This is a genomic window from Bifidobacterium sp. ESL0763, assembly GCF_029433395.1.
In the GTDB taxonomy this organism is placed as follows: Bacteria; Actinomycetota; Actinomycetes; order Actinomycetales; family Bifidobacteriaceae; genus Bifidobacterium.
Window position 1 is genome coordinate 1,211,104 of the sequence record NZ_JAQTHW010000002.1, and the last position, 115,343, is coordinate 1,326,446.

87 protein-coding genes, 2 tRNA genes, 1 pseudogene and 1 riboswitch (2 of these 91 only partly in view) are annotated in these 115,343 nt (G+C 64.6%); of the genes and pseudogenes, 34 read left to right on the plus strand and 56 right to left on the minus strand.

All coding sequences use genetic code 11. The features are described from left to right. A protein-coding gene (hrpA, locus tag PT282_RS05765) for an ATP-dependent RNA helicase HrpA (RefSeq protein ID WP_277168583.1) crosses the window boundary here: on the plus strand, window positions 1-856 show its end. 3,386 nt of this gene lie to the left of the window's left edge; 856 of the gene's 4,242 nt are visible here — the last part of the coding sequence; the start codon falls outside the window, past its left edge; the stop codon is at window positions 854-856. Window positions 857-932: 76 nt separating this feature from the next. Next, window positions 933-1,850 (plus strand): hemagglutinin, encoded by a 918-nt coding sequence (locus tag PT282_RS05770; RefSeq protein ID WP_277168584.1) that lies wholly within the window; start codon window positions 933-935, stop codon window positions 1,848-1,850. Window positions 1,851-2,041: 191 nt separating this feature from the next. On the opposite strand, the gene glnA is transcribed toward PT282_RS05770, so the two are convergent. From glnA to PT282_RS05835, 13 genes are all read right to left on the minus strand, one after another. After that, on the minus strand, window positions 2,042-3,379 hold the full coding sequence (gene glnA, locus PT282_RS05775) for a type I glutamate--ammonia ligase (protein WP_277168585.1): 1,338 nt from the start codon (window positions 3,377-3,379) through the stop codon (window positions 2,042-2,044). A gap of 140 nt (window positions 3,380-3,519) precedes the next feature. Further along, window positions 3,520-4,242 (minus strand): bifunctional 1-(5-phosphoribosyl)-5-((5-phosphoribosylamino)methylideneamino)imidazole-4-carboxamide isomerase/phosphoribosylanthranilate isomerase PriA, encoded by a 723-nt coding sequence (gene priA, locus PT282_RS05780; protein ID WP_277168586.1) that lies wholly within the window; start codon window positions 4,240-4,242, stop codon window positions 3,520-3,522. A 138-nt stretch (window positions 4,243-4,380) separates the two neighbouring features. Next, window positions 4,381-5,103 (minus strand): imidazole glycerol phosphate synthase subunit HisH, encoded by a 723-nt coding sequence (gene hisH, locus PT282_RS05785; RefSeq protein WP_277168587.1) that lies wholly within the window; start codon window positions 5,101-5,103, stop codon window positions 4,381-4,383. A gap of 181 nt (window positions 5,104-5,284) precedes the next feature. After that, a complete protein-coding gene (locus PT282_RS05790) occupies window positions 5,285-6,040 on the minus strand; it encodes a hypothetical protein (RefSeq protein ID WP_277168588.1) in 756 nt (251 codons plus the stop codon). Continuing rightward, window positions 6,040-6,642 carry an imidazoleglycerol-phosphate dehydratase HisB gene (hisB, locus tag PT282_RS05795; RefSeq protein ID WP_277168589.1) on the minus strand — a complete coding sequence of 201 codons (603 nt, stop codon included), beginning with the start codon at window positions 6,640-6,642 and terminating at the stop codon, window positions 6,040-6,042. The genes PT282_RS05790 and hisB overlap by 1 nt, the downstream gene beginning before the upstream one ends. 56 nt (window positions 6,643-6,698) lie before the next feature. Beyond that, entirely contained in the window at window positions 6,699-7,856 is a 1,158-nt protein-coding gene (locus tag PT282_RS05800; RefSeq protein ID WP_277168590.1) for a histidinol-phosphate transaminase, read from the minus strand. Between the two features lie 81 nt (window positions 7,857-7,937). Further along, window positions 7,938-9,335 carry a histidinol dehydrogenase gene (gene hisD / locus PT282_RS05805; protein ID WP_277168591.1) on the minus strand — a complete coding sequence of 466 codons (1,398 nt, stop codon included), beginning with the start codon at window positions 9,333-9,335 and terminating at the stop codon, window positions 7,938-7,940. Window positions 9,336-9,429: 94 nt separating this feature from the next. Further along, window positions 9,430-12,996 (minus strand): DNA polymerase III subunit alpha, encoded by a 3,567-nt coding sequence (gene dnaE, locus PT282_RS05810; RefSeq protein ID WP_277168592.1) that lies wholly within the window; start codon window positions 12,994-12,996, stop codon window positions 9,430-9,432. A gap of 220 nt (window positions 12,997-13,216) precedes the next feature. Next, complete coding sequence (locus PT282_RS05815; RefSeq protein WP_277168593.1) at window positions 13,217-13,948, minus strand: MIP/aquaporin family protein; 732 nt, start codon at window positions 13,946-13,948, stop codon at window positions 13,217-13,219. A 207-nt stretch (window positions 13,949-14,155) separates the two neighbouring features. Further along, complete coding sequence (locus PT282_RS05820) at window positions 14,156-14,893, minus strand: triose-phosphate isomerase family protein (RefSeq protein ID WP_277168594.1); 738 nt, start codon at window positions 14,891-14,893, stop codon at window positions 14,156-14,158. A gap of 29 nt (window positions 14,894-14,922) precedes the next feature. Next, entirely contained in the window at window positions 14,923-15,363 is a 441-nt protein-coding gene (locus PT282_RS05825; RefSeq protein WP_277168595.1) for an RpiB/LacA/LacB family sugar-phosphate isomerase, read from the minus strand. Between the two features lie 87 nt (window positions 15,364-15,450). Then, a complete protein-coding gene (locus PT282_RS05830) occupies window positions 15,451-17,184 on the minus strand; it encodes a dihydroxyacetone kinase family protein (RefSeq protein WP_277168596.1) in 1,734 nt (577 codons plus the stop codon). A gap of 308 nt (window positions 17,185-17,492) precedes the next feature. After that, window positions 17,493-18,464 carry a sugar-binding transcriptional regulator gene (locus PT282_RS05835; RefSeq protein ID WP_277168597.1) on the minus strand — a complete coding sequence of 324 codons (972 nt, stop codon included), beginning with the start codon at window positions 18,462-18,464 and terminating at the stop codon, window positions 17,493-17,495. Between the two features lie 294 nt (window positions 18,465-18,758). On the opposite strand from PT282_RS05835, the gene PT282_RS05840 reads away from it, so the two are divergent. Further along, window positions 18,759-19,139 carry a hypothetical protein gene (locus PT282_RS05840; protein WP_277168598.1) on the plus strand — a complete coding sequence of 127 codons (381 nt, stop codon included), beginning with the start codon at window positions 18,759-18,761 and terminating at the stop codon, window positions 19,137-19,139. 47 nt (window positions 19,140-19,186) lie between these two features. Here PT282_RS05840 and PT282_RS05845 read toward each other — a convergent pair whose 3' ends face one another. The 8 genes from PT282_RS05845 to PT282_RS05880 form a co-directional block, all read right to left on the minus strand. Then, window positions 19,187-20,122, minus strand: a complete 936-nt coding sequence (locus PT282_RS05845) for an RluA family pseudouridine synthase (protein ID WP_277168599.1) — start codon at window positions 20,120-20,122, stop codon at window positions 19,187-19,189. Then, the gene (locus PT282_RS05850; protein ID WP_277168600.1) at window positions 20,119-20,760 is read right to left on the minus strand and encodes a signal peptidase II; all 642 of its coding nucleotides are present in this window, start codon (window positions 20,758-20,760) and stop codon (window positions 20,119-20,121) included. The genes PT282_RS05845 and PT282_RS05850 overlap by 4 nt, the downstream gene beginning before the upstream one ends. A 12-nt stretch (window positions 20,761-20,772) precedes the next feature. Continuing rightward, on the minus strand, window positions 20,773-22,020 hold the full coding sequence (locus PT282_RS05855) for a DivIVA domain-containing protein (protein WP_277168601.1): 1,248 nt from the start codon (window positions 22,018-22,020) through the stop codon (window positions 20,773-20,775). 220 nt (window positions 22,021-22,240) lie between these two features. Further along, a complete protein-coding gene (locus PT282_RS05860; RefSeq protein WP_277168602.1) occupies window positions 22,241-22,531 on the minus strand; it encodes a YggT family protein in 291 nt (96 codons plus the stop codon). Window positions 22,532-22,537: 6 nt separating this feature from the next. Further along, entirely contained in the window at window positions 22,538-23,008 is a 471-nt protein-coding gene (locus tag PT282_RS05865) for a cell division protein SepF (protein ID WP_277168603.1), read from the minus strand. Window positions 23,009-23,033: 25 nt separating this feature from the next. After that, window positions 23,034-24,203 carry a cell division protein FtsZ gene (ftsZ, locus tag PT282_RS05870; protein WP_277168965.1) on the minus strand — a complete coding sequence of 390 codons (1,170 nt, stop codon included), beginning with the start codon at window positions 24,201-24,203 and terminating at the stop codon, window positions 23,034-23,036. Window positions 24,204-24,338: 135 nt separating this feature from the next. Beyond that, window positions 24,339-25,424 carry a tRNA dihydrouridine synthase DusB gene (dusB, locus tag PT282_RS05875; RefSeq protein WP_374114165.1) on the minus strand — a complete coding sequence of 362 codons (1,086 nt, stop codon included), beginning with the start codon at window positions 25,422-25,424 and terminating at the stop codon, window positions 24,339-24,341. Between the two features lie 688 nt (window positions 25,425-26,112). After that, a complete protein-coding gene (locus PT282_RS05880) occupies window positions 26,113-27,633 on the minus strand; it encodes a glycine--tRNA ligase (protein ID WP_277168604.1) in 1,521 nt (506 codons plus the stop codon). Window positions 27,634-27,841: 208 nt separating this feature from the next. On the opposite strand from PT282_RS05880, the gene PT282_RS05885 reads away from it, so the two are divergent. Both PT282_RS05885 and PT282_RS05890 read left to right on the plus strand, forming a co-directional pair. Then, window positions 27,842-28,231, plus strand: a complete 390-nt coding sequence (locus PT282_RS05885; protein ID WP_277168605.1) for a thiamine-binding protein — start codon at window positions 27,842-27,844, stop codon at window positions 28,229-28,231. An 87-nt stretch (window positions 28,232-28,318) separates the two neighbouring features. Then, the gene (locus PT282_RS05890; protein WP_277168606.1) at window positions 28,319-29,371 is read left to right on the plus strand and encodes a LacI family DNA-binding transcriptional regulator; all 1,053 of its coding nucleotides are present in this window, start codon (window positions 28,319-28,321) and stop codon (window positions 29,369-29,371) included. Between the two features lie 185 nt (window positions 29,372-29,556). Here PT282_RS05890 and PT282_RS05895 read toward each other — a convergent pair whose 3' ends face one another. From PT282_RS05895 to PT282_RS05915, 5 genes are all read right to left on the minus strand, one after another. After that, a complete protein-coding gene (locus PT282_RS05895; protein WP_277168607.1) occupies window positions 29,557-30,357 on the minus strand; it encodes an isoprenyl transferase in 801 nt (266 codons plus the stop codon). Window position 30,358: 1 nt separating this feature from the next. Continuing rightward, complete coding sequence (gene recO, locus PT282_RS05900) at window positions 30,359-31,081, minus strand: DNA repair protein RecO (RefSeq protein ID WP_277168608.1); 723 nt, start codon at window positions 31,079-31,081, stop codon at window positions 30,359-30,361. Window positions 31,082-31,240: 159 nt separating this feature from the next. After that, a complete protein-coding gene (locus tag PT282_RS05905) occupies window positions 31,241-32,947 on the minus strand; it encodes an alpha/beta hydrolase (protein ID WP_374114146.1) in 1,707 nt (568 codons plus the stop codon). 42 nt (window positions 32,948-32,989) lie between these two features. Beyond that, a complete protein-coding gene (locus PT282_RS05910) occupies window positions 32,990-34,072 on the minus strand; it encodes a DivIVA domain-containing protein (RefSeq protein ID WP_277168609.1) in 1,083 nt (360 codons plus the stop codon). Window positions 34,073-34,462: 390 nt separating this feature from the next. Further along, window positions 34,463-34,954, minus strand: coding sequence for a hypothetical protein (locus PT282_RS05915; protein ID WP_277168610.1), 492 nt, complete (start codon window positions 34,952-34,954; stop codon window positions 34,463-34,465). A 221-nt stretch (window positions 34,955-35,175) separates the two neighbouring features. On the opposite strand from PT282_RS05915, the gene PT282_RS05920 reads away from it, so the two are divergent. Both PT282_RS05920 and glyA read left to right on the plus strand, forming a co-directional pair. Continuing rightward, window positions 35,176-35,249: transfer RNA gene (locus PT282_RS05920), tRNA-Val, on the plus strand. A gap of 266 nt (window positions 35,250-35,515) precedes the next feature. Next, window positions 35,516-36,835: a serine hydroxymethyltransferase gene (glyA, locus tag PT282_RS05925; protein ID WP_277168611.1), complete on the plus strand. Its 1,320-nt coding sequence runs from the start codon at window positions 35,516-35,518 to the stop codon at window positions 36,833-36,835. A gap of 139 nt (window positions 36,836-36,974) precedes the next feature. Here glyA and PT282_RS05930 read toward each other — a convergent pair whose 3' ends face one another. From PT282_RS05930 to PT282_RS05945, 4 genes are all read right to left on the minus strand, one after another. Further along, the gene (locus PT282_RS05930; protein ID WP_277168612.1) at window positions 36,975-37,727 is read right to left on the minus strand and encodes a hypothetical protein; all 753 of its coding nucleotides are present in this window, start codon (window positions 37,725-37,727) and stop codon (window positions 36,975-36,977) included. Window positions 37,728-37,732: 5 nt separating this feature from the next. Further along, on the minus strand, window positions 37,733-37,954 hold the full coding sequence (locus PT282_RS05935; protein ID WP_277168613.1) for a hypothetical protein: 222 nt from the start codon (window positions 37,952-37,954) through the stop codon (window positions 37,733-37,735). A gap of 164 nt (window positions 37,955-38,118) precedes the next feature. Further along, on the minus strand, window positions 38,119-38,535 hold the full coding sequence (locus PT282_RS05940) for a DUF3052 domain-containing protein (RefSeq protein ID WP_374114147.1): 417 nt from the start codon (window positions 38,533-38,535) through the stop codon (window positions 38,119-38,121). Window positions 38,536-38,643: 108 nt separating this feature from the next. Continuing rightward, the gene (locus PT282_RS05945) at window positions 38,644-39,603 is read right to left on the minus strand and encodes a PDZ domain-containing protein (protein WP_277168614.1); all 960 of its coding nucleotides are present in this window, start codon (window positions 39,601-39,603) and stop codon (window positions 38,644-38,646) included. Between the two features lie 202 nt (window positions 39,604-39,805). Between PT282_RS05945 and PT282_RS05950 the strand changes: the two genes are divergently transcribed. Next, complete coding sequence (locus PT282_RS05950; protein WP_277168615.1) at window positions 39,806-41,443, plus strand: zinc-dependent metalloprotease; 1,638 nt, start codon at window positions 39,806-39,808, stop codon at window positions 41,441-41,443. Window positions 41,444-41,591: 148 nt separating this feature from the next. On the opposite strand, the gene PT282_RS05955 is transcribed toward PT282_RS05950, so the two are convergent. Further along, window positions 41,592-43,094 carry an ATP-dependent helicase gene (locus PT282_RS05955; RefSeq protein ID WP_374114148.1) on the minus strand — a complete coding sequence of 501 codons (1,503 nt, stop codon included), beginning with the start codon at window positions 43,092-43,094 and terminating at the stop codon, window positions 41,592-41,594. A 167-nt stretch (window positions 43,095-43,261) separates the two neighbouring features. Between PT282_RS05955 and PT282_RS05960 the strand changes: the two are divergent. Both PT282_RS05960 and PT282_RS05965 read left to right on the plus strand, forming a co-directional pair. Further along, window positions 43,262-44,629, plus strand: a pseudogene (locus PT282_RS05960) (phosphotransferase); the annotation flags it as partial. 486 nt (window positions 44,630-45,115) lie between these two features. After that, window positions 45,116-45,340: a DUF3107 domain-containing protein gene (locus tag PT282_RS05965; RefSeq protein WP_277168617.1), complete on the plus strand. Its 225-nt coding sequence runs from the start codon at window positions 45,116-45,118 to the stop codon at window positions 45,338-45,340. Between the two features lie 149 nt (window positions 45,341-45,489). Here the strand turns inward: PT282_RS05965 and PT282_RS05970 are convergent, their stop codons facing one another. Continuing rightward, entirely contained in the window at window positions 45,490-46,365 is an 876-nt protein-coding gene (locus PT282_RS05970; RefSeq protein ID WP_374114149.1) for a PHP domain-containing protein, read from the minus strand. Between the two features lie 74 nt (window positions 46,366-46,439). On the opposite strand from PT282_RS05970, the gene PT282_RS05975 reads away from it, so the two are divergent. Next, window positions 46,440-47,165, plus strand: coding sequence for a vitamin K epoxide reductase family protein (locus tag PT282_RS05975; RefSeq protein WP_277168619.1), 726 nt, complete (start codon window positions 46,440-46,442; stop codon window positions 47,163-47,165). Between the two features lie 144 nt (window positions 47,166-47,309). Here PT282_RS05975 and dapF read toward each other — a convergent pair whose 3' ends face one another. Next, on the minus strand, window positions 47,310-48,215 hold the full coding sequence (gene dapF, locus PT282_RS05980) for a diaminopimelate epimerase (protein WP_277168620.1): 906 nt from the start codon (window positions 48,213-48,215) through the stop codon (window positions 47,310-47,312). Between the two features lie 253 nt (window positions 48,216-48,468). Between dapF and murI the strand changes: the two genes are divergently transcribed. Both murI and PT282_RS05990 read left to right on the plus strand, forming a co-directional pair. Then, window positions 48,469-49,245, plus strand: a complete 777-nt coding sequence (gene murI / locus PT282_RS05985) for a glutamate racemase (protein WP_277168621.1) — start codon at window positions 48,469-48,471, stop codon at window positions 49,243-49,245. Window positions 49,246-49,441: 196 nt separating this feature from the next. Then, the gene (locus PT282_RS05990; RefSeq protein ID WP_277168622.1) at window positions 49,442-50,287 is read left to right on the plus strand and encodes a patatin family protein; all 846 of its coding nucleotides are present in this window, start codon (window positions 49,442-49,444) and stop codon (window positions 50,285-50,287) included. A 145-nt stretch (window positions 50,288-50,432) separates the two neighbouring features. Here the strand turns inward: PT282_RS05990 and PT282_RS05995 are convergent, their stop codons facing one another. Next, entirely contained in the window at window positions 50,433-51,320 is an 888-nt protein-coding gene (locus PT282_RS05995) for an SPFH domain-containing protein (protein WP_277168623.1), read from the minus strand. A gap of 248 nt (window positions 51,321-51,568) precedes the next feature. Further along, a complete protein-coding gene (locus tag PT282_RS06000) occupies window positions 51,569-52,510 on the minus strand; it encodes a CrcB family protein (protein WP_277168624.1) in 942 nt (313 codons plus the stop codon). A gap of 658 nt (window positions 52,511-53,168) precedes the next feature. On the opposite strand from PT282_RS06000, the gene PT282_RS06005 reads away from it, so the two are divergent. Then, window positions 53,169-54,584, plus strand: a complete 1,416-nt coding sequence (locus tag PT282_RS06005; protein ID WP_277168625.1) for an FAD-dependent oxidoreductase — start codon at window positions 53,169-53,171, stop codon at window positions 54,582-54,584. A gap of 205 nt (window positions 54,585-54,789) precedes the next feature. Here the strand turns inward: PT282_RS06005 and PT282_RS06010 are convergent, their stop codons facing one another. After that, window positions 54,790-57,672: an ATP-binding cassette domain-containing protein gene (locus tag PT282_RS06010; RefSeq protein ID WP_277168626.1), complete on the minus strand. Its 2,883-nt coding sequence runs from the start codon at window positions 57,670-57,672 to the stop codon at window positions 54,790-54,792. Between the two features lie 426 nt (window positions 57,673-58,098). Between PT282_RS06010 and PT282_RS06015 the strand changes: the two genes are divergently transcribed. The 4 genes from PT282_RS06015 to PT282_RS06030 all read left to right on the plus strand — a co-directional run bounded on the left by PT282_RS06015 (window position 58,099) and on the right by PT282_RS06030 (window position 61,846). Then, a complete protein-coding gene (locus PT282_RS06015; RefSeq protein ID WP_277168627.1) occupies window positions 58,099-59,265 on the plus strand; it encodes an ABC transporter ATP-binding protein in 1,167 nt (388 codons plus the stop codon). After that, complete coding sequence (locus PT282_RS06020) at window positions 59,265-60,032, plus strand: ABC transporter permease (RefSeq protein WP_277168628.1); 768 nt, start codon at window positions 59,265-59,267, stop codon at window positions 60,030-60,032. The genes PT282_RS06015 and PT282_RS06020 overlap by 1 nt, the downstream gene beginning before the upstream one ends. Window positions 60,033-60,086: 54 nt before the next feature. Further along, window positions 60,087-60,896 carry a TetR family transcriptional regulator gene (locus tag PT282_RS06025; RefSeq protein WP_277168629.1) on the plus strand — a complete coding sequence of 270 codons (810 nt, stop codon included), beginning with the start codon at window positions 60,087-60,089 and terminating at the stop codon, window positions 60,894-60,896. Between the two features lie 320 nt (window positions 60,897-61,216). Continuing rightward, window positions 61,217-61,846, plus strand: coding sequence for an NAD(P)-dependent oxidoreductase (locus tag PT282_RS06030; RefSeq protein WP_277168630.1), 630 nt, complete (start codon window positions 61,217-61,219; stop codon window positions 61,844-61,846). 138 nt (window positions 61,847-61,984) lie between these two features. On the opposite strand, the gene PT282_RS06035 is transcribed toward PT282_RS06030, so the two are convergent. Beyond that, window positions 61,985-63,040, minus strand: a complete 1,056-nt coding sequence (locus PT282_RS06035; RefSeq protein WP_277168631.1) for an acyltransferase family protein — start codon at window positions 63,038-63,040, stop codon at window positions 61,985-61,987. Window positions 63,041-63,130: 90 nt separating this feature from the next. Further along, window positions 63,131-63,253, plus strand: a riboswitch (TPP riboswitch). Between PT282_RS06035 and PT282_RS06040 the strand changes: the two genes are divergently transcribed. The 4 genes from PT282_RS06040 to PT282_RS06055 all read left to right on the plus strand — a co-directional run bounded on the left by PT282_RS06040 (window position 63,245) and on the right by PT282_RS06055 (window position 68,634). Further along, window positions 63,245-64,162 carry a hydroxyethylthiazole kinase gene (locus PT282_RS06040; protein ID WP_277168632.1) on the plus strand — a complete coding sequence of 306 codons (918 nt, stop codon included), beginning with the start codon at window positions 63,245-63,247 and terminating at the stop codon, window positions 64,160-64,162. Its footprint overlaps the riboswitch before it by 9 nt. A 238-nt stretch (window positions 64,163-64,400) precedes the next feature. Next, window positions 64,401-65,135, plus strand: coding sequence for a thiamine phosphate synthase (gene thiE / locus PT282_RS06045; protein ID WP_277168633.1), 735 nt, complete (start codon window positions 64,401-64,403; stop codon window positions 65,133-65,135). Window position 65,136: 1 nt separating this feature from the next. After that, entirely contained in the window at window positions 65,137-66,210 is a 1,074-nt protein-coding gene (locus PT282_RS06050; protein WP_280925226.1) for a hydroxymethylpyrimidine/phosphomethylpyrimidine kinase, read from the plus strand. A gap of 207 nt (window positions 66,211-66,417) precedes the next feature. Continuing rightward, window positions 66,418-68,634, plus strand: coding sequence for a bifunctional hydroxymethylpyrimidine kinase/phosphomethylpyrimidine kinase (locus PT282_RS06055; RefSeq protein ID WP_277168634.1), 2,217 nt, complete (start codon window positions 66,418-66,420; stop codon window positions 68,632-68,634). A 95-nt stretch (window positions 68,635-68,729) separates the two neighbouring features. On the opposite strand, the gene PT282_RS06060 is transcribed toward PT282_RS06055, so the two are convergent. From PT282_RS06060 to PT282_RS06085, 6 genes are all read right to left on the minus strand, one after another. Beyond that, the gene (locus PT282_RS06060; RefSeq protein ID WP_277168635.1) at window positions 68,730-72,110 is read right to left on the minus strand and encodes an FtsX-like permease family protein; all 3,381 of its coding nucleotides are present in this window, start codon (window positions 72,108-72,110) and stop codon (window positions 68,730-68,732) included. 41 nt (window positions 72,111-72,151) lie between these two features. Then, entirely contained in the window at window positions 72,152-72,853 is a 702-nt protein-coding gene (locus tag PT282_RS06065; protein WP_277168636.1) for an ABC transporter ATP-binding protein, read from the minus strand. A gap of 314 nt (window positions 72,854-73,167) precedes the next feature. Further along, a complete protein-coding gene (locus tag PT282_RS06070; RefSeq protein WP_277168637.1) occupies window positions 73,168-75,315 on the minus strand; it encodes a translation factor GTPase family protein in 2,148 nt (715 codons plus the stop codon). 125 nt (window positions 75,316-75,440) lie between these two features. Then, window positions 75,441-76,004: a hypothetical protein gene (locus PT282_RS06075; protein WP_277168638.1), complete on the minus strand. Its 564-nt coding sequence runs from the start codon at window positions 76,002-76,004 to the stop codon at window positions 75,441-75,443. 424 nt (window positions 76,005-76,428) lie between these two features. Continuing rightward, complete coding sequence (locus PT282_RS06080; RefSeq protein ID WP_277168639.1) at window positions 76,429-78,882, minus strand: heavy metal translocating P-type ATPase; 2,454 nt, start codon at window positions 78,880-78,882, stop codon at window positions 76,429-76,431. Window positions 78,883-79,034: 152 nt separating this feature from the next. Next, window positions 79,035-79,427, minus strand: a complete 393-nt coding sequence (locus PT282_RS06085; RefSeq protein WP_277168640.1) for a cupredoxin domain-containing protein — start codon at window positions 79,425-79,427, stop codon at window positions 79,035-79,037. Between the two features lie 267 nt (window positions 79,428-79,694). Between PT282_RS06085 and PT282_RS06090 the strand changes: the two genes are divergently transcribed. After that, complete coding sequence (locus tag PT282_RS06090) at window positions 79,695-80,006, plus strand: metal-sensitive transcriptional regulator (RefSeq protein ID WP_277168970.1); 312 nt, start codon at window positions 79,695-79,697, stop codon at window positions 80,004-80,006. 258 nt (window positions 80,007-80,264) lie between these two features. On the opposite strand, the gene PT282_RS06095 is transcribed toward PT282_RS06090, so the two are convergent. Both PT282_RS06095 and PT282_RS06100 read right to left on the minus strand, forming a co-directional pair. Continuing rightward, complete coding sequence (locus tag PT282_RS06095; RefSeq protein ID WP_374114150.1) at window positions 80,265-82,331, minus strand: ABC transporter ATP-binding protein; 2,067 nt, start codon at window positions 82,329-82,331, stop codon at window positions 80,265-80,267. Continuing rightward, entirely contained in the window at window positions 82,315-84,144 is a 1,830-nt protein-coding gene (locus PT282_RS06100; protein WP_277168641.1) for an ABC transporter ATP-binding protein, read from the minus strand. The genes PT282_RS06095 and PT282_RS06100 overlap by 17 nt, the downstream gene beginning before the upstream one ends. 380 nt (window positions 84,145-84,524) lie before the next feature. On the opposite strand from PT282_RS06100, the gene PT282_RS06105 reads away from it, so the two are divergent. Beyond that, window positions 84,525-85,652, plus strand: coding sequence for an NADH:flavin oxidoreductase/NADH oxidase (locus PT282_RS06105; protein ID WP_277168642.1), 1,128 nt, complete (start codon window positions 84,525-84,527; stop codon window positions 85,650-85,652). A 105-nt stretch (window positions 85,653-85,757) separates the two neighbouring features. Here PT282_RS06105 and PT282_RS06110 read toward each other — a convergent pair whose 3' ends face one another. Then, window positions 85,758-90,743, minus strand: a complete 4,986-nt coding sequence (locus PT282_RS06110; RefSeq protein WP_277168643.1) for an acyl-CoA dehydratase activase-related protein — start codon at window positions 90,741-90,743, stop codon at window positions 85,758-85,760. Window positions 90,744-91,750: 1,007 nt separating this feature from the next. Between PT282_RS06110 and PT282_RS06115 the strand changes: the two genes are divergently transcribed. Then, window positions 91,751-92,716 carry a hypothetical protein gene (locus PT282_RS06115; RefSeq protein WP_277168644.1) on the plus strand — a complete coding sequence of 322 codons (966 nt, stop codon included), beginning with the start codon at window positions 91,751-91,753 and terminating at the stop codon, window positions 92,714-92,716. 90 nt (window positions 92,717-92,806) lie between these two features. Here PT282_RS06115 and nrdG read toward each other — a convergent pair whose 3' ends face one another. Both nrdG and nrdD read right to left on the minus strand, forming a co-directional pair. Further along, window positions 92,807-93,532, minus strand: a complete 726-nt coding sequence (gene nrdG, locus PT282_RS06120; protein WP_277168645.1) for an anaerobic ribonucleoside-triphosphate reductase activating protein — start codon at window positions 93,530-93,532, stop codon at window positions 92,807-92,809. 108 nt (window positions 93,533-93,640) lie between these two features. Further along, window positions 93,641-96,037 carry an anaerobic ribonucleoside-triphosphate reductase gene (gene nrdD, locus PT282_RS06125; protein WP_277168646.1) on the minus strand — a complete coding sequence of 799 codons (2,397 nt, stop codon included), beginning with the start codon at window positions 96,035-96,037 and terminating at the stop codon, window positions 93,641-93,643. 323 nt (window positions 96,038-96,360) lie between these two features. Here nrdD and xseA point away from each other — a divergent pair, with 323 nt between their 5' ends. Both xseA and PT282_RS06135 read left to right on the plus strand, forming a co-directional pair. Next, window positions 96,361-97,674, plus strand: a complete 1,314-nt coding sequence (xseA, locus tag PT282_RS06130; protein WP_277168647.1) for an exodeoxyribonuclease VII large subunit — start codon at window positions 96,361-96,363, stop codon at window positions 97,672-97,674. Between the two features lie 74 nt (window positions 97,675-97,748). Beyond that, a complete protein-coding gene (locus tag PT282_RS06135; RefSeq protein ID WP_277168648.1) occupies window positions 97,749-98,087 on the plus strand; it encodes an exodeoxyribonuclease VII small subunit in 339 nt (112 codons plus the stop codon). A gap of 120 nt (window positions 98,088-98,207) precedes the next feature. On the opposite strand, the gene PT282_RS06140 is transcribed toward PT282_RS06135, so the two are convergent. Together PT282_RS06140 and PT282_RS06145 are read right to left on the minus strand one after the other, a co-directional pair. After that, window positions 98,208-98,411 carry a hypothetical protein gene (locus PT282_RS06140; RefSeq protein WP_277168649.1) on the minus strand — a complete coding sequence of 68 codons (204 nt, stop codon included), beginning with the start codon at window positions 98,409-98,411 and terminating at the stop codon, window positions 98,208-98,210. A gap of 127 nt (window positions 98,412-98,538) precedes the next feature. Next, window positions 98,539-99,648 (minus strand): endonuclease/exonuclease/phosphatase family protein, encoded by a 1,110-nt coding sequence (locus tag PT282_RS06145; RefSeq protein ID WP_277168650.1) that lies wholly within the window; start codon window positions 99,646-99,648, stop codon window positions 98,539-98,541. A gap of 210 nt (window positions 99,649-99,858) precedes the next feature. Here PT282_RS06145 and PT282_RS06150 point away from each other — a divergent pair, with 210 nt between their 5' ends. Beyond that, window positions 99,859-100,791: an isoaspartyl peptidase/L-asparaginase family protein gene (locus PT282_RS06150; RefSeq protein ID WP_277168651.1), complete on the plus strand. Its 933-nt coding sequence runs from the start codon at window positions 99,859-99,861 to the stop codon at window positions 100,789-100,791. Window positions 100,792-100,980: 189 nt separating this feature from the next. Here PT282_RS06150 and PT282_RS06155 read toward each other — a convergent pair whose 3' ends face one another. The 3 genes from PT282_RS06155 to PT282_RS06165 form a co-directional block, all read right to left on the minus strand. Then, complete coding sequence (locus tag PT282_RS06155) at window positions 100,981-102,927, minus strand: BspA family leucine-rich repeat surface protein (RefSeq protein ID WP_277168652.1); 1,947 nt, start codon at window positions 102,925-102,927, stop codon at window positions 100,981-100,983. Window positions 102,928-103,376: 449 nt separating this feature from the next. Then, window positions 103,377-105,026: an ABC transporter substrate-binding protein gene (locus PT282_RS06160; RefSeq protein WP_277168653.1), complete on the minus strand. Its 1,650-nt coding sequence runs from the start codon at window positions 105,024-105,026 to the stop codon at window positions 103,377-103,379. A gap of 295 nt (window positions 105,027-105,321) precedes the next feature. Continuing rightward, window positions 105,322-105,397 (minus strand) — tRNA-Arg (locus tag PT282_RS06165). A 170-nt stretch (window positions 105,398-105,567) separates the two neighbouring features. Here PT282_RS06165 and PT282_RS06170 point away from each other — a divergent pair. Beyond that, window positions 105,568-106,314, plus strand: a complete 747-nt coding sequence (locus tag PT282_RS06170) for a DUF4391 domain-containing protein (RefSeq protein WP_277168654.1) — start codon at window positions 105,568-105,570, stop codon at window positions 106,312-106,314. On the opposite strand, the gene PT282_RS06175 is transcribed toward PT282_RS06170, so the two are convergent. Next, window positions 106,311-106,862 carry a very short patch repair endonuclease gene (locus PT282_RS06175; protein ID WP_277168655.1) on the minus strand — a complete coding sequence of 184 codons (552 nt, stop codon included), beginning with the start codon at window positions 106,860-106,862 and terminating at the stop codon, window positions 106,311-106,313. The two genes, PT282_RS06170 and PT282_RS06175, sit on opposite strands and share 4 nt — an antisense overlap. Before the next feature lie 157 nt (window positions 106,863-107,019). On the opposite strand from PT282_RS06175, the gene PT282_RS06180 reads away from it, so the two are divergent. Together PT282_RS06180 and PT282_RS06185 are read left to right on the plus strand one after the other, a co-directional pair. After that, window positions 107,020-108,075: a Gfo/Idh/MocA family protein gene (locus PT282_RS06180; protein ID WP_277168656.1), complete on the plus strand. Its 1,056-nt coding sequence runs from the start codon at window positions 107,020-107,022 to the stop codon at window positions 108,073-108,075. Window positions 108,076-108,753: 678 nt separating this feature from the next. After that, a complete protein-coding gene (locus PT282_RS06185) occupies window positions 108,754-109,920 on the plus strand; it encodes an ATP-binding protein (protein WP_277168657.1) in 1,167 nt (388 codons plus the stop codon). Between the two features lie 92 nt (window positions 109,921-110,012). Here PT282_RS06185 and PT282_RS06190 read toward each other — a convergent pair whose 3' ends face one another. Continuing rightward, window positions 110,013-111,458 carry a hypothetical protein gene (locus PT282_RS06190; protein ID WP_277168658.1) on the minus strand — a complete coding sequence of 482 codons (1,446 nt, stop codon included), beginning with the start codon at window positions 111,456-111,458 and terminating at the stop codon, window positions 110,013-110,015. Between the two features lie 527 nt (window positions 111,459-111,985). Here PT282_RS06190 and PT282_RS06195 point away from each other — a divergent pair. Next, a complete protein-coding gene (locus PT282_RS06195) occupies window positions 111,986-113,323 on the plus strand; it encodes an ATP-binding protein (protein ID WP_277168659.1) in 1,338 nt (445 codons plus the stop codon). A 108-nt stretch (window positions 113,324-113,431) separates the two neighbouring features. Here PT282_RS06195 and PT282_RS06200 read toward each other — a convergent pair whose 3' ends face one another. After that, entirely contained in the window at window positions 113,432-114,547 is a 1,116-nt protein-coding gene (locus tag PT282_RS06200; RefSeq protein WP_277168660.1) for a Zn-dependent alcohol dehydrogenase, read from the minus strand. Between the two features lie 397 nt (window positions 114,548-114,944). Between PT282_RS06200 and PT282_RS06205 the strand changes: the two genes are divergently transcribed. Then, the gene (locus PT282_RS06205; protein WP_277168661.1) at window positions 114,945-115,157 is read left to right on the plus strand and encodes a hypothetical protein; all 213 of its coding nucleotides are present in this window, start codon (window positions 114,945-114,947) and stop codon (window positions 115,155-115,157) included. Next, on the plus strand, window positions 115,154-115,343 hold the 5' portion of the coding sequence (locus PT282_RS06210) for a type II toxin-antitoxin system HicB family antitoxin (RefSeq protein ID WP_277168662.1). Its footprint extends 242 nt past the window's final position; only the first 190 of its 432 coding nucleotides appear in the window; the start codon lies at window positions 115,154-115,156; the stop codon falls past the right edge of the window. Before PT282_RS06205 ends, PT282_RS06210 begins: the two co-directional genes overlap by 4 nt.

Sequence of the window (115,343 nt, forward strand, 5' to 3'; positions counted from 1 at the left end):
GGTCGAGCTGCAGCGCAGGTTCGCCCGCCAGGCGCAGGCCAGCGCCCGCAAGACCGTCCAACGGCAGGCCGGCAAGGCAAAATCACAAGGCAAAGTGGTCGCACAGGCCAACCTGCTGAACAAGGCCGGCGCCACCACCACCTCGCGCGCGCAGATGCTCTGGCAGGCCGCCTACGACAAGCTCAGACTGCCCGAGGACCGCATCTCCTCGCGCTGGCTGGGCGCCGAGGCGCTCATGCTCGCCAGCGCGCCCTATAAGTCCACCAAGCTCCTGGTGCGTGACCTCGAGCTCGCGGCGGTCAAGCGCCTGCTGCCCCGCATCGACACCCTGGCCGACGACACCGCGCTGGCCGAGGCGATCAGCGGTGTGCGCGAAACCTTCGAGGACACGGTCTACGCGGTGGCGCACGACGTCATCGCCATCCTCAAGCGCTACGCCGAGGTCGACGCGACGGTGGGCGGCAAGGCCGACCTGTCGATGCTGGCGGTGCTGCAATCGGTGCGCGAGCACATCGCCACGCTGGTGCGCCCCGGCTTCGTCGGCGACGCCCCGCCCGAGGCGCTGCCCAACATCGAACGCTACCTGCACGCCGACCTGTTGCGCCTGCAGAAGGCCAAGGCCGACAAGAACCGCGACGTGCGCTGGGCATGGGAGGCCGACGAGGCCAAGGACCTGGTCACCCGGGCGCGGGCCAAGCTCAAGGCCGAACCCGCCGGCCCCCGCCGCGAGGCCTTCGGCAAGCAGGTGGAGCGGGCGCGTTGGATGCTCGAGGAGTTCTACGTTTCGCTGTGGGCTCAGGAGCTGGGCACCAAGTCCCCCGCCAGCCTCAAGCGCATCCGCAAGGCCCTCTCCTAGCGGCGTATCGCACCATCGGCCACCTCGTCGCCGCCCGCGAACCGCCACCGGGAAACGTTCAGGTGCAGCCGCTAGCATGGGCTGCGTGGCACATCGTTCAAGATCCCGTTCCCGCCGTCGCGGCTCATGGCTCGCCTCCTGCAAGCGCAGGTGGCGCAGGGCCGGCGCGCCCGCCAAGGCCGGGATGGCGCTGGCTGGCATCGTTGCGGTGATCTGCGTGATGGCGCTGGTGATGGGCCTGGTGCGCGTGGTGCAGTGGCACGTCGAGGTCACGCAGGCGCAGCGTCGCCAGGAGCAGATGGTCCGGCAATACGATTTCGACCCGGGCGACATCATCTCCGACTCGCAGTTCTTCAACGCCGACGCCATGAGCCAGGCCGAGGTGCAGGCCTTCATCATCAGACACGGCCCGAACTGCACCTCGTCGAACTGTCTGCCCGTCAAGACCTTCGACACCGAGACCATGCCTGCCAACGAGCAGTGCCAGGCCTACCAGGGCGCCAAGGGCGAGCTCGCGAGCGCCATCATCTACAAGTCGGCGCAGGCCTGCGGCATCAGCGAGAAGGTGCTGCTCACGGTGATGCAGAAGGAGCAGCATCTGATCGGCACGGCCGACCCCGATCCCTTCCAATACAAGTCGGCGATGGGCCTGAGCTGCCCCGACGACGCCGATTGCGACCCGCAGTACGCCGGCTTCTTCCGCCAGGTCTACGGTTCGGCGAAACGCTTCAAGTACTACCAGGCGCACGAAGGCGACTACGGCTACCACGCCGGCACGCTCAACTACGTGCAGTACCATCCCAACAAGGGCTGCGGCGGCTCGCAGGTCTACATCCGCAACTCGGCGACGGCGCTGCTCTACGTCTACACGCCCTACCAGCCCAACACCGCCTCGCTGGCCGCCGGATTCGGCGAGGGCGACTCGTGCTCGAGCTACGGCAACCGCAACTTCGCGCTCATCTACGACAACTGGTTCGGCGACCCCCGCAAGTAGGCCAACAGCCCAAGCGAGCCCACGGCACGCACCCGTTTGCGCCATAAACGAGCCACTGAGACGAGCCCAGCGGCCCAAAAATGGCGTCATTTTCCAGTTGCGCCATAAACGGGCCGCTGAGTGACGCTCAGTGGCTTGTTTATAGCGCAATTCGTTTCGCTCACGCGGCTGGCCGCTGGCGGCCGGTGCGGCTAGAGCTTCGGCAGGTATTTCTCCAGCTCGAAGGGGGTGACCTGGCGGCGGTAGTCCTCCCACTCCTGGTGCTTGTTGCGTAGGAAGTACTCGAAGACGTGCTCGCCGAGCACATCGGCCACGAAGTCGGACTTCTCCATCACCTTCAGCGCGCTGTCGAGCGAGGTCGGCAGCGGCTGGATGCCCATCGCCCGGCGCTCGGTGTCGGTCAGCTCCCAGACCGCGTCGCTGGTGGGCTCGCCGAGGGTCATCTTCTGCTCGACGCCGTCCAGGCCCGCCGCAAGCAGCACCGCGAAGGCGAGGTAGGGGTTGGCCACCGGGTCGAGCGCGCGGAATTCCATGCGCGCCGAGTTGCCCTTGCCGGGCTTGTACTGCGGGATGCGCAGCAGGGCGGATCGGTTGTTGTGGCCCCAGCACACGTAGCTCGGGGCCTCGTTGCCGCCCCAGAGGCGCTTGTAGGAGTTGACGTACTGGTCGGTGATCGCGCAGATCTCGGCGGCGTGGTGCAGGATGCCGGCGGCGAACTGCCGGGCGATCAGCGACATGTTGAACTCCTGGCCGGCCTCGTAGAAGGCGTTCGAGTCGCCGTCGAAGAGGCTCAGGTGGGTGTGCATGCCGCTGCCCGGCTCCTCGGTCAGCGGCTTGGGCATGAAGCTGGCCTGGATGCCGCGTTCCAGCGAGATCTCCTTGATGACGGTGCGGAAGGTCATGATGTTGTCGGCGGCGGCCATCGCGTCGGCGTAGCGCAGGTCGATCTCGTTCTGGCCCGGGCCGGCCTCGTGGTGCGAATACTCCACCGAGATGCCCATCTGCTCGAGCATGTTGACCGCGGAACGGCGGAAGTCCATGCCGGGGCTGCGCGGCACCTGGTCGAAGTACGAGCCGTGGTCGACGGGCGTGGGCGGCACGCCCCAGTCCTCCTGCTGCTCGAAGAGGTAGAACTCGATCTCGGGGTGCACGTAGAAGGTGAAGCCCTTGGCCTTGGCCTTCTCGAGCTCCTGCTTCAACACGTGACGCGGGTCGCCCAGCGAGGGCTCGCCGTCGGGGGTGTAGATGTTGCAGAACATGCGCGCGGTGCCTTGCGGGCCGCCCCTCCACGGCAGGATCTGGAAGGTGGAGGGATCGGGGCGCACGATCATGTCGTCCTCGGAGACGCGCGTCATGCCCTCGATGGCCGAGCCGTCGAAGCCGAGCCCCTCCTCGAAGGCGTCCTCGAGTTCGGCGGGCGCGATGGCCACGGACTTCAGTGTCCCCAGCACGTCGGTGAACCACAAACGAATAAATCGCACATCGCGTTCCTCGACGGTACGCAAGGCGAATTCTTGCTGTTTATCCATGATTCCATGGTCTCACGGGCTTATTACGGCCCAGTTAAGATTCCAAGACCGGCCGCCGCGATTTCGCGATTGGCACCATGACGTTGCCGCACCGTTGTGCCGTTGCGCCGTCGTCGCCATGCCATCGGCCGGCCTCGCAATCACTTGGCCACGTCCAACGCCTGCTGAAGGGTGAAGGCCCCGGCGTAGAGCGACTTGCCGATGATCGCGGCGTCGACCCCGACGCCCTCCAGCTGCCGGATGGCCCGCAGGTCGTCGAGGCTCGAGATGCCGCCCGAGGCGGTGACGTGGGCGTCGGTGCGCTCGGCCACCTCGCGCAGCAGGGTCAGGTTCGCGCCGGTCATCATGCCGTCTCGGGCCACGTCGGTGACCACGTAGCGCGAGCAGCCGGCGCGGTCGAGCATGGCCATCGTCTCGAAGAGGTCGCCGCCGTCCCGGGTCCAGCCGCGCGCCGAAAGCGTGTGCCCCTTGACGTCGAGCCCCACGGCCACACGCTCTCCATACTTTTGGATGACCGAGACCGTCCAGTCCGGGTCCTCCAGGGCGGCGGTGCCGATGTTGACGCGCGCGGCGCCGGCCTCAAGGGCCGCCTCGAGGCTGGCGTCGTCGCGCACCCCGCCGCTCATCTCGATGTGGACCTTGCCTCCCAGCTCATGGGCGATTTGGCCCAGCTGCTCGCGGTTGCTGCCGGTGCCGAACGCGGCGTCGAGATCGACCAGGTGGATCCATTGCGCCCCGGCGTCCGCCCAGGTGCGCGCCGCCTCGAGCGGGCTGCCGTAATCGGCCTCCGAGCCGGACTTGCCCTGGCGCAGGCGCACGGCCTTGCCGTCCCTGACGTCGACGGCGGGTAGCAGTGTGAGCATCTCTCCTCTTTTCTCTCGCTTCTCGGGAAGGTTATTTCGATTTCGTTGCAAGTTTCGGCATCGGCGCTTGATGAGCCGGCCTGTGGCGAAGGTTTGTCGCCACCACCTTGCGATGCCACATCCACACGACCCGGGGCCTCAGAGCATGGCGGCCCAGTTGCGCAGGAGCGCGGAGCCAGCCTCGCCGGATTTCTCGGGGTGGAACTGCGTGGCGCACAGCGGGCCGCGCTCGTAGGCGGCGACGAAATGGCTGCGCCCGTAGTCGCACCAGGTCACCTTCTGGCCGAAGCCGCGGTCGATCGCCGACGGACCACGAAGCGGTGCGGCCTGATCAGTTTGTGGTCCGGTTTCGTCATGACCTGCGTTTCCGTTTTCGTTTCCGTTTTCGCGGGCGCCGGGAATCGCGGCCGAAGCCGAGGCGTAGGAGTGCACGAAATAGAACCGCTCGTCGCCCAGCCCTTGCAGCAGGGCGGAGTCATCGGGCGCCTCGACGGTGTCCCATCCCATATGCGGCACCACGTCGGCGTCGATCAGGTCCACGCTGCCGTCGATGACACCGAGCCCGGGCGTGCTTTCGCCGTTCTCGCTGCCGCGCGCGAACATGATCTGCAGGCCGACGCACACGCCGAGCACCGGCCGTCCCGCGGCGAGGCGGCTCAGGATCACCCCGTCTCCCCCGGCCCCGCGCAGCCCGCGCATGCAGGCGGCGAACGCGCCGACGCCGGGCACCACCAGTCCATCGGCCTCGACCGCAAGCTGCCGGTCGGCGGTGAGGGTGGCGTCCAGGCCAATGTGGGCGAGCGCGCGCATCATCGAGCGCACGTTGCCGAAGCCATAATCGAATACGACGACCCGTGCCATCGCCACCTCCCCGTCACGAATGGATGTTTGTCCTCATCCTACGTGCGCGTTCGTGGCGGAGGCGGCCATGGCTCATATCCCGGGACGGGTCGCCCGGATATGGAAAGGACGGCAGCCTTGAGACGAACTGCCGTCCTTCGAGAAACGAATGCGACCGACCGATTCCCGGCCGCCCACAGACCTATTGGATCTGCGGGCCGCGCCGGCCGAAGCGGACGTGCTCGGAGATGATCCTGATGGCCTTCTTGCGGTCGAGCCCGCCGGTGTCGACGATATGCTTGCCCTGCCCGGCGAGCGCGGCCTTGTCGGCGATGCCGAGCATGAGGTCCTCGACGAAGGCGGGGGTGGCGGTGAAGAGAATGGGCGGCGAGAAATGCTGGCCGGGCTCGCCGCCGATGTAGAGGGTGGCCTCGAGCTTGTCGGCGCGATTGACGGCAAGCACCACGGGCATGCCGCCGACCACGCGGGTGATGTCCTTGGCCGCGGCCTCGGGCGCGTCGCCGTCGAGGTTGCGCAGCACGGCCACCGCGCCGCTTTCGTCGGCCAGGCAGTCAGCCGAGATGTCGGCGATCTGGCAGAAGGCGGCGAGCAGGTCAGCCGAGGCCAGCCGGGTGATGAGCACCGCGACCTTGGCCCGGTTGCCCAAGAGCCCCTGCAGCTCCTCGTCGAAGTTCAGCGTCTCCTCGGCGGCTCCCGCCACGCTTTGCGCGTCACCGTCAGAAGCGTTATCCGCATGCCCGTCGCCGGAAGCGGAACTGTCATCGCCGTCGTCTCCATCGGCCATCGCGGCTTCGTCGCGCTTTTCGTCGGCGAACTCCTTCTCGAAGCCCTCCATGGCCTTCTCGAGGTCGGCGTCGCTGAAATGCAGTCCGTCTCCGGAGTCACCGTCGGGCTCTTCCCCGTCACGGCCCTGCTGGTCGTCCCTGCCTTGCGCCATCACAGCGCTCCCTTCGTGCTGGGAATGATGCCGGCGATGCGCGGGTCGGGCTCCACGGCGGCACGCAGCGCGCTGGCCAGGGCCTTGAACTCGGCTTCGGCGATATGGTGCGGGTCGCGGCCGGCGATCACCTGCAGGTGCAGGCACAGCTCGGCGTGGAAGGCGATGGATTCCATGACGTGGCGCACCAGCGAGCCGGTGAAGTGCCCTCCGATCATGGCGTATTCGAAGCCGGCGGGCTCTCCGCCGCACACCGCGTAGGGGCGTCCGGAGATGTCGACCACGGCGCGGGCCAGGGCCTCGTCCAGCGGCACGGTGGCGTCGCCGAACCGGCGGATACCGCGCTTGTCACCCAGGGCCTGTTTCAGGGCCTCGCCGAAGACGATGGCCGTGTCCTCGACGGTGTGGTGCACGTCGATGTCGGTGTCGCCGCGCGCCCTGATCTTGAGGTCGATCAACGAATGCTTGCCGAGCGCGTTCATCATGTGGTCATAGAAGGGCACCGAGGTGTCGATGTCGGTCTTGCCGGTGCCATCGAGGTCGAGGCTCAGCTCGACCTTGGATTCGCTGGTCTCGCGTACGATCGTCGCCGTTCTCGCCATGGCCTCTCCTTGCCGTCAGTATCCGTTGTTCATCATTCCGTATGGTTTCGGATTCGTTATTCCAGTCTAGCCAGCACTTCGGTCAACGCCTCGCGGAAACGGGCCATCTCCCCGTCGGTGCCCATGCACACGCGCAGCCAGCCGTCGGGGCCGACCACGCGGATCAGCACACCGCGTTTCAGCAGTTCGTCGAAAATGCGGTCCCGGTCTTCGAAGGAACCGCCGAAGAGCACGAAGTTGGACTGCGAATCCGCCACCTGAAGCGGCTCGCCACGCCAAGTCTGCGTTTTCAGCCACGCGGCGGTGGCCTCGCGGGTCTGGCGAAGATGTTCGACCTGGCTCAGCTGCTCGTCGGTGTGCTTCAACGCCGCGAGCGCCGTGGCCTGGGCGACGGCGGAAAGGTGATAGGGCATGCGTACGATGCGCACGCAGTCGATGATGCCCAGTGCGGCGGCGAGATAGCCCACGCGAGCACCGGCGAACGCGAAGGCCTTGCTCATGGTGCGGCTCACCGCGAGGTTCGGGTAACTCGCAAGCAGTTCAAGCGCCGTCGGCGTGCCGGGAGTACGGAACTCGATATAGGCCTCATCCACTACGACTACAGGGTGCACACCTGGTGCTGCACCGTCCACCTTGGCGTTCTGTGCGGCTTTGAGCACCGCTTCAAGCTGGTCGCTCGGCAGGATGGTGCCGGTCGGGTTGTTCGGGCTGGTCAGCAGGATGATCGACGGCTGCTCGCGTTCCATCGCCGCAAGCAAAGCCTCAAGATTGAGCGAGAAATCGGGGTTGCGACCAACCGTGACCCAACGCGTGAACGTGTCGCGCGCATATTCGGGATACATCGAATAGGTGGGGTCCGCGCCCAGCGCCTTACGCCCCGGCCCACCGAACGCCTGGAAGAGCTGGAGCATGATCTCGTTGCTGCCGTTGGCGCCCCACAGCTGCTCGACGCCGAGTTTCACGCCGGACTCGCGTTCGAGATAGTTCGAAAAAGCCTTGCGCAACGCGGTATGCTCGCGGTCGGGGTAACGGTTGAGGCTCGGGGCGATCGCACGGACATCCTCGGCGATCTCGTCGACCACGGCCTGCGCGGGCTGGTACGGGTTTTCATTGACGTTGAGGCACACCGGCACGTCGAGCTGCGGCGCGCCATACGGCACCTCGCCGATCAGGTCGTTGCGCAGCGGCAGGTTGGCGGGAATCGTATCGGTCATCTCAACCTTCTCTCATCTTGCATATGGAAAAGCGTTCATCAAGGCGGTCCCGATGAACGCTTTTTGCTTATCCGGCGGCGGCTACTTGCGCAGGCCGGCCTTGCGTTCCTGGTCCTTCAACGTGGCCTTGTCGTACGGGTCGTCGACGAAACGGCTCAGCACGCACTCGCCGTGGGCCGGCAGATCTTCGGAGACGGCGAAGGCGTTGATCAGCGACGCCAAGGGCTTGAGACCCTGCTCGTCGTATTCGATGACCTCGACCGGCTTCATGAAGGTATGCACGCCGAGACCGCAGGCGAAGCGGGCAGTGCCGCCGGTGGGCAGCACGTGGTTAGAGCCGGACATATAGTCGCCCAGCGGGACCGGCGAATACGGACCGCGGAAGATGGCGCCGGCGTTCTTGATGCGCGGCACGACCTCGTCGGGGTTCTCGGTCTGGATCTCCAAGTGTTCTGCGGCGTAGGCGTTGGCGGCATCCACCGACTGGTCCAAACCATCGGTGAGGATGATGCCGGACTGCCGGCCGGTCAGCGACGTGGCGACACGTTCGTGCGACATGGTGCGCGGCACGCGGTAATCGAGACTGTCCTGCGTCTTCTTGGCGAGCTCCTCGCTGTCGGTGATCAGCACGGAACCGGCCAGCTCGTCGTGCTCGGCCTGGCCAATCAGGTCGGCGGCCACCCAGCTCGGGTTGGCGGTCTTATCCGCGAGAATCGCGATTTCGGTGGGACCTGCGACCGCGTCGATGCCGACGATGCCGGAAACCATGGATTTGGCTGTGGCCACGAAAATGTTGCCGGGGCCGGTGATCTTGTCGACCGGTTCACAGAGCACTTCGCCGTCTTGCGGCTCGGAACCGTTGGCGCCATAAGCGAACATGGCAACGGCTTGTGCCCCGCCGACCGCGTAGACCTCGTCGACGCCGAGAATGGCGCAGGTGGCGAGAATGGTCTTGTTCGGCAGGCCGTCGTTGTCGGCTGCCGGAGGAGTGGCGATGGCGAGCGACGAGACGCCCGCGACCTGGGCTGGCACGGCGTTCATGATCACGGAAGTGGGATAGACCGCCTTGCCGCCGGGCACATAGAGGCCCACACGCTCGACCGGGATCCAGCGTTCGGCGACACGTGCGCCCTCGGCCAGATCGGTATAAAAGTCTTTCGGCACCTGCGAGGCGCAGACCTTGCGGATGCGGCGCACCGATTCCTCGATGGCGGCGCGGACCTCCGGGTCCAGCTCTTCGAGCGCGCTCTGCATCGCCTCGGCGGGCACGCGCAGATGGTGCGGGCGAATATGATCGAACTTCTCCTCGAAATCACGCAAGGCCGCAGCTCCACGGGCCTTGACATCATCGAGAATAGGGCGCACGGCGCCGCTGGCCTCGCTCGTGCCCATTTCGGCACGGGGCATGGCCGCAAGCATCTGCGCGCGGGTGAGGCGCTTCCCGCGCAGGTCTATGGTTCGCATCATTGGTTCGCTCATAGCATCCCATGCTATCCGCGATCGGCTATCACGCCATACGAACGGCCCACATGCTGAGACCGACGGGTGGGAGCCGAAACCGAGTGCCCCTCCCCTAGGCGGCGGGCAGGCAGCTGGGTCCGAACAGCGTCTTGATCTCGCCGAACAGCGAGGCGTCGCGCTTGACGCGGAACCGGTCGCCGAAGGTGAGCACCTGCGCGTTGCCCTTCTCGTCCATGATGGCCAGGCGCACCTCGCAGTAGCCGGGGTGGCCGGTGAGCACGCGCCCCAGGCGCATCACATGCGGCCGGTCGAGCGCGACCCGCGGCAGGGTGATGACCAGCGGCCGCTCGTCCTGCGCCTCGAGGGTGGGCACGACCATGTCGTTGGCGCGCATGCTCACCGTCTCGTCGCGCCGTTCGACCTGCCCGCGGATCTGCACCACCTCGTCGATGGCCATCTGCTCGGCGCAGCGGGTGTAGGCCTTGCCGAAGAAGAGGCACTGGATCGAGCTCTCCATGTCCTCGATGGTGACGATGGCCCAGGGGTTGCCGCGCTTGGAGACCCTGCGGTCCACGCCGGTGATGAGCCCGGCGATGGTGACCTGCGCGCGCTCGTCGATGTTCGCGGCGCTGTTGATCAGGTGCGCGATCGACATGTCGCGCAGGCCCGAAAGCACGGCGGTCATGCCCGAGAGCGGATGGTCGGAGACGTAGAGCCCCAGCATCTCGCGTTCGAAGTTGAGGCGGGTCTTCTTGTCCCAGTCCTCGATGTCGGGCACGTTGACCTGCGCGTCGCCCATGCCGTCGTCGCCCTGCCCGTCGTCCTCGTCGCCGCCAAGGTCGCTGAAGAGGTCGAACTGGCCCTCGGCCTGCTTGCGCTTGAGGCTGATCACCGAGTCGATGGCGGTCTCGTGGATCTGGAAGAGGGCGCGGCGGTTGGGGTCGATCGAGTCGAAGGCGCCGGCCTTGACCAGCGATTCCACCGTGCGCTTGTTCAGGGAGTCCAGCGGCACGCGGCGGATGAAGTCCATGAAGCTGACGTAGCGGCCGCGCCCGCTCTCGCGCTCGTCGATGATGCCCTGCACCGCCTTGTCGCCCACGTTGCGGATGGCGCCGAGGCCGAATCGGATGATGTCGCCGACAGGGGCGTACTCGAGCCGCGACTCGTTGACGTCCGGCGGCAGCACCTTGATGCCCATGCGCCGCGCCTCGCCGAGGTAGAGGGCGGTCTTGTCCTTGTTGCTGCGCTCGTTCTGCAGCAGCGCCGCCATGAACTCGACCGGATAGTGGGTCTTCAGGTAGGCGGTCCAGTAGGAGATCATGCCGTAGGCGGCGGAATGGGCCTTGTTGAACGCGTAGCCGGAGAACGGCACAAGGATGTCCCAGACGTCCTGCGCGGCCTTCTTGGAGTAACCGTGCTCCTTCATGCCCTCGAAGAACGGCCCCTGCTCGTGGGCCAGCACCTCGGGCTTCTTCTTGCCCATCGCTCGGCGCAGCACGTCGGCTCGGCCCAGCGAGTAGCCCGCCAGGATTCGCGCGGCCGACTGCACCTGCTCCTGGTAGACGATCAGGCCGTAGGTCTCGTCGAGCACGGGAGCCAGCGCCTCGGCCACCTCGTCGTTGATCGGGGTGATCTCCTGCAGGCCGTTCTTGCGCTTGGCGTAGTTGTTGTGCGAGTCCATATCCATCGGGCCCGGACGGTAGAGCGCGATCAATGCCGAAATATCGTTGAAGTTATCGGGCTTGAGGCTCTTGAGCAGGGCGCGCATGCCGTCGCCATCGAGCTGGAAGACGCCGAGGGTGTCGCCCCGGGTCAGCAGCTCGTAGGTCGCCTTGTCGTCCAGCGGGATCTTGGTGTATTCGATCGGCTCCTTGCCGTTGATCTCGATGTTCTTGAGGGTGTCGCGGATGACCGTGAGGTTGGAGAGGCCGAGGAAGTCGTTCTTGACCAGCCCCAGCGTCTCGCAGGTATGGTATTCGAAGGTCGTGGTCACCGTGCCGTCGGTGCGTTCCAAGAGCGGCGAGGTGTCGGTGATCGGCGTGGCCGACATGATGGTGGCGCAGGCGTGCACGCCGGTCTGGCGGATCAGGCCCTCGATGCCCTTGGCCTCGTCGGTGATGCGCTTGGCGTCGGGGTCGGAGTCGTAGAGCTCGCGGAACTCGCGCGCCTCGGCGTAGCGCTTGCTGGTCGGGTCGAACATGTCCTTGAGGCTGGCGTCCTTGCCGTTCTTGCTCGGCGGCAGCGCCTTGGTGATCCGGTCGCCCACCGCGAACTCGTAGCCCATGATGCGAGCCGAGTCCTTGAGGGCCTGCTTGGTCTTGATGGTGCCGTAGATGACGCACTGGGCCACCTTGTCGTGGCCGTACTTGTCGCCGACGTAGTCGAGCACCCGCTGGCGGCCCTCGGGGTCGAAGTCGATGTCGATATCGGGCAGCGAGACGCGTTCGGGGTTGAGGAACCGCTCGAAGATCAGGCCGTGCTTCAAAGGGTCGAGCTCGGTGATGCCCATCGCGTAGGCCACCATGGAGCCTGCCGCCGAGCCACGGCCCGGGCCCACCATCACGCCGTGCTCCTTGGCCCAGTTGATGTAGTCGGAGACGACGAGGAAGTAGCCGCAGAACTGCATCTGGCAGATCACGCCGCACTCGTAGTCGGCCTGCCGGCGCACGTCGGCGGGCACGTGGCCCTCGTAGCGCTTCTCGAGGCCCTCCTGCACGTCGTGCAGGAACAGCGAGGTCTCGTCCCAGCCTTCGGGGCAGTCGAAGTTGGGCATGAAGGCGCCGTCCTCGTGGTCGTCGAACATCACGTTGCAGCGTTCGGCCACCTCGAGGGTGTTGTCGCAGGCCTCGGGCAGATCCTTGAAGAGCTCGCGCATCTGCTCGGCGGACTTGATGTAGTAGCCGGAGCCGTCGAACTTGAAGCGGTTCGGGTCGTCCAGGTGGGAGCCGGAGTTGATGCAGAGCATCGCGTCCTGCGAGCCGCGGTCCTCCTCGTGGACGTAGTGTGAGTCGTTGGTGGCGATGATGGGGGCGCCGAGGTCCTTGGCGATCTTGAGCAGGTCAGTGGCCACGCGCTTCTCGATCTCGAGGTTGTGGTCCATCACCTCGACGTAGAAATTGTCGCGCCCGAAGATGTCCTGCAGCTGGTGGGCGGCGCGCAGGGCCTCCTGGTACTGGCCCAGGCGCAGACGGGTCTGGACGATGCCGGAGGGGCAGCCGGTGGTGCCGATGACGCCCTTGTGGTAGGTCTCGAGCACGTCGTAGTCCATGCGCGGCCACTTGCCCACGCGGCCTTCGAGGTTGGCCACCGACGAGGCCTTCATCAGGTTGACCAGGCCCTCGTCGTTCTCGGCCCAGAGCGTCATATGGGTGATGAAGCCGCCGCCGGAGACGTCGTCGCTGCGCTGCGCCTCGGTGCCCCAGCGCACGCGGGTCTTGTCGGTGCGGGAGGTCTCGGGGGTGACGTAGGCCTCGATGCCGATGATCGGCTTGATGCCGGCACCAACCGCGGTGCTCCACATCTCGTAGGCGCCGTGCATGTTGCCATGGTCGGTGATGCCGACGGCGGGCATGTCCAGTTCCTTGGCGCGGGCGACCAGATCGGGAATCTTGGAGGCGCCGTCCAGCAGCGAATAGTGCGTGTGGTTATGCAGTTGCACGAAATTTCCCGATTGAGCCATAGCCCTTACGATAGCGATTGAAGCCGACGACAACGGCCCGCCGCAGCGGCGTCATCCAAAGACGAACAAGGCTCCCCGGCACGGCGTACAGGAACCGTGCCGGGGAGCCGGGACCGGCTGCCGGATGGAGGGGGAACTCTCCGGCCGGCCGCCGATGTGGGCGACATCTCAAGGACTGATTGAAGAGACGCCGCCACGCCACCCGTGACTCATGAGGACATCACAGGAAGCAGATCTTGAGCAGCCCGATGCCCAGGGTCGCGCCGATGATCGGGGCGACCACCGGGATCCAGGCATCGCCCCAGCGGGAAGAACCCTTGTGGGGGATGGGGAGGATCTGGTGGAGCAGACGGGGCATGAGGTCACGGGCGGGGTTCAGCGCGGCGCCGGTCGGACCGCCCATGGAGGTGACCATGGCGGTGATGATCAGGCCGAGCACGATGGCCGCGGTGGCGGGGTACTTCTGGCCCCAGGGCAGCTTCAGGCAGGCCACGGAGGAGAAGGCCATGACGGCGGTGGCGATAAGCTCGGTGAAGAAGTAGTTGACCTTGCTGCCGGTCGCGTCGAAGGTGCTGAAGCTGCCGAAGATCAGGTCGGGGTCGGTCTCCAGGTTGTAGTGCGGCAGGTACATCAGGTAGACGATGAGCTGGCCGACGAGGGCGCCGAGCAGCTGGGCGATGATGTAGGGCAGCACTTCGGACCACGGGAAGATGCCGCTGATCGCCTGGCCAATGGACATCGCGGGGTTGATCTGCGCGCCCGAGACGGAGCCGAACATCAGCACCGGGACCATCACGCCCAGGCCGTATCCGAGGGCGATGTTGATCCAGCCGGACTCATGCCCCTTGCATTCCTTCAGATTCGTGTTGGCCACCGAGCCATTGCCCAGGATCAGCAGGATCATCGTGCCGAGGAACTCCGCGGCCAGTTTTTGGAAAAGTGTGAATTCCATGTCTTCTCTTTCTTCGTTCCGCCCGGGTCGCCCCGGGGCGGGAAGGTGTTTGCGGTATTCGGCCCGAACCACATCATTCGGGCCCGGCATGCGCGCGCTCCGCATCCTTCATCGATGCGGGCCTCGCGTGCCCTGTGGCGGACGGGGAAATCGGTCTCCTCTCCAGTCTGTCCCGTCCGATGTCCGTTGTCGATCGGATCGGTTGGATCAGTCGGCCAGGTCGACGGCCTCTTGGGCCACCGAGACGAATGCCTTGGGGTCGTGCGCGAACCGGCCGAGGAAGAGTCCGTCGGCCGAGGGCCAGATCTGCGAGAGCAGCCCCGGGCCCGCCGATCCGCCGTAGAGGACGTTGGCGTCCCTATAGCCGGATATGGCCTGTTTGAGCAGCTCGCAGACGGTCATGACGTAGTCGGTGGGGGCGGGCTGCTTGGCGCCGATGGCCCAGCGGGGCTCGTAGGCGACCCACAGCGGCGACCCCTCGTCGTCGCCGACCACCGAGCGTATCTCGCGCACGCAGTAGGCGGCGGCCTCCTTGGGGTCCATCACCTCGTCCTCGCCCACACACAGCAACGGGGTCAGGCCATTGCGCCAGGCGGCGGCGACCTTGCGGGCCACCAGCCCGTCATCCTCGTGGTAGAGCGTCCTGCGTTCGATGTGCCCAATCTCGGCGACGCTTCCGCCCAGTTCGGCGACGTCGCTGGGCGAGACCTCGCCGGTGAACGCCCCGCGGTCCTGGTCGCAGATGTCCTGCGCACCCACCCGGACGTGGGCGGGGAGGAGGATCCTCGCCGCGTCGGCAAGCGTCAGGAAATCGGGCAGGACCGCCATGGTCAGCGAGCGGTTCGCAAGCCCCGTGGGCTCCAGAAGCTTCACCAGATCCTGGCAATAATCGATGGTCCGCTTGCGCGTGAAGTACATCTTCAGGCTCAGGGCAACGACTACCATGTCAACCTTCTTCCCATGCGGCCGGCGGCCTACTTCTGTTCCTTCTCGTATTCGCTGATGCGCGCGATCTTCGGCGCGCTGCGCGAATTCGGGTCGAAGGTCGCGCCCAGATAGGCCTTCATGAACTCCTTGGCGCTCTCCGGGCCGACGACCTGCGCGCCCATGGCCAGCAGGTTGGCGTTGTTGCTCAGCGTGGCGCGCTCCGCCTGATAGATGTCCGCCACACAGGCGCAGCAGGCTCCGGGGACCTTGTTGGCGGCGATGGAGACGCCGAGGCCGGTGCCGCACAGCAGGATGCCGCGGTCCTCCTCGCCCTTCACCACGGACTCCGCCACGGCGATGGCGACGTTGGCGTAGATCGGGTCGTCGGAGGGGAAGTCGACCACCTCATGGCCGAGGTTCCTGGCCTCGTCCATCAGTACCTTCTTCAGGTCCTTGGCATTGGGATCGCAACCGAAAGCGATTTTCATATTGGATACTCCTCATTGGTTGTTCTATGGGAATTTCGGCCGGCGTCGCCGCTTGACGGACGACGCCGGCCCTCGTCATTGGCTCGGTCAGTCGACCGGGTGGCTCCTGAAGGCGGGTACCAGGCTCCTGACGATGTAGGAGAACGACACGGCGCCGGGATCCGGGGTGCCCAGGTCGCGCTCGCCGTGCGTCTTCGCCCTGCCCATCCTGGGCAGCAGCGACTTGGTGTCGTCGGCGGCCTTGCACGCGGCGTCGGCGGCCTGCTCCCAGGCGTCGGCGAAGCTGCCCGTGGCGTCGTTCAGGGTCTTGGTGAACGGCACGATGGCGTCGACCATGGTCTTGTCGCCGACCTTGGCTTTGCCGACGGCCATGATGCTCTCGCAGGCCTTGCTGACGCCCTGCTTGATGTCGTCGGCGCTGGGCTGGCTCTGGTCGCTCAGCTTGCCGGCCAGGCCCTTGAGCATGGCGCCCCACAGGGCTCCGGAGGTGCCGCCGGCCTTGTCGGCCCACCATTGCGCGGCGCAGCGCAGGGTGGTGCTCACTCCCGCTTCCTTCTCCACTTCCGACTCGGCGGCGTCGGCGGCGGCGTCGGCGCCTCGCTTCATGCCGATGCCATGGTCGCCGTCTCCGGCGATGGAGTCGATCCTGCCCAGCTCGTCGGCCTTGGCGTCGATGGTGTCGGCGACGGTGCGCATCATGGCCGCCAGACGCTTCGCCGAGGCCTTGGAGTCCTCGGAGGCCTCTTCGACCTCGGGACGGCCGTCGGCCTTCTGAGAGACCTCGTCCTGCGAGACGCGGACCTGGGAGCCGGTGTCGAGCTGGCCGCACTTGAACGCGGGCGAATCGGCGGGAGCGCCCCACAGCTTCTCCAATTCGTCGTCGAGCCAGAAGAAGGTGAGCGAGACGCCGCACATGTCGAAGCTCGTGCAGAACTCCCCGACCTGCGGATCGACGATGCGCACGCCCTTGCTCTCGAGCAGGCTGGCCACCTTGCGGTAGATCACGAACAGGCCTTCGGTCTTGAGGCTTCCCAGACCATTGACCATCGGCAGGATGCTGGGCTTGGCATCCTTGGCGCTGGCCGGCCTGTCCTTCATCAGCGCGTCGACCATCATCTCGGCCAGTCCGTCGGCCGTCGGCATGTCCGTCTCGTCGATGCCGGGCTCGCCGTGGATGCCCAGGCCGACGCCCATGCGTCCGTCGGGGACCTCGAACAGCGGTTCCTTCGCCCCGGGCAGCGTGCAGCCGCTGAAGGCCACGCCGATGCTCCGGGTGCGCTCGTTGGCCTCCTTCGCCACGCGCTCCACCTCGTCTAGGTCAGCTCCGGCCGCGGCGGCGGCGCAGGCCGACTTGATGACCGTGAGGTCGCCGGCGATGCCGCGGCGCTCCAGGTACTTGTCCGCGGGGGCGGAATAGATGTCGTCGCTGATAGGCAGCAGGCGCACGTCGATGCCCTCCTCGTGCAGCTGCTCGGCGCCCTCGGTGAAGTTGAGCACGTCGCCGGCGTAGTTGCCGAACAGCAGCAGCACTCCCCTGCCCTGGTCGGCGGCGCGGCAGACGCTCACGACCTCGCTGGCGGCGGGCGAGGCGAAGATGTTGCCCATCACGGCCCCGTGCGCCAGGCCCGGCCCGACGTAGCCGTTGAACATGGGATAATGGCCCGATCCGCCTCCGATGACCACGGCCGTCTGGGGCTGCGCGGACTTGGTGGCACGCACGACGCCGCCATAGCATCGGTTCACATACTGGCGGTTGGCGGCCACGAAGCCTTCGGCCGCCTCCTGCGCGAAACGTTCGGGATCGTTGACTAACACTGTCATCTGGTGCTCCTCCTGGTCAGATTCCCGACAATCGACCCGAACGGCCCGGCAGCTCTGCCTTGCCTTCGGATCCCAGGCTCCCTAGCCCATCGAATCCGGGAATAATCTAGATAATTACCCTCGGAGGGGAAAATTTTCGAATCGATAGGGCGAAATCAGTCAAATGCATCAAGGAAAAACGATTTGCGATGAAAATATTTTCATGCCGATACATCGCCGGCATCGGCATGGGCAGAGGGCTTCGACAGCATCGTCGATTGCATTACATCGTTTTACGCCATACAGGCGCGGCCGGCCCGGAACGCCTGCTAGAGGCCCAGGATCTGCGCGGCGGTGAGCTGGTCGACCACCAGGTGGGTGACCAGCTTGGAGTTGAGCGCGGAACGCAGCGCGAGAGCCTTGTTCTCGTCGGCCGCCACCACCATGCGGATGGGCACGCGCAGCAGCTCCTCGCGGCGCAGCCCGGTGGCCCGCCGGTTGACCGAGATGCCCTGAGTGCTGCCGTCCTCGCGGAAGAACGTGGAGGCGATGTCGCCGATGACATGCTCGCGGTTGAGCTCGTCGAAGTCCTCCTGCGAGAGCACCCCGCGGCTGAACAGGGGGCTGCGCTTGAACCCGAAGGGCGTGCCCACCGAGGTGAGGATGAGGTCGAGCTTCTTGCGCAGTTTGAGCACCTGCTGGATGCTGGTCTCCTTCCAGACCATCTCGCGGGTCACCTCGGAGTCGAAGATCACCGGCGCGGGCAGCAGGTGCACCTGGGCGTCGAAGGCGTTGCCGAAGCGCATGAGGATCTGGGTGAAGTAGTCCTCGCCGAACGACATCGTGTTGCCGAAGCCGTGCAGCTGCACGATCTGGATGTCGGAGACTCGTTTGGGGATCAGCTTGAAGGAGATGGACTCGGTGGTGCGCCCCCAGGTGATGCCCATGACCATGCCCGAGTGGACGAGCGTCCAGAGCAGGGAGACCGCCGCGTCGCTGACCATCGAGCGGCGCTTGTCGAGGTCGTGGATGCCGCCGGTGTCGACCACGGTGGCCTGGACCTGGAAGGTGTGCTGCAGGCGTTCGCGCAGCTTGATGTTGGAATCGTTGCGCCGGTTGACCGTGAACTCGACGATGTGCTTCTCGCGGGCCTGGGCCAGCAGCCTGGTGACCGTCGAGCGCGAGACGCCCAGCTCGTGGGCCACGGTTCCCGCCTTGAGCCCCTGGACCCAGTAGAGTTCCGCCGCGTCGGCCACACGCTCGTCCACACACGGGGATTGCTCGGACCTCGATTCGCCCATCCATGCTCCTTCGCATTTTTCATGTCGCCTATGGCACCGTAGCCATACGCCATCGTCGGGAGCCCTCGGCGGCCCCGCCTCCTGTCATTCTAGTCCGAGCGTTCCCATCATGCCGGCATCCTTCCAGCCACCGTCGCCACCGATGCGCCAGACGCCGCGACACGCCCGGGTACGCCGGCAGGCCCGACCGTTTATGCACATCGTCCCGCTTGATTTGCCTTGCACGGATGATTTCGGGAGACTGGAATACATCGGAACGGAAGATGGCACATACGGTGAGCGAAAGGCGGCGAGATGAATAGGCAACCCGAAGGGAGACAGCGGCCACGGGGCATAACCTCGATATCGAAAACCTCCATCATCACCCTGGTCTTGGGTGCCACCACCGTGCTGCTGGCCCTGCTGGCCCTGGCGCTGGAGCGCTATCTCTCCCGCGGCGCCTACGATCCGCTCGATGTGCTGGTGCTGCTACTTGAGGGCCTGGTCATCGTCCAGTGCGTCTCCTGCTGCCTGGCGACGATCTTCGTGGCGATCGTCGCGTTAGCGCTGCTCCCCCGCCATCGCAGGATGGTCGGGAAGATGGCGGGGAGCCTGGCCCTCACGCTGACGGGCCTGCTGCTCGGATGCCTGCCGCCGCTGGTCGTGGCCATTGGCACCCTCATCATGCGGAGCTGAACCGGCGGCCATCATGCCGGCCATACGAGTCTCGGCCAGCGCTTTCGTCATTGAGACCGAGCCGGCTCGCCGTTCTCCTCGCGCAGCAGGCGCAACGCGTGGTCGAGGTCCGCCGGATAGCTCGATTTCACCGTGGTCCACACCTTGGTGCGCGGATGCTTGAATTCCAGCTGCATGGCGTGCAGCCATTGCCGGCCCAGCCCCAGCCGCTTGGCCATCACCGGGTTGCCGCCGTACATCGGGTCGCCGACCAGCGGATGGCCGATCGAGGAGAAATGCACGCGGATCTGGTGGGTCCTGCCCGTCTCGAGGTGGACCAGCGCCAGGGTGGCCTCGCCGAAGCGCTCGAGCACGTCCCAATGGGTGACGGCGCGCTTGCCGGAGGCGGTGACGGTGAAGCGGAAGTCCGAGACCTTCGCCCGTCCGATGGGCGCCTCGATGGTGGCCTTGTCCTCCTTGAGGTCGCCCTGCACCAGGGCGTGGTAGGTCTTGACGACCTCGTGGGAGGAGAACTGGCGGCGCATCTCCTTGTAGGCGAGGTCGGACTTGCAGACGAGCATCAGCCCGCTGGTGCCCACGTCGAGGCGGCTGACGATGCCCTGCCTGCCCGGCGCGCCGAGCGAGGTGATGTGCGTGCCGCGGGCCAGCAGGCTGCCGAGCACCGTGGGACCGGTCCAGCCGGTCGAGGCGTGGGCCGCCACGCCCACCGGCTTGTTGACCACCACGATGTCCTCGTCCTCGTAGACCACGGCCATGCCGGAGGCGATGGGCTCCACCCTCTCGCGTTCGTCGACGAGGTTGAACTCCACGGTGTCGGTGTCGATCAGGGTGCCGGATTTGGAGATGTCGCGGTCGAGCACGCCGACCTGGCCGGTGTCGATGAGCTGGACCGCCTTCGAGCGCGAGACACCCAGCATCTTGGAGACGGCGACGTCGAAGCGTCTGCCCACGAGGTTCTCGGGAGCCGGTGAGAGCTTGGTCATCGCGCCGCCTTTCCATCCTGTCCGATGGCGACGTCGGCATCGGCATCGGTCTCAGTAGTGTCGGCGGCATCGGCATCGTCCGCGTCACCGGAGTCACCGTTGTCACCGCAACGGCCGCCCGCAGAGCCGGAAGCGTCTTCGAGGTCGCGCCTGCCCAGGGGCACCTGCGCGAAGATGAGAGCCACGACCATGACGGCCGCGACGAAGAGGATGATGTCGGCCACGTTGCCCACGGACCATCCGTAATTGAGGAAATCGACCACCTTGCCGTTCAGGAACCCGTCGGCGTAGACCACCCGGTCGATGAGGTTGCCCATGGCCCCGGAGAAGGCGAGGGCGAGCGCGACGGTCCACCACAGGCGCACGGCGCGCAGGGCCAGCAACGCCATCGCCACGCACGCGGCCAGCGCCAGGCATGAGATCAGCCACGTCACCGACGAGCCCAGCCCCAGCGAGGCCCCCGGGTTGCGCACCAGGGTCAGCGACAGCAGGTGCGGCACGGCCACGACGGTCCTGCCGTCGCCGAGCGCGCCGAGAGCCCAGAGCTTGCTGGCCCTGTCGGCGGCGAGGGCGAGCAGCGCGACGGCAACGAAAACGGCCACGCGTACGCGCAGCCGTTTGGACGTGTTGGTCTTCATCAAGCTACCGGCTCAGTCCTTGGACGAGTCCATCTTGTTGTAGGTGCTGGTGTCGGAGACCTGCGAGACCAGCTGGCCGAGGAACTCGGTGAGGCGGGTGCGGTACTCGGTCTCGAACTGCTTGAGGTTGGCGATGTTCGTCTCCACGACCTTGGACTGGGACTCGAGGTTGTCGCGCACCTGCTGGGCGTAGGTCTCGGCGGCGGAACGGGTCTTCTGGTCGTACTCGGCCGCGCGCTTCTGCACCTCGGCCTCGTACTTGTCGGCCTCGGAGTGCTTGTCCTTGGCGTAGCCGTCGGCGGCGGAACGGGTCTTCTGCGCGTAGGAGTCGGCGTCGCCGCGCGTGCGCTTGCTGTAGTCGTCGGACTCGCTGCGTGTGCGGGAGGAATAGTCGTTGGCCTTGTTGACCAGGTCCTGGTACTTGACCTGGCTGGCGTCGGTGATCTCCTTGGCCTTGGCCTTGCCCTTGTCGACGTACTGGTCGTGCAGCTGCATGGCCAGGGTCAGCATGGCGGTGGCGCGCTCGGGCTCGCTGCCCGCGCCGGACGCCGCGCCCGCGATCTTCTGCAGGCTGCCGGTCTGCGTGTCGGGCTCGACCTTGGAGACCTGGGCGCGCAGCTGGTTCTCGCGCTGCTTGGACTCCTCGAGCTGCTTGGAGACCTCCTGCAGCTGCTTGGACTGCGCCGCGGCCTTCTCGACCTGCTGACGGGCCTGCTGGAGCTGGCGCGAAAGGTTCTCGTTGGTGGAGCGGAACTCGTCACGCTCGCGCTTGACGGCGGTGAGCTGGTCGCCGAGGTCCTGCTTGCCCTGGGCCTTCGCGGCCTGGGCGGTGAGCTGGTCGATCTGGGCGTTGAGCCGGTCGACCTGTTCCTTGAGCTGCTTGTTCTGCTCGGCGAGCGCGCGGTTGCTCTCCTCGGCCTCGGCGAGCTTGGAGGAGGCGACCTTGGCGGCCTGCGAGGCCTGCGCAAGCTGCGCGTTGCCGTCGCCGCCCTTGGAGGACGCGGCCTTGAGCGTCTCGTTCTCGCGGGTCAGGGTCTGCACCTGGCCGGTCAGCTCCGAGATCTTGCTGTTGAGGTTGCCGACGTCGGGCCCGAGCGACTGGGTCGACTGGCCGCCCTGCAAGGCCTGCTTGCCGAGGGCCTCCACGGTCTCGGTGACCTGGTCGAGGAAATCGTCGACCTCCTCGACGTCGTAGCCTTCTTTGAAACGAACAGTCTGGAAGGCATGTTCCCTGATATCCTTCGGCGTTAACAGTGCCATAAACCTTTACACCTCACTTTGGGCTTGATGCCTCTAACATTAATATCTCTTTGCGATAGTACACCACATAGTGTACCCGCCATCCCGCCGAAACGGCGAGACGTGAGCCATCGCACGGGCCGGACCGGCGATGCGCGCACGCCGGCGATCGGCCGTCAACGGGCTGCGTCCGGAAATCGAACCCGGCGACCGCGCCCCGCGTGGCCCAGACGAACATGACTCAGACGAGCATGATGAGCACCTGCAGCACGGCCAGGGCGAACCAGAGCACCACCGGCGTGAAGTCCATGCCGGCGTTGCCCACGCGCATCACCGGGATGAAGCGGCGCAGCCAGCGCAGCGGCGGGTCGGTGAGCGCGTAGAAGACGTTGAAGATGGCCATCACCACGCGGTTCGGCCGCCACCTGGGCAGCAGCACGGCCACCCAGTCGATGATGACCCGGATGAAGAGCACGGTCATGTAGAGGCCGATGAGCCAGTTGATCAGCGCTTTGAGCAGGAAGAAGAGCATGGGGCCTCAGAAGAGATCGGCGTCGGGGTCTTTGGTGTCCTCCACCTTGATCTTCACCTGCGAGGGGCTCAGCAGGAAGACCCTGGGAGTCACCCGCTCGATGGAGCCGCGCACGCCGAAGACGACGCCGGCGGAGAAGTCGACGATGCGGTAGGCCACGGATTCGGCCAGGCCGGTGAGGTTGAGGACCACGGGGATGCCGTCGCGCACGGCGCGGCCGACCTTCTGCGCCTCGTCGTAGGACTTGGGGCAGATGGTGGCAATGCGGCTGAGCCGGCCGGCCGGGAAGGTGTGGGAGCCATGGCTCGGCGCGGACTGGGCCGGCGCCGGGGACTGCTGGAGCACGGGGGTCACCGTGGCGTCGGAATCGAAGTCGGTGGAGTCCGGCTCGTCGTCGATCATCTCGTCGTCCTCGTCGTCGTCGACCACGTCAGTCATGCCCAGATACGACATCGCCTTTTTCATATACCCAGCCATAGCAAAGTCCTTTCACTCTTCTTGTTCAGCGCAGAAAATCGGGGATGTCCAGATCGCCGGGATCGTCCGGCGCGGAGGCCTGCGAGTCGTCCGGCAGCGGGACCGACTCGTCGGGCTGCGCGATCGTGGGGGCGTCGAGGTCGGGCAGCGTGCCCGTGGCCGGCTCGGCGGCGGCATCGGCCTGCCCCAGCGCGGGGACCTCGGCGGAGGCCAGTGTGGCGTCGTCCTTCTTCGACTCGGCGTCGAATCCGGCGGCGATGACGGTGACGCGCACCTCGTCGCCATAGGCGTCGTCGAGGGCGAGGCCCCAGATGATCTGGGCCTCGGGGTGGATGGCCTTGCGCACCAGCTCGGTGGCGTCGCTGGCCTCCTGCAGCTTCAGGTCGGTGGGGCCGGCGATATTGATGAGCGCGCCGTGGGCCCCCTCGATGCTCTCCTCCAGCAGCGGCGAGCTGATGGCGATCTCGGCGGCCTGGGTGGCGCGGTCCTCGCCGCGCGCCGAGCCGATGCCGAACAGCGCCGTGCCCGCGCCGCGCAGGATCGCGGTGACGTCGGAGAAGTCGACGTGGATGTAGGAGTTCATCGTGATGAGGTCGGTGATGCCCTGCACGCCGGCCAGCAGCGCGGTGTCGGCGGTCTTGAAGGCGTCGACGATGCCGATGGTCTTGTCGGAAAGCTCCAGGAGACGGTCGTTGGGGATGACGATGAGCGCATCGACTTCCTTGCGCAGGTTCTCGATGCCCAGCTTGGCGCTGGCCGCGCGCTGCGGGCCCTCGAACTGGAAGGGCCTGGTGACCACGGCGATGGTGAGCGCGCCCTGCTGGTGCGCCGCGCGGGCCACGATGGGGCTGGCGCCCGTGCCGGTGCCGCCACCCTCGCCGCAGGTGACGAAGACCATGTCGGCGCCCTTGAGCGCCTCCTCGATGTCGGACTGGTGGTCCTGGGCCGCCTTGGCGCCCTTCTCCGGGTCGGCTCCGGCGCCGAGGCCACGGCTGGAATGATCGCTCAGCGAGATCTTCACATCCGCATCGCTGCGAAGCAAGTCCTTCGCGTCCGTATTGATCGCGACGAATTCAACGTTCTGCAAGCCTTCTGCGATCATGCGGTTGACGGCGTTGCCGCCGGCTCCGCCGACACCGACCACCTTGATGCTCGTCTTGTCGTTGAAATTGTCATTCTGGGCAATCTCGCTCACCATAGTCTCCTGTCACTTCACGGTTATGCCAATTATTCTATCGCAGAACACGCCTACAATAAGACTATTTCCCGGTATGTACCACGGGTTTCTTTGATTTTTCGATGATTCCGTGATACACAGCCGCCGTTTCGCTCAGTAGCTGGCGTCCATCGGGTCGTCGCCGAAGAGCCGCTCGCGCTCCTCGTGGGTGGTGGTGCGCGAGTCGAACCAGCCGTAGGGCACATGCACCTTCTTGGCGTAGCGCACGCGGCCGCGCGGCTTGTCGACCACGCGCTCCGGGTAGGTGGTCGAGGGGTCGAGCCGGTCCATCACCTTTCTGACGTCGTCGAGCGTCTCGGATTCCATGAACTCGCGCCGGGTGGAGCCGCCGACCGGGAAGCCCTTGAGGTACCAGGCGATGTGCTTGCGCAGGTCGTGCACGGCCATGCGCTCGTCGCCGTCGTAGAAGCGCACCAGCAGTTGGCCGTGGGCCATGATGATCCCGAAGACGCCGCCCAGGGTGGGGCTGAAGCGCTCGTCGGAGCCGGCGAAGGCGTGCTTGATGTCGGAGAAGAGCCACGGGCGGCCCTGGCAGCCACGGCCGATGGCGACGCCGGCGCAACCGGTCTGACGCACCATCTCCAACGCGTCCTCGGCGCCCCAGATGTCGCCGTTGCCGAACACCGGCACGTCGACGGCGTCCACGAGCTCGGCGATGCGGCTCCAGTCGGAGTGGCCGCCATAGTATTCGGCGGTGGTGCGCGCGTGCAGCGTCACGGCGGCGCATCCCTCGTCCTCGGCGATGCGGGCCGCGTCGAGGAAGGTGGTGTGATCGGCGTCGATGCCCACGCGGATCTTGGCGGTCACCGGGATGTTCGCCTCGGCGCACACCGCCACCACGCGGTGGATGAGCTCGCGGAAGAGGTCCATCTTCCACGGCAGCGCCGAGCCTCCCCCGCGCTTGGTGACCTTGGGTACCGGGCAGCCGAAGTTGAGGTCGACGTGGTCGGCCAGGTCGCCGTCGACGACCATGCGCGCAGCCTGCGCGGTGATGTTGGGGTCGACGCCGTAGAGCTGCAGCGAGCGGATCTTCTCGGTAGGCGCGAAACGGCACAGGCGCAGCGCCTTGGGGTTGCGGGCCACGAGCGCGCGGGCGGTGACCATCTCGGCGACGTAGAGCCCGTCGGGGCCGTAGGCGCGGCAGATCGAGCGGAACGGCCAGTTGGTCACACCCGCCATCGGAGAGAGGACCACCGGCGTTTCGACGTGGATGGGCCCCAGGTCGACCGGCGCGATCGCGGGCAGCGGCTTGCCGTCGTCGGGAGCCTCGTATTCGCCGGCCGCGGCGCTGGTCGCCTCCGGATCGAGCCCGGGCAGCGCCTTGAGCGCCTCGTCCCAGCCCTCGTCAAACCGCTGCCGCGCCTCGGAGTAGTCCACCCTCTTCAGCCATTCCTCAAAGTTCTTCACGTATCCTCTTATCCGCTTATCCGCTTGTTAAATTCAGTTCGCAAGATCCGAACTGACGTGGTTGGGGTCGGGATATACCATTCGCGACACGCTCCGGGCTGAGCCGTCAAGCAGGAAGTCCAGTGGACTTCCTGTAGGCTCAGTGAGCGCGAAGTATCGAGCGCGAAGGCAAAATCTCCGATTTTGCTCGGCCAAGTCTTTACGGTCTCGAACGGCATATCCCGACCCCAACCACTCAACCATATTGATCTTTTATCCGCTTCCAAGCCGAAGCAGGTGCGCGCTCAATCGAAAGTACGAACCAGACAAATCCCGAAAGGAAAGAGCGGCTTGAAACGCTGAGTGCTCGGGGTCGGGATATGCGATGTCAGACCGTATGACTTGGCCGAGCGGCCCGGAGCGTGTCGGACATCGTATATCCCGACCCCGAGCACGTCGGTCCGGTTTTCGCGATTACTGCTTAGTAGAGCCCACCGGCTTCGGCGACCTTTACGGGGGCGGACTCGTCGACGCCAGACTCACGCGCGAAGTCGACGCCTCCGTCGGCCGCGGTGGTGCCGACGATCGAGGCCGGTCCCTCCGGGTAGCGCACGCGCTTCTCGCCGATGCGGTCGGCGACGTACTTGGCCACGTTGTCGAGGTCGACGCGCTCCTGCTTCATGGAGTCGCGCTCGCGGATGGTCACGGCGTGGTCGTCGGCGGTGTCGAAGTCGACGGTGATGCACAGCGGGGTGCCGATCTCGTCCTCGCGGCGGTAGCGGCGGCCGATGGCACCGGCCTCGTCGTAGTCGATCATCCAGTCGTGCTGGCGCAGTTCGGCGGCCAGGTCGTGGGCGATGCCCTGCAGCGGAGCCTTCTTGCTCAGCGGGAAGACGGCGGCCTTGACCGGGGCCAGGCGCGGGTCGAGGCGCAGCACGGTGCGGCGGTCGACGCCGCCCTTGGTGTTGGGCGCCTCGTCGACGGCGTAGGCATCCACGAGGAAGGCCATGAGCGAGCGGGTCAGGCCCGCGGCCGGCTCGATGACGTAGGGGATGTACTTCTTGCCGTTGACCTGGTCGAAGTAGGCGAGGTCCTCGCCGGAGTGCTCCTGGTGGGCGGAGAGGTCGAAGTCGGTGCGGTTGGCCACGCCCTCGAGCTCGCCCCAGTCGCTGCCCTTGAAGCCGAACTTGTATTCGATGTCGACGGTGCGCTTGGAATAGTGCGCGAGCTTCTCGGCGGGGTGCTCGTAGTGGCGCAGGTTCTCCGGGTTGATGCCGAGGTCGGTGTACCAGCGGGTGCGGGTGTCGATCCAGTACTGGTGCCATTCCTCGTCGGTGCCGGGCTCGACGAAGAACTCCATCTCCATCTGCTCGAACTCGCGGGTGCGGAAGATGAAGTTGCCGGGGGTGATCTCGTTGCGGAAGGACTTGCCCATGTTGGCGATGCCGAAGGGCGGCTTGCGGCGCGCGGAGGTCATCACGTTCTTGAAGTCCACGAAGATGCCCTGGGCGGTCTCCGGGCGCAGGTAGTGCAGCGAGTTGTCGTCGTCGACCGGGCCCAGGTGGGTGCGCAGCATCATGTTGAAGTCGCGAGGCTCGGTCCACTGGCCGCGGGTGCCGCAGTCGGGGCAGACGATGGACTTGAGGCCGTCCTCGGGCATCTTGTCGCCGTGCTTCTCGGCGTAGGACTCCTGCAGCTTGTCGGCGCGCTGGCGCTTGTGGCAGTTGAGGCATTCGATCAGCGGATCGTTGAAGACCTTGACGTGGCCGGAGGCCTCCCAGACGGCGGAGGGAAGAATAATAGAGGTGTCGACGCCGACGACGTCGCCGCGGGTGACGACCATCGAGCGCCACCATTCGCGCTTGATGTTGTCCTTCAGCGCCACGCCCAGCGGGCCGTAGTCCCATGCGGAACGCGTGCCGCCGTAGATCTCCCCGGCGGGGAACACGAAACCACGGCGCTTGGCCAGCGACACCACTTCATCAAGTTTGGATTGAGACACGACACACCTTCCGATTATTGGTTGAGAGTCCTGGAACGATATGGGGCCGATTTTATCGGCACAGCGTGACACACCGGACGCGTGGCGAAGCCGTTCGCGCACGGCGCGGGCCGTTGGTTGTCGTTCAGGACTTCTAGCGTTCATATCATAGGCGCGAAGGCGCGGACATATATATGGCATATGCATGCAGACGAGCGAAGGAGCCGGAATGGCACAGAACAACGCAACGCAGATCGACCGCAACGCCGAGCGACAGGAGGTGCCCGTCGACGAGAAAACCGGCAAGCCCTACATCAACACCGTGGCGGCGCTGGCCATCGCTCCCAGCGGCACCGGCGCGGAGCTGAGCGAATACGTGGCGCAGGTGATCGACGTGATCCGCAGGTCCGGGCTGCCCTGCGAGACCAACGCGATGTTCACCAACATCGAAGGCGACCTCGACCAGGTGCTCGCCGTGGTGCGCGAGGCGAGCATGACGCTGGCCGGCAAGGGCTACCGCACCGGCGTGACGCTCAAGCTCGACATCCGCCCCGGCTTCGAGGGACAGATCCACGAGAAGCAGGAGCTCGTTGACAGGATTTTACGTCAAACGAAGTAAAAAACAGCCTAGTCAACACACGGCAATCCGTTCGCATACCGGGATTCCGGCCTTTGCCGGTCTATCAAAAGGTATATGTTTGAACACATGATAACGATGAAAAACGTGGCGGAGAAGGCGGGAGTCTCTATCTCCACCGTTTCGCTCGTACTCAACAACAGGGACGCCGGCCGCGTCAAAGCGAAGATCGCGGCAAATGTACGGCAAATCGCCGACGAGCTCGGATACAAGCCGAATCCGATGGCCCGCTCGCTGCGCACCAGCAAGACCGGCATCCTCGGCTTCGTGGCCGAGCAGATCCAGGACATTCCCTACACCTCCCAGACGCTGCAGGGCGCGCAGGACGCCGCGGGCCAGCTGGGCTACATCATCCTGCTGGTCGACACCGACGGGTCGGCGAGCCAGTCCGAGCAGACCTCGGCGCTGCAGCGCTACGGCATGGACGGCTTCCTCTATTCCAAGCCCTCCAGCCAGGTCACCGAGGTGCCCGAGGACCTGGTGCACTCACCGCTGGTGCTCATCTCCACCAACACCGTCGACAACCGCTTCCCCATCGTGGAGCCCAACGAGTTCCTCGTTGGCTACGACGCCACCAAGAGGCTGCTCGACTCCGGCGCCAAGAAGATCGCCTACATCGGCAACACGAAGCCGACCATCGCCCAGGCCACCAGGCTCGAAGGCTACCGCCGCGCGCTCAAGGAGGCCGGCACGCCCTTCGACAAGAAGCTGGTCACCAACGTCTCCAGCAACGAGGAGGCGCTCGCGACGGTCTCGAAGCTCTTCGACGACGAGCACCCCGACGCCTTCTTCTGCTACGACGACGGCCGCTGCTGGTACGTCTACGAATGCGCGGCGCGGCGCGGGCTGACCGTGGGCAAGGACCTTTCGGTGATCGGCGTGGGCAACACCCCAATCATCACCCACACCTTCACCCCGAAGCTCACCACCATCGCCATGCCGAACTACGAGATGGGCTACTGGGCGGTGTGCAAGCTCGTCTCGCTGATTGAGAAGCGCGCGCTGGGCGACCATCCCTTCCCCGACAACCTCGACAACCTGCCGCCGGTGGATTCGCCGATTCCCGCGCAGGTGCACTGCAAGCTCATCGACAACGACTCGGTGATCGGTTCGGGCAAGTGATTCGGGCGAGTCAATAACGATATCCCCTCGCCGCGCGACCTTGGGCGGCGAGGGATGACGGCCGGCCGGCGACGGCGGCCATAAAGCCACGGCGGCACACCAACGCCGTGGCTTCGCTGTTTCCTGGGGCTTGTTATCTCCGGGCTGCCTGTTTTATTCCCGAAGCCGCCTGCTCCCGGGACCCGTCATTTCTTCTTGGTCTTGACTCCCCCGAAACGGCGGTCGCGGTGCACGTAGTGGTCGATCGAGCGCCACAGCGCCTGCCGGCCGTAGTCCGGGAAGAGCTCCGGGGCGAAATCGAGTTCGGCGTAGGCGGCCTCCCATGGCAGGAAATTGGAGGTGCGCTGCTCGCCTGAGGTGCGGATGACCAGGTCGCAGTCGGGGATGTCGGGATTGTAGAGGTGCTCGGCGAGCATCCTCTCGGTGACGCGGTCGCCGCTGATCCTGCCGTCGCGCACCTCGCGGGCGATGGCGGCCGCGGCGTCGGCGATCTCGGCCCGTCCGCCGTAGTTGATGCAGAAGACCACGTCGATCGTTTTGTTGTGCTTGGTGCGCTCCATGGCGACCTCGAGCTCGTCGATCACCGATTTCCACAGGCGCGGCCGACGGCCCGACCAGCGCACGCGCACGCCCCAGTCGTCCATCTGCGCGACGCGGCGGTGGATGATGTCGCGCGAGAAGCCCATGAGGAAGCGGACCTCCTGCGGGCTGCGCTTCCAGTTCTCGGTGGAGAAGGTATAGAGGCTCAGGTAGCGCACGCCGGCCTCGATAGCGCCGGCGATGGTGTCGAAGACGACCGGTTCGGCGGCCTGGTGGCCATCGGTGCGAATCAGGCCGCGCTCCTGCGCCCAGCGTCCGTTGCCGTCCATGATCACGCCGATGTGACGGGGCACCTTCGCCTTGGGGAAGTCCGGTATGATCGCCGGGTCGGAGAACGGCGCCGCCGGAACGTCGAGGGACGTATAGTCCATGTGTTGAAAAGCCATATTACGAATCTAACAACCTCATCGAACGAATGGGGCGTTCCAGGTAATATTCTCCCCATTCTTCAACAAGTCGGCGTGTTTCGGCGTTCAGTGGCTCGCCGTCGAGCACGCTCCAGTCGCCGTCGACGAGCGCCTCGATCTGGGCGCGGACGTCGAGGTCGATGCGCCGGGCGTCGGGGGTGTGGTCGGCGGAGCACATCACGCCGCCGGAGACCACGGAATAATAGTCGAGGTGGTCGTGCGTGCCGCACACCACGCAGGATGACAGGCGCGGGCTCCAGCCGGCCAAGGAGAGCGAGCGCATCAGAAACGAGTCGCCGATGGCCGGCGCCGGGTGCTTCGCCCTGGCCAGGGCCGCCAGCGCGCCGATGAGGAGCAGGTATTGCCGCTCGGCCGGCTCGCGCTCGGTGGAGACGATCTTGTCGCAGGTCTCGACCATGACGTTGGCTGCGGTATAGGCCTCGTAGTCCGCGCAGATCCGGGCGGCGTAGGCCGAGATGGAGGCGGCCTGGGAGACGACGTCGAGCGAGCGCCCCTCGGCGATGAACAGGTCGCAGCGCATGAACGGCTCGAGCCTGCCGCCGAAGCGTGACTTGGTGCGGCGCACGCCCTTGGCCACGGCGCGCACCTTGCCGTGCCGGCGCGTGAGAATGGTGATGATGCGGTCGGCCTCGCCGAGCTTCACGGTCCTCAACACCACGCCCTCATCACGATACAACGCCATGCCACACCTCCCCTCCTGTTCCGTCAACACCATACAACGCGCTCCGCCCGCGCCGCCGAGGGCTCCATGTCGCGCCGCATCTCGTTCCCGATTACCGGATGATCCGGACGGTTCGGTCCTTTCCTGCCTCTAACGGACAAGACTGCGACCGGATGACGGCTAGTAGACGAAGAAGCCCCAGAAGGCGAAGACCAGCAGCACGCCGAACATCGCGGCGGCGGTGACCCAGAAGTATACGCGGCCGAAACGTCTGGAGGCCAGCACCGGCTCGCGGCCGCTGACCACGTCGCGGATGGCGGCCCTGCTCGGCGGCAGCTGCGCGATGCCACGGCCCTGCGCCACCTCGGCGAGACGGGCCAGCACCCGCGACCACGCCCAGACCACCAGGGTGGAAACCAGTTGGACGACCGGCCAGCTCCAGTGCATCATGCCCGGGTCCTCGTCGGGCGCGCCGCCCCAGCCGAGCCTGACCACGGCCATGATGACCTGCCCCAGTCCCGATGCGAAGAGCACCAGCGTGGCCAGGGTGGTCACGGCGATGACCAGCAGCTCGCCGCCGAAACCATGCAGGAAGCCGAACACCTTGGCCTTGCCGTTGCGACGGCGCAGCAGTCGCACGGCCTTCAGCACGAGCGCCGCCAACGCCATGAGCAGCGAGACGAGCAGCAGCGCCGCCGTGGCGATGTGGATGGCGAAGCCGTAGACGGTGAGCGTGCGGTCGCCGTGCAGCTCGGTGGGCACGGCGATGGACTGGTGGATGGTGGCTCCGGCCACCGGCTCGCTGGTCTGGCGCAGGCCGGCCAGGGTGCCTTCGGTCCAGGTGGTCATGTCGTTGACGTAGTCGTCGGCCAGGGGCGTGCCTTCCTCGGCCTCGTCGCCCAGGCGCAGCACATGGTTGCCCACGGAGTAGCTGCGCACGGTGACGTTGCGGTTGCCGGCCCGGTGCGCCGAGTCGAGGATGTGGGCGGTGCCCTCCACTTGGGCGGTCATCACGTCCTTGGAGCCGTAGGCCACCATGGTGGGGATGGCGTAGCCGCGCGGCAGGTCGACGTCGATGTCGAAGTTGCTGCCGAACTTGCCCAGGTCGGCGTGGAAGAGCCTGCGCACGATGGACTGGTAGCCGTCGTGCGCACCCACGAGCGAGAAGTCCTGGGCGACGAAGAAGCCAAGCGACTGCCGGGGCGCGTAGACCATGGGGCTGAGCAGTATCTGAAAAGCGATGTGACGGTCGTTCTGGACCATGTACTGCGCGATCCAGGTGCTTTCGGAGGTCGCGTAGATGCCGACCTTGCCGGAGTCGACGGAGGGCAGGCCGCGCAGGTAGCTCACGACCTTGTCGTAGGCCACGGCGCTGGCCGGGTAGTCGCGGGTGATGGTGCCGGTGGACCACAACGGCTTGTCGGGCACGGCGGTCACGAATCCGGCGGAGGCGAAATCGGTGGCCACGTCGCCGAACGAGTTGTCGCTCATCCCCCGGCCCGCGCCGTGCATGAAGACCATGCCGGGCCGTGAGCCGGGGGCGCCCACCGGTTCGCGCACGAGCACGCGCATGTGCTGCACCTCGCCGGTCTCGGCGCGCCTGATGTCGATGTTCAGATGCCGGGAGGCGACGCGGTAGGTGCCCTTCGCGGGCATAGCGACACCTTGGGGATTGTCGAAGGATACGGCGGTGCCGGGGGCTAGGGTCTCCATGCTCTGCCCGGTGGGCTCGATGGCCCAGGGCACGCTGGTGAGGCTGGAGACGGTGACGAGCAGGCCCAGCAGGATGATGAAAATGGGGACCGTGACCAGCACACGCTTGCCAAGTCCCCAACCGGTATTGCCTTGTTCCCGCTCAGTCGTCTTATCGGCCGATGTGGAACTCATCGAACCCGCTTGGACGGCGTTGCGGAAGGCGAGATGCGCAGCTTACTGCTCACTGGCGTCGTGGCCCGGCTTCGCATCGAAGCCCTTGAAGGAAAGATCCGGGATGCCCATGTCGTCCTTGCCGGTGGCCGGAGCTTCGGGCTGCGCGGCGAAGGTGGTGGTCGGCAGCTCGGAGGAGGGAACCGCGGAATCCGGGGCACCCTGCGAAGCCAAGGCGGCCAGCGAGGAGTTGCCGGCGTCCTTGGAACCGGCGGCCGCGTCGGCCGACGTGGCGGGAGCGGCATACGTGGAGGTGGCCTCGTTCGGCAGCGTGGGCACGACGGGGGCCGCGGCGGCGACCGGGGCCGTTGCGGCAGCGGTGTCCGTGAACAGCGGCGAGACCGAAGAAGTGGTCTGCGCAGCGGGCTGGGCCGCAGCCGGCTGGGCGGCGGCAACGGAGCCGGCGTCATCCGAAAGCGGAGCCTGCGGCGTGCCCTTGGCGGCCTCGTAGTTGGCGAGGCGCTGGTAGGACTCGATGCGGCTGAGCAGCTGCACGCAGGAATCGAAGTAATAGTCGACCTGGCGCTCGTCGTAGCCCTTCTTGCCCTTGCGCTGGGTGAAGATGGCGTTGGAGACGGTGCTGGAGTTGAAGTTGGCGAGATCCTTCGCCTCGCCCGGCGTCATGGTCTTGATGCCGAGGTCGTCGGAGGTGCGCACGACGACCTGGTCGATGAGCTGGTCGACCTGCTTGACGTCGTAGGAGGGATGCTTGGAAAGCGCGCGGGCGAAGCGCTCCTTCGGCGTGCGCGAGGCGTGGTCGCGCACCAGCTGGTAGAGGCGGTCGGTCTCGGCCTTCCATGCCACGCGGCCGTTGTTGGCGATCTGGCGGGCGGTCTGCCTGTCGACCACGGCGTGCTCGAGCCTGGCGAGGGCCGCGTCGACCTCGGCGATCACATAGCCGCCCTTGCTGAAGGCGAATGCGGAGCTCTGGATGTCCTGCTGGGTCAGCTCGTCGCCGCCACGGTCATAGAGCTCGTGGGCATGTTCGAGGAACGCATCGACCTGGTCCGGGTCGTAACCCCACTTGTGCTTGCTGGTGTATTCGATCCCGGTCGTATTCTGATTATTGGTCGCGTTGTCAACCATCGAACCTGCCTCCTGAAAAGAATTCTCAATAGTTTTTAGTGTACTGGGTCGCAGCGACTCCGCCGACACAATCCATCAGGTGTGAACGATTTCATCACGCTTCGATTCCCTGAGTTTCGCAGGTGACCCACAGTCGCTCACCGACCTGCCTTTTCATCGATGAGTCTATGCGGCGTCATCCTTCTCACCTTGATTCCGTCGGACGGAAACGTTTCTACCTCCAACACCATCCGCTGAGACGCGAAACCGGAACAAATACCCCTGTGCATGCCTTCGTAGGCGGCAATTGCCTTGCGCGGAAGCGCCTCATCGGCGTCCACGTCCCGAACATAGCCCGACACACCCTTATAAAAAGGGAACCCGCATCCGCAAGCCTGATCATCATGAAACTCATTTGACCTCCACCCATCTGACATACCGGTTCAACATCAAACCGGGAAACGAGCCAATCGCCAGCAGACAGATGCCGAAAACCACCCAATACCGGTCACGCGCGGCAAACACACCCACCGCCGTGAGCACACACAGCACCGGCATATAACGGCACAGCAGCGACACCACACGCTTCACTCTCATGCTCCTATGCAATGCCAGCACCAACGCCCCCGCGCCCACAACCACCAATGTCAGCGCCGCCACCGCCAACGCAGCCAAATCAGACCACGGCATCACACGCCCCAGAGCAACGGGATGGTGCACCAAAAGGTCGCCGGCACCAAGGCCAATCGCCACCAAACACCAGAGCAACAAGCCCATCAGCAGATAGACGAATCCCAGACTTCCCATGATTACGCGCAACCGCAACGGATGCAACGACCAGAACTCGTCATCCGACATCGCCCACGGCCCCATCAGCTTCGAAAAACGATCACGCAGCCTCATCGCCCACCTCCGATCGAACAGGCGGTGGATACGGCATCAAGCCGGGAACCCGCCGCACCTTTATCAGCCCTGACCTCTTTGTCCGCCATTGTCGTTCGCCGTCTTCCGGCATGCTAGCATGCAGCAAGGTCGTCGGGGCTGCCCATCGCCGCCAACGGCACGGCACGCCAATCCGCCGACACCCCGCTGGGCAACGGTTGCGATAACCTGAATAGGTCTTCGGGCAATTAGCTCAGTTGGTTAGAGCGCCACCTTTACACGGTGGATGTCAGGGGTTCGAATCCCTTATTGCCCACATCGCCAAACGCTTGGAATCCACGCGGTTGCAGGGGTTGATAGGTATACCAAACACCCTTTCACATCACGATTAATTCTGCTCTATCATGCCACCAGCCGGGCGAAACGGGCGCGCCATGGCGCCATCTGGCATAATGGAGCCTACGGAACGGCCGGAGACACGCTTTCCGCGCCCTTCCGCGCAATCCACAAACCAACCATCAGCGGCGACAGCCAACACCTATTTATTTGCGTGGCGGCCCGCGAGCAGCAAAGGAGGCCCACATGGCCGAAACATTCAACGCCAGCACAACCAACCCCGCGGTGCCCCAGAGCTCATCGGACATCTTCGACGCCCCCATCGCCCAGGCCGACCCCGAGATCGCCGCGCTGATCGGCAAGGAACTGGGCCGCCAGCGCGACGGCCTGGAGATGATCGCCTCCGAGAACTTCGTGCCGCGAGCGGTGCTCGACGCCCAGGGCTCGGTTCTGACCAACAAGTACGCCGAAGGCTACCCCGGGCGCCGCTACTACGGCGGCTGCGAGTTCGTCGACGGCGTCGAAACGCTGGCCCGCGAGCGCGCCAAGTCCCTCTTCGGCGCCGAGTTCGCCAACGTGCAGCCCCATTCGGGCGCGCAGGCCAACGCCGCCGTCTACCAGGCGCTCATCAAGCCGGGCGACACCGTGCTGGGCCTGGCGCTCGACCACGGCGGCCACCTCACCCACGGCACCAAGATGAACTTCTCCGGCAAGTTCTACCATGCCGAGTCCTACGGGGTGAACCCCGACACCTTCCTGATCGATCCCGAGATCATCCGCCAGCGCGCGCTAGAGGTCCATCCGCAGCTCATCATCGGCGGCTGGAGCGCCTACCCGCGCATCGAGGACTTCAAGGCGCTGAAGGAGATCGCCGACGAGGTGGGCGCGAAGCTGTGGGTCGACATGGCCCACTTCGCCGGCATGGTGGCCGCCGGCCTGCACCCGAGCCCCGTGCCCTACGCCGACGTGGTCTCCTCCACCGCGCACAAGACGCTGGGCGGGCCGCGCTCCGGCTTCATCCTCGCGAAGAAGGAATACGGCAAGAAGATCAACTCCGCCGTCTTCCCCGGCCAGCAGGGCGGGCCGCTGATGCACATCATCGCCGCCAAGGCCGTGGCCTTCAAGGTCGCCGGAACGGATGCCTTCAGGCAGCGCATGGAGCGCACGCTCGAGGGCGCGCGGATCCTGGCCGAACGTCTCAACGCACCCGACGTGGCGGCCCAGGGCATCACCGTCCTGACCGGCGGCACCGACGTGCACCTGGTGATGGTCGATCTGAGGAACAGCGAGATGGACGGATTGACCGGCGAGAACCTGCTGGCGCAGTGCGGCATCACCGTCAACCGCAACACCGTGCCCTTCGACCCGCGCCCGGCCTCCGTGGCCTCCGGCCTGCGCATCGGCACCTCGGCACTGGCCACCCGTGGCTTCGCCGCCCCGCAGTACGAGGAGGTGGCCGACATCATCGCCACCGCCCTGGCCGCCGGTCCGAGCGCCGACGTGGAGACCCTGCGCGCCCGCGTCACCAAGCTGACCGAGGACTTCCCGCTCTACCCCGGGCTGTGAACTCAGGGATAATAACAACGTAAAGGAAGGCTGACGTTCACGAATTAAACACCGTGAATGTCAGCCTTCCTTTATGGCAATTGGAGGCGCATTTATTCGATTCTGGCCTCATAAATATTGCTTGATATCCCGAATCAAGTTAATACTTGACGAGGCGACTCTCTCCATCACGACCAGGCCGAGTAGGAAGCTCACCTTCCACCAAGCCTTCTTCTTTCAGCGCTTGATATGCCACGTCGGGAAATTCCGCGATCAATGACTTCAACTGGTTGGTACGGTATTCCTCACGACTCTTAGTCAGAACCGCTTGCCATGAATCAGCGACGTCGATATGGAACTCATATATCGCCATCTGCAACAAATCCTCAAGCCCCGGTCGAAATCTATCGCCACCAACCGGAATATGCAATGACGAGAACGTGGGGAAAGCCCCATCGTCCAGATATTTTTTCCGACGGCTTTTGCTACGCACTCCACCCGAGCAAGCCAACATGAGGCGTGTGGCCGTATCGTTCGTTCCATAAACATTGATATGAGCGCTGGGAATCTGTGAGCTCACGCGTCTAAGAAAATCGAATCTGATGATTGGAACATGCTCGTCCTGCCCGGAAAGCATCAACAAGGACTTGTCGATCTGTAGCCAGCTTCTGTCCTTGCGACAGCTGCAATCGAACATCAGTGAAAGGTTCAGCGCATGTTCACCACCACAAAACAGAGGAATACCATCTCCATTCTGCCTAATCGTATAACTGGTGCGGCCACCCCGCGCATAATGACCCTCGACTTGATCAAGATAACTGATTTCTTGATTCCCTAGAACTCCCTGCAACAGTGCTTCCAAGCGACCGACAAATTCGGTGACCTGTTCCTCGGCGCTGAGTTGGTCGACCATATCAATCACTCACCATTCAGTAAGTAATAGAAGCTGTCTATCCGCTGCAGGGCTAGCATCTCATCAAGAGAAATCATGTTGCGCTTCTCTTTAGAACGCAACCTCTCCTCACCACCGAAAGGAACGGCTGTGTCTTTGATCTTCTGGAGAATATCCCCATCCGAAAGCATAACTGGCTTATCCACAACAATATGCTTTCGAGGCGAAGATGTCGCAATCGCCACCATTTCAACCACCTTTGCTCGCATACCTTACGTAACTAACGCTAACATAAACGGCAACCATGCATAGTTGTCGTTTCGAATCCGTCCAATAGGACCCATTGCAGCAGTAATGCACTCAGTACTAATACCGCATTGTTTCGCTCAGCCGATGACGAACGGCGGAAGGCCTACCTGCCCTTGCCGAAGGCGCGCAGGTGGATGCCGTTCCAGTCGGCCGAAACCGTGAGCGGGGTGGCCGCGTTCATGCCGGCGGTCTTCGCCGCGGACTGGACGGTGACCGAGCTGGCGGCGCCGGGACGACCCGGCTTGGGGGTCAGCACCCACAGGGGCCCGTCCTCGCCGAGCACACTGTGCGCGTCCATGATGGTGTCGGAGAGACCGTCCTCGTCGTCCCCGTCGCGCCACCAGATGATGACGCCATCGACCGCGGATCCGTAGTCCTCGTCGACGAGGTCCTCTCCGGTCAGTGTCATGATCTTCTGTCGAATCGACTCACTCACGTCGTCATCCCACAGCCACTCCTGCACGATGTCTCCAGCGTGGAAACCGAATTCCTCAGCGTTTTGCGATGCCGTTTCATTCACCCCTTCAATATAGCAAATACGCGCGAACACTCGCCCGCACCGTCAAAATCCCGGACGATGACCAGACAGGCGCCGGCCGACCGTCCGGAGCCTCCACAAGCCGCTCCCCTAGGCCGCGGTGCAGTGCGGCAACAAACCGCCTTGCCCGCTGCCGATGGCCTTGACGGCCTTGTAGGCGTCGGCCAGCGTGGAGACCCTCACGTCGCGCAACCCGGCGGGCACATGGCCCACCACCTCGTCGCAGTTCGACGCCGGCGCCAGGAACCACGTGGCCCCGTCGCGCCTGGCGCCCAGCATCTTGAGCCGAATACTGCCGATCTGACCCACCTTACCGGATTTGGAGATGGTGCCGGTGCCGGCGATGACCCTGCCGCCGGTCTCGTCGGCGGGGGTGAGTTTGTCGATGACCCCGAGCGCGTACATCATGCCGGCCGAGGGACCGCCGATGTCGTCGACGTGCATGCTCACCTTCGCGCCCTTCACGTCGATGCCACGCGACCGGGCGAACGCGAGCGCCGCGGCGCCGGCCGAATCCTGCGAGCCGGTCATCTCCTTGCTGGAGTCCTTCTCATAGTCCTTGGCGGACTGGCCGACCGGGAAGACGGCTTCGGTGGGCAGCACCTCCTGATGGGGGTCGAACCAGGCGATCAGTGTCTGCCAGCCCATGGCGGGGGATCCGGGGATGCCCTGCACGTTGGCGGTCAGCAGCAACAGCTTGCCCCGGCTCTTGTAGGTCTTCACGCCCTTGATGCCGATGACCTGCCTGCCGTCGACGCTGGCGAGCACGTCCTGGGTGGGGCCCGGCGACTCGATGACGTAGGGGCTGGGCAACGCCAGGACCGCCAGGCACAGCGCCACGCAGACGAGGCCGGCGAAATACCGCGGGGAATGGCGGGAGAAAAAGCGTTTGAGGGATGGCCAGACGCCTCGGCCGGCCGCCACCGCGCTGTCCGCCGTGCCAGCGCCCGCGCCATCGGGCCCGAGCCCCTGAACCACATCCGTCGTCGCACCGGAGCCGGCTCCGGTCCCGTTCGTCCCCTGCGTGCCTTGCCGCCGCTTTCGTGCCATAGCCACCAGTATGCCACGCGCCCGGACTCGCACGGCTCCCCCGCTCCCCCGCCTCCCGCCCGGCCCGGACCGCATGGAGAACGATATCGTGCCTCCGCGCGTATTCCTCATGGGCATAAGACCACACGAACCAATATCATGGAACCACCAACGACCGTCACGATCATGGCGCGAAAGCCCCAAGGACAAAGGAAGCAACGGTATGGACGAGAACGCGATTCACCAATGGCTGATCGAATGCTTTGGCCAGGTTCAGGGCGACATGGCCTTCAACCAGCTCAACGCCCTGCCGGACGCGCTCAAGGAGCAGCTCTTCAGCCAGGCGAACCTGCCCAAGCCCCAAGAGGTGCAGGCGCTGATGCAGGCGTTCACCTCCAGCGGACTCAACACCGTCGGCGACATGCAGGGCGCCGCCGAGCAGGGGCCCATCAACGTGCGCCTCGCCTCGTCCATCGCCCTGGGCCAGGCCAATGACGAGTCCAGCGAGAAGAGCGTGAGCGCCGAGAACGGCGAGGCGGTGCGCCGGGCCATGACCGAGGCGAACCTGTGGCTCGACACGGCCTGCGAGCTCGACCCCGCGCCGGGCACGCCCCAGGCCTTCACGCGCGCCGACTGGGTCAACGCCACCATCGACTCGTGGGCGAAGTTCGCCAGCCCGGTGGAGCGGTCCATGAGCGACGCGCTCTCCTCGGTGATCTCGGAGCGTTTCGGCGACAGCTTCGGCGAGGGCACCATCGCGGGCATCTTCGCCGGCCCCGTCCCCATCCAGATTCCCGACAGCATGAAGGACCCGGCGCAGATCATGCGCATGGTGGGCAACATGGCCTATTCGATGCAGCTGGGGCACGCGGCGGGCAACCTCTCGCACGAGGTGCGTGGCAGCTTCGACCAGGGCATCGCCCTGCAGAAGAACCCGGCGGGGGCGCTCATCGCCCAGAACGCCGTGGAATACGCGAAATCGTTGCAGATCGACCAGGACGAGGTGCTCGCATTCCTGGCCCTCGAGGAGGTGGCGCACGCCAGGCTCTTCGCGCACGTGCCGTGGCTCATGCCCCGCTTCGAGGCGCTGATCGGCAAGTACGCGCGCGGCGTGAGCATCGACCTCGACGCCATGGAGGAGCAGCTGCGCGAGGCCACCTCGATGAGCCCCGAGTCGATCTCCGGGGCCGTGGACCTCACCAAGGTGGGCATCGCCGACACCCCCGAGCAGAAGGAGGCCATGAAGAGCCTCGAGACGCTGCTGGCGCTGGTCGAGGGCTGGGTGGACTGCGTGACCTGGAGGGCCGGCATGGCCCATCTGCCGCATATCGACCAGCTGCGCGAGATGGTGCGGCGCGAGCGCGCGGTGGGCGGCCCCGCCGAGCAGACCTTCGAGAGCCTGCTGGGCCTGCAGCTGCGCCCCAAGCGCATGCGCGAGGCGGCCGCGGTCTGGGAGAGGATCGGCGCCGAACAGGGCGACGAGGCGCGCGACAGCAAGTGGTCGCACCCCGACCTGCTGCCGCAGCTGCCCGACAGCGACGGTGACGACGACAAGGCGCGGCTGGGTGACGGTGGCGACACCACGACGCAGGGACCGGCGGATGACGAAGGCAAGGCCGGCACGTCTGGCGCCGAGGGCACTGGCGAAACGACTGCCGGCAACGAATCCCGGGAATCGAGTTCGCATATCGATTGGGACGCCGAGCTGAGCAAGCTGCTCGACGACGAGGGCAAGGCCGGCCACGGGGACGATGCGGATCCCGAGAATCCCGGCAAGGACGATACCGATTCCAGCAATGGACACGATTCGGAAAATCCGGACAATACCGATGAAGGCGACGACAAACCCGCCGAGAGCTGAGTGATTCTGGCACGGTCCGTCCGGATTCCATGGGGCGGCATTCAGACACGAACTGGATGCCGCCCCATCATTTGTGTATGTGGAGACATCACGTCCTGTCGCAGACGAACGTACCTGAATGGTGGCGCGAGGGCATGCCGCCCCTGAACTAGAGGAACCTGCTCGGTGAGCGCGAGAAGGTGGACGCCGCGTCCTTGCTGCGCGCGTAGGAGAGGTGCAGGGAGTCCTCGGCGCGGGTGACGCCGACGTACATGAGCCGTCGCTCCTCCTCCAGCTCGGGGCCGGGCGCGGGCGAGCCGTAGGGCAGCAGGCCCTCGGAGCAGCCGACGAGGAAGACGTTGCCGAACTCGAGGCCCTTGGCCGCGTGGATGGTGGAGATGGTGACCCCCGGCTCGGCGCGCAGGGCGAGCGCCTCCAACGCGTCGCGCCTGGCCTGGTCGGCCTCTCCCAGCGCCGACTGCCGCCAGCCGGCGTCGCGCCTGGTGCGGTAGGGGATGCTCTGCTCCTTCAGGGCCCGCACGAAGAGCCGCTGCTGGGAGTTCAGGCGGGTGAGCACCGCGCAGTCCGAGGGCTTGGCCCCATCCTGGATGAACCGGGCGATGCGCTGGGCCACCCCGCGCGCCTCCTGTTCGTCATCGTCGTAGACCGTCCTCACCACGCGCATGCCCTTGCCGCGCGGCGAGACCAGGCGCAGGTAGTCCTCGCGGTTGGGCGCGGAGGCCAGCACGCGGTTGGCGCAGGAGACGACCTGCGGGGTGGAGCGGTAGTCGCGGCTCAGATCGATGTCGGCGCTCAGCGGGCCGAACTCGTCGGCGAAATGCAGCAGGCCATAGCTGGAGGCGCCCGCGAAGGAATAGATGGTCTGGGCGGGGTCGCCCACCACGCATACGTTGCGGTTGCCCTTGAGCCACAGCGTCATCAGCCTGTGCTGCAGCGGCGAGACGTCCTGGTACTCGTCGACGGTGAGCCAGCCGATGGAGCGGCGTATCGAGGCGGCCTGCTCATCGAAGGCGTCGAGCACGTGGCAGTCCAGCAGCAGGATGTCGTTGAAGTCCATCTGCCCCAGCGCGGTCTTCTCGTGCTCGTAGGCCTCGTAGACCTCGGCGAAGCGGTCGGGCTCCAGGCCGGCCGGGGGCACGCGGTGGGTGGCGGCGCAGACCCTCGCGTAGTCGTCGGGGGCGATGAGGGAGACCTTGGCCCAGTTGATCTCTGCGAGCAGGGCGCGGTTGGCCATCTCGTCGGACTCGTCGCCGTCGCCGGCGCGCCTGATCGCCCGGGCGACGATGTCGTTGAGGTCGGTGGCCACGCGCGGGAAGGGCGCCTCGGTGATCTCGGGCCACACCCGGCGCAGCTGGTGCAGGGCGGCGGAATGGAAGGTGGCGGCGCGCACCCCCTCGCCCACGCCCAGGGCGGCCAGGCGCTTCTTCATCTCCTCGGCCGCGCGCACCGAGAAGGTGACCGCCAGCGTGCGCCCCTCCTGCCATCTGCCGCTTTTGCAGGCGTAGGCGATGCGGCGGGTGACCGTGCGGGTCTTGCCCGCACCCGCGCCCGCCATGATGCGCACCGGGCCGTCGGTCGCCGTGGCCGCCTGCAGCTGCGAGGAATCCAGTCCCTCCAGCATCGCCTCCGCTTGATCGCTCATGGCTCCCATTGTGCCAGCGGGGCTGGTCCCGACGGGCGCGGGGCCGCGGTCGCGAAAGGCATCGTAGGGGATAGACGAAAAGGGTTATGCAAGGCGAATAAGGACACACGATGTATTAGTCTTGTACTGTGACTTTAGCTAAGAACCTCAAGCTTGCGGCGCTCGCCTCCGCCGCCATGCCCAACGTCGCCGTGGCCGGCGTGCGCGAAAGCGGGCAGGACAGCGCCACGGACGATCGCATGGGCATCATTCACGCCGTCGTGCAGGATGCCTCGGGCCGCGGCTATGACGTGTTCGCCTCCGACAGGGACGCCGGACGCAAGCGCCTGCTGCGGCGCGCCAAGGCCGCCAGGACCCTCGAGCGCTCGCGCGCGGTGGGCGGGCTCGGCTTCGCCACCGACCGCGTGGTGGCCTTCTGCGACGCCGGCGAGAAGAGCGCGACCGGCGACCACGCCGTGCTGGTGGTGCCCTACGCCGAGGGCGAGGCCCGGCAGCTCGACCTGCTGACCCTCGAGGACGCCTCGAGCGTGGGCACGGCCATCGGCGCCATCCACCGCCAGAGCTCCGGCTTCCTCACCGAGCACCACTACCCCACCTTCACCACCGGGCAGATCCGCGCGCAGCTGACCGCCTGGATCAAGCGGCTGCAGCAGGCCGGCCACGTGCCCCCGGCCATCACCTCGAGCTGGGCGAGGATCATCGAGACCGACGGCCTCTGGTCCTTCTCCACCTGCCTGGTGCACGGCGGGTTCATGGACGGCGACTTCATCTTCTCCGGCTCGTCGATCACGGCCGTGAGTAACTGGCAGAACATGCAGGTCAACGACCCGGCGCGCGACCTGGCGTGGATGTTCGCCAAGATGGACGACGCGCACCGCAGCGCGCTGATGGGCTCCTACGGGCGCATGCTCGGCGCGCACAGCGACGGGCTGATCATGCTGCGCGCCAACCTGTGGCTGCAGATGGAGCAGGTCGGCGATTTCATCGAGGCCCTCAACCAGGCCGATAACGCCAAGATCACACGGTTCAAGGCGCAGGTGGAGCATCTCGCCCACCAGCTAACCGTGGTGACCAACCGCGCCACCTCGGCCTCCAGCCAGGCCATCGCCGCCACGGTCGCCCGCCAGGCCAAGCCCGCGCGGGACGATGAGGACGACGACAGCACCAACGCCTCGAATCCCGTCGAGGCCGACGACGCGACCGGCGAAAGTGACGCGACCGGTTCGGCCGAGATCCTGCACGCCCAGGAGGACTCCACCGCGAGCCGTCCCGTCGCCGCGGCCGGATCGACGGCGCATCCCAAGGCTTCGGCGCATTCAGCGCGGGCTTCGCGGCCGACGCCCGACATGCCCTCGCCCTCCTCCAGCGCCACGATGGTGCTCACCGAGGCCGGCAAGGCGTCCGCGGTGCAGGAGCCGCTTGACCGCCACGACGCCCACCGTCCCGACGATTCCGCGCCGACGACGCTCATCCCGCTGCTCGAACGCGAGGAGCGCGCCCTGCACGACGCGCAGGCCGGACTCGAGGAATACGAGGAGCGCGAAGGCGAACGGCGGCACGATGCCGAGGCCGAGGTCGTGGACTCCACATCGGGACGCGAGGAGGCCGTACAGACGACGGCCCCGCAGGACGATGACGTGGACGGCGATAAGGCCGACACCGATGCGCATGCCGACGGGACCGACGGTGGCAGCGACGAAACCGACGCCGCTGACACCACGTCCAGCAGCGATGCCACCGGTGACGAAACCGACGCCAACGGCAGCGACTCGGACGACGATAAGGACACGGCGACGGACGATGCCTCCGCATCCGAAAATGACGCCGCTGGCAGCGACACCGATGACGACGATGACAACGCCGATACCGATGATGATGCTGCCTCGTCCGACGACAAGGCGTAACCAACGGCATCCTGTTCCTGACGCCACGGCGCCATCGAGCACTCCGCCACGCCTCGCCACCAGCGCAATGGCGCCGCGGCGTGCACAATAAGACCTATAACCAATCCAACAAGAAAGAGGCAATCAATGGACGTCGAACTCGGCATTCAGAATGTGGCCCGCCCCGTGCATTTCACCACCGACGACAGCGCTGAGGCGGTGAGCGACGCCATCGGCCAGGCCATGGGCAAGGGCGAGCCGATCAACCTCATCGACGACAAGGGCCGCCACATTATCGTGCCGGCCGGCGCCCTGGGCTATGCCATGGTCGGCTCCGAGACCAAGCACGCGGTGGGCTTCGGCGCGCTCTGAAGCCGGCCGCCGCTCCCCTGCCGGCCGGCTTCGTAGCTGGCATCGGCACCACGCGGGATGACGGCGGATGAGACCTGAACACGAAAGCGGGCCGTGCGACCTCTGATAGAAGTGTCGCACGGCCCGCTTTTCCATGCCTCGAAACCGGCTCAGCCGACCACCTCGATCGCGCCCCGGGCGACGATCTCCCGCACGGTGGCGTCGCCGGTGAGGTTCTCGCCGAGGCGGTTCGGCTTGCCCGCGCCGTGCCAGTCGGAGCCGCCGGTGACCAGCAACCCGAGCTCGTCGGCGAGGCCGAGCAGGCGGCGGCGCTGGTCGTCGGCGTTGCCGCGATGCCACACCTCGAGACCGCCCAGCCCCTCGCCGGCCAACGCCCTGATCCGCCCGTCGCCGAGCAGGGTCGTGTTGCGGCCACGGTCGCCGGGATGGGCGATGACGCTCACGCCGCCGGCCTCGCGCACCGTGCGCACCACCTCGTCGGTGCTGGGCGAGGGCGTGGGGATGTAGTATTTGCTCGCTCCTGAGATGACGCCGGCGAAGGCCTCGGAACGGGTGGCGTAGACTCCGGCCTCCACCAGCGCGTCGGCCATGTGCGGCCGGCCCACCGTGGTCTTCTCGCCCTGCTTGGCCTGCCGCAGCACGCTGTGCCAGTCGATCGGGAAGTCCTCGGAAAGGCGGGCGACCATGCGTTTGGCGCGCTCGAGCCGGGCGGCCCTGGTGGCGCGGAAGAGCTCGGTGATCGCGGTGTTGTCCGGATCGTATTGGTAGGCGAGCATATGCACGGAGATGTCGCCGTCGGCGGCCGTGATCTCGGTGCCGCGCAGGATCGGCAGCCCCGCCCGCCGTGCCGCCGCTGCCGCGTCCGCCCAGCCCGCGGTGGTGTCGTGGTCGGTGATCGCCAGTCCGTGCAGGCCCGACGCGACGGCGGAGGCTATCATTTCTGCAGGGGTTTTGGTACCATCGGAGTATACTGTGTGGCAGTGTAAATCCCAGCCATGGGCGGGGCCATGATCTTCATGCGGCATATGTCGAATCATGCCTCCCATCCTAGTCAGTGCCCGGGCGCTGCCGCATTGAACAGAAAGTCGGAGAGGTAACAATGGCGAACAAGCACAGTATCGATGCCGTCAACAGTCTGCAGGCGCAGGAGCCGCAGAACCCGGAGCAGAACGCCGCGCTGCAGGCGAGCCTGGAGGAACGGCTCGCGCAGGACCGCAAGCCGACCGGATTCTTCCACAGCAACACATGGAACTACCTGATCATGCTCATCGCCGCGGCCGTGGGTCTCTTCGCCTCGCTCATGCTCGCCGCCGACACCCTGAAACTCGCCCGCAACCCCAACAAGGCGCTGGGCTGCGACGTCAACTCCGTGCTCTCCTGCTCCACCGTGGCCGAGTCCTGGCAGGCCGAGATCATCAAGTTCGGCGGGCTGAGCTTCCCGAACGCCTTCTTCGGCATCGCCGCCTACAGCGTGTTCATCACCATCGCGGTGATCGGACTGACCGGCAGCAAGCTGCCGCGCTGGTTCAACCTGTGCGCCTGGCTCGGCAGCATCGCCGCGCTGTGCTACGCCTACTGGCTCTTCACCCAGTCGATGTTCGTCATCCGCGCCCTGTGCCCGTGGTGCATGACCATGATGTTCGCCACGACCTTCATGTTCATGTCGCTTTCGCACGCCACGGTGACCGTCCAGCACATCCCGCGCAACGCCAAGAGGCTCAACACCTATTACCGCATGCGCTACGACCTGATGGTCGACGTGGTCTGGATCCTCGCCGTCATCGCCCTCATCTTCGTCAACGAGGGTTCCGCGATCTTCGCCTGACGGTTCGGCCGTCGCAAGCGGCGCCATGCCTGGCTTTTAGCCTCGCGTGGCGCCGCTTTTGTTATGCGCAGTCATGCCTCGGCCCGTGGTCCGGCTGCGACTTGGTGATGCTTTGGCCATGTTTCCCATGCAGCCGGCCACGACCTAGCGCCCCTGCAGCTCGACCTTCGCCACGATCGTCGCCGAACCGGTCAGGCGCACGTCGCGCTCGCCGACGTCGACGCGCAGCAGTCCGCCGCGCACGCGGATGCGCCAATGGTCGACGCCGGTCTTGGCACGCAGGGTGATGGCCGTGGCGCAGAGCCCCGTGCCACAGGAGAGCGTCTCGCCGCAGCCGCGCTCGTTGACGCGCATGGTGGCCTCGCCATGGCCGGCGGCGGCGTCGAGATGGTCGACGCGCACGAACTCGGCGTTCTGGCCCGAGGCGAGCGCGGGGCTCACCACCGGGGTGACGTTCAGATCCAAGTCCTCAAGGGCGGGCAGCGCCGCCGTCCCGTCCTCCAGCACGGAGACGACATGCGGATTGCCCATGTCGACGAAGGTGCCCTTGGCCGTGCCGTCGACGCCGGGAATCGAAACGACATAGGCGTCCCGCTCGCCTCGCTTCCACTGCCCCAGGCTCACCTCGAAGACGTCGCGGCCATAAGGCTCGAGGTCGCCCAGCGGCCTGATGGTCTTCACGCCCGCCCGGGTGCCCAGCGCGAACGCCTCGCCGCCGGCTGGTTCGGCCAGGCCGGCGCGTTGGGCGAGCAGGGTGATCGCCCGGGTGCCGTTGCCGCACATCTCGGCCAGGCTGCCGTCGGCGTTGCGGTAGTCCATGAACCACTGCGCGCCGCCGGCCTCGCATGCGCGCACCTGCGCCTCGCTCAGGTCGTTGACGTCGCGGGGATGGGCCAGGCGGATGAGCCCGTCGGCGCCGATGCCGAAATGCCGGTCGCATATCTCGCGCACCTGCCGGGCGTCGGGCTCGAAGGCGCCCGTGCGGTCGATGTAGGTGATGAAGTCGTTGCCGGTGGCATGCTCTTTATAGACGGTTCGTGGCAAAGTCATGTGCTCCAGTCTAGCCCCGCGCGCCGCTCACGGCGCCGCCCATCCGCTCAATGAAAGACGCGCGAACGGCACCGAACGGCAGGACCGGACATCCGCACATGCCGGAAGCCACGGCTGCCCGACCGGTTTGCCGCTCTTGTGGATGTTCGCCGTGGCGTATGCCCGTCGCGAAAGCCGGAGAGGTATTCTGGTGCTGACCTTCGGGCCGACCCACACCCCATGCACCAAGCGAGCAAACGGCAGGAGAACGCGCATGACATCCAATGCACCCATCGGCGTCTTCGATTCCGGGCTCGGCGGCCTGTCGGTGGTGCGCGAGCTGCGCCGGCAGATGCCGGACGAACGGGTGGTCTATTTCGGCGACTCCGCCAACGCGCCCTACGGGGTCAAATCGAGCGAGGAGGTGCGCCGCCTCTCCTTCGATATCGTCGACCGGTTCGTCACCATGGGCGCCAAGGCCATCGTCATCGCCTGCAACACCGCCTCCTCGGCCGCGGGCAAGCAGCTGAGGGCCACCTACGACCTGCCGATCGTCGGCATGGAGCCGGCGCTGAAACCCGCCTGCGACAGGGGCGAGGGCAAGCCGCAGCACGTCATCGTCGCGGCCACGGCGCTGACCCTGCGCGAGCGGAAGTTCGGGGAGCTGATGGACCGCTTCGACGCCACGAACGTCATCTACCGGCAGCCCTGCCCCGACCTGGTCGAGATCGTGGAGCACGGCAAGCTCGGCGAGCGCGACCTGGTGATGCGCGCCCTGCACGGCTATTTCGACGAATACGACCTCGCCACCATCGACTCGGTGGTGCTCGGCTGCACGCATTTCGTCTTCTACCGCGACTATTTCCGGCAGCTGCTGCCCGGCTCCACCGCCATCATCGACGGCAACGCGGGCACCATCCGCCATCTGCGCGACCTACTGGCTGGCCACGACGCTCTGGCGCCCGCCGGCTCCGAGGGTGGCGTCGAGCTGCATAATTCCGATCCCAGCCGGGCCATGGCCGATCTGGCGACGCAGCTGCTCAACGGCTGAACGCCGCGGACGGGGCGGCGGACGGATGCCGGACCCGGTGATGCGGGCGGCCACGCCTCTCCTCGCACGGGTGCCCTCTCCCAGGTTCTCACCAACGGCTGATACGGCGCCGATGTCGTGCGACGCGGCGTAAGCTCCTGAGAAGGAAAACGCAATCCGCGCGCACGCAGCAACCGCACGCGGGAAAGGGGCAGCAATGACACGGACCGCTTTGATCGACGTCGGCGGGGGCTACCGCTCCATCTTCGGCGCTGGCGTGATGGACAGGCTCATGGACGACGGCATCGCATTCGACAAGTGCTACGGCGTCTCCGCGGGCAGCGCGAACATGGTCTCTTACATCGCCGGGCAGCGCGGACGCACCTACAAGTTCTACACACAGTACGCCTTCCGCCCGGAATACGCGAGCGCCCAGAACTTCATCAAGTCGCGCAATTTCGCCAACCTCGACTACATCTACGGCACGCTCTCCAACTCGGACGGCGAGTACCCGGTGGACTACCCGGCCTTCGCGGCCTCGCCCACCGACTTCACCGTCGTCGCGGCGGACGCGCGCAACGGGCACGCGAAGTATTTCGGCAAGTCCGACGTGAGCCAGGACAACTATGACGTCATGAAGGCCTCGAGCGCGGTGCCGGTGGCCTGCAAACCCTATATGGTCGACGGCGTGCCCTATTTCGACGGTGGCATCGCCGACCCCATCCCGGTGGCGCTGGCCGAGCGGGAGGGCTACGACCGCATCGTGCTGATCCTGACCCACGAGCGTGATTTCGTGCGCGAGGCCAAGCGCGACGCCGCGCCCGCCGCGATCCTGAGGCGCTCCTACCCCGCCGCAGCGGAACGGCTGAAGAACCGCTACCGCACCTACAACGAGGAGATGCAAGTGGCCGAGCGGATGGCGGAGGAAGGCAAGGTGCTCATCCTCGCCCCCGACGACCTGTGCGGGCTGGACACGCTGAGCAAGAACGCCGAGGGACTGGAGGAGATGTACCGCAAGGGGCTCGCCGCCGCCGAGGCCGTCTCCGACTTCATCGCCGGCTGACCAACCGGCCACCGGTAGCTGGGCCACGGGTCGCCGGCCCACCCACCGGAGCCTTATTTCGAATTGCGCCATAAATGAGCCACTGAGTAGCAGTCAGTGGCTCATTTATGGCGCAATTGCGTATTGAGGCGGGCCGGACGGAAGCCTACTTGCTTTCGTTGGAGGCGATCATCGCCTTGGTGACCTCCTCGAAGAGCTGCTGGTAGCCGCCGGGAGTGGAGGCCGGCAGCACGACGGTCTTGGCGTTGCCGGACTCGCTGAGCGAGCGCATCACGTCGAGGTACTGGTTGAAGAGCACGACGTTGTTGACCTCGTTGATGTTCATGCCCACACCCTTGAGGCTCTTGATCTGGTCGACGATGCCGTTGGCGATCTCACGGCGGTAGTTGGCCTGGCCCTCGCCCTGCAGGCGGGTCTTCTCGGCGTCGGCGGTGGCCTGCGTCTCGATCTGGATGCGCTGGGCCTCGGCGCGCTGGCGGGTGGCCTCCTTCTCGCGCTGGGCGGCGTTGATGGAGTCCATGGCGGTCTTCATTGCCGGGCTCGGGTCGATGGCGGTGATCAGGGTCTTGACCACGGTGAAGCCGAAGCGCGACATCTCCACGCCCACGGTCTTCTGCACGTCGGCGGCGATGTCGTCCTTCTTGGCGAAGGCGTCGTCGAGCGAAAGCGCGGGGATGGCGCTGCGCAGAGCGTCCTCGACGTAGCTGCGCAGCTGGCCTGCCGGGTCGCGCAGCTCATAGTAGGCGGTGGCCACGTTGGCCGGGTCGACGCGGAACTGGGTGGAGGCCACGACGGTGACGAAGACGTTGTCGAGCGTTTTGGTCTCGAGCTTGACGTTGAGCTGGTTGACGCGCATGTTGGTCTTGGTGGCGATGCGGTCGACCACGGGGATCTTGACGTGGATGCCCGCGAACTGCACGATGAGGAACTTGCCGAACCGCTCGATGACGTAGGCCTGCTGCTGCGGGACGACGAACAGCCCCGCAATCACCAGCGCGACGATGATGATGAGGATCACCACAAGGATTGCCATTGCTTTATTCTCCTGCCTGTCGGCGCCTTCGCTCGAAACGGCCCGTCAACGGGGGCCGTTGCCCGACATCGGAGACGGGAATGCCGAAGGCTTTGAGCACCATGCTACCAGTACGGATGCGCATGTCCCCTCATGAATGAATAACGGTGGACGCTTGCCGGTGCCGGTGCCATATGCCTGGATTCGAACCGGCCGGCAAGCCTGCTGACGAACCTGCAGACGGACCGGCGGCGAACCTGCCGACGGGCTCAGTGCCAGACCAGCAGCCCCGCCATCACGGCGGCCAGGCCCGCCACCGCCATGCCCAGCGTGTGCGCCACAAGCAGGGCGGGACGGCGCTTAGCCGCGAGCCTGGCGGACTCGAGGCTGGCGGTGCTGAAGGTGGAGTAGCCACCGAGCAGACCGGAGGCGAGCAAGTAGCGCGGCGTCTCCATGCCGGCGTGCGCGCCGCACCAGCCGGCCACCAAGCCCATCAGCAGGCAGGCGGTGACATTGACGACGATGGTGCCGCAGGGCAACGGCAGCCGGACGCGGGCGTTGACCCGGGCGTCGACGAGGTAGCGCAGGAACGCCCCGCACCCGCCGCACAGGGAGGCGAGCAGCAGCAGGGCCACGGCCTGGCCGCGCCAGTGGCCGGCGTCGGCGGCGAGCGCGATGACGGCCACGACCGCCACCAGCGGCACGGCCACGCGCAGCAGGGGCCTGTGGTCCGGCGAGCGTTCCTGAGCGCTGGAGGATCGCCCGGAATCGCCTGGGAACGCGGCGACCACACGGCCGGCGCGCCAACGGCCCAGCTTTCCGCCCAGCGCCAGCCCCAGCAGCGCGCACAGCGTTCCCGGCACGATGCTCGCGGCCAGGTAGCCCACGGCCACGCCGGTCGAGCCGGCCAGCAGGCGTTGAGCGGCCTCGAGCATGAAGGTGCTGTAGGTGGTGTAGCCGCCGATCAGGCCGGTGCCCAGGGCGAGCCTGACAGTCCGCCATCGACCGACGTCCGGACCCAGCGCGGCCATGTAGGCGGTCAGGCAGCCGAGCAGCGCCGCTCCGGTGAGGTTGATCGCCATCGTCATCCACGGCCATGCGGCGTCGGAGGGCTGCAGGGCACCCAGGGACAGGCGGACCAGCGATCCGCACGCCCCGGCGAGCAACAGGAGCGCGGCCAGCGTGAGACCAGTCCGGGATTCCGACTTCATGGCAGCTTCCTTCCATGCGCCGTGGATGCGTGACCGCGCGGCGCGATTCCCCTCCAATCTATCTCGCGGGCGCGCCCCGGGGCCGGGCGGCCCCCATATTCGCGCGAGATGGACAATGAGCGGCGGATGGCGATGAACGAGGATGGCCGGTTGACGAACCGACATGTGGCACGGCGATGGATGACGGACCGGCACCAGCCGGACCACCGCATGTCAGACCGCCACATGGCGGACCGACACCAGTCAATCCGCAAACACTGACATCGCCTACCGCGTCTACACCAGTCAAGCTGTATCCCCGACAGGCCGACACGGTCACGTCAAACACGTGAACCTTTGCTTGGCAGCCTCAAGGCAAGCGGCAAAACGGACCGGACGGCAAATCGTATCAAACGCATATCGCCGCCACCCACCTCGCAACGTAGACGGACGGAAATGTCCGCTTTCGTCGCAATAGCGCCGTTCCGAGCCGATGAAATCCGGAGGGAAACCGAGCGATACCCGCGCATATCGCTTCACACCATATATTCAATCCATAATTAAAACGTTTGACGGATATTCGTTGACGTATCATTGCCGTCGATAGCCGTATGTAATATTTCCAATCAGAAACAGCATCGGCATCGCCAAGTCGGCGAGACGATAGGGGGAGGCATTTATGACCACGGTTGCAGTCATCGGTTGCACGCATGCGGGCACGTACGCGACGACCTCGATCCTTCGTGAACATCCGGACTGGAAGGTCGACGTCTTCGAGAAGAACGACAACATCTCCTTCCTTTCCTGCGCCATCGCCCTGTGGGCCGGCGGCCACGTCAGCGACCCGAAGCGCATGTTCTACTCCTCGCCGGCCAAGCTCGAGGAGATGGGCGCCACCATGCACATGCGCACCCGGGTCGACAGCGTCGACGTGCGCGGCAAGTCGCTCAAGGCCACCGACCTGGCCAGCGGCGAGGAGAGCGCCTACCGCTTCGACAAGCTGGTCATCACCACCGGTTCCTCCCCCGCCAAGCCCTCCATCCAGGGGCTCAGCGAGGAGCTCGAGGGCGGCCGCGCGACGCTGTGCAAGGACTACGCCGACGCGCAGCGCATCGTCAAGCGCACCGAGGACATCAAGTCGGTGATCGTGGTGGGCGCCGGCTACGTGGGCTCCGAGCTCGCCGAGCAGCTGAGCACCCGCGGCATCAAGACCACGCTCATCGACGCGCTGCCGCATGTGCTCGATAACAACTTCGACAAGTCCGTCACCGACCAGGCCGAGCAGGCCTTCAGGGACCATGACGTGACGCTGGCGATGGGCCAGAAGGTAGTCGCCTTCCGCTCCGACGTGGGCAGCGACGGGGTGGACGGCCACGGCATCACCGTGGTCACCGAACTGGGCGAATACACCGCCGACATGGCGATCGTGGGCGTCGGCTTCGTGCCGCAGACCAGCCTGGTCTCCTCGCAGGTGCGCACCCTGGGCTACGGCGCCATCATCGTCGACGAGTACATGCGCGCCTCCACCCCCGACAACGACGTGCTCGACTACGTCTTCGCGGCGGGCGACAGTGCCACGGTGCGCTTCAACCCCACCGATTCCGACGAGTACCGGCCCCTGGCCAGCAACGCAATCCGCGAGGCGTCGATCATCGGCAAGAACATCGAGCGGCCGACGGTGGCCTACGCCGGCACCCAGGCGACCAGCGGCGTGCAGCTCTACGACCTGTCGATGGCCTCGAGCGGCATCACCGAGGACCTCGCCAGGCGCCGCCACATCGACGCCGACTGCGCCACGATCGTGGAGGACTACCGCCCCGACTTCATGCTCACCACCACCCCGGTGACGGCCAAGCTCATCTGGGAGAAGAAGACCAACCGGATCCTCGGCGCGCAGTTCGCCGCCCGGCACGACATCTCCCTGGCCGCCGACCTCATCTCCGTGGCCATCCAGGCGAAGTTCACCATCGACGACCTCGCCGGCACCGATATGCTCTTCCAGCCGAACTTCACCCAGCCGATCAACTTCGTCAGCTCGCTGGCGATGACCGCGGTCGCCCAGCGCGACGGCGAGCTCCAGACCGGCAAGCGCTAGTCCGCCGGCGCGATCCCGACGAAGCATTCGGCCCCGTCCGCAAGATTCGACTTGCCGGCGGGGCCTGGCCTTTGGTGCGGAGATAATCACAGAATCCGGGCGCATAACGTGAGTATCTCTGCGAATCCGCGCGGGCTGCAGAGATACTCACAGAAAACGGCCCGTTTTCGTGATTATCTCTGCATAGGCATCGCGGCCGGCCGGGCTACTCGGTGCGCAGCGCGGTGGCCGGGTCCTGCTTGGCGGCCTTGCGCGAGGGGATGAGCCCGCCGATCAACGTCAGCACCACCGACAGGACGATGAGCACGATGGCCCCCGTGAGTGGCAGCGCGGCATTGACCTGGTCAGTGCCCATGAAGTGGTGCATCACCGCGTTGCCCGGCACGATCAGGATGAGCGTGACCACGATGCCGATGACGCCCGCGCACAGGCCTATGATGCCCGTCTCGGCGTTGAAGACCGTGGAGACGTTGTGCTTGGAGGCACCCATCGCGCGCAGGATGCCGATCTCCTTGGTGCGCTCGAGCACCGAGATGTAGGTGATGATGCCGATCATGATCGAGGAGACCACCAGCGAGACCGCCACGAAGGCGATCAGCACGTAGGTGATGACGTTGATGATGGTGGTCACCGAGTTCATCATCAGGCCCGCGTAGTCGGTGTAGACGATGCGGTCCTTCTTCTTGGCGCCGTCGTTGTAGCGCTTGATGGCGTCCTCGATGCTGTTCTTCGCCTCGAAGCTGTCGGCGTAGATCTTGATGGAGCTCGGGGCGTCGCGGCCGATGACGCCGAAGTCGGCGAGGTTGCCGTTGTAGGTGCCGGTGGAGACGTACTGGTTGTAGATCGAGACGAGCACGTTCTCGGGAGCCGTGGCGAGGTAGTTGCTGAAAGCCTGCGCCACCTGCTGCTCGCCCATGCCCGAGATGGCCTCCTGCGGATTGCTGGCCACCGCCGCGTTGCCGGCAGCTGCCGCCGCCGCTCCGCGCTGCTGGGTGACCTCGGCGGACTGGTCGGCACTGGCCGCGCCCATGCCGCCCGGCGCCTGGGTCATCAGGTTCTTGGCCATGCTCGCCTGCTGGGAGACTGGCAGCGAGGCGACGTACGCCTTGGCGTTGGCGGCCTTCGTCGCGTCGTCGGAAGGCGCGAAGGTCATGCCGTTGAGGATGTTGTGGCTGCGGTCGGCCTTCTGCGCGGCCACGACGGCGCTGGATTTCGCGTGGTCGATCAGCTGGTCGGTGAGCATGCGCGTGTAGCCGATGCCGGGGGCGAGCGGCGTGGTCTTGGCCCCGGAGTCGGCGCGGATGACGCCGACGACCTTGAGCTTCACCGCGGCCGGGGAGTCCATGAGCTTGCCGACCTGGTCGGCGTCGTCGCCCACGTACTTGAAGTGCCCGTCGGCGCCCTGCACGTACTGGTCGCTGGAGGGCAGCAGGGTCAGCTGCTGGTCCATAGCCTTGGCGTAGTCGATGCGCTTGCTGTCGGTGCTCACCTTCTGGCCGCTGTTGAGCCGGTTCATCATGTCGTTGTAGTCGGCGCTGGGTTTGAGGCCGAGCTCGTAGACCTGGGTGAGCGGCATCTCGTTGTTCTTGTCGAGCACCAGCACCACCTGGTCGGCGGACTTCGGCCAGTGGCCCTTGACCATCTGGTAGTTGTCGCGAATCACCGAGCTGATGGGCTGCCTGTCGGCGTGCTCGCCGGGCATGATCTCGGCGAAGGCCTCGGGCGCCTTGTTCTTGTCGGTCTTGCCGGTGAGCATCGACATCTGCTTGGACTGCAGGCTCGAGATGTCGCCGGAGGAGCTGAGCCCGGCTATGTTGGTGGCCGCGCTCTGCATGCCCTGCGCGCCGCCGACCTTCACGCCGTCGACGTCGACGAGCGTGCCCTTGGTGTCGTGGGTGAACACCGAGAACTTCGGCGCGTAGGAATACTGGATGCCCACGTCGCCGACGTGTTGGCGCACCTCGTTGCCCGGCTTGTCGAGGTACTGCTTGAAGGGGCTCAGGTTGTTGCTGGTGATGCCCGAGGTCATCGACGCGGCGCCCTTGACGCTGGAATCGTCGGGGTAGATGGCATGGCGCGACTGGCCCTTGTCGCTTTTCTTGGAGTCGGCGTTGGCCTGGGCGGTGTCCATGATCTTGTTCATGTCGAAGGTCTGCTCGTTGATCTCGATGGGGTACGAGGTCAGCGTCTCCTTCTGGATGTCGGCGATGTAGCGGTTGACGCCGGTGGAGACGGAGAGGATCAGCGCGATGCCGATGATGCCGATCGAGCCGGCGAAGGAGGTGAGCACCGTGCGAGCCTTCTTGCTTTTGAGGTTGTTGAAGCTCAGGGCCACGGCGGTGGCGAAAGACATCGAGGCCTTGCCCATCGTGCGGTGGACGGCGGGCTTCTCGTCGGCGGTCTCCTCGGGCCGCACCGGCTTCGAGTCGCCCTGGATCACGCCGTCCTTGAGCTCGACGATGCGCGTGGCGTACTGGTGGGCCAGCTCCGGGTTGTGGGTGACCATGACGACCAGGCGGTCCTTCGCCACCTCCTTCAGCAGGTCCATGATCTGCACGGAAGTCTCGGAGTCGAGGGCGCCGGTGGGCTCGTCGGCCAGCACGATGCTCGGATCGTTGACCAGGGCGCGGGCGATGGCGACGCGCTGCATCTGGCCGCCGGAAAGCTGGTTCGGCAGCTTGTTCACATGCTCGCCCAGACCGACCTTCCGCAGGGCCTCCTCGGCGCGCCTGCGGCGGTCCTTGCGCTTGACGCCGGAAATCGTCAGAGCCAACTCCACGTTGGAGAGGATGGTCTGGTGCGGGATCAGGTTGTAGCTCTGGAAGACGAAGCCGACCGTGTGGTTGCGGTATGAGTCCCAGTCGCGGTCCTTGTACTGCCGGGTCGAGGTGCCGTTGATCACCAGGTCGCCCTCGTCGTAGCGGTCGAGCCCGCCGATGATGTTCAGCAGTGTGGTCTTGCCGGAGCCGGACGGGCCCAGGATGGCGACGAACTCGTTGTCGCGCAGGGTCAGGCTCACGTGGTCGAGCGCCTTCTGGACGAAATCGCCGGTCTGGTATTGCTTGCTGATGTCGTTGATCTGTAGCACGGAATCCCCACTGCCTCTTGTGTGCGCGTGCCCTCGCTGCACGCCGCTTCGTTCTGCCACTCTACCCCGACGCACGGCCCGGTTCGCCATCGGCGTCCAAGCGGCCGCGGCGACCATCGACAACCGCGGGTGCGACCATCGACAACCGTAAATGCGACTAAAAGCACCCCAATCCGTGCTTTCCGTCGCAGGACCATGCCCAATCGCGTTGAAAAGCAGAGAAATCACCGTTGCAGTCTGCTTTTCGACGCAATCACACACTTCCCTGCGTCGAAAAGCAGAGAAAGAAGGCGTGATTGCTGCTTTTCGACGCGGTGACGCGATTCTCCTTCATATGGCGAGCGCAACGGCGTTCACACATCTGGTCGATTATCGCCGTGAGCGAACAGAAGCACCCTCGTTGTGAACAGTGTTAACATCCTCTATGTGAACATTGTTAACACCAGGCAGGGCGGGGACACACAGAGCCTCGCGATCGACTGCCAGAACGTACGGAAATCATTCGGCGACCACCAGGTGCTCAAGGGCATCGACCTGTCGCTGCCCTACGGCTCGATGCTCGGGTTGCTCGGACGCAACGGCGCCGGCAAGTCGACGCTCATCTCGATCCTGACCGGCCTGAGCCGGCAGAGCTCGGGGCGGGCGCTGGTCTGCGGCGTCGATGTCGGGCGGTCAAGGTCCGGCGAGCTCGGGCGCGTGGTCGGACTGGCCCCGCAGCAACTGGGGCTCTACCCGCAGCTGAGCGCGATGGAGAACCTCGTGAGCTTCGGCATGCTGCAGGGGCTGGGCGGCAAGCGGGCCCACGCCCGTGCCGAGGAGCTGCTCGCGGTCTTCTCGCTTGAGCGGCAGGCCGGGCAGAAGGCCTCGCGGCTTTCCGGCGGCCAGCAGCGCCGCCTGCATACCGCCATCGCGCTGGTGCACCAGCCGCGACTGATCTTCCTCGACGAACCGACCGTCGGCGCGGACGTGGACGCCAGGGCCAGAATCCTCGAGGCGGTCAGGGCGATCGCCGCGCAAGGCACCGCCGTGGTCTACACCAGCCACTACCTCGACGAGTTCGAGCGGCTCGGCGCCGACCTCGCCTTCCTCGACGGCGGGCGGATCGTCGAACGCGGCACGCAGCGCGAGGTCATCGCCCGGCACGCCGAAGCGGTGATCGAGGCGACGTTCGAAGGTGGCACACAACCAGACATACCCGGTTGGACAGTGGCTGGCGCCCACCTGGAACGTCGGTATGGAAAGAGCGGCCCCGGCGAGGCGCTCGCCCAGCTGACAACCGTCTCCAACCGTCTTGGCCTGAGGCTGTCGGACGTGAAAGTCACTCGGGCCAGCCTTGAGAACGCCTACCACCACATCATCAACGAGCCTGACAGCAAAGGCATGCACGGCGTCACGACTCAGGCGAATACCATCACCATGGGCGCCGGGCCCACTAACCCCGCCGGTTTCGAAATCCACGATGGTGCCGGAGCCGGTTTCGCACCCAACGACGATGTCGCCAACAGAACCGTAAACGACTCAAACGGCACAGTTACGACGCAGACCGCCACCACGAATCGTATCGCCGACAACACCACCAAGGAGAACAACTGATGTCACTCAAACGAATCGGCGCGGTGACGCGCCTGAACCTCATGCTGCAGGCCCATGACCCCGCGGCCTTCCTCATCGACACCGCCGTGCCGATCATGCTCACCCCGTTCATGGTGCCGGGCATGAGAAACACCCTGCTGGCCGAGGGCTACCGCAACGTCAACGGCACCGAGCTGGCGGTGCCCGCCTTCGCCATCCTCTTCGCCTTCTTCACCGTCCAGTTCATCGTGGGCATGTTCTTCGACGAGCACAAATGGGGCACCTGGGACCGCCTGCGCACCTCATCGACGCCGATCGGGCAGGTGGTGACCGGCAAGATCATCGTGGCCCTCTTAATGGAGGTCTTCCAGTTCGTCATCGTCGTGGCGGCGGCGGTGCCCATCGACGGCTACCGCATCCACGGCGACGTGTGGGCGCTGGCACTGACCGCGGCGGTGTTCCTGGTGATGGTCACCCTCTTCGGCGTCGCCATCACCCTCTTCTCCAACTCGCAGATGACGGCCATCTCCATCTCCGTGCTCATCGGCATGTTCGCCGCCTGCGTCGGCGGGGCCATCACCCCCGTGAGCACCTTCCCCGGCTGGGCCAAGCCCGTCGCCAAGCTCTCGCCGGTCTACTGGACGCTGAACGCCATCGAACGCGTCAGTCTCAAGGGCGCGAGCGTCGCCGACATCGCCAAGCCCACCGGCATCATCGTGGCGGTGAGCGTAGTATTGGCGCTGTTGGTGTTCATCGGATTCCGCAGGCAGGCCAAGACGGACCGGTGACGAGAGACTGGTCCGTGCCCGACGCGAAGCCAGCCTCTGGCATCGGCGTCGGGCATGGATAGCGAGGGACGCATGGCGCGCAGGGCCGAAGGGGCGAAAACCGGCAAGGCCAGGGGCACCCTGAGCCGTGAGACGCTGCTGGAGAACGCGCTGGCGATCGTGGACGAGGCCGGCCTCGACGCCCTGAGCCTGCGGGCGCTGGGCAAGCGCATCGGCGTCTCCTACACCGCCCTCTACCGCCACCTTCCCGACAAGAACGCCCTCCTGGACGGCATCGCCGAGCAGATCTGGCGCGAGACGCTGACCGGGATCGACGACGGCGGGCAAGGGAGCGCCGGCGCCAGTGACGATTCGGATACGGGCGCGGACGACGAATCGGGCGGCACCACGGCGAACGGGACGGGCGACGCGGGCTGGAGAGCCCACGTCCGCCGCTATGCGCTGCGACTGCACACCACCCTGCTGCGTCATCCCAACGCCGCCATCCTGGTCTCCACCCATCCCATCGACACCCTGGAGCAGTACCAGCTGCTGGCCGAGGCCATCAAGCCGTTCATGCCCGCGATGGCCGGCGAGAACCCGCCGGACGACCTGCTGGGCCTGATCCAGGGCGCGACCATCCTGACCACCGGCTATGTGCTGGCCGAGGCCGTCGCGCCCTTCGGCGACACCCGGCGGGATTCCTCGGAACCCTCGGACGAGACCCGTGAGCAGGCCGTGCGCCAGTCCCCCGAACTGGCCACGCTGCTGGCGCCCCTGAGCGACACCGCCGCGCCGTGGAGCATGCAGGCCGAATACCGCAAGGCCCTCGACGCCCTGATCGACGGCTGGGACGGCGCGGCAAGGCGGTCCGCGCGAGACTGAGCGCATAGACGACATCGCCACGGGTCCGGCGGCTCGGAGATTCACACGCGGATGCGACCAAAAGCACGCCAGACCGTGCTTTTCGTCGCCGCGACAGCGGACCCCGATTCGTCCCAAGGCATATTCCCCTCGCCCCTATCGCCCGGTTTCCCCGCAACGCCAACGGTTGCCGGACCTATCTACTATCTCACGCGCCTCGAGCCCACTTGGTATGACAATCGTCGTTATAGTGGAAAGGGACACCGCATCATCGCGGCAACACACTTCGGCGGGACGGACGGAACCGCGTCCATCCACGCATCGTCAACAGAGGAGCTCATATGGGTAAGAGAATCGCAGTAGTGGCCGCCAACGGCAAGGCCGGACGGCTCATCGTCGAGGAGGCCGTGGGACGCGGCATGGACGTCACCGCCGTGGTACGCGGCGAGAACAGGACCTCTGCCCCGCACACCATCATCAAGGATCTCTACGACCTCACGGCCGACGACCTCGCCGGCTTCGACGTGGTGGTGAGCGCCTTCGGCGTCTTCGACCCGGCGAAATTCGACGAGTACGGCACCTCGCTGAAGCACCTGGCCGACATCCTCTCCGGCACCGGCACCCGCCTGCTGGTGGTCGGCGGCGCGGGCAGCCTCTACACCAACGCCGGGCACACCGCCCAGCTCTCCGACACCTTCCCTGACGAGATCAAGGGCGTGCCGCTGGCGATGGGCAAGGCGCTCGACGCGCTCCGCCACCGCGACGACGTGCACTGGACCTACATCAGCCCCGCCGGCGACTTCCAGGCCGCGGGCCCGCGCACCGGCCACTACGTGCTCGCCGGCGAGGACTACACCACCGACGCGGACGGCAAGAGCGCCATCAGCTACGCCGACTACGCCATCGCCATGGTCGACGAGGTCGAGGCGGAGCGGCCGCACGACCGCGAGCGCATCTCCGTGCGCTGGTAATCTCCGGTTCGCGGGCGGGCAGCCCATGAATAGACGCCCGTATACATGCAGCTGCATATGCGGATTTGAATACGAATCCTAAAGCCGTGGTTTCCGTCCTCAAACGGAACCCACGGCTTTCCCATAGACGCAGCCCTGTTACGCTTCCGCCGCCCCACGCCGCTTGAGCAGCGTCGGGAAGAAGACGGCGTTGAGCCTGGGGATGCGGTAGAGCACGAGCACCATCGCCGCGATCAGCGCCGAGCGCAAGGCGAAGACGACGAACGGCTCGACCTGGTAGCCGACCAACGGCCGCAGCCGGTCGATGATGCCACCCCACGGCAGGTCGTCGATCTCGAGCAGATGCGCGCAGAAGATCGGCAGGGTGTGGCGGCCGATCGCCGCCAGCGCCCGGTTGGCGTAGGGCAGCCAGCGGTCGATGGCCTGCGAGGCGCCGATGACACACAGCGTAGCGGCGATCGAGCCGACGATCGTGAGCACCGGGTCCTCGCCGAAGCCACAGGTGGCCATGCCCAGGCCGGTGAACCTCCACAGCGCCAACCCCCATACGGCCAGCGTGGGCAGCCAGAGCGCCGGCCAACGACGGAACGCGGCGAGCACATCGTGCCTCCGGGCCAGGCAGCCGAGGTAGACGAAGAGCGCGGCGGTGAGCCCCGACTGCACGCTCAGCGGCAGCCAGACATGGCGCGCGGAGAAGTAGCCCACGGCGAAGAGGGCGAGGATCCAGACCGGGGTGGCGGGCAGGCGGTAGGCCGCGTGGACCAGCAGATGGGCCCAGAAGAGCGCCAGCAAAAACCAGATGGCGCCGATGTAGCGCGTCATCGGGAAGAGCGAGTTGCCCATGTTCGCCCCGGAGCCGTAGAGCGCGGCGATGAGCCATTGCACGGCGAGGCCGGGCACGTCGCGGCGCGCCGCCAGCGAGAAGCCCAGGTGGATGAGCACCACCAGGCCGGCGGTGATGGCGTAGGTGAGCAGCAGCTCGCGCGACTCCTTGCGCCAGGCGAAGCGGCGGTCGGGGTGCATGAAGTAGCCGGAGAGCAGGAAGAAGAGCGGCATGTGGAACGAGAAGAAGACGTTGAAGAGCGCTTGCGAGACCGTGGTCATCGGCCCGGCCTGCAGGATGCTGTGGGTGAGGACGACGCCGATCATCGCGATGCCCTTGGCGATGTCGAAATAGCGCACCCTCGTAGCCACTGCCCGCACCTCCATCCGTTCCCGCCTGCGACAAACGACAGGATACCGCCTGGCCGCGCGCGTTGTCCAATGAGCGGCATAGCGTCTTGAGCTGTAGTGCGGGGGAACCCGCGGAGTCGCCGAAGACGGCCGCGCGAGTTGAGACGAGCATGACGCTCGACCCTTGGAACCTGTTGGTCAATACCATCGTAGGGAGACGCGAATATGGTCAATGACGCATACCCATCAGCAAACACCAATCTCAAGAACATCGGCGAGGACGACCCGTTGCGCGCCAGCGTGCGCAAGGCGGCGCAAACCGTGCGCGACACCACGCCGCTGGCCCAGTCCTTCACCAATTTCGTGACCATCAACCTCGTGGCCAACGCGCAGCTGGCGGCGGGCGGCACGGCGGCGATGAGCTTCCTGCCCGACGACATCGCCGGCGGCGAGGCGGCGAGCGGGGCCAGCTACATCAACGTGGGCACGCTGCTGCCCTTCTACAAGGACGCGCTGGCGCAGATCACCACGAAGTTCAAGGCCGATGGCCACCGCTGGGTGCTCGACCCGGTGGCCGCCGGGCTGGGGACCACGCGCACCGCGATCCTCGAGTCGTTCAAGGCCACGCCGCCGACCATCATCCGCGGCAACGCCTCCGAGGTCATCAAGCTGCGCGAGATGTGGGAGCTGCCGCTGGACGAGGGCGGCGAGGAAGCGACCTCCCGGCAGTCGAACGGACCGGTGGGCGTGGAGTCGGCCGACGACGTGGACTCCGCCGAGGCCGCCGCACGCGCGCTGGCACGCTTCATCGCCAAGTCCGACCCGCAGGGCCAGGGCGCGGTAGCCGTCTCGGGCGAGACCGACCTCGTCACCGACGGCGAACGCACGTACCGGCTGCCCGGCGGCAGCGCGATGATGACCAAGATCACGGGCGCGGGCTGCTCGCTGGGCGGCGTGACCGCGACCTACTTGGCGGTGGCCGACCCGCTGACCGCCGCGGTGGCCGCCAGCGCGCTCTACAACCGCGCCAGCGAGACCGGAGAGGCGAATTCCCACGGCCCCGGCTCCTTCCAGGTCGCCTTCCTCGACGGACTCTGGTCGACCACGCCTGAGCGGATCGCCGCCTCGCCCATCCTCGCCTGAGGCCACGCGCCGTCCGCCTCATTGCTGACTGTTCCCCAAGTGTTTGTTGCCACACGCGGCATTCGAGCTACCAATGCCTGAGGAACAGGACCCTCATCACGCATTTGCAGCTTATCAATCCGAGTGCGCGACAAATCGATGGCGGGCCACACATCCGCCCGCCTCAACGTCGGGCGTATCCACGCCATTGTTGGGCGCGTCAACATCATCAATATCGTCAACAAAGAATCGAGCAACCATGACCACCAATCCCCCATTCGCCTCCATGCGCCAGGGCTTCGACCTGAGCTCCTACCTGGTGCTCGGCCCGGCCGACACCAAATCGCGCCCTGTCGCCGAGATCGTGCGGCAGGCGCTGGCCGGCGGCATCACCTTCGTGCAGGTCCGCGTCAAGCACGGCGACGCGCGCGAGATCACCGAAACCGTGCGGCAGGTCGCTGTTGTGATCGCCGAGGCGGGCAAGTCCGGCAGCGTGCCGCTGGTGATCGACGACCGTGTGGACGTGGCGTGGCAGTGCCGCGATATGGGCATCAAGGTCGACGGCGTGCACATCGGCCAGGACGACATGGATCCAGTCGAGGCGCGCAAGCTGCTTGGGCTCGACGCCATCATCGGGCTGAGCTGCAAGGTCCTCGACGAGGTGCGAGCCGCCAACGACCTGCCCGCCGGCACCATCGACTACATCGGCGCCGGCCCGCTGCACCCCAGCACCACCAAGCCCGACTGCATCGTCATCGGCGCCGACCACCAGCGCCACACGCAGGACACCGAATCCATCAACGCGTTGTGCGCCGAGTCGCAGGTGCCGATCGTGGTGGGCGGCGGCGTGAAGCCGGAGGACCTGCCCGACCTAGCGCGCACCGGTGCCGCGGGCTGGTTCGTGGTCTCCGCCATCGCCGGTGCCGACGACCCGCAGGCCACCGCCAAGTCCATGGTGGAGTCGTGGGACGCCGCCCGCGCGAACCGTGGCTGAGATGACAAAGCACACCACGCAAGACAACGGGCACGACATGGTGGGAAACCGCCGTTCGAGCGATGCCGGGGCGGACGCAGTGACCGGAACGACCGAAGCGTCCGAAACGCCTTCGCAAGCGGTTAGCTCTGGTTCGCCAAGCGTTTCCGACGTGCGCCCTTACCGGCTGCCGGCCGTGCTTTCCATCGCGGGCAGCGACTCGTCGGGCGGGGCAGGTGTCCAGGCCGACCTCAAGACGTTCATGGCGTGCGGCGTCTATGGCATGAGCGCCATCACCTCGCTGACCGCACAGAACACCACCGGCGTGCGCGCCTCGGTCGCCACCTCGCCGGAGATGCTGGCCGCGCAGATCGACGCGGTGTTCGAGGACATCCGCCCCAAGGCGGTCAAGATCGGCATGGTGCCGAACGCCAGGCTCATCGAGGTCATCGCCGACAGGCTCCGGCATTTCGGAGCCGACAATATCGTCGTCGACCCGGTGATGGTCGCCTCCAGCGGCGACCGGTTGAGCGGCGCAGGCTCGGTCGATGCGCTGTGTACGAAACTGCTTCCGTTCGCCACGCTGGTGACGCCGAACATCCCCGAAGCCGAGGTGTTGGCGAATGCCGCGGCCAATCGAAGCGCCGATGATGATGCCGGTAGCCAAAACGCGGCAGAAACCGCAACCGGCGACGACATCGCCGCCGAGCCCAATCCCGCGACCATCCACGACGAGGCGAGCACCATCGAGGCGACGCGCCGTATCGCCGAACGTTGCGGCGGCTGCGCGGTGCTCGTCAAGGGCGGCCATGGCCTGCACGGCGCCAACGACCTGCTGCTTGCCGACGGCACGACCACCTGGTTCACCCACCGACGCATCGCCAACCCGAACACCCATGGCACCGGCTGCACGCTTTCCAGCGCCATCGCCGCCGAGCTCGCCAAGGGCGCGGCGCTGGCCAATGCTGTGGGCGCCGCCAAGGACTACCTGACCGGGTGCATCGCCGCCGGCCTCAGCATGGGCGCGGGTTCGGGACCGATGGACCACGCCTGGCGCTGGCGAGGCCGACCGACCACACAAGCCAACCGTCAATAATCCAACACCATTGCGTGAATATTGACGGTTAGGGCACGTAACTGTCATCATCCTCGCGATATCGCAACAATAGCGCCATTAAGAAGCCGCAAACGTCAGCAAACCAACACTATCGGCACAATAATGACGTATAGCCACGCCAACTGTACATAATCCAACAACGTTCACCACACAGTGATGGCGTTGCCCCGAAGCAGGAGCATTCCCATGAGCAATCCAGCAACCAAAGCCGGCGCCGACACACCAGTGGCCGCCAGAGACTCGTCACCGGTCACCACCGACGCCACGATCGCGACCAACCGCACCGACACAGCCAACACCTCGCCCACCACCGACGCGGCATCCGCAACGACTGACACGACCACCACGTCCACGCCGACGCCCACCGACACCACCACAACGTCTAATCCCACCGACGCGGCGCCCGCAACGACAAATGCAGCCAACACCGCCACCGCCAAGCTGCTGGCCATGCAGCGGCGCTACGACCGCACGATCGACCAGGCCAAACCCACGCGCCTGCGAGTGCTCTCCATCGAGGGCTCCGACCCGATCGGCGGGGCAGGCACGATGGCCGACATGAAGGCCTTCACCGCGCAGGGCGTCTATGGATACGCGGCAATGACCAGCGTGCTGGCGCAGAACACCCGGGGCGTCACCGACATCGTCAACGTCGAGCCGTCGTTCCTGCTCGCCCAGCTCAACGCGGTGAGCGACGACGCGGGCATCGACGCCATGAAGATTGGCATGCTCGGCACCCCGGAGCTGGTCGGCGTCGTGCGCGAATGGCTCACCGGCCTGCTGCGCGACTACCGTGCGGCCGGCAAGCCGCGGCCGACGGTGGTGCTGGATCCGGTGATGTATGCGAAATCGGGCGACCGGCTGCTCACCGCCGAGGCCGAGCGCGCGCTGGCCACGCTGGTTCCCCTCGCGGACATCATCACGCCCAACGCCATGGAACTGGCCGCATTGGCCGCGATGGCGGAAGCCGTTGCGCCGGTAGACCCGGCGAACCACGGTGCCCATGATGGCAACGGGCATGAAGCTTCCGCCACTGACACTGACACTGACACTGTCACTGTCACTGTCACTGTCACTGACGCAACGGTACCGAGCACGACGTCGCCATCCGAACCCGCAAGCCTTTGCGCGCCAGATTCATACCAAGAGATGGAAGGCATGGCCCGGTCCGTCGCCGCACGCTTCGGTGTCGCGGTCTACGCGAAAGGCGGCGCGCTGGCGCTGCGCGGCAACAGTGAGTGCACCGACATCCTCGCCGTACCCACAACCGCCGGCACCACAGATTCCAGCGACGGCATGGCCAAAGATATCCCCGCGACAAGCGGTACCGGCGTCGTCGAAGGCGAAGAGCACCACGACGAATCGGCACGACACACCAAATCCGCGAGCTCGCCGGCCACCACTGGACCAGCCGCCACCGCCGGCAATGACGATAGAGGTCACGAAAACCCGCGTTCGACGACGACAATGGCAACGGACTCGGCCGCAACCGGCCGCGCCCCCGCCGTGACCGTCACCCGCATCGAGGGCGCGAGCGTGCCGACCCACAACGTGCACGGCACCGGCGACACCCTCTCCAGCACCCTGGCCGCGCTGCGCCCGCAATGCGACGGTTGGGCCGAGACGGCCAGACGCGCCAAGGCCTGGATGAACGGTGCCATCGCCGCCGCGGACGGCCTGCGTGTCGGCCACGGCCACGGCCCTGTGGACTTCACCTGGCGACACTCCCCCACCGGCCTGAGCTTCACCGAGGACTACTGGCGCCGCACCGCCGGCATCCGCGGGCGCATCGCCACGATGCCGTTCCTCGAGGCCATGCTGGACGGCACGCTGCCGCTGGACGATTTCTCCTATTACCTGCACCAGGACGACCTCTACCTCACCGATTACACCTCGCTGCTGGCCCTGGCCTCCAGCCGCGCCGCCGATCCGCACGAGCGCGCGTTCTTCGCCGACGCCGCCTCGTACGGCCTCGAGGAGGGCCTCACCTTCCACCGGCGCTGGTACCGCGGGCACGGCTTCACCGTCGGCCGCGAGCCGATGAGCGCGACGACCGCCGCCTACCTGGGCCACGAGCACCGTTTCACCGACACCGGCTCCTACCGCGCGCTGGTTGCCGTGGTGATGCCCTGCTATTGGGTCTATTCCTTCGTGGGCCAGCAGATGCGCCGGCAGGTGCGCGAGCGCGGCCTCGACCTGCAACGCCATCCCTATGGCATGTGGATCGGGATGTACGCCGACCCGGGCTTCGCCTCGCGCACCCTCGAGGAGCTGCGCATCTGCGACCGGCTCGCCGCCTCGGCGACCATGGCCGATTACCGGCGGATGATGGACGCCGCCCTGGGCTCCACCGAGCACGAGTACCGGTTCTTCGGGCAGGCCCTGAATCGGGATAATCGATAAAACACGCTCACAAAAGTGAAAGATAACCAACCCAAAATGGCGGAATTCCAACAAAGCACCCCACCTATCTTCCGCTTTTGTGAGTCCGATTTCAGTTAATCGACCGACTTCAGCGCCTCGAGCATGTCGAGCCGCTTGAGCCGGGCATTGACGAAGAGGCCGAGCGCGGCGGTGATCAGCCCGACCACCACCACCGGCACCACGAACGGCAGCCAACCGATCGACGGGTCGAACATCACGTCGTCGGGCGGCACGGCGGTGATGATGTAGCGGTGCAGCCAGGCGCCGAAACCGTAGCCGACGACGATGCCGAGCACGGAGAGCAGGATGGTCTCGCGGTAGATGTACATCGTGGTCTCGCGGTTGTAGAAGCCCAGCACCTTGATGGTGGAGAGCTCGCGCACGCGTTCGGAGACGTTGAGGTTGGTGAGGTTGTAGAGGATGACCACGCCGAGCAGGGTGGCCACGACGATGAGCACCCACATGATCTGGTTGAGGGCGCGGACCACCACGTCGATCTGGTGCATGAGCGTCGTGTTCTGCACCACGCCCTGGATGCCGCCGATGCGCATGAACGAGGCCGCCTGCCGCTTGGTGTTCGCCACGCTGCCGTCGCGCAGGGTCACCATATAGGCGTTGGTCGCGTAGCGTTGCCCGAACGCGGCGCGGTAGGCCGACGGGCTCATCACCATGAAGTGGCCGAGGTACATCTCGCAGACCCCGGAGACCTTGACATGATGGGTCCTGCCGGCGCCGTCCTGGAAGTCGATGGTGTCGCCCGCCTTGGCGTGCACGAGGCTCGCGAAACGCTCGGAGATCACCGCGCCGGACGAACCGAGCGCGAGCGGATGGTGGCCGCGACGGGTGTTGAGCCTGATGTAGTCGTCGAAATGCGCGGTGTCGCGCGGCACGAGCATGGTGACCGACTGCTTGTCGCCGTTGCGCCCGGCGACCCTGCTCACCGACTCATAGTGCACCGGCATCGAGCGTTTGATATCCGGTTTGCCCAGCCGGCGGTCGATGGCGCGGCGCTGGGAACCGGTGACGTGTGCGTTCTCGGCGGCGATGAGGTTATAGTGCATCACCCCGCCGAACTGGTGCTCGTTGATCCCCGAGATCGAGCCCTGCACCGCGAAGCCCGCGGTCAGCAGCGCCACCGAGCCGCACACCCCGAAGATGGTCATGAACATGCGCTGCTTGTAGCGGAAGATGTTGCGCGCCGTGACCTTGTGGGTGAAGTTCAGATGGTTCCAGATGGCCGGGATGCGCTCCAGGAGGATCTTCGAGCCGGCGCTCGGCGGCTTAGGCAGCATCAGCGCGGCCGGACGCTCCCGCAGCTCTCGCACGGCGCTGAAGACCGCCGGCACCACGGCGCTCAGCAGGGCGAGCACGACGGCCAGCAGCGTGACCTGCCAGTGGAAGCCGAGGTGGATCATCGGCACGTTGAAACCGACCTTGTAGGCGTTGTAGACGATGACGGGCATGAGCGTGTGACCGGCGAGGATGCCCAGCGCCGCGCCCAGGATCGAGGCGGCGAAGCCGTAGACCACGAACTTCTTCATCACGTCCCGGTCGGAATAGCCCAGCGCCTTGAGCGTGCCGGCGTTGATGCGCTCCTCGTCGACGAAGCGGGTCATGGTGGTGAAGGTGACCAGCGCCGCCACCAGGTACATGAAGTAGGGGAAGATGTGCGAGAGCGAGTCGACGATCACCGACACCGAGTCGTAGACCTTGTAGCCGTCGGAGCCGGGTGTCTCGCGCTTGGAGTCCACCGAGTAGACCGGTGCCTCGAGGGCGTTGAGCTGAGCGGTGGCGTCGTCGAGCTTGCCTTCGGCGGCTTTGATCTTCTTGTTCGCGCCCGGCTCGGCCTGGTCGAACTGTGCCTTCTTGCTGTTGTATTCGTCGGTTTTCTGGGCGAGCTCGGCTTGGCCCGCGTCGATTTGCGCCTGAGCCTGCCGCTGTTTCGCGGCGAGCTGCTGCTTCTTCTGCGCAAGTTGGGCATTGGCGGCGTCGGCCTGGGCACGTTTGGCATTAAGTTGCGTCTGTGTTGCCTGAATTTGAGCGATTCCCGGATTATAGGTTCCGTTAATAAAGTTGTCATGCCCAGCGATGGCTTGAGCCAATCCATTGGCGATTATCGGTTTTTGCGCATTCAACGTGGTGAGTTGAGAAACAAGCTGTGTACGCTCTGCACTTAAGCTCGCATAATCAGCGGGCGAAGCGCTAGGAAGTAACGTGTCAATCTGGGCAATCCGCGCGGTCGCCGCGTCAATCCCCTGCTGGTTGGCCGCCTGAGCCGCGGTCAACTGCGCCACAGCGTCATCGGCCTGTTTCTTGCCCACCGCCAGTTGATCCGAATTAGCATCAATCTGCGATTGCGAGGCATTCAGCTGTGCGTAAGCGTCATTGACCTGCTGTGTGGCTGAAGCAATCTGCTGTTGCGCTGAGGCAACTTGAGAGGCAAGCTGCTGCTTGGAATCGGCCAGCTGCCGGTTGCCATCATCAAGTTGTTTCTTGCCGTCGGCCAGCTGTTGCCGCGCACTGTCCAGCTGTTGCCGGGCCGAGGCGACCTGCTGCCGCCCGGTCTCGATCTGCGGCTTGACCTGCTTTTCGATCGCCTGCCGCCGGGCCTTGGGCCGGTCGGCCAGAATCCGGTCGAGCGCCTTCTTGTGCACTTGCAGCGCGTCATTGTATTTCGCGGAATAGTGGTCGCGCATATGGTCGAGATCGGTGTAGGTCAGCCGCGCGATCATATAATCGTCAGATTTGAAGGCCCCTGGCGTCACCACCGCGTACCCGTCCAACGAACCTGAACTGGAGGTCGAAGGACCCATGTTCACCGAGCTCAGGATCTCGGTGGAATCGACGACGCCCACCACCTTGAAGCTGTCTTGGCGCAGCACCTTGCGCCCGAGCGCGTCCGGCTTCTCCGTAAGCTTGAGTGTGGAGCCGATGGGGTATTTGCCCTTGTGCGCCGAATCGATGGCGGTCTCGTGCGGCGTCTTCGGCATGCGGCCGGCCACGAGATGGTAGGTCGAGATGCCCTTCGGCGCGGAGAGCACACGCACGCTCTCGTCGCTACCTCGCACCACAACGTCTTTCAGATACCCGTATTCGATGCGCGAGGCGCCCGGGGCCTTGTCGATCTGCTGCCAATCGGCCTTGTCGAGCCCGTAGCTGGAGATGACGCTCAGATCGGCGAGGTGGTGCTGCGCGAAGTAGGCGTTGCCGGTGTCGCGCATATCCGGCCCGGAGACGGTAAGCCCGACAAGCGCGAACGAGCCGAGCGCCACCAGGCAGACGATGGAGAAGAACCGGCCCTTGGACTTGGCGAACGCCTGCCGGATGTCGCGCCAGAGCATGCGTTTGCTGGTCCGCACGGCACCTGCCGCGCCGGCCTCGCCGCCCCTCGTGCCGCCTTGCCGTGCCGTCCCGCTGGCCGTCGGATTGGCCTGCCGTCCGTCTGCGCCGTTCATATCGCTCCGGCCATCCATGCCATTGACCCCGCGCATGCGGCTCACCATTCGATGTCGGCAATGTCGGCGGGCGTGGCGTGCCGTTCGACCGATTGCACCCTGGCGTCGCGCATGTGGATGACGCGATCGGCGATGGGCGCGATGGCGGCGTTGTGGGTGACGATGATGACGGTGGCGCCGAACGCACGCGACTGGTCCTGCAGGATGCGCAGCACCTGCTTGCCGGTGTGGTAGTCCAGCGCGCCGGTCGGCTCATCGCACAGCAGGATCTTGGGTTTCTTGGCCACGGCACGGGCGATGGCCACGCGCTGCTGCTCGCCGCCGGAAAGCTGGGCCGGGAAGTTGTCGAGACGATCCTCGAGCCCCACGTCGATGAGCGTCTGGGTCGGGTCGGCGGCGTGCGGCACGATCTCGGCGGAGAGCTCGACGTTCTCGCGCGCGGTGAGGTTGGAGACGAGGTTGTAGAACTGGAAGACGAAGCCGACATCAAAGCGGCGGTAGGTGGTCAGGGCGCGCGCGTCGTATTGGGCGATGTCCTCGCCGTCGATCACCACCTCGCCCTCGTCGCAGGTGTCCATACCGCCCAGGATGTTGAGCAAAGTCGATTTGCCGGCGCCCGACGCACCCAGGATGACCGCGAGCTCGCCGCGATCGATGGAGAAGCCCACGTCGCGGTTGGCGTAGATGGTGGTGCCGCCAGTCCGGTATCGTTTCGTCTCGCCCCGTACGTCGATATACGCCATTCGCAGCACTTCCCTTTGTTGTTGTCCCGCCAGTCACGCAGGCACTGTCGCATCGGGCCGGCCGCGTCCCCAAAACGTGACCGCCCACACACCCCATGATAACGACCACTCCCCGATTAAGCGTGCCGCCCAATCACCAGCCGGCCCATGGTCCTCAGACACCGGCGAACGCCTGGACCCTCCGGTCAGCAACAAGACAATCCCGCTAGTTTTCGTATGTTTTCGCCCCTGGAAACGCACGTTTTCTCGCAGGACTGTCTTGTTACTGACAGGATTGTCTTGTTACTGGCAGGACCGAGCGACCACTGGTACGATCACCGCGGCAGGACGCGGCCGAGGTGGGCGAAATCGGGGACCTTGTTCCATTTGACCGTGTAGCCGGCGCCGTGGGCGCAGAAGACCGAGTCGGGCGTGTTCTCGAGGTCGGTTTCCGGATCGTAGCCGGCTTGCGCGATCACCCGCTCGGCGTCGTGGCAGGGCCGGTAGCCGGCAAAGACGCAGGTGAGCGAGCCGCGGCCATGCGTGTAGGCGTTGACGTCCATGGCGTAACCGTTCATCTCGGCCACCGGGGCGTCGCCTTCCAGCCCGGCGTAGTCGCCGTCGGATTGCGGGGCCTCGAAGGTGCCGCTCATCCGCTGGATGTCGGCCATCGCGCGGCCCAGCATCTCCTGCGGCACCTCGAGGCGGAAACGGTAGAACGGCTCGAGCAGGCGGCAGTTCCCCTGTGCCTTGAGCTCCATCAGTCCCTGGCGCACCGCACGGTAGGTGGCCTCGCGGAAGTCGCCGCCTTCGGTGTGCTTGTCGTGGCCGCGGCCGGCGATCAGCGATATCGTCATGTCCGTGATCGGTGCGCCGGTGAGCACGCCCAGGTGCTCCTTCTCGCGCAGGTGGGTCAGCACCGCGCGCTGCCAGTTGCGGTCGAGGTCGTCGAGGCTGCAGTGGGAGGCGAACCACAGACCGCTGCCGGGTTCGCCGGGCTCGAGCAGCAGGTGGACCTCGGCATAGTGGCGCAGCGGCTCGAAGTGGCCGATGCCCTCGACCGGCGCGGCGATGGTCTCTCGGTAGAGGATGCCGCCGGGGCCGAAATGGACATCGAGGCCGAAGCGGTCGTGCAGCATCTGGGTGATGATCTCGACCTGCACCTCGCCCATCAGCCGCACGCGGATCTCGCCGAGCCGCGCCACCCAGCGCACGTCGAGCGCCGGATCCTCGTCCTCGAGCGTGCGCAGGGCCACCAGGATCCCGTGCTGTTCCGGGGTGATTTCGGCGGGCTTGGAGGGTTGGGCGGGTTGCTTGGCCGAGGACGCGGCGCCATCATTCGTCGCGTCGTCATTCCGTTGTTCGCCGTCGGTATCGCCCGCCTTGCCCGGCAGCACGGTGTAGGTCAGCACCGGCCGCAGCACGGCGGCTCCGGCATTCGTCTCCTCGCCCAGCCCTTCGCCGGGAACGGTCTTCGTCAGTCCTGTCACCGCGCAGACGTCGCCGGCCGAGACCTCGTCGGCCAGCTCGAACTTCGCCCCCGAATACCGCCGGATCTGGTCGACCTTCTCCCGCCAGATCTCGACATCCGTTCCGTCGGCATCCAAACCGCCCGGAACGTCATATATATCGGCACCATCTGCGGCAACGGCATCGCCACCGGCATCCCCGCCATGCGCGTTCGTCAGCACGTCCTTGACCTTGAGCGTGCCGCCGGTGACCTTGAGCCAGGTGAGCCGGTTGCCCTGCCCGTCGTGCGAGACCTTGTAGACGCGGGCGCCGAAGCCGTCGTCGTAATCGCGCGAGCGGGTGAAACGTTCCAGACCGGCGAGGAACTCGTCGATGCCCTCGAGCTTCAGCGCGGAGCCGGAATAGCAGGGGAAGATCCGGCGCGAGGCGACCATCGAACGCAGGGTGTCGTCACCGATCACGCCGCCGTCGAGCAACTCGTCCATCGCCGTGCCGCTCTCGTCGAGCAGGGCCACCTCCTCCTGCCCTCCCGGCTCCTCCTCGCCCTGGAAGTCGATGCATCCCTCGCCGAAGCGTCGCCGCATCCTCTCCATCATCGCGGATTTGCTGGCTCCGGCGGCGTCCATCTTGTTGATGAAGACGAACGTGGGCACGTGGTAGCGCGCCAGCAGCCGCCACAGCGTCTCGGTGTGGCCCTGCAAACCGTCGTCGGCGCCCACCACGAGGATCGCGTAGTCCAGCACCGTGAGCGTGCGTTCCGTCTCGGCCGAGAAATCGACGTGGCCGGGGGTGTCGAGCAGCGTGAACTCGAAGTCGCCGTGGCGCAGGATGGCCTGCTTGGAGAAGATGGTGATGCCGCGCCGCTTTTCCATCGCGTCGGTGTCGAGGAAGGCGTCGCCGTGGTCCACGCGGCCGAGCCTGCGGATGTCGCCGGCACGGTAGAGCATCGCCTCGCACAGCGTGGTCTTGCCCGCGTCCACATGCGCCGCGATCCCCACCACCGCTCGTCTCATACCGTTCTCCCTCAAAGCGCGCTTCATCGGTTCATCTTAGCCAGCGCCAGCCGACACCTTGCGGACATCCCGGCCTCGCTCGGCCCGGCTCCCCGGCACCGGGCCCACCAGCCGAAACGCGGCCGCTACTTGCCCATATGCGGATTCACGTTGACGTAGCCATCGCTGTCGACGCACACGGGCACGCCGTCCGTATAGGGCGTGCGCAGGTCGCCGTACTCGTGCGTGCACCGCCCGTAGCGCCTGAGCATGAGCTTGGTCATTTTCGGAGGAATGTTATTGTAATCGACGCTGCAGCTCAGCTGGTCGGTCGCGGCCCCGCTGACGTCGCCGCCGGAGATCTTGATGGGGAGCCACAGGTCCTTGTCGCCATTGATGGTGAGCCGGTAATATCGGTCGCCCGGCTCGTTGACGGAGGTCGCCTTCCTGGTGGTGTCGATGGCGTAGGAGCGTATCACCGGCCTCTTGCCGGGCGTGAGCGCGTCGGGCTCGAAGCCGCGCACGCAGGAGGGGTAGAGCCGCTGCACGTCGTCGCGGCGCGCGAGGGCGGGAATCTCGTAGCGTTGCCTCAGGTTGTAGAGGCCGAAGCTCACGGGAATGAACCAGATGAGCGCATTGAGGAGCACGAATACGATCAGCGACACGAGGACCGTCGTGCCGATCCGCTCGCCCCATTTCGAATGGTTCATGATTCCTCCCGCTCCAACAATAAAGGTTCGCCGGCGATCAATCAACGGCGGGACCTGCTGGGTGGCAGGTCACGCACGATGGGCATGGTGGGGCGCTTCGGGAATTAGGAAGAAAGAAAAGAAGCGACGACGCCCCACCATACCGCCGCGGGCAATCGGCCTCCAGTTTGCCGGGCACCCGCCGCGATGACCGCCGAGGCCGAGACCTTCGCCGAATCACGGTTCCCACCCTACACGCTTCCACCGCCTTTTGCGACATTCTTTTTATAAATCGTCTCAAAAGATGAGACTCGTGCCCGTTGCGACCGAGGCATCCAAAAAAGGCGCTCACACTTTGGCGTGGATACGAACCCGCTTTCGTCGCCATCAGCGGGTTGCACTTTCCTATCCACCCTAAAGTACGAACGCCCTACGGTCCCAGATTTCAGCCGAGGTACTTGGCGGGGTCGGCGGCGAAGTTGTCGGCGCAGCCCTGGCTGCAGAAGTAGTAGGTCTGGCCGTCGTGCTCGAGGCTGGCCGCGGCCGTCTTCGGATCGATCATCATGCCGCAGACCGGGTCCTTGACGGTGCTGGCGCCAGCGTTCATGTTCATATCCATGGTGGTTCCTTCTTTCGCTTTCGCATTGTGGTTGTTGGTATCCGACGCATCCGAGGACGCGCCGACAGGTTTGCCGGGTGCCGCCGTCCCTTCAGCTTCCCCGAGCTCGACGTGGCGCTCACGCGGCTTGAAGGCGAAGCGGCGCGGCCTGACGGCCTTCGGGTCGAAGCCGCGCAGCCGGTTGGCGTTGAGCACCACGGAGAGCGAGGAGAATGCCATCGCGGCGCCGGCGATCATCGGGTTGAGCATGATGTGCCAGAGCGGGTAGAGGATGCCGGCGGCGATGGGGATGCCGATGCCGTTGTAGCCGAAGGCGAAGCCGAGGTTCTGCTTGATGTTGCGCATCGCGGCCCGCGAGAGGTCGATGGCCGTGACCAGGCCGGTGAGGCTGCCGGAGACCAGGGTGATGTCGGAGGATTCGATGGCCACGTCGGTGCCGGTGCCGATGGCGAAGCCGACGTCGGCGGCCGCGAGCGCCGGGGCGTCGTTGATGCCGTCGCCGACCATGCCGACCATGTGCCCTTCATTTTGCAACCGCACGATCTCGGCGGCCTTGCGTTCCGGGCGCACCCCGGCGATGACGCGGTCGACGCCCACCTGATCGGCCATGGCCTTGGCGGTCGTCTCGTTGTCGCCGGTGAGCATGACCACTTGCAGCCCGCGTTCGCGCAGCGCGGCGATGGCCTTGGCCGAGTCCGGCTTGACGGTGTCCGCCACGGCGAGGACGGCCACGAGCGTGCCGTCGATGGCGACGAGAATCGGCGTCTTGCCTTGCCTGGCGTAATCACCAGCCGTCGTCTCGACGTCGTCGGACGCTTTCATATCGACGTGGCGGTCGTCCATCAGGCCGTTGTTGCCGACGAGTACATCGCGCCCGTCGACCTTGGCCGCGACGCCGCCGCCCGGCACTGCTTCGAACGAATCGGCCTTCGGTGCCTCGAGCCCGCGCTGGCGCACGCCCTTGACGATGGCCTGCGCGAGCGGATGCTCGGAGGCCTGCTCGGCTCCGGCGATCAGGGACAGCATGGCGTTCCGCGACGCATCATCCGACGAGCCGGACGTTTCGCCGGCATCCGCGCTATCGCCCGCCCACGAGACATCCGTCAGTTCGGGGGTGCCCCGCGTGATGGTGCCGGTCTTGTCGAGCACGACGGTGTCGACGCCGCGGGCGGTCTGCAGCGCCTCGGCGGAGCGGATGAGCACGCCGAAGCGGGCGGCCTTGCCGGTGGAGATCGTCACCGAAAGCGGGGTCGCGATGCCCAGAGCGCACGGGCAGGCGATGACCAGGACGGCCACGGCGGAGACTAGTCCGTAGAGCCCCTGCGGCGCCGGCCCGAGCAGCCACCAGATAACGAAGGTCCAGATGGCGATGAGGATGACGCCGGGCACGAAGTAGCCGGAGATCCTGTCGGCGAGCTTCTGGATCGGCGCCTTGGAGGTCTGGGCGGTGCGCACCAGCTTGATGATCTGCGCGAGCACGGTGTCGCGGCCGACCTTGGTGGCCCGGTAGCGCAGCGTCCCGTTGCCGTTGATGGTCGCGCCGGTGACCATATCGCCCTTGGCTTTCGTCACCGGCATGGATTCGCCGGTGATCATGGATTCGTCGATGGAGCTGCTCCCGTCGATGACCTCGCCGTCCACCGGCAGCTGCTCCCCCGGCCGGATGACGACGATGTCGCCGACTTCGACCTGACCGGCGTCGATGTCGAGCTGCCTGCCACCGCGTTCGACATGCGCCCGTTTCGGCGTGAGGTTGACCAGCGCGCGGATCGATTCGCCGGTGCCGAGCCGGGCGTGCGCCTCGAAGAGCTGGCCCAGCAGCATCAGCGTGATGATGGTGCCCACGGACTCGTAATAGGGTTCGCGCGCGCTCGGCGGCAGGATGCCGGGGGCGGCGGTGACCACCAGGCTGTAGACATAGGACGCGGCGGTGCCCAACGCCACCAGCGAGTTCATCTCCGGGGCGCGGTGGACGAGCGCCAGCCAGCCGGTGCGGTGGATCGGCCAGCCGGAATAGAACATGACCGGCGTGACGAACACGAGCTCGACCCATGGATTGGTAAAGAAACCGATGACGCCCATGGGCACGAAAGCCTTGAGCCACATGCCGAACATCGCGAAGACGAACACCGGAACCGTCAGCACGGCGGCGACGATGAGCCGGCGCTCGAGGGTCTTGATCTCGCGCTTGCGCTCGGCGTCCGGGTCGGCGGCGGCCGGCACGTTGGCGGAATCGCCGTTTCCCGTTGGCGTCGCTGTCTGGTTGCGCACTTGGCTCATATCCGCTCCGTATCGTTTCATACTTCCATTGCCGTCACCGTTCACCGGTGGCATCGGTTTCCCTATCCCGTTCAGTGCGCCCTGTCGATCCGTCCGTCACCGAGATGGCCGACACGGATGACGCGGGCGCACGAACAGCAAAGACCGGTTCCTCAGCCGTTGCCCTTCGCGCCTTTCGGCAGCACATGCACCATGCCGTGCAGCATGTTCATCCCGCAGGCGTAGGGCAGGTCGCCGGGCTTGCTCGGCGTGAACTCGACGTCGGTGGTCTCGAACGCCGGCAGGGTCCGGTCGATGCCCAGGTCGCTGAAGACCACATGCGAGGAGCACTCGCCGTCCTCCTGACGGTCGAAGCGCAAGCGCACCGGGGTGCCCGCCTCGACGTCGACGACCTGCGGGGTGTAGCCGCCCTTGACCACGATGCGCGCGGTCTGCACCTCGCCCTCACGGCCGGCCCGCGCGGCCTTGCGGGGCGCGAAGAAGTACCAGATGATGGCCACGCTCGCCACGAGCGCCGCCAGGACCACCGCCGCATTGACAAACATTCATCCTCGATTCCGTCGCCCGCGCCCCGTTTCGATGGCGCCGGCGGCTTCGCTGTAACTGAAACCAACCATACCCCCTAGGGGTATAATGTGTCAAAGGATTCAGCTCAGCATCGCAACGAATGCCACACTTCATCGACCTGTGGCCGGCGATTGGCCCGCGTCGCTTCGGCGTGGGTCCGGCGGGAAGGAAACGACATGGCGCAGCTTCGGCAGCACGAACAAAACGACGGCGACAGGGCCGCGGATAGCAGCGGGGAAATCAACCTGCCCGAAGGCGCCCGCGGCCACTGCGCCCACGTCGGCTACATCCACGACAAGAGGAGACTGGTCACCCGCCTGCGCCGCATCGAGGGGCAGGTGCGGGCCATCACCGCGATGGTGGAGCACGACACCTATTGCATCGACGTGCTCACCCAGATCTCGGCCTCCAACAGCGCCCTGAAATCGGTGGCGCTGCTGCTGCTCGAGGACCATCTCAACAGCTGCGTCGCCACGGCCGCGGCCCAGGGCGGCCCGGTGGCCGACGAGAAGATGGACGAGGCCGTCGCCGCCATCAAGCGCCTGGTGAAGTCCTGATCCGTACCGCCTCCTATGCATTTTCACCATCGGTTTGTAGCCTGAAACAGCCGTAAGCTACAAATGCAATTCCTGGCTCTCGTCCGTCAGAGGTTTGTAGCCAGAACAATCGCAAAAGCTACAAATGCGCCTGGAAACGGCACAGCGACCGGACGCAGGGCATATGGCAGTACCAACAAAACGGCCGATTCCGCATGCGCACGAAGCGACAGCGGAATCGGCCGTTCTATATTTCACAACCAGACCGGGAACCCACCCCTACTCCAGCTCGAGCTTGCCGGTGTAGAGCTGGTAGTATTCGCCGCGCTGGGCGATGAGCTCGTCGTGCGTGCCGCGCTCGATGATGCGGCCGTGGTCGAGCACCATGATGATGTCGGAGTTGCGCACGGTGGAGAGGCGGTGGGCGATGACGAAGACGGTGCGCCCGGTCATCAGGTTGTCCATCCCCTGCTCGACGACCTCCTCGGTGCGGGTGTCGATGGAGCTGGTCGCCTCGTCGAGAATCATGGCGGGCGGGTCGGCCACGGCGGCGCGCGCGATGGAGATCAGCTGGCGCTGGCCCTGCGAGAGCCCGCTTCCGTCACCTTCGAGCACCGTGTGGTATCCCTGCGGCAGCATGCGGATGAAGCCGTCGGCGTTGGTGCGCTTGGCGGCGGCGACGCACTCCTCGTCGGTGGCATCGAGCCGGCCGTAGCGGATGTTGTCGAGCACGGTGCCGGTGAAGAGGTTGACGTCCTGCAGCACGATGCCCAAGGAACGGCGCAGGTCATCCTTCCGGATGTTCTTCACGTCGATGCCGTCGTAGAGGATCTGGCCTTCCTGGATGTCGTAGAAGCGGTTGATGAGGTTGGTGATGGTGGTCTTGCCCGCGCCGGTGGCGCCGACCAGGGCCATCTTCTGGCCGGGCTTGGCGAACCAGGTGATGTCGTGCAAGACGGTCTTGTCGGGGTTGTAGCCGAAGGAGACGTTGGTGAAGCGCACGTCGCCGCGCAGCAGCGTCAGACGCCCGTCGGGCGAGGTGACCGCCTTCTCATGGGCCTTCATCGCCACCTCGCGAGCCGAGCCCTTGAGCTTCCTGGCGGCCTCGAGCGAACGTGTGCCGTCGTCGTCGGCCTCGCGCTTCCAGGCCCAGTGGCCGGTCTCGTGGTCGGCCTCGGTCATGGTGCGGCCGTCCTCTCCCAGCTCCACGCTCACCAGGCGCACGGTGCCGTCGTCGGATTCGGCGGGCTCGTCGATGAGGTTGAAGATGCGGGCGGCGCCGGCCAGGGCCATCATGATCATGTTGATCTGCGAGGAGATCTGGCTGATCGGGTTGATCAGGGCCTTGGAGAGCGTCAGAAACGAGACGATCGCGCCGAGCGTCAACGTGCCGTGCCCGGAGATGCCGAAGTTGTACCAGCCGTTGATGCCGGCGACACCGCCGACGATGGCCAGCAGCACGTAGAGCACGTTGCCCATGTTGCCAATGACCGGCATGGTGATGTTGGCGTAGATGTTGGCCTGGGCGGAGGCGTGGAAGAGCTCCTCGTTCTTCCGGTCGAACCGGGCCTGCGTGGCGTCCTCGTGGTTGAAGACCTTGACGACCTTCTGGCCGTTGACAGACTCCTCGACGAAAGCGTTGACGTCGCCGATCGTCTCCTGCTGGCGCACGAAGTAACGGCCGGAACGGCTGACGATCACCCGCACCAGCAGCATCATCAGCACCACGAAGACGACGGTGAAGACGGTGAACGGCACGGAGAGCCAGAGCATCGCGAAGAGGGCGGCGACCACCGGCGAGCCGGAGATCAGCAGCTGCGGCAGCGACTGCGAGACCATCTGGCGCAGGGTGTCGGTGTCGTTGGTGTAGCGGCTCATCATGTCGCCGTGCTCATGGGTGTCGAAGTAGCGGATCGGCAGCCTCTGCTGGTGGTCGAACATCTGGTCGCGCACGGTCTTCAGCACCCCTTGCTCGATGCCGACGACCATGTAGTTCCACATGAACGAGCAGAGCATGCCCACCGCGTAGATGGAGCCGACCACGACGGTCATGCGGATGAGCGGGCCCCAGTCCGGGGTCTGCGCGTGAATGAAGGGCATGATGCAGTTGTCGATCAGCGGCTGCAGCACGAAGGAGGGCAGCGACTGGGTGCAGGCGCACACCAGGATGCCGATGATGACCACGATGCAGCGCCAGCGGTAGTGGAAGATGTAGCCCATCAGGCGCTTGGCGGTGCCCTTCGGCGCCTTCCTCATCGGCGGGACGGCGGTCTTGGTCTTCTTGACGGCCTTGGTCGCCGTCTTGGTTTCGGTCGCGCTCATGTTCGTCTCACTCATCGTCGTCATCCCCCTTGCCCTGGCTCTTCGTCTGGGATTCGTAGATCGACCGGTATTCGCCGCAGGTCCGCAAGAGCTGCTCGTGCGTGCCGTGGTCGAGGATGCGTCCTTCGTCGAGCACCACGATCTCGTCAGACTCCTGCACGCTGGCGAGCCTCTGGGCGATGATGATCTTGGTGGTGTCGGGAATCTCGGTGGCGAAGGCGCTGCGGATCAGCTGGTCGGTCTTGGTGTCGACGGCGCTGGTCGAGTCATCCAGAATCAGGATCTTCGGCTTTTTCAAGAGCGCGCGTGCGATGCACAGCCTCTGGCGCTGGCCGCCGGAGACATTGGAGCCACCCTCCTCGATATAGGTGTCGTAGCCCTTCGGGAACTCCTGGATGAAGCCGTCGGCCTGGGCGAGCCTGCAGACGCGGCGCACGTCCTCGTCGCTGGCGTCGGGGTTGCCCCAGCGGATGTTCTCGGCGATGGTGCCGGTGAACAGCACGTTCTTCTGCAACACCATGGCCACCGCGTCGCGCAGGGCGACCAGGTCGTAGTCGCGCACGTCGTGGCCGCCGACCTCGAGCGAGCCGGATGAGACGTCGTAGAGCCTGGGGATGAGCTGGACCAGGCTGGACTTGGAGGAGCCGGTGCCGCCGACGATGCCGATGGTCTTGCCGGCCGCGATATCGAGGTTGATGTCGTCGAGCACCGGTTTCTCGGAGCCTTCGGAATAGCGGAACGTGACGTCTTTGAACGAGATGGAGCCGTCGGGCACGTCGGCGATCGGATGGCCGTTGTCGCGCACGGTGCTCACTTCGTTTAGGATCTGGCAGATGCGCTCGGCGTCGGCGCGGGAGATGACGACCATGACGATGATCATGGAGACCATGTTCAGGGCCATCAGGATCTGCATGGCGTAGGTGACCAGCGCGGTCAGGTCGCCGGTGGTCAGGCCCAGCGCGGGGTTGTTGTGCGAGCCGACGATCTGCTTGGTGCCCATCCACGAGATGATGAGCATGGCGCCGTAGATGCAGGTGTTCAGGATCGGCCAGTTGAAGGCGATGACGTGCTCGGCGCGGCAGAAGTAGTCGTAGATGCGCTGCGAGACGGCGCCGAACTTGCGGCTCTCGTGCTCCTCGCGGTTGTAGGACTTCACCACGCGGATGCCCTGCAGGTTCTCGTCGACGATGTTGTTCAGGTGGTCGTAGGTGTGGAAGACCTTCTCGAAGATCGGATGCACCGAAAGCGAGAGCGCCGTGAGGCCCACGCCCAGGATCGGGATGATGACCAGGAAGACCATCGAGATCGAGTGGCTGATCCTGAAGGAGAAGATCCAGGCGACGATGACCATCATCGGCGCGCGCACCGCCACGCGGATGATCAGCTGAAAGGCGAACTGCACGTTGGTGACGTCGGTGGTGAGCCTGGTGATGATCGAGCCAGTGGAGAACCGGTCGATGTTGGTGAAGCTGAAGGACTGCACCTTTTCGAAAAGGTCGTGGCGCAGGTTCTTGGCGAAGCCGGAGGAGGCGATGGCGGCGTAGCGGCCGGACATGAACCCGGCGAACAGCGAGACGATCGCGCATCCCAGGAGGATGGTGCCGAACTTCCAGATCGCCGGCATCGAGCCGCCGGAGACCCCCTGGTCGATCATCTGCGCCATGACGGTGGGGATGAGGATCTCGAGGATGCTCTCGACCATCACGAACAACGGCGTCAGCCATGTCTCGCGCTTGTATTCCCGCAGGCTGTGCAGCAGCGTGCGGACCAGATGCCTCGGACGCTGCCCGTCCCGCGTCACCTGCCTGTCTTCGGAGGCATCAAGTGCCTTGCTCATCCATCCCTCTTTTCACGGAAATATGCCGTTTCGACGCAGCCGCCGCTTCTCCCCCATGACTCTCGTCCCGTCCGCGCCCGCCGCCACGGCGATGACGCGCCGCACGGCCGGCCGGACGAGGGACTGCTGAAGCCGGCAGACTGTATTCAACGCTATTACAGGCCGGATACAATTCCCAAGGTCGGAACACGCCCGGGCACCGTTGGAAACAAGCCGTTTCGAGGCATTTTGCACGACAACGGAATCCGCGGGCGGAAAGCGGCCGGGCCGGCGGCGCGGATTCGGCAGGCGCGGGGTGCGTCACGGACGCCATATACTGGAATCAGCTGCCTTTCAACACCCATGCCACGCCATTCCGCCATTGATAGAAGGAGCACCAGATGAACGCACACCGCGACACCGCATTGTTCTCGCCGCTTGCCATCCCCACTCCGGACGGCTCCGGGCTGACGCTGCGCAACCGGACCATCCTCTCGCCCATGTGCCAGTACACCGTCGAACAGCATGACGGGGTGGCCACCGACTGGCATCTGCAGCACTACGGGGCCATGGCCGCCGGCGGATTCGGCATGCTGACCGTCGAGTCCACGGGCGTCGACCCGGTCGGCCGCATCTCGCCTTGCGACCTCGGGCTCTACACCGACGCCCAGCAGGCCGCGCACCAACGCCTCGTCTCCTTCATCCACTCGCAGGGCGCGGCGGCCGCGGTGCAGCTCAACCACGCCGGCGGACGGGCCTCGGGCAATCCGTGGCTGGCGGGATCGCACGGCGGTTCCGCGCCGGTCGAAGAGGGCGGGTGGCCGACGGTCGGCATGACCGACCGGTCCATCGCCAAGGGCTATCGTGCGACCACGAAGCTCGACAGGGCCGGCATCGAGGCGATCGTGCAAGACTTCGCCGACGCCGCGCGCCGGGCCAACGCCGCCGGCTACGATGCCATCCAGATCCATGCCGCGCACGGCTATCTGCTCCACCAGTCGCTCTCCCCGCTGACCAACACGCGCGACGACGAGTACGGCGGCAGCGAGGAGCGCCGCTTCCGCCTGACCCGCGAGGTCGTCGATGCGGTGCGCGGGGCCTGGCCGGACTCCAAGCCGCTGGGCATCCGCATCTCCGCCACCGACTGGGTGGACGGCGGGCTCGACGTGGAGGCCACCGCGCGCCTGGTGCGCAACCTGGTCGCCGACCACGGCATCGCCTGGGTCGACGTCTCCTCCGGCGGCCTGGTCAACACCCCGCTGCAGCCGGCGGGCCCCGGTTTCCACGCCTCGCTGGGCGTGGCGATCAAGCGCGCCCTGGCCGGCACTGACGCCGTGGTGAGCGTGGTCGGTGGCATTTCCAGCCCCGAGCAGGCCGAGACGATGCTGCGCACGGGACAGGTCGACGCCGTCTCGATCGGCCGCGCCGCGATGCGCGATCCGCACTGGCCCGCCTCCGCCGCCGCCCGCCTGGGCGTTCCCCGCGAGGACAACCCGGCGGCCCCGCAATACTGGCGCGCGCAGTGGTGACCGAACCGTCCACTCGCCCGCAAACGGATACGAAAATGCGCCAGACAGGACGCTTGTCGTCTTTCGACGTCCTGTTTGGCGCATTTTCCGTAGTCCAGACCAATCTCAGTCGGCGGCGGTCAGCTTCCGGTCGTGCTTCTTGGCGGCGGCGATCATCAGCTTGATGCGGTTGAGCTGGTTGGCGGCCGAGGCGCCGGGGTCGTAGTCGATGGAGACGATGTTGGCCTCGGGGTGCAGGCGGCGGATCTTGCCGAACATGCCACGTCCGGTGACGTGGTTGGGCAGGCAGGCGAAGGGCTGGGCGCACACCACGTTCGGGCAGCCGGACTTGATGAGCTCCAGGATCTCGGCGGTCAACAGCCAGCCCTCGCCGGCCTGCACGCCGATCGAGGTGACCGTGGAGGCGAGACGCACGAGCTCGGGCATCGGGGTGTCCTGGCTGAACTTGCCGTGCGCCAAGTCGATGGCGCGGCGCACCGGGTTCAGGATCCGGTCGAGGCCCCAGCGCATCACGGCGTAGAGCTTCTTGTTGCCGCCCATGCCGGTGTTCTTCTCGTTCCAGTCGGTGATGTAGGGGCGCGTGGTCATGAATTCCATGATGCCGGGCACCACGGCCTCGCAACCCTGTTCCTCGATCTGGTCGACCAAGTGGTTGTTGGCGTCCGGGTGGTACTTCACCAGGATCTCGCCGACCACGCCGACGCGCGGCTTGCGCGGAATGTTCTTCAACGGCAGGGCGTCGAAGCTCTTGACGATCTCGTTCAAGAGCTTCTGGTAGGGCAGGTAGCCCTTGCCGATCTTGGCCTTGGCGGTCTCCGAATGGCCGTGGTGCTCGATGGTCTCGCGCACGATCGTGTCCCACATCTCGTAGAGCCTGTTGGCGCTGCCCTTCTCCCGCTCGTAGGGGCGCACGCGGTAATGGCATTTCATCAGCAGGTCGCCGATGACCAGCGCCTTCAGCGCGCGCCAGAGCAGTGTCGGGGTGGCGGTGAAGCCGGGGTTGTCCTCGATGCCCTGGGTGGAAAGGGCGATGACCGGCACCTGCGGGTAGCCGGCGTCGACCAACGCCTTGCGGATCAGGCCGTAGTAGTTGGTCGCGCGGCACATGCCACCGGTCTGGGTGATGGCCAGGCAGACCTTGTCGGGGTCGTACTTGCCCTTGATGATCGAGTCGACCAGCTGGCCCACGACCATGATGGCCGGGTAGCAGGCGTCGTTGTTGACGTATTTGAGGCCGGTCTCCACGTCCTGCTGGTCGGCCATCTTCAGCACGTCGAACTTGTAGCCGCCGGAGCGGATCACGGCCTCGACCAGGCTCATGTGCACCGGGCTCATCTGCGGGGCGACGATGGTGTAGTCGCGGCGCATGGTCTTCTCGAAGCGCACCTTGTGGGCGTAGGCGGAGATGGTGCCCTTGCCGCGTTTCTTCTCCTTGCCGTCCTTGGTGGCGTTGGAAGCGGATGAGGCATCCGTGCCGGCGCTCTCGCCATTGGCGCGGCGAGAGGCCTCCTTGACGGCCTCGGTCAGCTTCGGGTTGGCCTTCATCACGCTGTCGAGCAGCACCTGGCGGCCGGCGGTCGGCGCCTTGGAGCCGGTCTTGCGGAACTCGCCCTGCTTGTCGGCCGGGGTCTCGTCATCGGCGGACTCGCTGGCAGCGTCGAAAGCGGCGTCGGCGGACGTATCGGCATCGTCGGAAACGCTGTCCGCATCATCGGCCTTGCCCTGCGCGGCGTCGACGGCGGCCTGGGCCGCGGCCAGCTGCGCCTTGGCCTCTTCGAGCTTGCTTTCGGCGTCCTTCAGGTCGGCGGCGGCCTTCGCGGCCCGCTCGGCCTTCGCCTCATCGACCTTGTCGGAACCGCCGGCGACGTCCTTGGCCCCGTCCTGCGCCTGCTTGGCGGCGCGGGCGAGCTTGGCCTTGTTGTTCTCGCGCTCCTCGATGGCGGCCTTGAGCGAGCGCAGGCGGATCTTCGCCGCGCCGAGGTTGCTCACCTCGTCGATCTTGAGCAGCGTGTAGACGTCGGCCTTGTCGGCCAGGATCTCGCTGACCTGGTCGGTGGTGATGGCGTCGATGCCGCAGCCGAAGGAGTTAAGCTGCACGAGCTCGAGGCCCGGGTAGGAGGCGACGAAGTTCGCCGCGGCGTAGAGCCGGGAATGGTAGGCCCACTGGTTGGCCACGCGCAGCGGCATCTTGGTGACCTTGCGGTCGCCCACCTCGCGGAAGCCGCCCTGGTCCTTGGCGCGTGGGTCCTTCTCGCCGTCGCTCAGGTATTCGCTCAGGCGCAGCTTCTCGCCCGGCTGCAGCTCGCAGATGGAGTCCTCGGAGAGCACCACCATCCCGAGCGAGCAGATGGTCTCGGGGATGCCGTGGTTGATCTCGGGGTCGATGTGGTAGGGGCGGCCGGCCAGCACGATGCCGCGGCAGTTGTGCTCCTTCATGTAGGCGAGCGCGCGCAGGCCCTCCTGCTGCACGTCGTGCTTGAAGATCTTGTCCTCGGCGTAGGCGGCCTTGACGGCCTCCTCGGCCTCCTCGCGCGTGACGTTGGTCCAGGCGAACTCCTCGACGATGCGGTCGACCATCAGCTCGTGGTCGGCGAGGTTGAAGTAAGGGCGCATGTAGCGCACGCCGGGCTCGCGCAGCTCGGCCATGTTCGCCTCGATGACGACGGGATAGTTGGCCACGATCGGGCAGTTGTAGTGGTTGTCGGTGTCGCCCTCGACGAGGTTCTCCTCGTAGGAGACGCACGGGTAGAAGATGGTCTTGACCCCGCGGTCCAGCAGCCACTTGATGTGCCCGTGCACCATCTTGGCCGGGTAGCAGATGTTCTCCGAGGCGATCGACTCGATGCCGGACTGGAAGAGCTCGTGGCTGGACCGGCCGGAGAGGCGGACCTTGAAGCCGAGGTTGGTCAACAGGGTGAACCAGAAGGGATAGTTCTCGTACATGTTCAGCGCGCGTGGGATGCCGATCTCGCCGCGGTAGGCCTTCTTGTCAGTCAGGCGGCGGTAGGCGAAGACGCGCTTGTACTTGTAGTCGTAGAGGTTCGGGCGGTCGCTGCGCTCGGCCTTGGCGTCGGCGCCGCGTTCGCAGCGGTTGCCGGTCACGTAGCGCGAGCCGTCCTGGAAGGTGGTGATGGTGAGCTTGCAGCGGTTCTGGCACCTCTTGCACACGTCGCGCTCGGAGGTCATCGACAGGTGGTCGAGCTCGTCGCCCTCGACGATGGAGGAACGGGTGTGCTCGGCGGTCTCGTCGAGCTCGTGCGCGTCCTCGTAGTGCATGCGGGCGGTCAGGGCCGCGCCGTAAGCGCCCATCAGGCCGGCGATGTTCGGGCGGGTGACCTTCTTGCCGGTCAGCAGCTCGAAGGCGCGCAGCACGGCGTCGTTGAGGAACGTGCCGCCCTGCACCTCGATGGTGTCGCCGAGCTGGCCGGCGTCACGCAGCTTGATGACTTTGTAGAGCGCGTTGCGCACCACGGAATAGCACAGGCCCGCGGCAATGTTCTCGACGCTGGCGCCTTCCTTCTGCGCCTGCTTGACCGACGAGTTCATGAACACGGTGCAGCGCGAGCCCAGGTCGACCGGATGGTCGCTTTTCAGGGCGGCCTGCGTGAACTCCTCGATGGTCAGGCCCATGGAATAGGCGAAGGTCTGCAAGAACGAGCCGCAGCCCGACGAGCAGGCCTCGTTGACGGAGATCGAGTCGATGACGCCGTCGGCGATGGCGAGGTACTTCATGTCCTGGCCGCCGATGTCGATGACGGCGGTGACCCCGGGGCTCACCATCTCGGCGCCGCGATAGTGCGCCATGGTCTCCACCACGCCCTCGTCCAGGTGCAGGCCGGTGGTGATCAGGCCCTCGCCGTAGCCGGTGGCGCAGCTGCGGGCGATCCAGGCGCCTTCGGGCAGCTGCTGCTCGATCTTGCGCACGATCTCGACGGCGGCGTCCAGCGGGCTGCCGTCGTTGGTGCCGTAGGACGACCACACGATCTCTCGGTCGTCGTTGACCAGCGTCGCCTTGATGGTGGTCGAGCCGGCGTCGATGCCGAGGAAGTGCGGACCCGTCGCGCCCTCGAGGGTGCCGACCTTGATCTGCTCCTTGTGATGGCGTTCGTTGAACTCGCGGCGGTCCTCCTCGGTCGGGAAGAGCGGCGGCATGGTGGCGGTGTCGACGGGCTTGTTCTTCAGGCTTTCGAGGTCGTCGATGATCTCGGCGCAGCTGCGGGGCTTGAAATGCTGGCCGGCGTCGAGCTCGTTGTCGTTGCCGCACATCAGCGCGGAGCCGTAGGCGACGTAGAGATGCGCGTTCTCGGGGACGATGAAGCGGTCGACCTTGCCCTCCAGCGCGCGGGCGAAGGCCTCGCGCAGCTCGGAGAGGAAGAAGAGCGGTCCGCCGAGGAAGACCACGTTGCCGTGGATCGGGCGGCCGGAGGCGAGGCCGGCGATGGTCTGCGTGGCCACCGCGGTGAAGATGGAGGCGGCGAGGTCGGGCTTGTCGGCGCCGTCGTTGATCAGCGGCTGCAGGTCGGACTTGGCGAAGACGCCGCAGCGCGAGGCGATCGGATAGAGGATCTTGTAGTCCTTGGCCATGTCGTTGAGGCCCGAGGCGTCGGTGTCGAGCAGGGTGGCCATCTGGTCGATGAACGCGCCGGTGCCGCCCGCGCACGAGCCGTTCATGCGCTGCTCGGGAGTGGGCTTCAGATAGGTGATCTTGGCGTCCTCGCCGCCCAGCTCGATGATGACGTCGGCTTCCGGGTAGACCTCGTCGATGGCCTTGGTCTCGGCGATGACCTCCTGGACGAAGGGCACGTCCATGTCGTCGGCCAGGCCCAGGCCGCCGGATCCGGTGATGGCGAGATTGATGGGCTGCTCGCCGCGACCCTCCTCCTCGAGCTGCTTCTTGACATCTCGCAGCAGTCCGGCCACAGTGGCGCGCACGTTGGCGTTGTGGCGGCGGTAGTCCGCGAAGAGCACGTCCTTCAAGTCATCGCTTCGGTCGAGCACCACGGCCTTGACCGTCGTCGATCCGATGTCGAGCCCGACGCGGAGGGGGTGATCCGTATTCACGGTCTTCCGTGATTCTGCTGCGTCAACCATGCCTGAAACCTCTTCATTACTCTTGTCAAGACTTTTCGCACTCTGCGCCTGTGAGCTTGAACACATAGTATGTAGAGTAGTAGGCAGACCCACCAGAACATAAGGGCGCGCAGAGTGATTATGCTCACAGATTCAAGTAGTGTGACCTACATCTCTTGACAGCGAAAACTGCCATCATCAAATACGATAACCACCACTCCCATGTCCACCGAATCCAGTGATGTTTCGATCGCACTCCCATCCATATGCCACAAAAACACGTCTAGTAAATCCCTCGTTATCCTTTTGCAGCTTTCGTCTAGAAACAAGCTACAAACAGGTCATAAAGCCGGCCCTCATGACGCATTTGTAGCCGATCACTGTTCCAAAGCGCCAAAAGCATGGGCGGCGGATCATCCGCCATCCTTCCGTAGCTTTCGGATCGCCCCGTACACCGAACCAGGCTCAGACAACTGAGACCTACCGCCTGCAACGCATGGCCTTGGCGGCGCGGCGGACCACCAGCGCCGACAGCCTACTCATCCACCGAAGCGGCTTCCCGTTCAACCCAGGCCATTCATAACCCAACAGGATTATATTCTATCGCACCGCGATACCAAACGCGTAACACACGAAAATAAGCGCAAACCCAACATGCAGCCAGCAGCCAATCGGCATCGCCGACACCCATCCGTCAACGGCAACCCAGCACACACCACACGAGGCGAATCTCCATGACGCAAATGAAACCTCAACCAATGTTCCGGCTACAAAAGCAAGGTCAGGCACCTCTCAACCTTGCAAATGTCGCCCCTGTCAGCATCCCGGCTACAAACACAACGTTTGGATATGCTCGGTCAGGCAAATGTAGCTCCCATGGGCATCCCGGCTACAAACGCAGTTCAAACAGCCAGGCACAGTGGATAATCCCGACGCGACACGCCCAAAATGTGGATAACCTAAACCGTTCGACCACATATGCCCATCGGCCGACGTTTTCCAGTCTGACCTCCCTACACTCAACAACCATGAGGAAGAACCTGAACATACTTGGCAAAGCCGCGGAAAGCGAGCGCCAACACCGATACTTCTTTGGTGCGACGTCGGCGGAACGGCAGGCCATGCGCTACCGTTCGAATGCAGGCGAACTCGCCAAACTTTACCCGAACGTCTATGCCCGCCAATCCTACCTTGAGTCGCTGTCACCGCGTGAAAGGTCGATGCATCTGATTCGGACGCTGCAGCTCATGCATCCCCATTGGCAGTTCGCCTGTCTGAGCGCGGCAGCCGTTTACGGATTCGAGTATCCGTACGCACTTGACGCGCATTCGCCCGTCTTCATCGCCACCACGTGGTCGAAGAACCAGCATCATGCCGCCAGACTCGAACGAATCCACATCGCCGACCCTCCAATGACCATACGCGATGGAATACGCGTCACCACGCCGGAAAGAACCCTTGCGGATTGCGTACACCATTATTCGTTCGTCCAGAGCCTGGGTATGTTCGATTCGGCATTGCGACAGGGTGTGACGACCTTCGAGAACATCAGGACAACGCTCCCATCCCTTGACAAAAAAGATGCGGCCACCGTCATGAACGCCCTGCGGTATGCGGATCCAGCAAGCGAAAACGGCGGCGAATCCCTTTGCCGCGCGACCATCATAGAGGCCGGGTTCGCTGTCCCCCGGCTCCAGCAGGAATTCGTGGATCCGTACTCCCCCACCAGCCATTACCGCGTGGATTTCTTTTGGCCCTTACGAGACGGGCGCAAAGTGATACTTGAATATGACGGCATGGAGAAATACACCAATCCCACCATGACCCAAAACCACAGCACACGCTCGGTCGTGCACGATGAACGACATCGCGAATCCGTACTATCGCGCTTTGCCACAGTGATACGCACCGATTATCGCGAAGTACTGGCCCGCCAGCCGCTCATCAACAAACTTGCACAAGCAGGAATCCCTCCTGCCGAAATACATTTGTAGCCGACCATATACTCGAAGCTACAAATGCCTGATATAGAACGCCCTTATCGCGCATTTGTAGCTTTACCCATCGCGCAAGCTACAAACCGGTCAGCTGGCGGCGCCTTCGCCGGCGGCACGGTCCTTGCCGTAGACCTCCGGGATGAAGCGGTGCTGGTCATGCAGTTTCGACCAGATGACCGGCTCGACCCGCCCCTCGGCGTGCGCGCGCAGCGAGGCCGGCACGTCGATGATGCGCTGGTTCGACGAGCCGCGGAACTGCAGCAGCGAGTCGTGATGGTCCTTCATGTAGCGGCCGTCGACGAGCACGTCGACGTCGCGCAGCAGCTCGAGCTTGTCCCCGCTCTCGCCCGGGCGCATGAGCTCCTCCCAGGTGTAGCCGGTCCAGCACCAGATGTCCTTGCCGTGCCCGAACTCCTTGCGGATGCGCCTGGCGAGCCTCAGCAGCACTCCGGTGTTGAGCAGCGGCTCGCCGCCGAGGAAGGTGATGCCTTGCACCACATTGTTGCCCAGATCGGCCATGACCTTGTCCTCGAAGCCCTGCGTGTAGGGGTGGCCCGCCTGGAAGTCCCAGATGGATTCGTTGAAGCATTCCACGCAGTGGAACGGGCAGCCGGAGACGTAGACGGAGCAGCGGATGCCCTCGCCGTCGGTCATCACCAGCGGCTTGTAGTCGGCGATCATGTCGTGGCTGAGCCGCTCGCTGGTCCACTGCCCCGCCTTCGGGTTGTTGGCGTAGGCCGTGGGGATCCAGGGCCCGCGATCCGGCTCGCCCGCCGCGAAATCATGCAGTTTGCCGCCTGCGAGTTTTCCCATGTCGTTTCCTCTTTCAAACGTTGGCGTATCAGCATCCAGGCAAAGCAAAGGCGGCCACCGAACCACCAGTGAACCGCCTTTACCTCACTTGCTTAAGAACCTATCGGCTTATTTGGCCTCTTCGTACCATTCGCGCTCGGTGCCGTCCTTGAGCACCACATGGCCGGTCTCGCCGCTCATGTGCTTGACACGATGCGTGATCTCCTCGTGGCGGCCGTGCACCATCGGGCGCTGCACCGGGTTGCCGAGGTAGCCGCAGGTGCGCTTGGTGACGTTGCACTTGTCGGGATCGGAGTTGCCGCACTCGGGGCACTTGAAGCCCTCTTCGGTGGGCTCGAAGTCACCCTCGAAGCCGCAGACGTAGCAGTGGTCGATCGGGGTGTTCGTTCCGAGGTAGCCGATGCCGATGTTGTGGGCGTAGTCCCACACGGCCTCGAGCGCCTTCGGGTTGGTCTGCAGCGTCGGGAACTCGCAGTAGTTGATGAAGCCGCCCGAAGCGTAGTACGGGAAGTCCTTCTCGTAGTCGAGCTTCTCCATCGGGGTCGGCGAGAGCCAGACCGGATAATGGAAGGAGTTGGTGTAGAAGTCATGGTCGGTCACGCCCGGCACGCGGCCGAACTTCTCGCGGTCCATGCGGTTGAAGCGGTCGGTGAGCGACTCGGCGGGGGTGGAGTAGAGCGAATAGTGATAGCCCTCTTCCTTGGCCCACTTGGCGCACAGCGCGTTCATCTTCTTCACGATCGAGAGCGCGAACTCCTTGCCTTCCGCGTCCCAGCTGTGGTCCTTCATCCAGTCCTTGCCGTAGAAGACGCTGGTCGCCTCATAGAGGCCGATGTAGCCCAGCGAGACGGTGGCGCGGTCGCGGTTGAAGAGCTGGTCGACGTTGTCGTCGGCGTTCAGGCGGCCGAAGGCGCCGTAGCGGTAGAGCGTCGGGGCGTTGATCGGCTTGGCCTGCTTGCAGCGCATGATGCGGAACTGCAGCGCCTCGTGCGCCACCTGCATGCGCTCGTCGAAGATCTTCCAGAAACGGTCCTTGTCGCCATGGGATTCCAGGGCGATGCGCGGGACGTTGACGGTGACCACGCCGAGGTTGAGGCGGCCCTCCTCCTCGTCCTTGCCGGTGTCGGGGTTGGTCCACTTGGGCAGGAACGAACGGCAGCCCATCGGCGCCTTGAAGGAGCCGGTGATCTTGACGAGGTTCTCATAGAAGAGGATGTCGGGGTACATGCGCTTGGTGGAGCACTCGAGCGCGAGCTGCTTCATGTCGTAGTTCGGATCGCCGGGCTCGGAGTTGACGCCGTGCTTGATGGCGTAGGTGAGCTTCGGGAAGATGGCGGTGTGGTGGTCGCGGCCGAGGCCGAGGATACGCACCAGGAAGATGCAGCGGGTGATCTCGCGGGAGAACCACGAGGTGCCGAGACCGAAGCCGACGGTGACGAACGGGGTCTGGCCGTTGGAGACGCGGTTGGAGTTGATCTGGTATTCCATGGTCTGCATGGCGTCGTAGATGGCCTTGCGGGTCATGATCTTGGCGTAGATCTCGCGGATCTGCTCAAGCTTCGGGGCGTCGGCGTGGAACGGGGTGTCCTGCGGGATCGGGGCGCGGTCGGCGTCGAAGTGCAGGGTGTTGGGCTCGTTGGCCTTCAGCCCGTCGACGATCTCCTGGGCCACATCCTCGGGCATGGAGTCCGGGATCATGGTGTGGGCCTGCTCGAGGAACTTCCTGTAGTCCTTGCGGGCATACTCGTCGAGCATCTCGTCGGCGCGGTTGACGGTCTGGCCGCCGTACTGGTCGCCCGCGATGTCCTTGATGATCTGCGTGATCTGCGTGGCCGCGGTGCCGATGGACTTCGGGGTGTCCATCATCGCGTTGCCCAGCTCGAAGCCGTTGTGCAGCATGTCGGCGAAGTTCGGCAGCGAGCAGTTGGTCTCGGCGGTGAACGGCGAGTAGTCGGCGTCGTGGAAGTGGATGTCGCCCTTCATGTGGGCGTTGGAGACGCGCTTGGGCAGCATGGAGAAGGCGGAGGCCTTGGATACGGCGCCCGCCAGTAGGTCGCGCTGCGTGGCGTAGACGTTGGAGTCCTTGTTGGCGTTCTCGCGCACCAGCGTCTCGTCCTTGTTGACCAGGCGGTCGACGGCGGCGTTGATGTCGGTGGCCTTGGCGCGGTCGATGTCCTTGTTGAGGCGGTAGTTGGTGTAGCAGCGCGCCACCTCATAGAGGTGGTTCTCCACCAGGCCGTGCTCGACGAGGTTCTGGATGTCCTCGATCTTGGCCGGGCCGCTGTAGCGCTCCTTGACCTCGCCCTCGATGCCGTCGGCGAGATCGTGGATGAGCTGCTCCTCCTCGGGGCCGACCTCCTTGTCAAGATCCTTGAAGGCCGACTTCACCGCGGCGATGATGTTCACCGGGTCGAAATCGACGATTCGCCCGTCGCGCTTCTCCACCAATACGGTCTTCGTCGTCGTACCGGCCTGCGTCGGGGCATCCAGAACCTGAGCCTGCATTACTCTTCCTTTCCTCAAACCACCACAAGAAAGACGTAAATCACATGGATGAAATCACACGTGTGTAACTTTCTGTGTCTTCCATCACTATACGACGTAATAAATACTATATCTAGGGTCCTTGGCGGCGTTTCGCCCCCAGATATAGTAATAACGGCGGAATGGTGCGGAACATCACGTTTCAAAAAATTCGGGGACGCCGCTTCCCTCGGCGTGTCGCCCGACGGCCGGACGAAACTTGTCCACCCACCCCCTCCACGCACCACGGCCACATGTCCACAAGACGGGAGGGCCTTGTCCCTCATGAAGAGGATTGTGGAGACATGGCAATAGATACGAGACAAGGCTATTACGCACCCGGCGGCGCACCGGGCGGGGGCGGTCCGGCACAGGGCCCGAAACCGCTCGACCAGCTGCCCCGGCTGGCGCGCGACACCACCGCGGAGAACCCGTGGCCGGTGAGCGTGGTGAGCCAGAAATACCACGACGCCGTGCGCCGCTGGCCCGGTTCGTGGGTCGAGGGGCAGATTGTCGAGATCAACATGCGCCGCGCCAGCTCCGGCTACATCACCCTGCGCGACAATTTCGAGGACATCTCCATCTCCGTGATGGGCTTCCGCCAGTTCGTGGCCATGGCCCGCGACTTCCGCCAGGGCGACCGCGTGGTCATCCACGGCAGGCCGGACGTGTGGGTCAAGGCCACGCGCCTGAGCTTCGTGGCCGACGACATCCGCCGCATCGGCGCCGGCGACCTGAAGGCCCGGATCGACGAGCTGCGCCGCAAGCTCAAGGGCGAGGGGCTCTTCGACCAGGAGCACAAGGTGGCACTGCCCGAGTTCCCGAAGTGCATCGGCCTGGTCTGCGCCCCGCAGGCGCGCGCCGAGGGCGACGTGATCACCAACGTCAATCTGCGCTGGCCGGCGGTGCGCTTCAAGGTGGTGCACGCGCACGTGCAGGGCACGCAATGCCCGCCAGAGGTCATCGCGGCCATCGACAAACTCGACCAAGACCCCGACGTGGACGTCATCATCGTGGCGCGCGGCGGCGGCAGCTTCGAGGACCTGATCGGCTTCTCCGACGAGGCCGTGGTGCGGGCGACGGCCGCCTGCGCCACCCCGATCGTCTCGGCGGTCGGCCATGAGGACGACTGGACGCTGATCGACCTGGCTGCCGACCTGCGCGCCTCCACCCCCACCGACGCGGCGAAGAAGGTCGTGCCCGACGTGCGCGAGCAGTGGCAGCTGGTCGCCAACGCCCGTTCGCAGATGGGCATGCGCATCCACGCCATGGTCGACAACGAGACCAGGCTGGTCGAGGGCTACGCGAGCCGGCCGAGCCTCACCCACCCGGAGACGATGATCGAACCGCACCAGCGCTTCGTCGACGACTCGGTGCAGCGCATCCGCCTCGGGCTCACCCGCATCATCGACGACGCGGGCCTGACCGTCGAGAAGCTGCACGCCAGCCTCAAGGCCCTGAGCCCACAGTCCACGCTCGACAGGGGCTATGCGGTGGTGCAGGGCGAAGGCGGGCACGTGGTCGACGACGCCGGCAAGGTCCACGCCGGCGACAGGCTGACGCTCACCCTCAGGCGCGGCACGGTCGTCACCGAGGCCCAAAGCGTCGAGCCCGACTAAAGGCCGCACGAACGCCGACAATACGACAGACAAGACAACACAGGAACACGGAACAAGACATAAGGAGCAGCATCATGGCCGCAAGCACGAACACCAACGACACGGACGACGAGAAGAAGGAGACCAAGGCGGGCCAGGCGGCCGCACCGGCCTCGTCGCTGACCCAGAAGGAGCGCGACCAGATCGCCGCCATGCCCTACGAGCAGGCGCGCGACAACCTGGTCAAGGCCGTCCAGGCCCTGGAGGCCGGCGGGCTGAGCCTCGAGCAGTCGATGCGCCAGTGGGAGATCGGCGAGGCGCTGGCCAAGCGCGCGCAGGGCCTGCTCGACGAAGTGCGCAAGAAGCTCGAAAGCGCCGAGGCCGAGCAGCAGTCGACGGCCGCGACCGCCGGAACTCAGTCCAACCTCGAGTAACACGAGACTGGACTGAGTCTTCGCGCGCATCAGGCGCGCTCTATACAACAACAACGCTGGGTGGGAAGTTCGATGACTCCCCACCCAGCGTTCGTATCGGCGCCTCGGCGCCAGAAAAGGTCAGAGGCCCAGCAGGTCCTTGGCGACCTTGGCCACGCTGTCGCCGCTCAGCTCGGCGGCATCGCTGTCCACCTGCAGGATGCGGCTGAGCATCTCATCGGCCTGTTCGAAGGTGATGTCCTTGCCCGCCTTCTTGGCGATATCCATCACGCCGCTGACGGTATCGGCGGCGGAAAGCTTCTCAACCAATGTCTTCTCGTCCATGAGCACTCCTTGATCAACTCATTGGGTAGTCCATCTATCCATTGGCACCCAGCTTAGTCGTCCAATGTGACACGGGACACATTGCGGGCACGCAGTTGCACACTGTATACCAATGCCGCCACGCCGCTCAGCGCACGGCTATGGTGGCCAGCAGGGCCGCATGGTCCGAGCCACGCACCGGTTCCACGCTCACCTGCCCGGCGTCGATGCCCTGGTCGACCAGCACGTGGTCGATGCCGACGAGATGGGGCACGCCGGGAATGTCGCCCGGCCAGGTGAACGCCGGCCCGTGCCCCGAGACGCTGGCCGCGTCGCGAAAGCGCGACCCCAGGATGTTGCGGAAGGCGGTGTGGTCGGTGGTGGCGTTGAAATCACCCATGAACACGTAGCGGGTGTTGGCATGCGAGCGCATCAGCGCCAGCTCGTCGAGCGACTCGTTCCATTGGCGCCAGTAGCCGGGCTTGGGTGAAGTGGTGTGCACGGAGACGAACCGGACCTCGCTTCTGCCGAAGCCCACCGTCCCTCCGGGCATGAAGGAGGCCGAGGAATCCACGTCGTCGTCGGCCGGCGAGTCGAGCGGCGTGGCCGACCACAGGCCGTTGCCGTAGGTGCCGTCAGAGGAGGAGACCTGCGAATAGGGCAGATATTCCCCGATTCCCGCCGCGTCGAGCGCCCGCACGAACGGCCGGGTGGTCTCCTGCAGGGCCAGCACCTCGACGCGCTTGTCGCGCACCAGCTCGACGATCGCCTGCGGGTCGGCACGTCCCTTGTATACGTTGAGCGTCATGACCCGGGCATAGTTGTCATCGAGGTCGGCGTGCGCCTGGTCGACCGCCGTCACCGCCGCCTGCGGCAGACGCGAGGCCTTGAAATAGGGGGCTTGGTAGAAGCCCAACAACCCCACGCACAGCACCGACAGGACGGCGGCGACCCACCGTCTGCCCGCCAGCGCGAGGACGAGGGCGAGCACGGCGGGCAGCAGCAGCCATGGGGCGGCCGCCACCAGCGTCGGCACGTAGGGCAGGGCCTGCAGCTCCTCGGGCAGCTCGCGGGCGATGGCGCCGACGAGGGTGGGCACCAGCAGCAGCCAGGCGAGCACGGCCAGCAGGCCACGCACGAATCCGATATGCTTCCCTTTTCCCTTGGCTTTCTTGGGCTTCCGGGCTTTCGCCGATTTCGAGGTTTTCCCGGATTTCGGGGCTTTCGCCGAGGCGCCCCTGCGTCGTGTGCCCGCCATGCGCGCCTCCCCTGCTGCCAGCCGAACGATCCGATATCCCGGCCATGGTATTTCAGGGACCGGAAAACCAGACCCGACCTTTCGCCGGCCGCCGATGAGCCATCGCGCGCGCCCATGGCCAACGGCGGCGTACCATGGCAAACGGAATCCTTTGTCGGCCACGCGCCCGAGCGCCAGCCGATCCGCAGATAACCGAAAGGCAAGGCGATCATGCCAGCAACCACCCATCCATCAGTCAAGTCGCTCAAGGCCCCGGGCCCCGACGGCATCCTGCTCGTCATCCACGGCGGCGCCGGAAGCCGAGGCAAGCACAGCACCCCGGAACGCGAGGCCCAGGTCGAGCAGGACCTGCAGCGCGCGCTCGACGCCGGCTACGCCAAGCTCGAGGAGGGCGCGTGCGCCGAGGACGCGGTGGTGGCCGCCATCCACGTGATGGAGAACGCCCCCGAGTTCAACGCCGGGCACGGCGCCGCACTGACCAGCGACGGCATCGCGCAGATGGACGCCTGCCTGATGGGCGGCGACGGCGAGGTGGGCGCGGTGGCCGGCGTGCACACCGTCAAGAACCCGATCGACGCCGCCAAGGCCGTCAAGGAGCAGACCAAGCACGTCCTCTTCGCCGACCCGCAGGACAAGGAACTCGCCGACTGGGGCGTCGAGACCCGCGACCCGAGCTACTTCATCACCGAGCAGCGCAAGCGGTCGCTGGTCGAGGCGCAGACCAACGGCGACGAGTGGGAGAAGCACGGTACCATCGGCGCCGTGGCCCGTGACGCGCGCGGCCATCTCGCCGCGGCCACCTCCACCGGCGGCATCACCAACCAGATGCACGGCCGCGTGGGCGACACTCCCCTGCCCGGCTGCGGCACCTATGCCAACGACGAGACCGTGGCGGTCTCCGGCACCGGCATCGGCGAGGCGTTCATGCGCACGGTGGCCTGCCACCAGGTCTCCGACCGCGTCAGGTTCGCCGGCCAGAGCCCGCTCGACGCGGCCAGCGCCACCCTCGACGACATCGACGCCCACCATGGCGACGGCGGCCTCATCGCGGTGCCCGCCCACGGCGACGGCGTCATCGCCTTCAATAGCGAGATGATGAACTGCGGCTACAAGTCCCCCGCCGGTAGCCACGTGCAGGGCTGAGCAGGGCACTCAGGCATACAAGAGGGCTGCCACCGATTCGTTTCGGTGGCAGCCCTCTTCACGACCTTGGACCAGTACGCCCCGATTCACCCACCTGAGCAATCGAGTGCCTGAAATCAGAGAGGAGGGGCGCCCACGGTGATTCTCCCGTGGATGCCCCTCCTCATGGTCTGGCGTCGGCGCCTCCGGTCACTCCTGCATTTCGATCGAACGGTGACGGGCGATTATGGAATCGTCCTCATTATGACGGAAAACCAGCATGACGACGATGGCCGCCGCCAACAGGAGCAACAGCATCGACATAGGCGCAGGCCTCATGGAAGCCGACTGACGGGAGTCCGCCGCCTGGGTCCCGCAGACATACGCCGACGGAATCACCGTACCGGGATAATAGCTGGCCGCAGCACACCTGCCATAGCCGCCGTTGCCGCCATGCGTCACGGCACGCGGACCGTCAAGGGCATGGTCGCCTCCGGCCAGCGCCGCCGCACCCTGCGAGACCGGTCCGAAGGCCGGAGCCCGAACGAGGGAGGTGCCCTGCGACGAAACCCTGCCAGATGGCTTCGGGGCCACGGGCGAATCATGCTGAACGGTCGATGAAGTCGATGCCCCAGGTGCCGGCACATGTTCCCAGACCTGGTAGAGGACCTGCCCCTCAGCCTTTGAGAAATCGACCGCGTCGCCCTGGCGATAGGTGGGGGTCGTGGCATTGGGCGTGGTGGCCCAGCCGGCGAACCGATAGTCCTTCGACACCTTGCCGTGGCCGTCAAGCAACGTGAAGGCACTGCCCGGCGCCTTAAGCGAGGAAACCACCGTGCCATCAGCCAGCGTGCCGGATCCGCCCAGCACGGTCTTTCTGGAATCCTGCCCATGCTCCTGGACGCTGGTGCCTTCCGGGAGACTTTGTGAGGGAGCGAACGTCAGACGCCGCTGCCACACATACATTCCCCCACGGTTGGGGTCCGACTCATGTGTCCGGAACGTGAGTTCGTAGGTCGAATACGGGATCGAGGAATCCACACCTGCGAGACCAGGGCCAGCCACCTGAATCCACTTACCCGTATACCCGTCTTGCGTGGAAGGCAACACATCGTGACATGCCGCATCGTAATAAAATTCCAATTCCGATGGGAATATGACCTGCGAGAGATGTTCGCAACCGGGGAAGAAATCCTCGTAGGTATAATATTCGGACGCGTGCCTGAACCCACGCAAATCCAACTTAGTGAGACTCTGGCAGCCTTCAAACGTATGGTTCAGGCTGGTGACATGGATGGCGTCGAAATGACTCAGATCGAGGTTGTCGAGCCTAGAGCAGCCGTAGAACATGCACCACATGTTGGTGACGTTTCGGCCATCGAAACCACTGAGATCAAGGTATTTGAGCCTATCGCAGTTGTAGAACATGCCACCCATGTTGGTGACACTGCCAGTATCGAAATGGGAGACATCCAAGTTGGTGAGTCCCAAGCAGTAATAGAACATGTCAAGCATGTCAGTGACATGGCTGGTGTCAAAATGGGAGACATCCAGGGAAGTGAGATCGACGCAGTTACGGAACATACTTCTCATCGTGGTGACATGGCTGGTGTCGAGAAGGACGATGTTCTCGATCGAGGTCAACCTCGACATGTCTTTGAACAGTTCGCTGGAGTCGGCGGGAAGCCTGATGGGACCGCCCTCGAACCGGATAACCGTAATATGCGACACATAGGGCTCGACGGCCTTGGCTTGGTTGCGGAATGTGGCCTTGTCGAGTGTGCCACCATCCGCCGGGGCGGTGACGGTGAGCGCGGTGCCCTCCACGGCGTAACGAACACCGTTGACCTGGAGCCTGGAACCTTCGCCCTGCGTCTGGGAACGAAGCCGGGAGCCCTCGTCTCCGGCAGACTGCTTTAAGGTCTGGGCGGCGTCATCCTCGGATACTCCCTCACTGCCTGCAGAGCCATTGGCCTCGCCTGAGGCTACGGCACCCTGTCCGTCGGACCGCTCCTCGCTCTTTGCCTGGGCGGCTTGCTGCGCATCATCCGATTGCGCTTGCTGAATCCCACTGGCGGCCGAGAAAACGGGCGCGGCCAGCATCGCCACGCCGGCCAACGCGCCCACCAGCACCTTGGTCATCTTCTTCCTTGCCATCGCACTCACTCCCTGACATACACCCGTTGTCCGAATCTCAACTCTACGTACAGGCGATATATTCAAGTTATCTATATATGTCCAATATAATTACGAATCCCCAACACTTCAAACAGGGCCAGATTCCAAGGAAACGACACCACGTCCATCGGCACTCATGCAGGCCCACAGAACGTCTGCCATAAAACGTTTTTACCTGTCGGCGATGTCATTGCTGACCAGTCACCACATATGTATTGCAACGATTGCCGCACAGCCTTAACAACCAATGCGGAATCCTTGACCGCCATCATCCATGCAAACACGCATTACGCCATAAGCGAATAGCGGACACGACCCTCAAGAAGCACGGACGCCCTCGTTCCCAGGAGAAATACAAAAAGGGCCATCCGACGGATCGCTCCTGACGGATGGCCCTCACCGAACCTCTCGGCGAAAGGTCGCGAGGCCTACTTGGTGATGGTGTTGTAGGTGGGCAGGTTCGTGTAGTCGAAGTGCACGTTGCTCACCTTCGTGGATGCTGCGGCGGCCACGTCCTCGTCCCACAGCGGGATCGAGGGCATGTCCTGCAGCAGGATCTCCTGGGCCGTCTGGAAATCGGCGGTGCGCTTGGCGACGTCGGTCTGCGAGAGCGCCTGGGCTAGCGCCTTGTCGAACTCCGGGTTCTTGTAGTCGCCGTCGTTGGAGCCGTGGCCGTCGGCCGATGACGAGGCATAGAGCGGGGTCATGTAGTCCTCGGCGGTCGGGTAGTCGAGCATCCAGCCGGCGCGGAACGCGGTCTTGATCGACCGGTTGCTGACCTGGTTGCGGATGTCGCTGAAGGTCGGGTAGGGATCGCCGGAGGCGTCGATGCCCAGCGTGTTCTTCAGGCCGTTGCACACCGCGTCCACCCACGGCTTGTGCGCCGCGTCGGAGTTGTAGGCGATCTTGAAGGTGCCGGAGAACTTGGAGATGGCATCGGCCTGCTTCCAGAGCTTCTTGGCCTTGGCGGGGTTATATTGCAGGTTGCCCGAGTCCTTGAGCTTGGCGGAATGCTCGGGGACCAGCGGCGAGGTGAAGTCGGTGGCCGGGGTCTTGGTGCCCGAATAGATCTTGTTGACGATCGTCTTGCGGTCGATGGCCATCGAGATGGCCTGGCGGCGCAGGTTGCCTTCCTTGCCCGGGCCGAAGTGGGCCAGGTTCTCGGGGATGGTGAAGCCCTGATAGGAGGAGCCGGGCTGCACGAAGGCCTTGACCGACGAATCGGAGCGGAAGGTCTTGAGGGCCGACTGCGGCACCTCCACCATCACGTCGAGATTGCCGGATTGCAGGTCGGAGTAAGCGGCATCCTCGCTGGTGTAGACGCGGTAGTCGATGCCGGCGTTGGCGGCCTTGCGCGCGCCATGGTAATCCGGGTTCTTCACCACCAGGATGTCGGTGTTAGGCTGCCACGACTTGAACTTGTAGGGGCCGTCGCCGATGGGCGCCTTGCCGAAGGCCTTCATGTCCTTGTAGGCCACGGAAGGCAGCGGGAAGAAGGACTGGTGGGCCAGCTGGATGGGGAAGACCGAATCCGGGCTCGCCAGGGTGACCACGAGGGTCAGCGGGTCCTTGACCTCGAGGCCGGAGAGCTTGGCGTCGGCGGCGACGTTCGGATCCTGCAGCTCGTCATAGCCCTTGATGATCGACATGCGGCTGGACTGCTTCAGCCCGTTCTTGGAATTGGCCGCGTAGCTCCACGCGTCGGCGAACGAGGTGGCGGTGACGGCCTCGCCGTTGGTGAACTTCCATCCGTCATTGAGCTTGATGGTGTACTGGGTAGCGTCGGCGTTGGGGGTGATCGACTTGGCGACCTCCATGTGCTGCTTGCCCTTGGCGTCGTAGCTGACCAGGCCCTCGAAGAGGTAGCGGATGACCTTGCCGCCACCCATCTCGTTGGTGTCGGCCGGCACCAGCGGGCTCTGCGGCTCGGTGTTGTCGACCTTGATGATCTTGTCGCTCGACGCCTTCGTGCCGCCCTGGTCGCTGCCGGACGAGCTTCCGCAGCCAGCCACCGACACCAGCGCCGCCGCGGCGACGAGGGCCGCGAGCGCGCGCCCTGCCCATGTTCTCGAAGCCATGTTTCTCCCTTTCGTTCGTTTTCCGCCATTCCCATATGACGCAAGTATTCATGAGCATCGTTGCCTAATGCTCATAGCCACCTTTGGATTATAGGCCACCGGCATGTTTCGGCACCGTGAAAAACGGTCAAAATGGACAGACGCCATGGCCAAAACTAGAAGAAAAACTTATATCGCGCGCCGAAACCCTACGGCCACAACGGTTTTGCGAAAAGAGACCGCAGCGAATCGCAAGTGGAAAAGATCCGTCATCGGAGATGACACGACACGCCTTGGGCTGGCGTGCGGAAAGGATTGGTGCCCGGAATCAGATTCGAACTGACGACACCCGCTTTAGGAGAGCGGTGCTCTATCCCCTGAGCTACCCGGGCAACATCTTGGATTATACACTGGCGCATGGCCCGCGGTCCTCCGGCACGCCGAAACGCATTTCGCACGCCTTCGCCGCGCCGCCGGGAAACGTCCACTAGACTTGGGGGAAGCATGGCCAAGGAATGCCGGCGAACCACGGCTCGCCGTCCAAAGCGAAAGAAGGTCGACGATGACTGCCGCACACTGTGGAAGCGTTTCCGCTCCGGGGTTGGGACTACCCGCCTCATGCGCGATCGGCGAGGCAAAGGGCACCCTGCCCAAGCAGATGTTCGCCAGGGGCGTCTCCTCGAGGCTCAAGCAACGCTTCGCCAACGACATCGGGTCCATCGCGATGCTGGCGCTGCTGCGCCCCGGCACGATCGGTGTCGAGGCCGGCAAGAAGGTGCGCGAGATCCTCGTCATCGGCCTGCGCCAGCAGTGCGCCGAGGCGCCGAAGGAGGTCATGGAGCATATCGCCGGCCTGCGTGCCGCCTCCAACATCCTCTTCGTATGTGTGCGCGACGATGATATGGACGACCAGGCGGATGCCGAGAGCGACCGGAAGGCCGACGCCACGGGCGAGCAATGCCTCTTCGCGCTGCGCCGCGTCGAACCCGCCAAGGCCGGCCACCAGGGCCAAGCCCAGGCCACCATCCTCACCAGCGAGTGGCAGCCGGCGGGCCATGCGAAGCTCAGCCTCAACGGAACGGACCTCGACGAGGTGTGGCGCAGCCTGTGCGCGCAGGTGATCCTGGGCGACGAGGACGGCAGCGACCTGGAGCAGAAAATCGCGCTGCACCGCCGTGCCATCGAGCTGCAGGAGGAGATCGCGAAGCTGGAAGGCGACCACCATCGCGCCAAGAACGCGCAGAAACGCAACGAGATCTTCGCCAAGCTGCGCGCCGACCGCGCCGAACTCGAGAAGCTGCGGGCCTAGCGCGGTTCGTCGCCGCCCTTGTCTTGGATCTGGCCATCGTCCGTCCCGTCGACGATCTGGCGGTAGAGCCGCTCCAACGTCTGCTCGCGCCTGACCTTGGTGAGCTCGCACTCCCAGACCACGATGACGCGCCAGCCCTGCGCCTCCAGCTCGGCCTTCTGCCGGGCGTCGCGCTCGTGGTTGCGCAGCAGCTTGGCCGTCCAGAACTCCACATTGGATTTCGGCAGCCGATATTTCGGGCAACCGGAGTGCATGTGCCAGAAGCAGCCGTTGACGAACACCATCGCGTGCCATTTGGGCAGCACCACGTCGGGGTGACCCGGGTAGCGCTTGTCGTTCTTGCGGAATCTCAGGCCACGGGCGAAAAGGTAGCGGCGCACCAGCACCTCGATCTTGGTGTCCTTGCCGCGGATATGCGACATGATGTAGCTGCGGGTGCCGCGCTCGTATTTCTCGGCCTTCCCGCCGCGTTTCGTCGCTACAGTCCTGCCACCCTTCTCCGCCGCGACGGTCTTGCCGCCTTTCCCCGCACTCGCCTGTCCTGCCATACCCTCCATTTGACGACCGAACGGCGACAAGACCGCAGCGGAAGGCCTACGCCGCCAATCCACACCGCGCTCCCCCGCGTTCCGACTCCCATATTCCCCCGCTATACTTGCTTTCTGAACTTCGAAATTTCGTTCGCACATCATGCGGGAGGCAGAAATGGGCAGGTTGAACGGCAAGCGCGCCGAGGCGCAGGAGCAAGGGCTCAAGGTCAACGTGGCGATTCTAGGCGCGGGACGCATCGCGTGCAAGATGGCCGACACGCTGGTGCGAATGGCCGGCGACCCGAGGTACGCCGAGCTGGTGGCCCCCTATGCCGTGGCCGCGCGGGATGCCGGACGTGCCGCGGACTTCGCGCACCGGTATGGCTTCGAGGTCTCCTACGGTTCCTACGACGAGCTGCTGGCCGACCCGAAGGTCGATCTCGTCTACATCGCCACGCCGCACGCGCTGCACGCCGAGCAGGGCATCGCCTGCCTCAGGGCCGGCAAGAACATCCTGGTCGAGAAGTCGTTCACCGCCAATACCGCACAGGCCGAGCGGCTGCTCGACGTCGCCCACGAGACCGGACTGCTGTGCGCCGAGGCCATCTGGACGCGCTACATGCCCTCGCGCGCGCTCGTCGCCGACCTGATCAAGTCCGGCGCGATCGGCGAGGTGCAGGCCGCGACGGCCAACCTCTGCTACCCCACCACCAACAAGCCGCGCATGATCGACCCGGCGATGGCCGGCGGCGCTCTGCTCGACGTGGGCGTCTACCCGCTGAACTTCTTCGACATGGCGCTGGGCGCCGACACCAGCGAGCGCTCCATCAGCAGCATCGAGACCTCGATGGTGCCCTATGAGACCGGCGTGGACGCCACCGATTCCATCGCGCTGCACTACGACGACGGCGTGATGGCCACGGCCACCTCCTCGATGATGTGCGCCTCGGACCGCTCCGGCGCCATCTGGGGCACCAAGGGCTATATGGTCTGCCAGAACGTCAACGACATCGAGGGCATCGACCTCTACGACATCGACCACCACCTCACTCGCCACGTCGACGTGCCCGAGCAGCTCACCGGCTACGAGTACGAGGTGGCGAGCACCGCCAACGCCATCCTCGACGGCAAGGGCGAGTGCGAGGAGATGCCCCATGCCGACACCCTGCGCATCATGCGCCTCATGGACCGGATCCGCGGCATCTGGGGCCTCAAGTACCCGTTCGAGTGAGGTTTCGGCTTGCGGGGCTGGCGAGCTGGCGTTCCTGATGAGTTCGACTGCCCCAGCAGTCCCAGCCGATTCAGCAGTCCCAGCCGACTTGGGTAAGTCAAAAAACACTTTTTGACTTACCCAATTTCTCACCCAAGTTGAAAAGTATTGTTTAACTTGGCGCACTTCGAACTACCAGACGAATAGCATCCGTCAGATTGGCTTATTCACAACGATTATCGCGGCCTACTCCGCAATTAACATAAAGCCTATTCCCCAATTTACATAGTCCCTACTCCCCAATTTACATAGATGCTATTGGACGATTTACACGGGTGTCGCCCGCCCAATCATTGCTGTTTTGCCGTTTGGGCTGAGCCCTACCAAAACCATGCAGTCATTATCTGCAATCTTCACATTTACTCGTCCCTATGTCGCCCGGGACAAGGCGCGAAAGCCCGCGTTCCCTCCATAATCCGGCATTTGGCTTCTCCATAATCATGCATTAGGCCTGGATTCAACATCATTGACCTCAACAACGAAGGCGATACAAGTTTAAAAATACTTTTTAACTTACCCATTTTTCACCCAAGTTGAAAAGTATTTTTTAACTTGATATCATTTTAGAAGAAGTTTAAAAATACTTTTCAACTTACCATTCGAGGAACCATGATTGACAGACCGCGTTACCTTCACCATTTGGAGCAGTGGCGAGACAAACCCGTCATCAAAGTGGTCACCGGCGTGCGCCGCTGCGGCAAATCGACCCTCCTCGAACTCTTCGGCAACCGTCTCACGGCAGCCGGCGTTCCGCGGGACCACATCATCTCGATCAACCTGGAACGACTCGAGAACGAGCCACTGCTCGACTATCACCGGCTCCACGAGTCCATCGTCAGCCGCTGCCAAGGCAAGGGCATGCACTACGTGATGCTCGACGAGATCCAGAACGTACCGAATTTCCAGAAGGTCCTCGACAGCCTGCAGACCCGCCGCAACATCGACCTCTACGTCACCGGCTCGAACGCCACCCTATTGAGCGGTACGCTGGCCACGCTCATTTCCGGCCGATACGTCGAGATTCCGGTCATGCCGCTTTCGTTCGCGGAATACCGCTCGGCCGCACCGGAGGGCGAGTCGGCCGAACGCACCTGGTCGCGCTACATCCATGACGGTTCGTTCCCCGCGACCACGGAATTCGCCGGCGACGACATGCTCATCCACGACTATCTGGAAGGCATCCTCAACACCATCCTGATCAAGGACGTCTCACAACGCCTCGGCAGCGCGCGCACGGGGACGGTGGAGGCGGTCACCCGCTTCATGTTCGACAACATCGGCAACCTGACCGCGGCCAAGACCATCAGCGACACAATGGCCTCCGCCGGCACACGCGTCTCGGCACCGAGTGTGGCCAATCTGCTTGAGGCGCTGTGCTCCGCATTCATCCTCTACCCGGCCCAGCGCTACGACGTGAAGGGCAAGCGCCTGCTCAAGCAGGAACGCAAATACTACGCCGTCGACATGGGCCTGCGTCGCATCCTCACCTCCGGCAGGGTGCGCGACACCGGCCGGATTCTGGAGAACATCGTGTTCCTCGAACTCAAGCGCCGCGCAGGAACGGTGTACGTCGGGCAAGGCGCGGGCGGTGAGATCGATTTCGTCACCAACGGCGCGGACGGTCCGGCCTACTACCAGGTCGCGCAATCGGTGCGCAACCCCAAGACCCTGGGACGTGAGCTCTCGTCGTTCCGCGGCATCGACGACAACTACCCCAAGACCCTCATCACCCTGGACGACGAGCGCCCCACCAGCCACAACGGCATCCAACAGGTTTATGCCTTGGAGTGGCTGATGCAAAGATAAAATTACTTAGCTAAAACTGCACATATCCTTTTACAAAGACGCGGATTCTGGATACTCCACCTTGTAGGCATCCAGAATCCGCACAAAAGCTTCTATAGAATTCCAGCCAGAGCCATCTTGTAAGCATTCTCTGCGGTCGTATAGCTCATAGCAGATTTACCAACCTTCTGTGGGTCCCAATCGCAGAGACTAAAAACTTCCTTATACTGAGCTACGATTTTTGGTAGATTTTTCTTTAGGAATTCTTTAGGCTCCTGTAACCAGCTGACTTCATTTTGCTCCACTTTCACCAGAGAAGTAAGGCCATATACCAACGGAACGATAAATCCTGCAGGATTTGCAATCCCAACTGACTGCTTACCAAAAGGAGTAAACCTCTTCACCGCAGTTGAATTTGCATTCAGCCCTTTCACTGCAAGAATATTTCCATAACTCCCATGAGCTTTATTGTACAAATCTGGGAACTGAGCATAAATATAATCATACAGTTCTGGAATTTGAACAGCTTTCTTGAAAGCTCTATACACAAGCGGATTATTCAGCTCAGATTTGTAATCATTAGTTCCACCAGTCACATCCGGAGAACTCATGAACCGATTAAAAGTCGTGAGACAGCTTCCCTTGCCACTATATAGCTGCTGTGGACGAGGAGCTTCAACTACCTTACCTTCAGAATCTTTGAATGGCGGACAATCACTGCCATCTACAAATTGCGGCAGCTTACGCAAAACAATCCACGTTAAAGCGACAACATCAGCAGCTTTTACTTCGCCTCCGTCATTTGTCTTCCACTCAATACGATTGTTTACTGCTGGATTCGCCTCTTTCAGACATTTGGCAAGATCATCGAAATACCCTTTTTGATGCGCCTTAGCCCCTGCAGTGAGCTCAACATTATTGTTTCTCGCTTCACAAATTTCGAGAAGATTATGTCGGAAATCATCTACACAAATATCGTCATCCGGGTCGGAAGGAACCAGAAGTTCAACAGGAACATAGAAAGACAAATCTCCAATAATCTCAAGATTCGAGCTACTACCATCCTCGTTTTTCCTAGCCGCTTCTTGATATTTTTGAATATCATCACGATGCTCATTCCATAAAACTTTAAAATCACTCCACGTTTTTTGTCCACGAGGCATTTTCTTTCCCGCAAAACTCAACGCACGACTGAGAATCAGCAGGCCGATCGCTAATGTATTATGTCCACCATCAAGAATTCCTTCAACATTTGCATTATTAAAGAAGACACGAATACGTCCACGTTCAAGTAATTCATAATCGGAAGCGCCAAGTAGTATACCCTTTGTCTTAAACGGGAACAAAGACACATCGTCTGTAATCGATTCTTGAATTGCATTTGTTACGCGCCCCTCTTTAGAGGATCGCGGATTAGCTTGTAGGTCAAGATTATCGATAACAGGAATGAGATACTTTGCACGAACCATTCCTGTGAATTTACTTGTCTCTCCTATTGTTTGTCGCACAGACTGCTCAAAACGAAGAACAATACCTTTATCACCATAATTCATTACCATAAATACTCCACTTTCATAGTGGATAGCATGAAATCAATATAAACTACTACAGCATTAATTCCAAAATCTATCCAGATTTTTCCAGCTGCCATCCGGCAACTAATTCTTATAATACATTAACTAACCACATATATCAAATTAATCATTCTCATTAAAAACCAATAGACACGTATATCCTACGATCAGCCGTATCGCTAAGTAGCCAAAACGTTACAATAACCTTGATAACAGCCCCGGCGCTACTTAGTTGAACACAAATCTGACAGCAATTGATTCCACCAGCCAACAATGCCGTACTCACTTAAAGATCAAGCAACTTCATCCACCTCATCTTATTTTGGCCAAACCAAGCTGACTCTCATAAAACAATACCTTTTTTTACAAAAGGAACAGTTCTTTAAAATATCAAGGAAAACAGTATCTGCAGTACTAAAACGTCGCAGAAAGAACCTTTTAAAATGCTTAAAACGTCGCAACAGAGATATGATATTGGTATCAAAACGTCGCAGGATGGGATGTGAGGGCTTATGCTTCAACGATTAGCGCAATCTCGGCTTGAACAGTGGCACGATAATCCGCATCATCGTGCGCTGCTGATCGACGGCGCACGACAGGTCGGCAAAACCTATCTAGTCCGTCAATTTGCGAAAACACATTACGACACGTTCCTGGAGATCAACTTCGTCTCGACTCCGAGCGCCATGTCTGCTTTCGACGGCGACCTTGATGCCGACACCATTATCGCAAATCTGTCAGTCTACGCGAACAAACCTTTGAAGCCGGGCCATACCCTTATCTTCCTCGACGAAATCCAAGAGTGTCCTCGTGCCCGTACCGCCATCAAGTTCCTGGTTGAGGACGGCAGATTCGACTACATCGAATCCGGCTCGATGCTCGGTGTCTCCTACAAACAGGTTCCGTCCTATCCTGTCGGCTACGAGCAGCAGATGACGATGTATCCGTTGACCCTGCGGGAGTTCCTCTGGGCGAACGGCATCCAGGATTCCGTGATACACGGCGTAAAAGAGAGGTATGACAACCTCTCGCCAGTACCTGTAGCCATCCACAACCGGCTCATGAAGCTGTTCCGCTATTACATGTGCGTTGGTGGCATGCCGGATGCCGTACAGGCGTTCGTCGACACTCATGACCTGAACGCGGTGCGCGATATCCAAACGGGGATCCTCAGATTGTATCGTCAGGATATCGCCAAATACGCCGACAACATCATGCACGTGCAGTCGATCTTTGATCAGATTCCCTCACAGCTCGACAAGAAAAACAAACGATTTGTCTTGGCGGACATCTCCAAAAGCGCCCGGATGCAACGGTATGCCAGCGATTTCATGTGGCTCGCCGATGCAGGCGTGGCGTTGCCGTGTCGCAACGTAACCCAGCCGGTGACACCGTTGAAAATCAACGAGCAGCACAACCTGATGAAGGTGTTCCTATGCGACATCGGCCTGCTTGCCGCTTCAAGCATGGGCGCGGCGCAGCAAAAAATCCTCACCGGCGATCTTAGTGTCAATTGGGGCGGTTTCCTGGAGAATTTCATCGCCCAGGAACTCACCGCGCACGGTTTCGAACTGTATTATTACGACAAGGCCAGAATCGGCGAGATCGATTTCCTATTGCAGCTCGACGACGGGGTTTTGCCGCTCGAAGCCAAGTCAGGCAAGAGCTACACGACCCATGCCGCCCTCAACAAGCTTATGGCGGTAGAAGAGTGGAATCTGCCGAAGGCTCTTGTGCTCTGCGGTGACAACACCTCGGTCGAACATGAAACCGAACAGAAAGTCATCGCGGACATACCGTGGTACATGACCATGTTCATCACTCGTTCCGCGACTAGGCAGCTCAATTAGACAGTTTATGTCGTAATCGCTATACCCGTTCAACAGCATTGGCCGGCCCTGTCGATAAGACAGAACCGGCCAATCTAGGTTATGCACAACCGATTTCGGAACCAGGCATCAGAACTCGGTGATGACGGAGCGGATGACCTTGCCCTGCTTGAGCTGGACGTAGGCCTCGTCGATCTGGCTGAGGTTGATGTGCTGGCTGACGATGTCGTGCATGTTCAGGCGGCCGTCGACGGCGAGGTCGGCGTACATCGGGATGTCGTGCTTGATGTTGGTCGAACCCATCCACACGCCCTTGAAGCCGCGCTGGTGCACCAGCAGGTCGGCCGGGTTGATCTCAAGGTTGATGGTCGCGTCGGGCTTAGCCAAGCCGATGCAGTAGGCGGTTCCGTCGACGCCGAGCATATCCCAGCACTGCTTCATCGTCGACTCGAAGCCGATGGCCTCGAACGCCGCGTCGACACCGCCGTTGGTGAGCTCGCGAACCTTGGCGACCGGGTCCTCGTTGGAGGAGTTGACCACGTCGGTGGCGCCGAACTTCTTCGCGAACTCGAGCTTGTTGTCGAGCAGGTCGATGGCGATGATCTTCTTGGCGCCGCAGATGCGAGCGCCGGAGATGATGTTGAGGCCGATGCCGCCGGTGCCGACCACCGCGACGGTGTCGCCGGGACGGACGTGCGCGGTGTTGATCGCGGCGCCGGCGCCGGTGATGGTGGCGCAGCCGATGCAGGCGGCCTCGTCCCACTTGACCTCGTTGTTGACCACGGCGAGCTGGTTCTCATGAATCAGCGCCTTCTCGGCGAAACCGCCGGTGCCGAAGGCCTGCGTGATCGGACGGCCGTCCGGGAAGGACAGGCGCGGCTTCTCGCCGGGCTTGCGCACGCACTCCTGCTGCTGCGAGCAGGACTGCGGATGGCCATTGAGGCAGTTGGCGCAATGGCCGCACACCTGCTCGAGCGAGGCGACGACATGGTCGCCGACCTTGATGCCCTGGACCTCGGGCCCCACGGCCTCGACGATGCCCGCGACCTCATGGCCGATGACCGCCGGGAACGGGAAGAACTGGTCGTCATCCTCGACCAGATGCAGGTCGGAGTGGCACAGGCCGCTCGCCTGGACGTCCACCAGCACCTCGGCGCCGATGGGGTCGTCGATGATGATCTCCTCGGGCTGCGAGAATCCCTTGCCTACGCCGTACGCGATCGAGGCCTTGATTTTCTGTGGCATGGTTGTTCCTCCTCATACCGTACCTATACTGTGACATACATCACGTTACAATACGCAACACAACCATTCAACCAACTTTGAAACGTCGCGTTTCCACCACAAATGCGGACAATCTTCTCCCAAAATCAGGTGGCATTCCTGAGCCTCAAACGCACAGATGCAAACGCAGGCAAACAATTTGACACAGCGGTTAGCCGACGACCCTCGCCTCCTCCAAGAACCGGTGCACGACACGCCCGGAATGTGGATAACCCCAACCGTTCGACCACAGTCATCGAAAACCATGCGACGCGAGCGCGATTTCCCATACCCTACGAATACGCGACACGGCCAGACGAACCCGGAACAGTTTGTCTAGCCTGCACTTTCATTTTTTGTCTAGATTGGGGTTTACGCTATGGTGCAACGCAAGTGGCTCATCAAGAAGATACGTACACAGGCGAGGAAGCGGGGACTGGAGCTCACCAGCCGACAAGGAGGCAACCACGAGGTCTTCTATCTGGATGGCAAGATGATTCCGATTTCCCGGCACAACGAGATCGGGCATCTCTCCACCCAGGCCATCAAGAAGGAAGTCGCCCAGAAACTCGGAAAGGACTGGATGAAATGAGATTCAGGAAGAACCGCAGAGGCATCGATGCCTATGGCAAGCCGACGGTACGCCATGCGAGTTACCACGTCATCGTGCAACCCGATGAACGGTGCTGGTTCATCACCATCCCTTCACTGGGCGAGGTCGGTTTCACCCAGGCGCGCACGCTCGACGAGGTAGACACCATGGCCCGCGACCTCATCG

Excerpts from the sequence above, each read along its gene's own strand:
- PT282_RS05770 (WP_277168584.1), top strand. The coding sequence starts at position 933 with ATGGGCTGCGTGGCACATCGTTCAAGATCCCGTTCCCGCCGTCGCGGC.
- glnA (WP_277168585.1), bottom strand. The coding sequence starts at position 3,379 with ATGGATAAACAGCAAGAATTCGCCTTGCGTACCGTCGAGGAACGCGAT.
- priA (WP_277168586.1), bottom strand. The coding sequence starts at position 4,242 with ATGCTCACACTGCTACCCGCCGTCGACGTCAGGGACGGCAAGGCCGTG.
- hisH (WP_277168587.1), bottom strand. The coding sequence starts at position 5,103 with ATGGCACGGGTCGTCGTATTCGATTATGGCTTCGGCAACGTGCGCTCG.
- PT282_RS05790 (WP_277168588.1), bottom strand. The coding sequence starts at position 6,040 with ATGGCGCAAGGCAGGGACGACCAGCAGGGCCGTGACGGGGAAGAGCCC.
- hisB (WP_277168589.1), bottom strand. The coding sequence starts at position 6,642 with ATGGCGAGAACGGCGACGATCGTACGCGAGACCAGCGAATCCAAGGTC.
- PT282_RS05800 (WP_277168590.1), bottom strand. The coding sequence starts at position 7,856 with ATGACCGATACGATTCCCGCCAACCTGCCGCTGCGCAACGACCTGATC.
- hisD (WP_277168591.1), bottom strand. The coding sequence starts at position 9,335 with ATGAGCGAACCAATGATGCGAACCATAGACCTGCGCGGGAAGCGCCTC.
- dnaE (WP_277168592.1), bottom strand. The coding sequence starts at position 12,996 with ATGGCTCAATCGGGAAATTTCGTGCAACTGCATAACCACACGCACTAT.
- PT282_RS05815 (WP_277168593.1), bottom strand. The coding sequence starts at position 13,948 with ATGGAATTCACACTTTTCCAAAAACTGGCCGCGGAGTTCCTCGGCACG.
- PT282_RS05820 (WP_277168594.1), bottom strand. The coding sequence starts at position 14,893 with ATGGTAGTCGTTGCCCTGAGCCTGAAGATGTACTTCACGCGCAAGCGG.
- PT282_RS05825 (WP_277168595.1), bottom strand. The coding sequence starts at position 15,363 with ATGAAAATCGCTTTCGGTTGCGATCCCAATGCCAAGGACCTGAAGAAG.
- PT282_RS05830 (WP_277168596.1), bottom strand. The coding sequence starts at position 17,184 with ATGACAGTGTTAGTCAACGATCCCGAACGTTTCGCGCAGGAGGCGGCC.
- PT282_RS05835 (WP_277168597.1), bottom strand. The coding sequence starts at position 18,464 with ATGGGCGAATCGAGGTCCGAGCAATCCCCGTGTGTGGACGAGCGTGTG.
- PT282_RS05840 (WP_277168598.1), top strand. The coding sequence starts at position 18,759 with ATGAATAGGCAACCCGAAGGGAGACAGCGGCCACGGGGCATAACCTCG.
- PT282_RS05845 (WP_277168599.1), bottom strand. The coding sequence starts at position 20,122 with ATGACCAAGCTCTCACCGGCTCCCGAGAACCTCGTGGGCAGACGCTTC.
- PT282_RS05850 (WP_277168600.1), bottom strand. The coding sequence starts at position 20,760 with ATGAAGACCAACACGTCCAAACGGCTGCGCGTACGCGTGGCCGTTTTC.
- PT282_RS05855 (WP_277168601.1), bottom strand. The coding sequence starts at position 22,020 with ATGGCACTGTTAACGCCGAAGGATATCAGGGAACATGCCTTCCAGACT.
- PT282_RS05860 (WP_277168602.1), bottom strand. The coding sequence starts at position 22,531 with ATGCTCTTCTTCCTGCTCAAAGCGCTGATCAACTGGCTCATCGGCCTC.
- PT282_RS05865 (WP_277168603.1), bottom strand. The coding sequence starts at position 23,008 with ATGGCTGGGTATATGAAAAAGGCGATGTCGTATCTGGGCATGACTGAC.
- dusB (WP_374114165.1), bottom strand. The coding sequence starts at position 25,424 with ATGGCGGGTGTGACCAACTGGCCGTTCCGCTCGATCTGCCGCGCCTAC.
- PT282_RS05885 (WP_277168605.1), top strand. The coding sequence starts at position 27,842 with ATGGCACAGAACAACGCAACGCAGATCGACCGCAACGCCGAGCGACAG.
- PT282_RS05890 (WP_277168606.1), top strand. The coding sequence starts at position 28,319 with ATGATAACGATGAAAAACGTGGCGGAGAAGGCGGGAGTCTCTATCTCC.
- PT282_RS05895 (WP_277168607.1), bottom strand. The coding sequence starts at position 30,357 with ATGGCTTTTCAACACATGGACTATACGTCCCTCGACGTTCCGGCGGCG.
- recO (WP_277168608.1), bottom strand. The coding sequence starts at position 31,081 with ATGGCGTTGTATCGTGATGAGGGCGTGGTGTTGAGGACCGTGAAGCTC.
- PT282_RS05905 (WP_374114146.1), bottom strand. The coding sequence starts at position 32,947 with ATGAGTTCCACATCGGCCGATAAGACGACTGAGCGGGAACAAGGCAAT.
- PT282_RS05910 (WP_277168609.1), bottom strand. The coding sequence starts at position 34,072 with ATGGTTGACAACGCGACCAATAATCAGAATACGACCGGGATCGAATAC.
- PT282_RS05915 (WP_277168610.1), bottom strand. The coding sequence starts at position 34,954 with ATGAGGCTGCGTGATCGTTTTTCGAAGCTGATGGGGCCGTGGGCGATG.
- glyA (WP_277168611.1), top strand. The coding sequence starts at position 35,516 with ATGGCCGAAACATTCAACGCCAGCACAACCAACCCCGCGGTGCCCCAG.
- PT282_RS05930 (WP_277168612.1), bottom strand. The coding sequence starts at position 37,727 with ATGGTCGACCAACTCAGCGCCGAGGAACAGGTCACCGAATTTGTCGGT.
- PT282_RS05935 (WP_277168613.1), bottom strand. The coding sequence starts at position 37,954 with ATGGTGGCGATTGCGACATCTTCGCCTCGAAAGCATATTGTTGTGGAT.
- PT282_RS05945 (WP_277168614.1), bottom strand. The coding sequence starts at position 39,603 with ATGGCACGAAAGCGGCGGCAAGGCACGCAGGGGACGAACGGGACCGGA.
- PT282_RS05950 (WP_277168615.1), top strand. The coding sequence starts at position 39,806 with ATGGACGAGAACGCGATTCACCAATGGCTGATCGAATGCTTTGGCCAG.
- PT282_RS05955 (WP_374114148.1), bottom strand. The coding sequence starts at position 43,094 with ATGGGAGCCATGAGCGATCAAGCGGAGGCGATGCTGGAGGGACTGGAT.
- PT282_RS05965 (WP_277168617.1), top strand. The coding sequence starts at position 45,116 with ATGGACGTCGAACTCGGCATTCAGAATGTGGCCCGCCCCGTGCATTTC.
- PT282_RS05970 (WP_374114149.1), bottom strand. The coding sequence starts at position 46,365 with ATGCCGCATGAAGATCATGGCCCCGCCCATGGCTGGGATTTACACTGC.
- PT282_RS05975 (WP_277168619.1), top strand. The coding sequence starts at position 46,440 with ATGGCGAACAAGCACAGTATCGATGCCGTCAACAGTCTGCAGGCGCAG.
- dapF (WP_277168620.1), bottom strand. The coding sequence starts at position 48,215 with ATGACTTTGCCACGAACCGTCTATAAAGAGCATGCCACCGGCAACGAC.
- murI (WP_277168621.1), top strand. The coding sequence starts at position 48,469 with ATGACATCCAATGCACCCATCGGCGTCTTCGATTCCGGGCTCGGCGGC.
- PT282_RS05990 (WP_277168622.1), top strand. The coding sequence starts at position 49,442 with ATGACACGGACCGCTTTGATCGACGTCGGCGGGGGCTACCGCTCCATC.
- PT282_RS05995 (WP_277168623.1), bottom strand. The coding sequence starts at position 51,320 with ATGGCAATCCTTGTGGTGATCCTCATCATCATCGTCGCGCTGGTGATT.
- PT282_RS06000 (WP_277168624.1), bottom strand. The coding sequence starts at position 52,510 with ATGAAGTCGGAATCCCGGACTGGTCTCACGCTGGCCGCGCTCCTGTTG.
- PT282_RS06005 (WP_277168625.1), top strand. The coding sequence starts at position 53,169 with ATGACCACGGTTGCAGTCATCGGTTGCACGCATGCGGGCACGTACGCG.
- PT282_RS06020 (WP_277168628.1), top strand. The coding sequence starts at position 59,265 with ATGTCACTCAAACGAATCGGCGCGGTGACGCGCCTGAACCTCATGCTG.
- PT282_RS06025 (WP_277168629.1), top strand. The coding sequence starts at position 60,087 with ATGGATAGCGAGGGACGCATGGCGCGCAGGGCCGAAGGGGCGAAAACC.
- PT282_RS06030 (WP_277168630.1), top strand. The coding sequence starts at position 61,217 with ATGGGTAAGAGAATCGCAGTAGTGGCCGCCAACGGCAAGGCCGGACGG.
- PT282_RS06040 (WP_277168632.1), top strand. The coding sequence starts at position 63,245 with ATGGTCAATGACGCATACCCATCAGCAAACACCAATCTCAAGAACATC.
- thiE (WP_277168633.1), top strand. The coding sequence starts at position 64,401 with ATGACCACCAATCCCCCATTCGCCTCCATGCGCCAGGGCTTCGACCTG.
- PT282_RS06050 (WP_280925226.1), top strand. The coding sequence starts at position 65,137 with ATGACAAAGCACACCACGCAAGACAACGGGCACGACATGGTGGGAAAC.
- PT282_RS06055 (WP_277168634.1), top strand. The coding sequence starts at position 66,418 with ATGAGCAATCCAGCAACCAAAGCCGGCGCCGACACACCAGTGGCCGCC.
- PT282_RS06060 (WP_277168635.1), bottom strand. The coding sequence starts at position 72,110 with ATGAACGGCGCAGACGGACGGCAGGCCAATCCGACGGCCAGCGGGACG.
- PT282_RS06065 (WP_277168636.1), bottom strand. The coding sequence starts at position 72,853 with ATGGCGTATATCGACGTACGGGGCGAGACGAAACGATACCGGACTGGC.
- PT282_RS06070 (WP_277168637.1), bottom strand. The coding sequence starts at position 75,315 with ATGAGACGAGCGGTGGTGGGGATCGCGGCGCATGTGGACGCGGGCAAG.
- PT282_RS06075 (WP_277168638.1), bottom strand. The coding sequence starts at position 76,004 with ATGAACCATTCGAAATGGGGCGAGCGGATCGGCACGACGGTCCTCGTG.
- PT282_RS06080 (WP_277168639.1), bottom strand. The coding sequence starts at position 78,882 with ATGAGCCAAGTGCGCAACCAGACAGCGACGCCAACGGGAAACGGCGAT.
- PT282_RS06085 (WP_277168640.1), bottom strand. The coding sequence starts at position 79,427 with ATGTTTGTCAATGCGGCGGTGGTCCTGGCGGCGCTCGTGGCGAGCGTG.
- PT282_RS06095 (WP_374114150.1), bottom strand. The coding sequence starts at position 82,331 with ATGACGACGATGAGTGAGACGAACATGAGCGCGACCGAAACCAAGACG.
- PT282_RS06100 (WP_277168641.1), bottom strand. The coding sequence starts at position 84,144 with ATGAGCAAGGCACTTGATGCCTCCGAAGACAGGCAGGTGACGCGGGAC.
- PT282_RS06105 (WP_277168642.1), top strand. The coding sequence starts at position 84,525 with ATGAACGCACACCGCGACACCGCATTGTTCTCGCCGCTTGCCATCCCC.
- PT282_RS06110 (WP_277168643.1), bottom strand. The coding sequence starts at position 90,743 with ATGGTTGACGCAGCAGAATCACGGAAGACCGTGAATACGGATCACCCC.
- PT282_RS06115 (WP_277168644.1), top strand. The coding sequence starts at position 91,751 with ATGAGGAAGAACCTGAACATACTTGGCAAAGCCGCGGAAAGCGAGCGC.
- nrdG (WP_277168645.1), bottom strand. The coding sequence starts at position 93,532 with ATGGGAAAACTCGCAGGCGGCAAACTGCATGATTTCGCGGCGGGCGAG.
- nrdD (WP_277168646.1), bottom strand. The coding sequence starts at position 96,037 with ATGCAGGCTCAGGTTCTGGATGCCCCGACGCAGGCCGGTACGACGACG.
- xseA (WP_277168647.1), top strand. The coding sequence starts at position 96,361 with ATGGCAATAGATACGAGACAAGGCTATTACGCACCCGGCGGCGCACCG.
- PT282_RS06135 (WP_277168648.1), top strand. The coding sequence starts at position 97,749 with ATGGCCGCAAGCACGAACACCAACGACACGGACGACGAGAAGAAGGAG.
- PT282_RS06140 (WP_277168649.1), bottom strand. The coding sequence starts at position 98,411 with ATGGACGAGAAGACATTGGTTGAGAAGCTTTCCGCCGCCGATACCGTC.
- PT282_RS06145 (WP_277168650.1), bottom strand. The coding sequence starts at position 99,648 with ATGGCGGGCACACGACGCAGGGGCGCCTCGGCGAAAGCCCCGAAATCC.
- PT282_RS06150 (WP_277168651.1), top strand. The coding sequence starts at position 99,859 with ATGCCAGCAACCACCCATCCATCAGTCAAGTCGCTCAAGGCCCCGGGC.
- PT282_RS06155 (WP_277168652.1), bottom strand. The coding sequence starts at position 102,927 with ATGGCAAGGAAGAAGATGACCAAGGTGCTGGTGGGCGCGTTGGCCGGC.
- PT282_RS06160 (WP_277168653.1), bottom strand. The coding sequence starts at position 105,026 with ATGGCTTCGAGAACATGGGCAGGGCGCGCGCTCGCGGCCCTCGTCGCC.
- PT282_RS06170 (WP_277168654.1), top strand. The coding sequence starts at position 105,568 with ATGACTGCCGCACACTGTGGAAGCGTTTCCGCTCCGGGGTTGGGACTA.
- PT282_RS06175 (WP_277168655.1), bottom strand. The coding sequence starts at position 106,862 with ATGGCAGGACAGGCGAGTGCGGGGAAAGGCGGCAAGACCGTCGCGGCG.
- PT282_RS06180 (WP_277168656.1), top strand. The coding sequence starts at position 107,020 with ATGGGCAGGTTGAACGGCAAGCGCGCCGAGGCGCAGGAGCAAGGGCTC.
- PT282_RS06190 (WP_277168658.1), bottom strand. The coding sequence starts at position 111,458 with ATGGTAATGAATTATGGTGATAAAGGTATTGTTCTTCGTTTTGAGCAG.
- PT282_RS06195 (WP_277168659.1), top strand. The coding sequence starts at position 111,986 with ATGCTTCAACGATTAGCGCAATCTCGGCTTGAACAGTGGCACGATAAT.
- PT282_RS06200 (WP_277168660.1), bottom strand. The coding sequence starts at position 114,547 with ATGCCACAGAAAATCAAGGCCTCGATCGCGTACGGCGTAGGCAAGGGA.
- PT282_RS06205 (WP_277168661.1), top strand. The coding sequence starts at position 114,945 with ATGGTGCAACGCAAGTGGCTCATCAAGAAGATACGTACACAGGCGAGG.